Here is a 96,087-nt window from a genome sequence, read left to right on the forward strand (position 1 = left end):
AGCCGGCGGAAGCGCAATTGTAGTGGAGACAGAAAACGCGGTATTAGATGTGGTTGGTGGTCAACTTTCAGCTATAGGAAATTTGGCTGTCGTAGCAGGGATACTGTCAGAGAACGAACAATCAAGTCAACTGTTACAAAAGCAAGGTACACTACTTCAAGTAGTAGGGGTAGGAATTACGATTAATACGGAAGGGGAACTGACACTCCTACAGACTATAGCAAATACAGGAAATATCATTCAGTTAATAGGCAATGTAATAGAAGTTTTTGCTGATACTAATACAAGTGAAGGGGAAGTAATGAATGCAGTTGGTGCTTGGATACAAACGGTCGGAGCAGTTATTACAGCATTGGCCTCCGATTAAGCTATAAAAGACTATCGAGTTAATTTTCTGAAAATTAACTGAATAATTTAACCTCTTAGTGTATATTTAAATTAAATAAAAAGTAAATACATTGAATGGGTATGTAATTCGGAAGGGGTATACAATGAAAAGGATTATTTTATCGACTGAGAGTGGAGCGGATTTACCGAAAGACCTGGTTGAAAAACATCAAATTCAAGTAGTACCGATGCATGTCATTATGGAGGGAAAAGATTATTTAGATGGTCAGTTATCTGTAGAGGAAGTTTTTGATTATCATAGCCGTACGAAAAAAATTCCTTCCACAGCAGCAACAAATGTACATGAATATGAGGATTTATTTACTAAAATTAGAACGGAATTTCCTGACAGCATCATTATTCATATTGGGTATACGTCTAAAGCTTCTGCATCATTTCAAAGTGCGTTAATTGCAGCGGAGAATTTTGAAAATCTTTTTCTTATCGATACGTTAAATGTGACAGGCGGCTTAGCTGCCATCGTGATGTACGCAGCTACTTTGCTTGAGGAGGAACCTTCTATTGAACCTGTACGTTTAATAGAAAAAGTAGAATCCATTGTTCCTAAAGCAAGACTGGCCTTTCTGCCGGGGAGTTTGGATTTTCTGAAAGCTGGTGGACGGGTAAGTAACCTAGCGTATATTGGCGGAGCCTTACTAAAAATAAAGCCATGCATTGAATTAAAGGAAGGAAAGCTTGTTTCAACAAGGAAATATCGAGGGAAAATGAGTATTGTTGCTGAAAAACTTTTACGAGACTACTTAGATGAATATGATATTGATAGAAAACAGCTGTATTTAATTTACTCAGTCGGTCTTGATGAAAGTATTAAAAGGCAGATGGAGGAAATCGCGAAGGAAACAGGCTTTGAAAATGTAACATGGATGCAAGCTGGAGCAATGATCTCTACTCATGCCGGACCAGGAGGCTTTGGAATAGCAGGGCTTGAAAAATAAAAAACGGGTTGTTAACGCTTGCTAGGTAATTTAGGAGTTGATGCGTTATGGAGAGAATAGTTTGGTTATCAGCTTTAACTTATTTTTTATTAGTTGCTTCTTTTACTTTTAGCTATTATGTGAGCAAAGGTCGTTCGAAAATGGTTGTCATTGTAATAGGTGTTGGAGCTTTGGCACTTTTATCGTGGTCGTTAATTGATAATGCAGTAATGGACTATCAGGATGCGAATATTGGATTGGGGCTTGTTCTTTACCTTATATGGATAATTACATTCTTTTCATTTTTGTTCGCTATTTTTACCTTCTTTTTCTCGAAAAAAGGAAAGTAATATTATATCTTACCAATATAATAAATTATAAAGGCAGTGCTAAAAGTACGATTAAACTTTTAGCACTGCCTTTCCTGTAACCGTTTACTTTTTAGGAGAGACTAAAGTTTCAAGAGCGATTTATGTTGGAAAGGGCATTTGCCTTTTATCGGTACAATATCATCACCAATAAATGATTGTTTCCACTCATTATGTGTCGGGTCACCATAGTGACCAATATCGGGATGTTTAGGAAGCTGATCCCATACCTCTACACGTTTCCGAACTTTTTCCCGAGACATGATCCCGCCTTTTTCAGTTCCTTCTAACCCTTCGAAAATTTTCCGAGGTTGAAATCCAAGAACCATTGCATTTCCTAAATGACGTGTTTTCCGCTTTTTATACGCAGGTGCATTTCCAAATACAAAAATTGGCTCTCCGGCAAAATGAAAATCCCATAAGTAATGTTCAGGGTCACGAGGACTGTCTATTGGCCATTCCACTTTATCTTCTTTATGCAAGTATTGTAGTATATCCCAAAATTGCTTTCGGTAATCTTCAAGAGAGCCCTCTTGCTCAAATGGTTCTACAAAGACGAAAAGTCCATGTCTCTTGTAGTTTGGCATCTTAAATAAATTAAGGAAGTGTTCTACTGCAGAAGGTAGATTGCTCCAGTCATCCTGATTAATATAGGCATAGCGAAGCTCACCTTTGAGCTCACCACTCATACCGAAAAAACATGGAAACGTTTTATCTGTTACCGTGTTATGAAAGGTTTCGTATTCTTTATAAAGCCAATTTGGCAAGTCGGTTCTTGTTTGAAAATCTTCCTTTGTTAATAAAGTATGCCCTTTCGTAATCATACAAACCCCTCCATTATCATTATCCAATTATTATTATATAGCCAATCATTACCCCTTCCTAAATTTCTTGAAACAATGGTACCTGAATAGATTAAAAATTCAGAAATGTTTACTGAATGTAAATCAAGGAAATGAAAATAAATAAGAGAGAGTTGAATTAAGAATCTGGAGGATGCCTTAATGGGTGATACAATTACAAAACATGATCAAATAAATTGTAAAAATGAATATGGAACATTAAAAAAAGTAGTTTTATGTGAACCGCAATATATGGAGATTAGAGAAGTGATTAATAATGTCCAAAAGCAATATAAACATGAGAATATTGACCAGGAACTTGCTATTGCACAACATCGGAATTTTGAACAAACATTAAGAAGTGCGGGTGTGGAAGTGATTAAACTAAAACCTAGTAAAGATCACCCTGAGCAAGTCTTTACACGAGATATTGGCTTTACATTAGGAAATCGTTTATTTATTTCAGAAATGGCGAATCCGATTCGTCAAGGTGAAGAGGAAGTATTAGCCCATTGGATGCATAAACATAATATTGCATATAAAAAGCTCTCAACTCATTCCATAGAAGGGGGAGATGTCATTGTCGACGGACAACGTGTCTTCATTGGAATCAGTCACCGTACATGTAAAAGTGCAATTCAATCTTTACAGAAAGAATTACCTGAATTTAAAATACTGCCAATTCAATTCAACCCAAAATATTTACATTTAGATTGTGTATTCAATATTCTTTCCTCAGAAGAAGCATTAATATATCCAGATGCGTTCGATCTGAAAACTGTAGAATTTTTAGCGAGTATGTACAATTTAATCGAAGTAAGTGAAAGCGAACAGTTTACAATGGGCACAAATGTATTATCTATTGGTCAGAAGCGGGTATTGAGTTTACCAATGAATCGTGATGTTAATTATCAGATGAGACAGCATGGGTATGAAGTATTGGAAGTAGATTTTTCAGAAATCATCAAGTCAGGCGGCTCATTCCGATGTTGTTCAATGCCTATTGTCCGGCTTTAAGAGGTAATAAAAATAATGTAATTGGCTCCTCGTTTCGTAATATATGTCATTTGTTCATTACTCATTCTTTATACGAACGAATCCTTGTTAAAGGGTTCGTTTTTTCTTTTTGCAAAAAAAGGTGGACCGCTTTGTAATGAGGATTACGAAGACATAACCAAAATCAAAAGCAGCCGATTTTAAGACCGGCTGCTTTAGCGTTACGTGAAATATTCAAGTTTCGCATTAGGAAAGAAATTTTCCATATAACTGTATAACTGCTCTTTCATTTCATCTTCTTCGTCTTTTTGATAAATATATTTACCGATTCCATACTTACCCCACTTAACTCGTCTTGTAGATTCATCCAGCTGTAATTTAGTTTTTGGATAATTTTTCTCAATGACATTTTTTGCTTTCTTAGTAAATCGGTGCTGAATGAATTCAAACGTTATATCATCACGAGCGTCTTTAGGTAATTCTGCATCAAGACGCTCAAACATATGATAGTATCCCTCTTGCCATCCTTCATGAAGATAAATTGGGGCGACGATAAAACCAAGCGGATAACCAGCCCTTGCTACTTTCCCAGCTGCTTCTATACGCTTTGCTAGGGGGGAAGTACCCGGTTCGAAATTCTTAATGACATAGTCGGCATTAATGCTAAATCGGAATCTTGTATGCCCGTTATGCTTAGCATCAAGCAAATGATCAACATGATGAAATTTAGTCACAAATCGTAATCTGCCTAATTCCGTCCGACCAAAATGTTCAATAGCTTTTTTTAATGAGTGGGTTAAGTGATCGATCCCTACAATATCAGAGGTACAAGCAGCTTCAAAACGCGTAATCTCAGGAGCGCGTTCTTCTATATAATGATCAGCGGCTTCAAATATTTCATCGACATTCACATATATCCGAATATACGGTTTACTCCCCATAGTCGTTTGCAAATAGCAGTAATGACAATGTCCCATACACCCGGTTGCAAGAGGGATGGCATATTCTGCGGATGGTTTCGATGTGTCAAACTTCAATGTCTTACGAATGCCTACAACGAGTGTGGATTTTGCAATACGATACTTCTGTAAATCATTGTCTCCAGGAAGATCGCGTATCTGATTATGGGAAGTGGTATAGCGAATTTCAATACCTAACCCTTCAAATTTTTCTTTCAGCTCTTTTCCAAGTGGATAATCTAAAGCATTCGGTTCAAAATAAACTAGCTGAGGCATAAACGGTTTATCCATGATTATCCTCAATAATGATAATCTGCATAAAGTTATAGAAACACATTGCGTTGTTAAGCTTAAGCACCTTATCACCTTCTTTTCTTTTTGGGATTAGTTTGTCTAAAGGACGAGGAATTATAATGGAAAATATTACAGTCCTTTTATAATTCAAAACCCGAAAAGGTGAAGGTAGTATAGGTATTGAGTTATAAATCTTCTTTTTGCTTTAGAAAATCAATGACTACTTCAACATACTCTTTTTTAGGATAAGTAAAATATAATTCGCTCGCTGCGCGGATTGAATCACCAAAAAAGAATCGTTCATATTGCATTTGCCTCGTACCAAATGAGCTCATTGTTAAATCCCAAGCTAAACGAAATATTTTTACACGATCCTCTGCTGTTTTAGTAGCTCCTTGAAGATATTGGTCTAAATCTGCTCTTATATCGGAATGGAATGCCTTTTTCGTAGGTAAGGTAATCATACCGCTTGCGCCTATAAGCTGAATTATTTCGATGTAGCGAGGGTACAGTTTTGAAAAAATATTACCGGCAACTTTCAATGGGAAAATAGCCGGGCGTAAATAGCCCCACTTATCTAATACTGCATTATTCTCCGATTTTTCCAGAAGTGCTTTCATCGTTTCTAACCCAACGATGATTTCTGACAGCTTTTCATGAATATGCTGATATTCGCGGACATTAATCGTATCTACAAGAAGCTCCGCAATACCTAAAATAAATTCTGTTTTCACAATCTGCCTTATCGTCACCTGATATTTAGCGAAGTGATGAAACGAACTTTCCATAAGGAACTTACCGGCAATTTCAAAGTTATTGTAAAAAAATATGCGCTCCCACGGAACTAATACATTATCAAAAACTATAATGGAATCTATCTCTTCATACCTTGAGCTAAGAGGATGATCAAAGTGGGAGTCCCCTCCTATAAAGGTATCTCTGCATATAAATTTTACGCCTTTCGTATTGGAGGGGATGGCAAAAGCAAAAGCTTCATCTTCTGCGAATACAGCTTTACCACCTCCAAATACTAGCACTTCATCTGTTAAACCACCTTGTGTAGCCAATAGCCGTGCACCCTTTATCACAAGACCATGTTCATTTTCTTCAATTATCTTCGCGGAAATAGGTTCATTTGTACGTTCGAAATAATTTTGAGAGCGATTAACTTGCGGTGTAATAAAAGTATGAGTGAGTGATAAATCATTTTCTCTTACTAATTCAAAAAATGCCTCAACATTTTCAGGGAAACAGTTTTCCTGTCCCTTCAATATTTCCGCTGAAGAGGCAAAGCTCATTAAAACGGAGTTCAAATAGTCGGGGCTTCTTCCTAAAATACCATAAGTATGTCTCGCCCAATGTTCAATCATCTTCCGCCTTTTCACTAAATCCTCTTTCGTTTTTGGTTGCAAAAAAGAAAGTCCAATAGGTTCTCCTGATTTTGGTGAAATATAGGTCATTTCATCTTTTATTTTAGGATTATGCTGTAGGTCATAAAGAGAAGCTTTCGTTTTAATAAGACCTTTGAAAGCGGGGTGTTCAGAAAGTAACCCTTCAACCTTTTCCCCATCAAACCAAACTTCATTATTTAATTGATTCAGTCGATTAATATAAAATTCTCCAGTTATAGCACCCATGTATTCACTCCTTAAATTTCATGGAAATATAGAGCTAGGTCACTCGCTGTAAAGCAACAAATCAAAATTCTTTATATACGCAACATATGTCAATGATGTAAATGGTGTCACTATAGTACGTAAACAGGCTATATATTATAAAAACAGATGGACTTAGAAGTGCTTGCAGCTACCTCTAAGTCCATCTGTTTTAACGGGTATTTTTTTGTTTAGTTATAACTTGAATTTTGAAACAGAGTCCGATAAATTTTCGACTTGTTCATTTAAATGAGTAGCATGAATTGTTACTTCGGTAGTGGCTGATGTTTGTTCTTCAATCGAACTTGCAATTTCTTGTGTTTCAGCTGTTACCTCTGTAGTCATTTCATGGACTACTAACATTGATGAGAGCACAACATTTTTTTGCTGTTGCATTGTCGACACATTATCCATCGTTCTAGTAATAGATTCTTTCATATTTTCCAAAGTATCGGATAGCTGTTTAATTGCATTATTCACAGTATCAACGGCTACCTTTTGATTGTCACTAATATCATTTGTTTGCTGCATTACTTGAACGAGTTGCTCTGTATCTTCCAAAATACTTTTAATAATTTCCTGAATGTTCGTAGTAGCTGCTTTGGAATTCTCAGCTAATTTTCTTACCTCATCTGCTACGACAGCAAAGCCTTTACCGTGTTCGCCTGCTCTAGCTGCTTCGATAGATGCATTTAATGCAAGTAAGTTCGTTTGTTCTGTAATTTGGGCAATCAATTTTGTCACTTGAGAAATAGACTTTGTTTTATCATCCAGGTTGGTTGCTACAATGGTTACTTCCTGAAATGCTCTTTCTAAATTTGTATATGTTTCTTCTAATTGATCAACTTTATCAATAGTTGTATGTGCTTCAATGAGCGCTTCGGTTGCATCATCTGCCATTTGTTGAGATTGTAATTCAATAGTCTCAATACCGTCTGCTAATACTTGGAGAGCATTAGAACCATCCTGCATTTTTTCAGCCTGATTACTACTATTCATAGCGATTTCTTCAATACTAGTAGAAACATTATTTAATGCTTGTTCATTTTCTTTAGCGATAATTGCTAAACTATTAGACGAATTTCGAATTGCATTTGTATTTTCATTAACTTGAAGAACTAAACGATGAACTCCATCTAGCATCTGGTTATAATGGTTTGCTAAATCAGCAATTTCATCATTTGAATTCGTTTCAAAACGAGTAATAAAGTCGCCTTTTGCTGTTCTTTCAAATACTTTTTTTAAATTACTAAAAATCAGGATTAGTTTAATTGACATGAAATAAGCGATTAAACAACCAATTACTAATCCAATAATGAGTGATATCCAACCGTTAATTGTAAATTCCTTTAATTTTTCGGCAAAATTACCTTTATCTATAACAGAAACAATCTTCCAATTGTTTTTTTCTATTGTCTGTATTTCTCCCGAATAATCCATACCATCCCAGTTAAATTGTTCAATTTGATTATTCGTATTTGAATCATTTAAAAGCCAACTGAATTCTGTAGCTAATTCATCAGGTTTTAATAAATCCGAAACACCCTCAACTTTGCCGGAATTATCAGCGTTAATATTTTTTCCGTCACCATCTTCAATAAATGAAGAAACAATTAGACCATTTGGATCAACAATCATTAATTTGGAAGATGTATCTGTTTCAATACTTTCGCGTATTGAACCAATCGTTGAGAAGTCAATATCAAAGCCGACTGCGCCAACTAGCTCACCATTATTAAATACGGGAGCAATAACGGAAGTCATTAATTTATTTACACCAGTATCCAAATAAATATCCATCCATTGTAAATTAGGATTACTATTTAATTTCGCGAATGTTTGAGAATCGCGAACATCCCAATCGTATGTAATCTCTGGTGTCACATGTAATTTGCCAGTATTAAAATCCATGAAATACACGGCTAAATAATCATTATTTTGTTCATGAAGTGTTTTTGTTATTTTGTCTATTTGAGTATAATCTTTTTCCTCATTCGTTAAGATTGCCTCTATTACCTGACTTAATTGTAAAACAGCAGATTCATAATTCAATAAGCCTAATGAAACCTGATTAACTGCATTTTTAGCACTGTCAGCAGAGGTTTGACGATTTTCATCTTCTAGAATGTTACGCACGTTCCACTGACTAAAAATTACAGTTACGCCGACTGCTAACACAATGGCGCATGAGATATAAATCATCCACTTCACTTTTAAAGTCAAATTCTTAAAAAAGTTCACTTGTTTCACATCTTTCTTTTATCTAAATATTTACTTTTGCACCGAAAAGTAGAAAGGTAATCTGGATAAAAGTATATATATGTATAGGACTTATGTCTATAGAAAAATATTATATTGGGGGCAATTTGCATTATAGTTACAATTTTCTAAATAATATTACTATTTAGTGGGTATATTTATAAAAAAAACTAATAACTAATTAGAAATGGTCGAAAAATGGTTTTTGACAGTTGCAAATGTTATTGGAGGATAAATAAAAAAAGTACAATTGTCTATATATATATATAGTAAATATAAGGATTGGTGGAGGTTTTTAAAGCGAAAATTTTTAAAAATAAAAGCCTTGTTTGAAATAAATATTTCATTTTAACCTAACTTAAAATGTATTGTCAACAAAAAAATTGTATTTTTGTTTAAGAAATGTTATAATAGACTTACAATTGTGGTATTTCGAATTCTGCTGTAAATGCAGAAAGAATTTGGAATACGTTTTTTAATAGTCTTTTTCAAAATTAAGGTAAAAATTCAAACAATTGTGTGAGGTTTATTAGGAGTTATTTAATTTAATAATAAATTTACCTGTAAAAATGTGAAGGAGGACTATAATAATGAATCTAATTAATAAGAAAGTTACACATAAGCTCTTTGGTACGGGAAGTGTTGTTAAACATAATGATTCAAGTATCGAAATACATTTTGCATCTGAAAAAAAGAAGTTTGTTTTCCCTGATGTATTTGAAAAACACCTGAAACTTCATGATAAAGGTGATGCAAGTTCACTTGAAAAAATTATTGAAAAAAGAGAGCTTGAACGAAGAGAAGAGGAATGGCAAAAGGAAGAAGATTTAAAACTTTTGCGAAAAAACCAGGACCTTCGCCAACAGCATGAAAAACTTATGAAAAACCATAAACTTCATCCTGAGTCCCAAATGGTATTTTGGTGTGATGAAGAAGAGAAAAGTACAGCATTTTCAGAGTGGAAAGTTTTCTCTGGAGTTGCAAAAAGTGGTGTTAACAAAGGCAAACCAAACAAACCGATTCGATTGTTTGAAAATAGTGCGGTCTTGTTAACTTCTGTAGATTCTGACTCGTCAGAAAAAGACAGACGCATTTTAGGTGTTTATATGGTAAAGGAAGATTTTATCGGAAAGCTTAGCCAAGATGGTAATATTCCTGCCCATTCAAAGTTCAGATTGCAACTTACAGAAGAGGAAGCGAATCAAATGCTCTTCTGGAATTATTATGTAAATGAAAAGTTTACACATAAAATGACATGGAATACCGGCAAACACCGTTACTTTAATAATCTTTGGATGGCTCAAATTTTACGCGATATAGTATCGATTAAAACTGATCCACAGGAACGAGAGCTGGCACAACAGTTTTTTGATTATTTCTGCAAAATCAATAAAATTTCAGCTCAAGAGTTACCAGATCCAAATGGTGCATTAAAACGCATTTAATTTTTAGTTCCAATTCGAAAAGAGAGATTGCATCCGGCAATCTCTCTTTTTGTGCTTTATTTTAATCAGGCCTTCAAAACTAAATGGATGAATCACAAATACTTTTAATCAATCAAAAATATAACGAATTACATCTATTGCTTGGTCAACAGTCTCTACGGTTACATTTGCTTTATTGGAAAGCTCCTTTAAAGGGTGAATCAATGACTCCGGTCGAATAATAATAGTTGGCTTGTTCATAGCAATAGCCGTACTTGCATCCATTGCGGTATTCCACTGTTTATACTTTTCGCCGAATAAGGCAATGACAATATCAGCTTTTTGCATTAATACTTGTGTTCTAAAATTATTAATATCCGATGCTGCATTATCTTTATGGAAGTTAGAAGGCTGCTCCCCTAAAATTTCTTCGCCAATATTATCAGAACGATCATGGTTTGTTTGTGGAGCTACGAAGCGTAGGGGGAGATTATATTCCTTTGCCTTTTTTGCAACTTCTTCCCGCCAATTATCATGAATCTGTCCTGCAAGATATACTGTAAGTTCCATTCCTATCCCTCCTATTATTTTCACTATAAACTAATACTACCCAAAGTAATGGAGATTTTAAAGGAAACCTAAATGTAAGGATTAAGCAGGACGAAGATATGTTATGGTGGAAAGTAAGAATAACAAAAGCAAATAAGGAGATTTAAAATGAATATTGGTATAGTTGGGGCGGGTGCAATCGCTCATTTTTTATTAAAGGAAATTAACCAAAAGGAACATAATGATTTACGAGTTAAAAGTGTATTCGTTAAAGATAAGAGAAAGTACGAAACAGTTGCATCGCAATTCGAGGTTGAATTATTTACGGAACTGGATGATTTTCTAAGTTCGGATATTGACGTTGTAGTGGAAGCGGCGGATATAAATGCTGTGAAAGATTTAGTACCAGACATTATAACTCAAAAAGATGTTGTGGTGATTAGTGTCGGCGCATTTGTAGATACGGAACTGTTAACCAAAATCAGTCATCTTGCACACAAGTATAAAAATAATATTTATTTACCTTCAGGAGCAATTGGGGGCTTGGACGTTTTACAAAATGCACATGCCCTCGGTAAAGTTACTTTTGTTTCACTCACTACTCGTAAGCCAGCAAGTTCGTTAATTGCTGAGGAAATTGAGGAAGCTCAAGTCGTTTTCGAAGGAAAAGCAGCAGATGCGATCGAGCGATTCCCTAAAAATATGAATGTTTCAATTGTCCTTGCACTGGCCGGGATTGGTATGGAAAATACTAAAGTAACTTTAATTGCGGATCCACATATTGAAAAAAACATTCATCATGTTGAAATAACGGGAGAGTTTGGGGAAGCAACTTTTACGATTAAAAATAATCCATTGCCGGAAAATCCAAAAACGAGTTATTTAGCTGCTATGAGTATTTTAGGAACACTAAAGAGGATGAATGGGAAAATTAGAATCGGTGGATAGTGCTTTATTGACAGCGGCTCTTTAGAAATATAAGCAATATTGTAGAAGGAAACGGTTGAAAAGTATAAAATAAAAAAGTGTTTTTGAGGCTTGCTATAGTTTTAAAATAATATTAATGACAATTATGCTCTATTAATGAGCTTAACTTAAGGGATGAGTAACGCAAAATCCCATTTTGAGAGGACTTGAAATAGTATGAAAGAAAATTTTTGGAACGATTTACCGAAACCGTTTTTCGTTCTTGCGCCTATGGAGGACGTGACGGATACTGTTTTTCGTCATGTTGTAGCGAAAGCAGGCAGACCGGATGTATTTTTTACAGAGTTTACAAATTCGGATAGTTACTGTCATCCGGAGGGAGAAAAAAGTGTGAGAGGTCGTTTACATTTTACCGAAGATGAACAGCCCCTTGTTGCACATATTTGGGGAGACAACCCCGAATTTTTCCGTCAAATGAGTATAGGTATGGCTGAAAAAGGATTTAAAGGTATTGATTTGAATATGGGATGCCCTGTACCAAACGTTGCACAAAGAGGGAAAGGAAGCGGGCTGATTCTTCGTCCCGATGTTGCGGCAGAGCTGATTGAAGCAGCAAAAGCTGGTGGATTACCTGTTAGTGTAAAGACTCGCCTTGGCTATAAAGATGTAGAAGAATGGAAGGAATGGCTGACACATATTTTAAAACAGGATATCGCTAACCTATCGATTCATTTACGTACGAGAAAAGAAATGAGCGCGGTTGATGCTCACTGGGAGTTGATTCCGGAAATAAAAAAATTAAGAGATGAAATTGCGCCACAAACATTATTGACAATCAATGGTGATATTCCAGATCGTCAAGTTGGTTTAGAGCTCGCTGAAAAATATGGTATTGATGGGGTAATGATTGGGCGCGGTATTTTCAAAAATCCTTTTGCTTTTGAAAAAGAACCGAAAGAGCATAGTCCTGAGGAGTACCTTGATCTTTTAAAATTACAACTTGATTTACAGGATAAATATGCGGAAATGCTGCCACGTTCCATGTCAGGTCTACACCGCTTTTTCAAAATTTATGTTAAAGGCTTCCGTGGTGCAGGTGAGTTAAGAAATCAATTAATGAACACAAAATCAACGGATGAAGTACGTGAACTGCTGAATAACTTTGAAATAAACAAAGTCGAAGAAAATTAAAAATAAGAACAAAATTAAACTCCTGTGGACCTTAACCAGTCCACAGGAGTTTAATTTTGTTTATTTACCAATTTATAGTAGTTTTATTCACGATAATACTGTATGATACATAGTATATAATAATACTGTATGACATACATTATTATGGAGTGAGGTGTTTTAGTGAGCAATTTATTGAATTCCTTAAAAATAGAGCTTAGAAGAGGGACTTTGACACTAGCGGTTCTAAGTCAATTAAGAACCCCACAGTATGGATATTCATTAGTTCAATCATTGGAAGGAGCAGGGATTTCCATTGATCAAAGTACTTTGTACCCTTTACTACGTAGATTGGAAAAGCAAGAACTCGTTTCAAGCAGTTGGGACACATCAGAGAGTAGACCTCGAAAATATTATGTTTTAAGTGAATTTGGCTTGGAGATCTTTTCAGAATTGAAAAAAGAGTGGATTAATAATTCTAAGGAACTGTATTCCTTATTAGGAGAGGGAGATGACGATGAGAACGAATTTAATTGAAGTTTACATTCAAGAAGTCACTAGAAGGTTGCCTGAAAAAATGCGTTCAGATATTGCACTTGAATTACGCTCAACGATTGAGGATATGCTGCCTAACCATCATACCGTGGAAGATGTTAAAGATGTGCTTAATCAGCTAGGTAATCCAGCGATATTGGCAAACGGGTATAAGGATCAGCCAATGCATTTAATAGGTCCACGCTATTTTGATGTTTATATGTCATTATTAAAAATGATTGTACCAATAGCAGCTGTCGTTTCATTAATAACAATTATCACAAAATATTTCATTGGTTTCAGTGGTGAAGAGGCGCTATTAAATAGCATTTTATCCCTTATCGGAGAAGGTATCTGGACGTTGATCCAAGTAGGAATCCAAGTCTTTTTCTGGCTAACTATCACTTTTGCTTTATTAGAAAGATTTGATAAAGATAAGGAACAGCTGCCATTAACTTCAGGTTTAGAAAAATGGACCGCGGAGGATCTGAAAAATGTTGCATATATTTCTAAGAAAAAAACAATTTCGAAATTAGAAATTTTCGGGAGTTTAATGTGGACGGCTATTTGGGTGACGCTTTACTTTTATGCTAACCAGATTATAGGAGTATATGAAGGGGATGGCGGTCCATTAGAATTTGTTATGCCAGCATTAAATCAGGATGTTTTACAACAATATGGGCTAATCGTTCTTATTATCGCTGGTTTGGAGATTGCATTTGCTCTTTATAAGTTATTGAAGGAACAATGGACAAAAAGAATGGCTATTGGAAATACATTACTTGAAGTAATTTCAACGATTGTTTTCATTATTATTTTAATAAAACCTAATTTTTTGAGCGAAGAATTTGTTGTTTATATAACTAATTTGTTTACGATTACGAAAGAGCAATTCAATGTATGGCTAATAGGGGGTACAATTATTATTTTAATAATTACTGCTGCCGCTAGTATTTATGATGGGTTCAAAAAAGCGAATATTCGATAAATATTTCCGGATAATTAAATTAAAAAAAGAACGTATTCCTTTAGGAATCGTTCTTTTTTCTTTATAAAACAAAAGAAAATATGAATCGAGAACTCTTTCGCTATAATATTTTACAATGTTATATAACAATGGAACATGCAAAAAAAATGCTATTTAAAATATGAAATTATATATTTTAGGGGATTTTATCAACAATCTTTATTATTTTTTATTTTCTTATTATTTTAAATACTATTGCATTTTTTATTTATCTAAGTAAAAATGGTAGAAGAAATAGTAATGTTTAAGACGAAATATTGTTATTTTAAAACAAAATTTAGGAGGAAAAGAGATGTTTTCGACAACTTGGAATCGGTTATGGGAAATGCATGACCAAGTGAAAGATTTGTTTACTTTTTTCATAAAACCAAATTCTTCTAAAATCGCTACTAATGGAAGTTCCGGGAAAACAGGTAGTGAGGGTTCTGGTAGTGGAGGCGGTTATACTCCACGCAGTTATACAACAGCACAAACAGTTGGCCTTATATTAGGACCGGTATTTTTTATTTTAACGTTGATGTTTTTTAATCCTGAGGGTCTTACTCCGGAAGCTAAAGGAATTTTGGCAAGTACGATTTGGATAGCAACATGGTGGATAACGGAAGCAATTCCAATCCCTGCTACATCATTATTGCCGCTTGTATTGTTTCCTTTAACAAATAGTTTGGACATTAAAGTAACTTCATCCTCTTATGGAGATGAAACAATTTTCCTGTTTATGGGTGGATTTATGATTGCTCTTGCAATGGAAAAGTGGAACTTACATAAACGCATTGCTATCTCGATAATTTCAATGGTCGGTACAAATATGGACCGAATTGTACTTGGGTTTATGATTGCAACAGGATTTTTATCTATGTGGATTTCAAATAGTGCCACGGCAATGATGATGATTCCAATTGGACTTGCTATCATTAACCAAGTAGCAGACGGTTTGAAAAATGACCCGAATATCGATATAGATACTTCTCCGCAACGTTTTGCTTTTGGTAAAGCATTGATGCTCGGGATTGCCTATTCAGCGTCTCTTGGGGGAATTGCTACATTAATAGGAACGCCACCGAATACATTACTTGCAGGTGCAATCAATAAAATGTATGGTATTGAATTATCTTTTGCTGGATGGATGCTGTTCGGGGTACCATTTGCATGGGTATTCATCTTCTTCACATGGATTTACCTTGTAAAGGTGGCTTTCCCGTCTAAAATAAAAACTTTACCTGGCGGACGTGCTGTAATTGATAAAGAAAAAAGAGATTTAGGTAAAGCATCTATCGAAGAGAAGATTGTCTTTGTTGTCTTTATACTTGCTGCATTTTCTTGGATTACCCGTTCATTCTTCCTAGGTAAGATTATTGTCGGACTATCTGATGGGATAATCGCAATATTTTTCGCCATCGTATTATTTGCGATTCCTTCTGTGAATCGTAAAGGCGATCGCATAATGGATTGGCAAACGGCAGTGAAGTTACCATGGGGTATTTTGCTATTATTCGGAGGGGGCCTTGCAATTGCTTCCGGTTTTGTGAGTACAGGATTATCTGAATGGATTGGTTCACAGCTTATGGGACTTGATGGTGTAAATGTAATTGTATTAATATTCCTAGTTACAGCACTTGTTCTTGCTTTAACTGAGATTACTTCGAATACAGCGACGGCATCTATGATGTATCCAATTATGGCATCACTTGCTGTTGCTTTAGGTATCCATCCTTATGCATTAATGATTGCAGCTGGTGTCGCAGCGTCATGTGCATTCATGCTTCCGGTTGCTACACCACCAAATGCGGCAGTGTTCGGTTCAGGATATATTAAAATTACAGATATGATGAAGGCTGGTTTTGCACTAAATGTCTTCGCTGTCATATTAATTACATTGTCTATCTATTTCTTACTCCCTGTTTTGTGGGACATCGATTTAAATACAGTACCAGAAGTGTTCAAAGTAATGAAATAAATATAAAAAGGTGAAATCGCATCATTGGATTTCACCTTTTTTACATTAAAAATATATTTACCAAACTGGCGACCATGATTTTAAAAATTGTATTGTCCTCTCTTTACCGATGCTAATTAATTTATTTTTTGTTTTTTCATCCAAATCAAATTGAGTTGTACTATAATCTTCAACAGGAATAAAGATAATATTTTTCACATGTTTTCGGGCAATATAACGGTTATCATGAGCATTTTGCATTGTAGTAAATAACGCTTCAAATAATTGAATTGCGTTGTTAATTTCATGCGGTGCTCTATCCTCGCTTGAACTGCTTAGCTTCATTCCGAGAACTGGGCGCTTTTTGTGACCGTTATCATAAATCCACAGAGGGAAATTACTTAAAACGCCGCCATCTACAATTACAGATTCGCTTTTTCCGTTTTTTAAATAAACCGGTTCAAAGAAAAAGGGAAGACCGCAACTCATCCGTAATGCCCGAGAAATCGGAAATGTGCTGCCATCTATGTTGTAATGATGCAGATCATCAGGCAACACAATCATCTTCCCGTTTGTTAAATCGGAAGCAACGAGTTTTAATGAATCTTTTGGTAAGTCACCAAATGTATAAATCCCTTTTGTCGCTAGTTTTTCGAGAAACCAATTTTCCAAAGCCCTTCCTTTATACAAGCCGAACCGTTTATATAAGTTGAGCCACTTTAAAAACGGGAATTCTCGCGTCATTTTTGGAGGATCTAGCAATACTTTTAAATTTAGTTCATCAAAAATCACTTCAAGTTCTTGTGCATTAAATCCTGCTGCGATAAATGTTGCTAAAATAGCACCCGCGCTCGTACCAGCTACCCTTTCAAACTTTATGCCTTTTTCTTCTAGTGCCTGAATCGCTCCTACATATGCAAATCCTTTAATACCACCACCGGAAAATACCCCGTCAACAATCATTTACTCTCCCTTTCCTGTTTATGTTAGAGGTCGAATTGATAATTTAAAAATTATGGAACAACGCTTCAAGTGAAGGTTTATAACACATTATATGATAATAAAACGAAAGTGGGTTTATCAACATATAGCTAAGTGGAATTGATTATATTGGCTAACAGATAAGGAAAGTATAATTGGGTTTCAAGTTTTTATGAAAATGAAAAGGCTGTTCGAAAATATACTTCGAACAACCTTATTTATAATGATTTATTGCTGTTGAATAAAAATCACTTGATCATATCCGCATTCGTTACAAGTTAATAAGTGTGGACAAATTTCATTTGCTGTAGTATATGGATAGCCATCACCCATTTTAATGGTTTCTTCATCATTGTAATGTCCGTATGGATCTAAATAATCGGATACCTTTCCTTCATCATTTAATAGAATATGGCATGTTCGACAATATTTCTCCACTTCATGTAAACCATTGCATAACGGACAGACTGCCATATGCATCCTCCTTTTTGGATCATTCCTATTTATGTAATATGGCACTTTTTAGTTCACTAATAAACATGTCGTAACTATTTATAATTGCTAACTTTTATCCATATGAAAAGAAGTTAGGCGAATGCTCAATTTACCGAAAAATATTTATTATAATAGGCGCTCACCACTAATCTTTTCACTCCATATGCTATATAAAAAAGAAAAGAGGAAGAGTATGGGAATTGAATTAACAGCTCTCCACTGGATTTATGTAGCATTTATAGCTCTTATTATTATTTTCATGGTAAAGCGACTCGATACTTCACTAATTAGTATTTTAGGAATATTCGTTATCGCATTCGTCGCAACAGGAGAATTCATTTCTTCTATTAGCGGGGTTTTTAACAGCTTTATTTATGCGATTACAGAACTTTTATCTACTATTTTAATTATTTCTATTATCGTAGCGATGAGTCGGGTGCTTACAAAAACAGGTATTAATGAAGTAATGATCGCACCATTTACAAAAATTATAAAAAATCCGACACTTGGGTTTTGGACTATAGGTATATTAATGATGGTCATTTCATGGTTTTTCTGGCCTTCACCCGCTGTTGCCCTCCTCGGAGCCGTTCTGTTACCGGTAGCTATCCGAGCTGGACTTCCAGCACTTGGGGTGGCAATGGCGATGAACTTATTCGGTCATGGTATTGCGCTGTCCAGTGATTTCATTATCCAAGGTGCACCGAAATTGACTGCCGATGCAGCAGGAATTCCGGTAGGAGATGTGGTCACGGCGAGTATCCCACTTGTTATAACAATGGGTGTTGTGACGACTGCAGTGGCGTTCTATCTTTTAAAACGGGATATGAAACGAGGAAATATTCCATTGGTAGGAACGTATGATAACAGCACAGAACAGGAAAAACCTGATAATTTACTGTCGATGAGACAGAAAAAAATCTTTGCCCTTTTAATTCCGGTTGCATTTTTACTCGACGTTGTGGCAATGTCTCTTTTTAATCTACAAGGCGGAGATGCGACTGCTTTAGTGGGAGGAACTTCTGTATTTATATTGCTCCTTCTTTGTGTTGTAGCCTACAGAAAGAAAGGGCTCGATCAAACGACCGAATATTTTATTAAAGGGTTTCAGTTTGGATTTAAAGTATTTGGTCCGGTAATCCCAATTGCGGCATTTTTCTATTTAGGGGATGCAGGATTTCTTACAATTATAGGAGATCACTTACCCGAATCCTCACATGGCATAGTCAATGATTTGGGTATGGGGTTAGCGGCAATTGTCCCATTAACTACAGAAATTGCTGCTATTACTTTGACAGGGGTAGGGGCAATTACGGGGCTCGATGGTTCAGGGTTTTCAGGGATTTCACTTGTAGGGTCAATCGGAAGTTTATTTGGTACGGCGATTGGTGAAGGAACTGCAACTTTGACGGCACTTGGACAAATTGCAGCTATTTGGGTAGGTGGCGGTACACTAGTTCCTTGGGCGCTTATTCCTGCAGCGGCAATTTGTAACGTTAGCCCATTTGAGCTCGCTCGCCGAAATCTTGTACCTGTAGTAGTGGGGTTAATTGTTACGACAATTGTGGCGATGTTTATTATTTAATTTGCCTGAAGCTTATGAAAACGGATATTGAAGGAACGCCTAAATGAAGTGAAGAATAAACTATATGAAATTAGTAAAGAAGGATGGTATATTTTGAATTTTAGTGAACAGCCTGTTAACCCAGCTGATCCAAATACAATACCCAAATTTATAGATAAATTAGTAAAACCGCCTACTGCAAGACCGAGAGCAAATAAAAATTATCCGGCAAATTCCTATTATGAAATACAAATGCTAAAGTCAAAGCATCGATTCCACAAAAACTTTCCTTTTACCGAGGTGTGGGGATATGATGGCATTGTTCCGGGGCCGACGATTGAAGCGAAAAAAGACTACACGACATATGTGAAATATTTGAATAGACTTCCGGAAAAACATTTCTTGCCGATTGACTATAGTTTGCATGGCGTAAACAATTCCGCCGAAGTACGGACCGTTGTTCATTTGCATGGAGCGAATGTTGCTTCTGCAAGCGACGGTCACCCTGAGGCATGGTATACGAAAAATTACGCAGCTACAGGTCCAACCTTTAAACAGGAAGTACACGAATATACAAACCACCAGCCTGGTACAACATTGTGGTATCATGACCATGCAATGGGGCTTACTCGATTGAATGTCGTTGCGGGTCTTGCTGGTTTTTATTTGCTTCGTGATTCCTCGGAAGAACGTCTACAACTGCCAAAGGGGAATTACGAAATTCCTTTACTCATTCAGGATAAATCTTTCAATGAAGATGGTTCTATTTTTTACCCTACAGAACTAGATCCACCATTTCCCCTTCCCGTTCCTGACCAGCTTCCATTGCCAAACCCGACTGTCACGTTAGGCTATGTCGGTAATACGATACTCGTTAATGGAAAGGTATGGCCTTTATTAAATGTTGAGCCAAGAAAGTATCGCTTCCGCATACTGAATGGTTCAAACCGGAGAAGCTATAACTTGCGTCTCTCCAATGATGAGAAAATAAGCCAAATCGGAACAGATGGTGGGTTTTTAGCTGCCACTGTAGATATTGGTTCAGTTGAATTAAACCCAGCAGAACGGGTAGATGTTATTATTGATTTTAGTAATTTTGCCAATGAAGAGATAATTTTAATGAATGATGACGATGAATTTGCTGATGATCATACGAACGTTATTATGAAATTTAATGTAAACTTGCCATTAAAGGGTGAGGATACAAGTCAAATCCCGACATTATTGGAACCTGCAATGGATTTGCATGAGCATCATGCACATACGGTCCGGGATCTTCCTTTAACAAGTACGTTAGACCGTTATGGCAGACTTATGTTGTTATTGGGCGATAAAATGTATCATGATCCCGCAACAGAAAAACCAGCTTTAGATAGTATTGAAGTTTGGAACTTTATCAATACTACAGCAGTCCATCACCCGATTCATGTTCATCTAGTGCAATTTAAAATACTTGAACGTAGACCTTTTAATGTAGATCTTTATGTAGCAGAGGGGAAATTGCAATTTACAGGGCCTCCGGAAGAACCGCATGAATATGAACGAGGCTGGAAAGATACTGTAAAAGCAGATATAGGAAAAGTAACAAAAATTATTATGCACTGGAAGGAGCATACGGGGGATTATATATGGCATTGTCATTTTTTAGAGCATGAAGATCATGATATGATGCGCCCGATTCGTGTCATTAAAGACGCACATCCCGTAACACCTCCTCATATTAACGATCATTAAAAGAGTGAGGATAGGACAGAAATAGTAATTTCATAGGATAAGGAAAAGACCCTTATTAAGAAACGATATTTTATGAAATTGATTGGAATGGAGGGCGACTCCTGCGGGAACAGCACGACGCCTGAGACTACAGGCTCAGGCCGTGCCCGCGGAAAGCATCCCGGAATGGAAAGCAATTTTTACGCCAGCAAAAAAATGCCATTTTTCTCAGGGAGAAGAATGGCATTTTTGGGTTATGTCCCAGTCTCCTAAATATTGTTTATAACTTTATTAGAGTACTAACACTTTTTCCGCCGTCATTCTCCCAGCGATTAATATCCAATTGTTCATCAGAACATCTCATGATATACATCATCCTTTTTAAGTATTTTCATTGCGGGAAGCTTCGTTAAAGAGTGGCGATTTCAATAATGCCAGTTTTGATATACATAAGGCATTTGTTGGCTATGGGGCGCACATTGTGAGCAATGATACTGGGGATATAAATATTGAGGGAATATTTGTTGCGTCTCTTTAGAGCAATCCGTATAGGGTCCTATAAAGGTATTTGGTTTCACAGGACTGATGGCTTGGTTCCATTCATTTTCATTGATGCAATAAGTTTTAGATAAGATATTGGGTGGAGTTAATTTTAATAAATCAGATCCTAATATTACTTCAGGAGTCGGTGCATTAAAAATTGCTAAAAGATGCGTGTCATCAACAGTAGCTACTTCATAATGCCACCAACCTTGTGGAACATTCGCCACTTGTCCGGGTGTAAGCGGATAATGGAGAAGCTGTTTTGTGAAAGGATTTAAGATAGATACGGTAACAGCACCAGAAATACAATAAATGAGCTCTGCTGCATTTTGATGATAATGCGGTTCAATTATATTATTGGCACTTAAATATATATCCAGCAAGGACACATTATCCAATGTATTTAACTGTTGTACACCTAATACGTTTATAAAGTTCTGATGGTCTTTTTTAAATAATGTGCTTTTATTTATGTCAAAAGCGAATTGAGTAGATGGAGATGTGTAATCTATAGATGACGCCATTCTTTCTTCACCTCGTATATAAGTTTAAAACTGGATTTCTAGTTATATTATGCTTATTTACCTCTTTTGGTGTACTTAAAAAGGTGCCTAAAAAGCCATATGCCTCTCACTAGAAATGAGAGGCATACAAGTTATATTAAATATCAATTATTAACAGCCATCCTACTTAGAGGACTTGATTCATCAATAATATCGGTTAAATCAAAAACAGAAATCGGAAACATCGGCAAGCCTACGTAATAGGGGGTAATTTCGTATAGCTGGAAATAGATTACTAGTGTTTTATCCGCTATATAAAAATCCTGGTTTGGTTGAATACCGGTAAAATCATCCAGCAGGGGAATATCCCGCTCGTGAATTTGAATATTTACAAGACTGGAAATCCGTTTGATATAGTCACTGCCAGGGATAAATAAATCCTCTAACTTACAAATCTTCTGTTTTTCTAAATCAAAGTTCAATGATTTGATATAGGTCATTCCGTGAGCAGCCTTTTGATGATACGTATAATTGGAAAGCGATAAGCTTAATATTTGTCGCTGATTGTTTTTTATTTCATAAAGACCTAGCATTTCTTCTACTGTTGTCGGCATATCACCAACTTGTTCAGAAATCAGCTTTTTCACTTGTTCTTTAATTGCCTCGTTCATTTTATTTTCCCAAAAATTATTCTCAGTAAAAAATACATACGGATAATACACTACCTGGTTTTTGCCACAATCCAAACGAAGCGTACTTATAGGCAAAGGACCTATTTGTAGAATGTTTGCACTCCCTTTATGATTTTTTCTCCAACCTGGAAACCACAACCTATATATTGTTATTTATATGTAAAGCTAAATACTTTATGAAAATGTCTGCAACTAAAAAGATATTACATTAAGTCCAATCATAAAATGAGTCAGAAAAGGGTTTTACGCTATTTATCAAAGGAGTAGAGGCTACTGGATAAACAAAATAGTAAGTACAGATGGATTGTATTTGCTTCGGTATTGCTTACGTATTTGCTTATGGCAAGTCAAAGAACCGCACCAGGATTGATTACGGATCAGTTAATGAACGATTTTAGTATTACCGCTACGACTATCGGATTTATAACAGGTGTGCAATTTTTTGTTTATACAAGCTTACAAATTCCGATGGGAATATTAGCTGATCGTTTTGGACCGAATTTCTTTCTTATTTTGGGAGCAGTTATAACAGGTATTGGAACGATTTTTTACAGTGTTGGAACACATGAATATGTACTGTTTCTATCACGCATTTTAACTGGATTAGGCGACGCGACTATTTGGGTAAATATGATGCTTATATTAGGGCAGTGGTTTCATAAAAAGGAATTTGTTCGACTAGTAGGTTTTGCCGGTATGACAGGTAGTTTAGGTTTTTTGTTAGCTACTGTTCCGTTTTCTGCATGGATACAACTACTTGGGTGGAGAGGGGCCTTTTTCTCGTTAGGGGCCATCGTATGTTTATGTGGCTTACTTCTTTATATCGTCCTTATTAAAAACCCAAAACAGACTTTTATAAAACCAGTCGTAGAAAAAGAGCAAGTACTTCGTGAACGAACAGGAATAATAGTAAAAAGAATTTTTTCCAATCGTCAGGTATGGGCTTTATTTTTCTGCCATTTTGGAGTAGTTGGCGGTTATGTCGGTTTTATCAGTTCATGGGCAGTACCTTTTGGTATGGATATGTATGGAATGACTCGTTCTGAGGCAAGTCAGCTAATTATGGTCGGTCTTGTTGGTGCAATTTTAGGTGCACCTTTAATGAGTTGGATTGCGAGCATGTTCGATACTATTAAAAAACCTTATATTACCGTTCATCTAATCGTCTTATCAAGTTGGATTACTTTTTTATTATTTAAAGGATATCCATCGATTTGGTGGGTAATTATACTTTTCTTTCTAATCGGTTTTGGATACGGGGCAAGTGCATTAACGTTTGCAGCAGTTCGTCGCTCTTTCCCGCTCGAAGAATCTGGTATTGTATCGGGCTTTGCGAACACAGGTGGTTTCTTAAGTGCTGTGTTATTACCGATTTTTTTAGGGACAATATTAGATTACGTTCAAGGTAGTTCCGGAGTGTTACAAAATGCTTACTACTATGGATTTATTATTCCTGTTGTTTTTTCAGTAATTGGTTTAGGTGGAATGTTCCTTTTTAGGGAAATGCAAGCTACTGATTAGTGTATTACTATATGATTTCATCTCGTTCACATAAACCCTATTTCCTCGCGCATCCTAAAGTAGGAGGAGGTGGATTTATGGACGAGAAAAAATATACAGAGGCAGGCACCGATATTGAAGAAGTAAAGCGGTTAAATGCAGCATCCGGTCTTTCTTATAATGATGCACTTGCTTTGCTTGCTCAAAAGAAAGAGATTCAAACGGTATATGAAGTCCCACTTAAGCCATTAAGTGAAAATTTGGAAGTAGATAGCAATGCATATAAATTAAATGAAGTTCCTGGGTTAGATCGTAATGGCCCGCATTAACACTTTAAAAAGGAAGCTGTCGTGTTGACAGCTTCCTAAAAAATTAGGAGTGTTTTGATGCATCTTTTTTAGAAATGAATGTTTGACAGCATGTTTCATTTGAATTCTTTGCTTTCTCTCGTTTATCAAAGTCAAAATCAGAAGCAAACTCGGTATTCTCATTCTTACTGGCTTTATCCATATTGATTTCTATTTTTTCGGCTCCACAAAAATTCCCCTTTGCATGGAAAAAACAGTTGGATACAGTACATTTCACCTCTAATGTTGGCATAAATATCCTCCTTATTAATTTTTTTGAAAAAGTATAAAAAGAGTATTTACTATAATATCCTTTTATATTCCTCAATATTTAATTTGTCCAATTGCACTTCTTTTATGTTCAATGAAATAAGCTACTTTTAGCCAAATGTTTTTTGTGAATGAAAAACTGTATTTAAATAGAAAAAAATGTTAAAATCAAGAAAATACATGTTTTTTTGATAAGGAGCGATGGGATGGCGATTACAAAATCATTATTTGAGCAATCTATAAAGACACCGGAAGCTAAAGCTATTATGTTTCATGATGAATCTTGGACTTATAAAGAACTTTATGAAAAATCATTAAAAATTGCGCATTACCTCGTAAAGAAGGGCTATAAAAAAGATGATATTGTTGCACAGTTTACGCTTAATTCCAATCTGTTTATGGCGATTTATTACGGTGTACAACTTGCAGGGCTTACGGTAATGCCAGTTAATACGAAATTGGCTTCACCTGAAGTGGAGTATATTTTTAAACATTCAAAAGCAAAAGTACTCATTTATGATGAAAAATTACAAGGGACAATTGACTTTCCTCTGACTGGTTTTGACGAAGTACTAACACTAGAAAAAATTCAAGCGATTATTGATACGCAAATGGAAACACAGGAATTACCAACAATGGATTTGGAAGAGACATCTGTTGTCATGTACACATCAGGTACTACGGGAAAACCTAAAGGTGTAATGCTGAGTCATCGGAATGTATTCGAAACAGCAGAAATCTGGTCGGAGTCCATGGAGATGAATGAACAGGATCGCATGTTTATTTGCACACCGTTATTCCACTGTGCAGGCAGTCATGTCTTTGCTGTACCGACAATTTTAAAGGGCGGGACAGTTATAATTGACGAGGCATTCTCACCGGATAAAACTTTAAAAAAACTTGTAGAAACAGAGACTACAATTTTCTTCGGTGTGCCGGCTATGTATACGATTTTATTAAATAAGCCAGAGCTTGCTGCATATAATTTTGAGCATTTACGATTGTTTTGTTATGGTGCAGCCCCGATGCCGTATGAACTAGTGAAGCGTTTAAAGGATACGTTTCCAAATGTAAAAGTACAAAACTTATACGGTCAAACCGAAAATACACCTGCAGCGTGTTCATTGTTAGATGAAGCGGCACTGATTAAAATTGGGTCAGTAGGAAAGCCGCTTGCTCGTACAGAAATTCAATTGCTAAATTCCAACGGTGAAATCGTACCTATAGGTGAGGTAGGGGAAATTTGTGTGAAGGGACCGCAAGTCATGAAGGGTTACTTGTTTGCACCGGAGGAAACAGCAAATACGATTCAAAATGGCTGGCTTCATTCAGGTGATTTAGGTCGTTTTGATGACGAAGGCTATTTATATATTGTGGATCGTAAAAAGGATATGATTATTCGTGGCGGTGAAAATATATATCCGATTGAAGTAGAAGAAGTACTTTATCAGATTCCTGAAATTTTAGAAGCAGCAGTCGTTGGGGTTCCACATGATGTATATGGTGAAGTTGCGAAAGCGTATGTCGTGACAAAGCCCGATAAACAGTTAACAGAGCAACAAGTAATTGAATATTGCGCAACTCAACTTGCAAAATATAAAGTACCTTACGAAGTAGATTTTTTAAGGGAATTACCACGCAATGCTTCAGGAAAAGTGTTAAAGCATACGTTGCGCCCGAAGCAAACGACCTAAAGCGATATGCTTTTAACTGATTGGAACGTAAAAAAGTGGGAGCAGATTTAGCGAAGTGTGCACCTGTTATTCAGGAAACGATGATCCGTTATGCAGAAGAAGCAGATGATGAGTATGGTCGTCGCCTTCGTGAAAATCTAAAAAATACGAACGAGTCCGGACCTCTTGGTAACCCCGATAACGATAAAGCGGTACAGCAAGCAATTGATGAAAGTAGAGAAACGGATCATCTATAAAAACTAGCCTTCTATTTAAGCAGTCCAACTAACAACTGTGCCCCTCTGTCTGTTATAATAGGTGTTAGCAAAATATTATGGAGGCAGTTATGGATAATAATGATATTTTAATCCGTGTGCGTTACGCGTTGGATTTTAAAAATAGAGAAATGATTGAGATATTTAAGTTAGGCGGAGTGAAGATTACACCAGAAGAAATGCCGAAAATTTTAACGAAGTCTTTGGAAAAAGAGGCTGAAGTACCAGTTGATTACGATCAAATGAAAGTAAACAATAAAAATTTAGAGGCCTTTTTCAATGGTCTAATTACGTATAAGCGCGGTCCTATGCCTAAAAAAGAAGGACAAGCAGTGCCAGTACAAGAAAAACCAGATCATGTGAACAATATGATCTTAAAAAAACTAAAGGTAGCGTGCCAGCTTACAACCGAAGATATGCTGGATATTCTGGATGAAGGTGGTATCGCTGTTTCGAAAGGCGAACTCGGTGCAATTATGCGTAAACCGGGACACCGAAATTATAAAGAGTGCGGGGATAACTTTGCCCGCAAGTTTTTAAAAGGTTTGTCCATTCGTAATCGAGGATAAAATTATAAACTGTTTAGAAGGTGAATACTTTCTAGGCAGTTTTTCATTTGTAGAGGAAATTTGAAGTATGAGATAAAACATCAACTATCTATTTATGTTTGAAGTTTGATACAATGAAATGTATTGCTTTACTTTACTTCTGAGTGTAGACGTACAAAAACATAAGGAAGAAGATAAAGGCAGATCATAATTGATAAGAGGAATGGTGAACGAGCGTTGAAAACTTTTAAGAAAGTGTATATCGAAATTACAAGCGTTTGTAATTTAGCTTGTAGCTTTTGTCCACCTACAGAGCGAGCAAAAGGTCTAATAAAGGTAGAGCAATTTGCTCATATTCTAGATGAAATTAGTGGCTATACAAAATATATTTATTTGCACGTTAAAGGGGAGCCTTTACTGCACCCGCGAATTGGTCAATTACTCGACATTGCCCATGAAAAAGGCTTTAAAGTCAATATTACGACAAACGGAACTTTGATTAAAAAGAACCGCGATAAACTATTAGGTAAGCCAGCACTTAGACAAATTAATTTTTCTCTTCACAGCTTTGATGGACATGAAGGTTCTGAAAACCGGGAAAAATATTTAGGTGATATTTTGGAGTTTGTGCGTGATGTACGAGAGCATAATGTTATTATTTCGTACCGATTATGGAATTTACAGCGAAACAATGTTTCAGAGCTGGCAAACCGTAGAAACCGTGAAACACTTGAAGTTTTAGAAAATGAATACGGATTAGACTTTGAGATTCAAGAGCGGGTAGAAATGGGCAAAGGTTTAAAAATAGCAAAAAATATTTATTTAAACCAAGATCATGAATTCCGCTGGCCAAGCTTGCTTGAAAAAGCAGATGAAGGGAAAGGGTTCTGCCATGCATTGCGTACACATGCAGCTATTTTAGTGGATGGCTCTGTCGTTCCTTGCTGTTTAGATGGCGAGGGTGTGATTAATTTAGGCAATGTCCATAATCAGCAATTTGGGGATATTATCAACACTGAACGTGCACAAAATTTAGTGGATGGCTTTTCTCGCCGAGAAGCTATTGAAGAGCTATGTAAAAAATGTGGTTTCCGTCAAAAGTTTGGAATGGATTCCGAGTTACCGGACATATAAAATACTAATTTTAAACCTGATGACAGAGATGTAAATATAGTATAATTATAGTGATAAATTTACAGATTTCACTGAAGAATAGATCGTAAGTGAGTTTATGATATTGTAAAAAAACTTACACAAATTCTAATCGAAGTAAAAGCTCCTTATGTAAGATCATAATGTGTATTAACGACGGGTTGTTCAAAGTAAAATTTGAACAACCCGTTTTATATGGATTCTGAGCTTTTTCCTATTGTGCCTGCATAAATGTAACCGTCATTGCTTGACTGTCGTATAAGCACCACTCCTTATTTTCTACAACGGGACCGACATTTATTTGGTAACTCCTATGTCCAACTGACAATGGAATGTCATATGGTACAGGTTGTCTCTTCCCGTTATTGTATATCGCCGCCTCATGACTATGACCAAAAAATAGTAACGGCGTTTCAATATGAGGAAATGTAGGGTTAAATGTTTTATCCCACACTATTTGGTGACCGTGAATTAACGTTGCATGCTCAATTTCAAGGGCATTTTCATATTGCAGAAAACGCTCATCCCCTGTTACAAGAGCAATGCGTTCTTCCTGGTTGCCGATAATTGAAGGAAATGTTAAGAGGCGCATAAACCTATCATCAATTATCGCTGCATCTTTTAACCTTGCATGACGAATCCCTTTCGCTTTTTTCTTGCCGATTTTACACTCAAATAAATCCCCTAAGCCAATAATCTCTGCATTGGGCGCCACTTGCTGTATATGATTTAACACCTTTTTTGTATTTTTATAATGCGAATGTAAGTCACTCAAAATCGCATACTTCATAAAGAATCACCACCGTATAATTGAATTTCTACAATATTATAGCAATAGTCAATAAATCGATAAAATAAAACATTTACCCCTATTTATTTTCAGAAAATTTAAATAAAATCTTGACGACTAGCAATATAGGTTTTATTATGAAGTTAAATTTCATATATTTTACATAAAAGAAGGAGTTTTACAACATTTTGTATGAGAGTAGGTAGTGGATTTGGAAAATAGTATTGAGAGAATACGTTCGGGGATGGAATTGCTGAAACCTGCTGAAAGAAATGTAGCTTTATATATTTTAAGTCATTTAGAGGATATCATACGTATGCCGATTGCTACGCTTGCTGAAAAAGCTAAAACAAGTGAAGCAACAATTGTACGGATGTGTAGAGCATTGAACTTTTCAGGATTTAAAGATTTAAAACTAAGTATTGCAACAGCATCTACTCTTGAAATCCAACAAAACCACAATTTTGAACTAGAAAAAGATTCCACGATTATGCAAATGATACAGACGATTGAAATGCATAATATCGATGCAATCCAACGAACGCTAATGATTAATGACGAAAGAGAATTGGAAAAAATTATTCATCAAATAAATAACGCGAGAAAGATAAGCTTTATTGGCATCGGGGCTTCAGCGATCGTTGCGCAGGATTTCGAACATAAGTTGAAGCGGATAAATAAAAACTGCGAAACAATATTTGATAGTCATGGGCAGCTTATTGCAGCAACACATGCAACGTGCGAGGATGTTGTTTTCGCCATCTCGTACTCAGGGGAAACGAAGGAAATTATTAATGCGCTTACAGTTGCAAAAGAGAATAAAGCAACAGTTATTACAATGACACAAAATAAACGAAATACAATACAAAGCTTTGCAGACTATGCTCTATACGTTGTTTCTAATGAAGCAGATATTCGTAGCTCGGCAACCGCATCACGCATCGCACAACTGACATTAAATGATATTTTATATACAGGAATTGCCACGTTAAACTATGAAAAATCGATTGTTGCGTTAAATCGAACACTCGAGGTAATTAAGGGTTTTTCTCGTTAATATTGGTGCTGACTATATTCATATAGTTAACATAATGAAAATGAAGGGGTGTAATGTATGTTTGTTATCAAAGAGAGAAAGCAGACTTGGTTTTTAGTAGCATTAATGAGTTTAATGTTATTGCTCGTCGCATGTTCGAATGACGAGGAATCAAACAGCGGCACTGAAGGAAACGGCAATACAGAACAATCAACGACTCCATCGGATAATACTACTACAGAAAATACAGGGGATGGTTTGTCAGGCACACTGGAAATTCAATATTTTGTTGGAGGCTATGGTGACGGATGGTGGAAGCAAGTTATAGGTGACTTCCAAAAACAGCATCCGGATTTAAAAATTGTTGAACATGCAGGTCCGAACATTAATACAGAGATGAACACACGCTGGATTTCGGAAACACCACCTGATGTCGTATATATCGATGGTGCTGGAGCTAGTGAAACACAAATGATCGCTGAAGGTCAGTTAATGGATATTAGTGAATTTGCTAAAGGAATTAAACTTGAAAATGGTACAGCTTTATTAGATAGCTTTATCTCACCGGCAGAAGAAGTTGATGGCGGGAAAATCTATAGTTTACCATTAGTATTCGATACATGGGGAACTTGGTTTGACGCGAAGTGGTTTGAAGAAAACGGATGGGAAGTACCAACAGATTTTGACAGCTGGATCAGTTCTATGGAGAAAATTAAAGCCGATACAAAAATTGCACCATTTGTAACGACAGGACAACACACACAATACTTCCACCGTGGCGTATTGAATCCGGCTTTTGCTGCAGCAGGCGGTGAAGAGTTATTAAATGACTTAAATAATGGTGTAGTAGAGGCTTGGAAAAAACCTGAAACGCTTGAAGTATTGAAGAAGGTTGAAAAAATTGCTAAAGCAGGAGTAATCGATAGCGGTTTTGCTGCCTACAATCATACGCAATCACAAATGAACTTTTTAATGCATAAAAATGCTTATATTCCAGTAGGTTTCTGGTTACCAAATGAAATGAAAAATGATACGCCAGACAGTTTTGAATTCGGCTTTACACCAACACCGATGAATGACCCTGGTAAGCCATTAGCGCTTGTACCGGATATTCGTACAATTGCAATTGCTGAAAAATCGCAAAATCCGGAAGCTGCAAAAGCATTTTTAGAATTCATTTTTACGGAAGAATATGCGCAGGCATTTGCTGAATCAACAGGTGCGATTATGAACATGAAGGACATTGATTTGTCTTCGAATACTAATGTTCAGGATTTCTTGAAAAATATAAATGAAATGATCAACAATCCAGGTGCTGTTCATACGTACAAACGTTACACACCAGATGCTGAACTGCAAAAAATAGCGGTTGAAATTACAAATGAAATTAAATTGTTAATTATTGATATCCTACTTGGTGACATTACTGCTGAAGAATTCGTCGATAAGATGGTGAAAAAAGCAGAGGAACTAAGAAAATAAGAAGCGGTCACATTCTAAAGAAGTGACTACGGGAAATGAGGTTGCTAAAAGCTTTTTAGCAACCTTATTTAATAATAGAGAAAGGAGAAATGATTAATGACCTTTTCTTCCAAAAGTAAATATTTGTTTTTAGCATTTTGTTTACTGCCGACTTTTCTGCTATTTATAATTTTTACTGTTTACCCTATGTTAGGTGGTTTGTATTACTCATTTTTTGATTGGTCCGGAACAAGTGCCAACAAAACATTTATTGGCTTAGATAATTATATTCGTCTATGGAATGACTCCATTATTAAAAAGGCGATAATAAATGACTTTTTCTTTGTATTTGTAAAAGTCATTGGGATCATGACGCTCGCCCTATTTTTTGCGGTGGCATTAACGCAGCTTAAGATTAAGGAAGCGCCATTTTACCGGATTGTATTTTTCTTTCCTAATATTATGTCTGTAGTAGTTATCGGGATTTTATGGCAGTTTATTTATGATCCGAATATGGGGATTGTAAATAGCTTATTAAATCAAGTCGGATTAACAGAATGGGCCCGGCCTTGGTTAGGTGATAAAACATGGGTACTACCTAGTATTGCGATTCCCGCCATTTGGGCAGGGATTGGATTATTTATGCTACTTATAATGGGTGGTATATCGAATGTGCCGAAAAGTTTATATGAAGCGGCAGATATTGATGGTGCATCTGAATGGCAACAATTTTGGCATATTACGGTTCCACTCGTTTGGCCACAAATTAAAACATCCATTCTCTATATTATTATTACCTCTCTTAACGGTTCATTTGTACTTGTGCAAGTTATGACGGGGGGCGGACCGGGAAGTGCTTCAGAAGTTATGGGCTCCTATTTATACCAGCGCGCTTTTGAAGATTTCCAATTTGGCTATGGTGCAGCGATTGGGGTACTAATCTTAGTTGTGTCGCTCATTACCGTTCTCGTGTCACAATTTATTTTGAAAAAAGAAAAAGTCGAATATTAACGGGGGGAATTTAGATGAAAGTAGTTTCGCAAATTTTAGTACGTATCCCGTTAATCCTATGGGCATTTATTGTAATTTTCCCGTTAATATGGATGTTTATGGGTGCGTTTAAATCGAATGCAGAAATCTTCACGTCACCTTGGTCATTTCCTACTGATTTTAGTTTTACAAATTTTGAGCGCGCATGGAATGACTATAATATCGGACGTGCATTTTTAAATAGTTTTTTTGTAACAGTTCTTGGATCATTTTTAACACTCATTTTATCCATTCCAACGGCTTATGCGTTAGAGCGTGTGCGGTCAAAATTCGGTGAAGTGCTAATTAATGTTTATTTAGCTTCAATGATGATCCCATCTGTTTTAGGTTGGATTCCTCTATTTTTCCTATTGATGAAGCTTAATTTACTAGACAATTTGTGGGCGTTATCCCTTGTTTATGCCATATCACATGTACCATTTACGATTTTCATTCTTGTTGGATTCATTGGCAATATTCCTAAAGAGCTGGAAGAAGCAGCGGTCGTTGATGGTATGAGTCCATATGGCATACTATTTAAAATTGTGACACCACTCATAAAGACAGGAATTATAACCGTAACGATTTTAAATGCCATTTCTTATTGGAACGAATTTTTCATGGCGCTAATTTTACTTCAAACGGAAAGTAAAAATACGTTAGGTGTTGCTATGAATTTACTGAAAATCGATGCACAATACGATAGTGCATGGGGTGTATTATTTGCGGGGTTATGTATTGCTGTCATACCGGTAATCATTTTCTACTCATTCTTCCAACGCCATATCGTAAAGGGTATGACAGAAGGTGCCATCAAATAGGAGGGGGATCATGTCTTTTTCAGGAGTTGACCAATTTATTGAAACAGCAATCCAAAACAAAGAACTGCCGGGTGCAGTATTGGTTGTGGCAAATGCGAAGGATGTAGTCTATTGTAAGGCATTCGGTATGGCACATATAGAAGAACAAATCCCGATGTCGGAACATACGATTTTTGATTGTGCTTCATTAACGAAAGTAGCAGCAACAGCAAGCTCAGTTTTATTATTGCTGGAGCAGGGCTTTATTGATTTAGATGATTCTATTAGCTACTACTTTCCGGAGCTTATATTGAGGCATGAAGAAGTTAGGATTCGACATTTATTAACACATACAAGCGGATTTCAGGCAGAAATCAAATTTTATAAAGAACAAATAGCAAACAAGGATATTGTGGAACGCATTGCACAGGAAACAGGACGGAAAAATGTAGAGCAGCAGGTCATCTATAGTGATGTAAACTATATTTTATTAGGGAAACTGATAGAAAAGGTTACGGGTATTTCTTTAGAGGACTATGCCCATAAAAATATTTTTCAACCGCTTCGTATGCAAAATACCCAATTTAATCCGTCTGTTCGATTGCGGGGAAAAATAGCGGCAACTGAATACCGACCTTATTTAAACAAACATCAATGGGGTGATGTGCATGATGAAAATGCGCTCCATTTCGGTGGAGTTAGCGGGCATGCGGGATTATTTTCAACTGCTGAGGATTTGGCGAGATTTGCTCAATCTTTTATGAAAAATAACGATTCTATTTTTAAAGAGCATACTAAGCAATTAGCAAAGCGGAGTTTTACAGAGCAGCATTTGGAACAGCGTGGATTAGGGTGGCAATTGTATTCTTCGCCTTCATTTTCCGGCCAATATTTACGAGATGGTTTTGGGCATACAGGGTTTACGGGTACTTCAATTTGGATATCGGATGAGAAGCAATTAGTAATTATATTGTTAACAAATCGCGTTCATTTTGGACGAAGTTGTGAAATTCAAAGGTTTAGAAGAATTGTTCATAACTTAGTTGCACTTGAGAATGAAGAGGTAAGGTGAGCATGTGTCAGGGAAATTATGGATTGGAATCGATGGCGGCGGCACTAAAACGATTGCTGTAATCGGTAATGAAAGCGGACGTTTACTTGCAGCAGCCAAAGGGAGTTCCAGCAATTTAACAGCAATTTCAACAGAGCAGTTGTACACACTAATAAATAATCTGATTGACCAATTGTTAATGAAGACAGGTGTAGCCTTATCGGATGTTGAAACGATATTTGCTGCAATGGCAGGTGCAGATCGACAAGCTGAGCAACAGAAAATATATGATGCGTTTTTGCAATCACCAGTTCTTGCTAAACTTAAAGTTCAGAGTGATATTCATGCTGCATTAGCAGCGGGAACATGGGGCAGAGAAGGTACTTTACTTATTGCTGGAACCGGAGCGATTATATTTGGTTATGAGCAACAAAACACATTTCGTGTTGGTGGCTGGGGCTATTTATTAGGTGACGAAGGAAGCGGCTATCACTTAGGGAAGCTCGCCATTCGTTCTGTATTAAAGGCGCATGATGACAAAATGCCTTTAAAACTTTTTCAAAAAGAGATACTTACTCATTTTAATGTATTATCACCAGATCAGCTCATTACAAAAGTATATAGCAGCACAAATCCTGTAGCCGCTATTTCTTCTGTGAGCAGGATTGTGCTAGACGCTTTTGAAGAAGATACATTAGCAAAAGCCATCGTTTATACAGTTCAAGAAGCTTTATTAGAACTTATTGAAAGTGCCTACTCACGAATCGATCGAACAAAGCCGGTAGTATTACACGGCGGATTATTTTCGAATAATATATTTTATGAAGAGTTTAACATGCGTTTTTCGTCACGATTTCCTGACTTGATTGCTTTGAAGCCAACAATTTCGGGGACAGTTGGAGCTTACTTATTAGCATTACATGAAAATAAAATTGAAGTAAGTGATCCGGTTAAACAAATGATTCAACAAACATGGCGTCTATTGGAAGGTGAGATAACATGAATTACGATCAATTAACAACTGAAAAAAGGAATAATGAAACAATGAATTTGGATGTTATGCCCATCTCGGACGTACTTCAAATAATGAATAAAGAGGATATGCAGGTTGTGAATAGTGTCGAACGAGTTTTACCTACCATTGAGAAAGTAATTAAAAAAGTGGTTGAAAATTTAAGAAATGGAGGGCGCCTGTTTTATATCGGGGCGGGGACTAGTGGTCGTTTAGGTATGCTTGATGCATCTGAATGTCCTCCTACTTTTATGACTGACCCGGAGCTTGTGCAAACGGTAATGGCAGGTGGAAAGGATGCTTTTTTTCAGGCAGTTGAAAATGCTGAAGATCGTTTGGAAGATGGGATGAACAAATTAAAGGGGAAAAACATTACGCCGTTCGATTCCGTTATCGGTATTACGGCAAGTGGTACGACACCATTTGTAATGGGGGCTTTAGAATATGCCCAATCTGTCGGAGCTTTTACGGTAAGTTTGACGAGCAATGTTAAATCTGAAGTAAGTCGCTATGCGGAAGAAGCAATTGAGGTTGTCGTCGGACCCGAAATTTTAACAGGCTCAACACGATTAAAAGCTGCTACATCACATAAAATGATTTTAAATATGATCAGCACGGCATCAATGGTGCAATTAGGTAAAGTGTATGAAAACTTAATGGTCGATGTAAATGCTAGCAATAAAAAATTAAAAGAGCGGGCTAAAAGAATTGTTGTTTCTGCAACGGACTGCAAATATGAGGAAGCAGAAGAGGTGCTTGGAAAAACGAAATTCGCTGTAAAGCCGGCAATTGTCATGCTAAAAACAAATCAAAATTATGAACGAGTAAAACTTGCATTGGAACAAGTAAACGGCCATACAAGAAAGGCTATTTTACTTTTAAACAATAGTTAATAACGAGAGTTGTCATGAATAATTCTGGCAACTCTTTTTGATTTTTCGCTTAGAATTTCTGTATAGTGCAATAATATTTCTTATAAAACCATTGTTTCCATTTTTTGTGCCTGTTAATATTAAAATGTACTAATATTCAGAAAAAACAAAGGGGGCGGGGAGATGGGCATTTCTACAGAAGAGCATGAGATGTTTAGAAAAGCTTTACGCAAAATGCTGGATAAAGAGGCATATCCTTATTTTGAACAATGGGAGAAGGATCGGGATATTCCGCGTGAGTTTTGGTTGAAGCTCGGGGAGAATGGCTTTTTATGTCCGATGGTGAGCGAGAAATACGGAGGACTTGGACTGGATTTTGGCTATTCCGCTATATTAACGGAGGAGCTAGAACGTGTAGGAGCAGGACTTGCGAGTGGGATTTCACTTCATTCTGATATTGTGACACCATATATCGAATCATATGGAACAACTACGCAAAAAGAAAAATGGCTTCCTAAAAGTGTTACAGGTGAGTATATTTCGGCTATTGCAATGACAGAACCGGGAGCAGGCTCCGACCTCGCGGGGATTCAAACGACCGCTAAAAAAGATGGGGATGTCTATATTTTAAATGGAGAAAAGACATTTATTACGAACGGGATCCATGCAGATTATGTAGTCGTTGTTTGTAAAACAAACCAAAAGGCTAGCCCGGCATATAAAGGGGTTAGTCTGCTTATTGTAGAGAATGGTACACCTGGTTTTAAACGTGGAAAAAAACTCGATAAAATCGGAATGCACAGTGCAGATACAGGAGAGCTTATTTTTGAAGATGTGCGTGTACCGGTAGAAAACTTATTAGGGGAAGAAAACCGGGGCTTCTATTATTTAATGGAAAAACTGCAGCAGGAACGATTAATTGTAGCTATTGAAACTCAAATTGAAGCTGAATGTTGTTTACAGCTAACGGTAGATTATGTAAAAGAACGTAAAGCATTCGGGAGTCGTATTGCAGATTTCCAAAACACACAATTTAAATTAGCGGAAATGGCGACGGAAATTGAGCTTGGACGTACATATGTCGACAATTTAATCGAAAAACATATTGCTGGTAAAGAAATTGTGAAGGAAGTCTCAATGGCAAAGTGGTGGATTAGTGAAATGGCAAAGCGTGTCGTAGCGGATTGCCTACAGTTACATGGAGGATATGGATATATGGAAGAATACGAAATCGCGAGACGTTATCGAGATATTCCGGTAGCAGCGATTTATGCGGGAACAACGGAAATTATGAAGGGGATTATCGCAAAACAAATTTTAAAATAGTACTTACAAAGGGGATAGAATTATGAAAAACGTATATATCGTAGACGGGGCTCGTACTGCATTTACAGCTTTTGGGGGTTCCTTTGCAACAACAGATGCAGTACAGCTTGGTACAAAAACTGCAGTGGAAGCGTTAAAGCGGGCAAATGTACAGCCTGAACAAGTCGACCATGTAATTTACGGGGGTGTCATTACAACTGGTTCCAATTCAGCCTATTTAGCTCGACATATTGGACTTTACGCAGGTGTTCCTAAAGAAGTACCAGCTTTAACTGTGAATCGTTTATGTGGATCAGGTATGCAATCGGTTATATCTGCTGCACAAATGATACAGCTAGGTGAAGGAAATGTAGTATTGGCTGGGGGAGCAGAAAATATGTCCCAATCGCCATATTCGAACTTCGAACAACGCTTTAGCGGTTCGAAACTAGGCAACCTGGAGTTTACAGATATGCTTCAAGCAACATTAACAGACCAGTATACAGGTTCAGGAATGGGCTTGACGGCAGAAAAGCTGGCTGAACAGTATACAATTTCTCGCGAGGAGCAAGATGCATTCGCCCTTCTTTCAAATGAACGTGCCGCAAAAGCACGTAAGGACGGCACTTTTGCAAAAGAGATCGTGCCGGTTGCTGTAGCTACGAGAAAAGGCGAGATTTTAATAGATCAGGATGAACATATTAAAGAAGGCGGCACACGGGAGAGCTTGGCAAAGTTACGTCCTGCATTTAAAAAGGACGGAACCGTGACAGCAGCGAATGCTTCCGGCATTAATGACGGGGCAGCATCTGTCGTTGTCGCAAGTGAAGATTTTGTAAATGGACAAGGACTAAAGCCGTTAGCCCGCATTGTATCATGGGGAATAGCGGGTGTTGATCCGTCGATTATGGGAATCGGTCCGGCTCCGGCAATTCGTCAAGCATTGGAGCGTGCGAACTTAACAATTGAGGACATGGATTTAGTTGAAATTAATGAAGCATTTGCAGCCCAATATATCGCAGTAGAAAAGGAACTTGGACTGAACCGTGAGAAAACGAATGTAAATGGTGGTGCAATCGCACTCGGTCACCCAGTAGGTGCAAGTGGTACAAGAATCATCTTATCCGCTGCATATGAACTGCAACGACGAAATGGGAAGTATGCGGTTGCCAGCCTTTGTATCGGTGGCGGACAAGGAATTGCTTTAATTATCGAAAGAGTATAGAAACTTGGCATGCTAGGAGAAAGTTTCCGGCATGCTTTTTTGTTGTATGTTTTTATTAGAACAATAATGCGGGATATTAGAAAAAGTCGGGCCGGTATTAGAAAAGTGAAAGGGGATTTTAGAACAAAGCGAACCTTTATTAGCACAACGAAAGGACATATTAGAAAATCGCAATTTTATTAGAACAAATAAAAATATATTAGACGATTTCAGATTATATTAGAAATCCTTGCAACTTTTTCACCCCAAGTTTCTAAAGATGAGACACAAAGGGTAGCATACCGAAATAGATTCTTTCATTTGAACTTTATTACGAAAAATTCAAAACGATTTTAATTTGACACAAACCTTACTTTTTTTGCTGTAAACAACCAAATCACATTCCGCCAAATTTTACGCATTAATTGCGGAATATGTTACACTAAAGCCAACGAATAAAAGGTGGTAAAACAATATGTCAGCAATCAGTTTATTAAACGAAACACTTCAAAATAAATGGTCGTTTGAAACGACAATGAAAATTCAGGACGAAATGATTCCAGCGATGGTTGAAGGGAAAGATATCGTAGCAGAATCCCCAACAGGCTCAGGAAAAACATTAGCCTACACATTACCTATTTTAAATAAAGTTGACGGAAAAAAGAAACAAACCCAAGCGTTGATCGTAGCACCATCACAAGAGCTTGCAATGCAAATTGTTGAAGTTATCCGTGATTGGACAGTTGGAACAGATATTACTGTCCAACAGTTGATCGGTGGGGCAAACTCAGCTCGTCAAATTGAAAAATTAAAGAAAAAGCCAACGATTGTTGTCGGGACACCAGGTCGCTTAAATGAATTGGCTCGCCAAGGTAAATTAAAGCTTAGAGAAATAGAAACAATTGTTTTAGATGAATGCGATCAGCTATTAAGTCGTGAATACCGCGTTGTCGTAAAATCATTTATAGAAAATGCGGCATTCGGTCGTCAAGTCGTTGTAGTATCTGCAACGATTACAGAAGAAATAAAGCTTGTAGCAGAACGCTTAATGTTCGAGCCAGTCAGCATAGAAATTAAGCCTGAAGATATGGTGAAGTTCGGTAAAGTAGTTCACTCCTTTGTAAAAGTAGAGGAACGAGACAAAACAGAGATGCTTCGCCGTCTTGCTAATATTGAAGGACTGCGCGGGTTGGCATTCGTCAATAATATTGACCAAGTATTAATGAAACAAAACAAGTTGGAATATCGCGATGCACCAATTGTAGCACTTCATTCAGATATGAAAAAAGACGAACGTAAAAAAGCGTTGGATGCTTTCAGAAAAGGGGAAGCGCGCATTTTAATTGCAACAGATATTGCGGCACGAGGTTTAGATATTTCAGGATTAACACATGTTATTCATGTCGACGTTCCACGTATAATTGAGCAGTATACACATCGTTCGGGCCGTACAGGTCGTGCAGGAGCAGATGGAGAAGTATTAACATTATTATCTTATAAAGATGAAAAGACTTTCAAAAAATGGTTGCGTGATCTTTCATTAAAAGGTGTTCAAAAAGTATGGACTCAAGGGCAGCTTGTGGAGGGAAATGCAAAAACAGTTTCATCAAAAGCGGCTCCCGAAGTAAAGAAAGCAACAGAGAAAAAGTCTTATCAGCCAAAGACAAATAAAAATGGTATGACTTTCAGTAAGAAAAAGGAGAAATAATTCATGACATTCCAAGAGAAGTTAGAGCAATATGCAGATTTAGCTGTTCGTATCGGAGTAAATGTTCAAAGAGGACAATACTTATTAATTAATACATCAACAGATACATTGGATTTCACACGAATTGTTGTGAAAAAAGCATATGAGGCAGGCGCAAGTCGTGTCCATGTAAATTTAACAGATGCAAGCTTTGAACGTGCCTATTTTGAAAATGTTACTGTTGAAGAGACAGCTAATTTTCCTAAATGGGTCGTTGCACAACGCGAGGAATTAATCGAACGTAAAGGCGCACTTCTTTGGATTGATGCAGAAAATCCCGATTTACTGGCGGGTATAGAATCGGAGAAAATCGGTGCTCAGCAGAAGGCAGCAGGTACAGCGCTTGTCAACTATCGTAAAGCAGTTATGAATGATGATATCGCATGGTCAATTATTGCAGTCCCTTCTCCAAAATGGGCGGCTAAAGTCTTCCCTGATTTAGCTGAGCAAGAACAAGTACCGGCATTATGGGATGCCATTTTTAAAACTGTGCGTATTGGTGATGGTAATGCGGTTGAAAACTGGAAAAATCATATTGAAACTTTACATGCACGTGCAGCACAGCTAAATGCTAAGAAATATGCTAAATTACACTACTTGGCACCAGGTACAGATTTAACAATTGAATTACCCGAAAAGCATTTATGGAAAAGTGGTAGTAGTGAATCTCCGGACGGTACAACATTTATTGCGAATATGCCGACAGAAGAAGTATTTACACTACCTGCAAAATATGGGGTAAATGGATACGTATCAAATACAAAACCGCTTGTTTATAAAGGAAATATTATTGATGAATTTAAGCTTACTTTTGAAAAAGGAAAAATTGTGAGTGCTGAGGCAAAAGTGGGTCAGAAATTACTGCAGCAGCTTATCGCTTCAGATGAAGGTTCTACTTATTTAGGGGAAGTGGCATTAGTACCACATGAATCACCAATTTCAGCATCAAATATTTTATATTACAACACATTATTTGATGAGAATGCATCTAATCATTTAGCGATTGGTGAAGCATATCCAACTTGTTATGAAGGTGGCAAGGAGCTAGAAAAAGGCCAGCTAGAATCGTTAGGTATTAATACATCGATTACACATGAAGATTTTATGATCGGAAGCGCTGAAATGGATATAGACGGTATTTTAGCGGATGGCTCAGAAGAACCGATTTTCAGAAAAGGAAACTGGGCATTCTAAATATAGAAGTGGGGTGAGTAAATGCGGAAAATAATACTTAGCATTATTTTTTGTGTCGTCTTATTTCCAACTGCAACATTGGCCGATGAACGGGAAGTGTATATAGCGCTTGGAGATTCATTAGCAGCAGGACAAACGCCATACAGTGAAATCGATGCGGGCTATACGGATTTTATTGCTTTACAGCTCATGCGCAACGGAAAACTTGCTCATTTTTCAAAAGAGCTTACTTTTCCGGGTTATCGTGTTGAAAATGTCATTGAAACAGTTCAATCTGATAAAGCAGAACAGTTACTAAATGAGGCGACATTGATTACTATTTCTGCGGGGGCCAATAATTTACTCCCTCTTATAGCGCATAATCCGGAGCAAGGTACTATTGCCTTTTCCCAGCTAAGTGCGGACTTTGCATTAAATGAAGTGCGGATTCAAATGAAAGAACTCCTTTCGTTAACAAAAGAAAAAGCACCTAACGCTGAAATTTATGTGCTTGGTTATTATTTTCCTTATGTGAGCCTTCATGAGGAGCAAAAACAAGGTGCAGAAAAGGCAGTAAAGTTATTAAATGGAATTTTAAAGCAGGAGACAGAGCAAGCCGGATATGTATTTGTTGATGTTTTTGAAGCTTTTAATTCAGGGCAAGCGGATTATTTACCTAGCATTCAGGATATTCATCCGAATCAGCTTGGTTACCGTATAATGGCTAATGAAATGCTAAAGAAATATAGCGGAATTGATTTTCTTTCGTTACCTATAGACGCAATGCCTGCACCAAATCCGAAAACATTTGAAGAAATGTTGCAGATGCAGCAAACTGTATTACCAGGAGAGGAAGGGCAATTTATGCCCCTGCATTATCCTGATAAACCAACACCTATATATGTATAAATAAAAAGCATTCCGACAAGAAATTCTTGAAGGAATGCTTTTTTACTGTTCAATTACTCGCTAATTTTAACGTCACGTAATTGGTAAATGCTGTCAGTTCCTACATTGAAGCCAGAAACTTTATCAGATACACCTGTTAATGTATATGGGTGTAATACGAATGCCATTGGCGACTCGTCTGAAATAAGTTGTAACGCTTCTTTATAGATTGCTTCACGTGCAGCTGGGTCTGCTTCGCGACGACCTTTATCTAATAACTCATCCACTTTTTCGCTTGAGTAGAATGAACGGTTACCTGGGTCACCATGTTGTGAAGAGTGGAATAATGCATATAGACCGTAGTCTGCATCAGCAGTAGCATTAGACCAACCTAAGATGAACATATCGTGCTCACCAGCAGCTGTTTTCTCTAAGTACGCGCCCCACTCTAAAACTTCGATCTTAACATCGATGTTTAATTGTTTTAAGCCTTCTTGTAATACGATCGCAACATTTTGACGAGCTGGGTTATCATTCGTCCAAATTGTTGTTGAGAAGCCATCTGCATAACCAGCTTCAGCTAGTAAAGCTTTCGCTTCGTCTAAGTTGTAAGCCATTGATGTTACATCTTCAGTGTATCCGAAAATACCAGGAGATAATGGAGAAATCGCTGGAATACCGTATCCTTCATAAATACCATCGATTAAAGTAACACGGTCGATTGCTTTTGAAATCGCCTGACGTACTTTTTCGTTATCAAATGGTGCTTTTTGTGTATTGAAACCTACATAAGTTAAAGAAGACGATGGAGTTTCTAAAACTGAAACGCCGTCAGAACCATTTACGTTTGCTACTTGGCTAGGCTCAACGGCACCGATAATGTGAGCGTAACCTGATTGTAATTCAGCAACACGAGTAGCGCCTTCTGGTACTACTTTAAATGTTACCGTATCAACGTGTGCAGGAGTTCCTGCATAGTCAGCGAACTTTTCTAATTTTACTTCAGTACCTGGAGTCCAAGAAACGAATTTGAATGGACCAGTACCTACTGGATTTGTACCGATTACTGAACCAGCAGCTACAGAAGAATCAGCTTCCATTGCAGCATAGTCATCAGCAATTGCTTTTGGTGAAATGATACCACCACCATTGTGCGTTAAGTGTGCAAGTAATGGTGAGAATGGGTATTCAGTTACGAATTGAACTGTTGAATCATCAATTACTTTTACTTCTGTAACCATTTCAAATAAGAAAGCACGTGGTGACGCAACTTTTTCATCTAAAACTCGGTCGAAAGAAGCTTTTACAGCTTCAGCATTGAAAGCTTCGCCGTCATGGAAAGTAACACCTTGCTTAAGCTTGAATTCCCATGTTAAGTCATCAACTTGAGTCCAAGATTCTGCTAAACCAGGAACTAATTCTCCGTTAGCATCACGATTTACTAATGTTTCATAAATGTTAGATTGTACATTTGACGAAGAAACATCGTTTGATCCGTGTGGGTCTAGTGATTGAGCATCAGATAATTCAGCGATAATTAAATCACCGCCACCTTCTGAAGCTGCATCATCGTTCGTACTAGAGTCTGTATTTGTTTCAGTTCCAGTGTCCTCGCCTTTTGATGTATCTTCTGAATCATCTCCACCAGCACATGCAGCTAACACAAGGGCAAGTGTAAATGTAAGAAGTAGCATCCATAGCGACTTTTTAGAAAATGACATGATGGAAGTCCCCCCATTTAATATTATTTTAGAATATTACAAAAATGTAATTTCTTTAAATAGAATAGCACATATGAGTACAAAGCATCAATATCCAAAAAAGATAAAAAATAGTTAAAGGAGAAAATCGGGACATGATAAAGTATTTCATGATAATGTTAAACAATTCAGTAAATTGATGTAGGTCTTATGGCTGTAAGCGTTAGTCATAATTTGGATTAAAAAAGTATACTATGTTGATATAATCAAATTGTTAAAAAATATAAAAATAATAAAATATTCAGAATTTTACTAAAACATTATTATCTTGAAATGTATACTTTTTACTCTATATACTATTATTTATACTAATAATTTAGAATTTATAGAAGGAACTAAAAATTTGAAAGGGTGATTTATATTGAGTACGGTACAAACAGAGAAAAATCCTTCTACAATGAAAAAAAGTAATCCACGTTCGGAAGCTTTTAAAACGTTTATGAAGCGTTTACTTAAAAATAAGGCAGCTGTTGTTGGTGGAATAGTAATTCTTTTTATCATTTTAGTAGGGATATTTGGACCATTTTTAGTTAAGACCGATCCAAATGCACAAAATATTTTAAACAAACTTCAGCCACCTTCAAAAGAACATTGGTTTGGTACAGATAACTTCGGCCGTGATATATTCTCGCGTATTGTTAATGGAACAAAGTTAACGTTAACAGTTGGGTTTTTATCGGTATTTATTGGAGGAATAATTGGGGTAGTATTAGGGATTGTATCAGGATATTATGGCGGTGCCATTGATACGATAACTATGCGTCTTATGGATATTCTGTTGGCGTTCCCTGGTATTTTACTAGCTTTAGCAATCGTATCTGTATTAGGTGGTAGCTTAGTAAATGTTATTATTGCGGTAGGTATATTCTCCGTACCAGCGTTTGCACGTATTGTACGTGGTTCGACGCTACAAGTGAAAAAGCTCGAATATATTGATGCAGTAAGGGCACTTGGGGCATCGGATATAAGAATTATTTTTAAACATATTTTACCGAATATTATGTCACCAATTATCGTTCAAGCAACTATGCGTATTGCAACGGCAATTTTAACAGCTTCGGGCTTGGCATTCCTAGGTTTAGGTGCGCAGCCGCCGGACCCGGAATGGGGAGCAATGTTAAGTGATGGCCGTACGTATATGCATAATGCAGGTCATATGGTATTAATTCCTGGAATGATGATTGTTGTCGTAGTATTGGCATTTAATATTTTCGGTGATGGATTACGTGATGCACTTGATCCAAAGATGAAACAATAGGAGGTGGAACAGTAAATGACTAAATATATTATCCGTCGTTTATTACAAACGATTCCCGTATTGTTAGGGGTTTCTATTTTAGTGTTTTCATTGATGTTCCTAATTCCTGGTGATCCTGCGCAAGTAATGGCAGGGGAAGGTGCATCTGAACAAACGGTAGAAAATTTACGTGAAAAATTAGGGTTAAATGACCCTGCATATGTACAGTATGGTCGATTTTTAGGCAATGCGCTGCAAGGCGATTTAGGTAATTCAGTTCGTAGTGGTCGTCCTGTAATGGATGAAATACAGGCACGATTTTGGATTACGGTAGAAGTAGCTGTTTATGCAACAATTTTAGCGGTATTTATCGGTTTAATTGCAGGTATTATTTCTGCAGTACGTCATTATACATTAACTGACGTTTCAATTATGATTATTGCGTTATTTGGATTATCAATGCCGAATTTCTGGTTAGGGTTACTATTAATTCAATGGTTTGCATTAGGTAATCTACCATTTGGCTGGGATTTACCGGAAATTCTAAAAATGCGGCCATCTGGATGGGGTGACTCGTGGCGACAAATTATTCTACCGGTTATCACACTCGGTACAGGTGGTGCCGCAATCATTGCGCGTATGACTCGCTCATCGATGCTTGAAGTTATCGGACAAGACTATATCCGTACCGCTCGTGCAAAAGGGGTATCGGAACGTATCGTTATTTATCGTCATGCTCTTAAAAATGCACTTATTCCAGTAGTAACAGTTATTGGATTAGAGTTTGGTGGTTTCCTAGGGGGAGCAGTATTAACAGAAACAATTTTCGCTATTAATGGTATGGGCCGTTTAACAATAGATGCAATTAGGCAAAGGGACTTCCCAGTCGTTCAAGGGACTGTACTTGTAATTTCACTATTATTCGTAATTGTAAACCTACTTGTTGATATTTCTTACAAATTCTTGAATAAACGAATTGACTTAAACTAATAAACGAAAAGAGGTGTGGCAAATGAATGAAATGGAAAGTATTTTAGTCGTAAATAATCTACAAACATCATTCGGTACGGAAGCTGGAGAAGTTCGTGCAGTTGACGGTGTAAGCTTTACTGTTCCAAAAGGAAAGACTATTGGAATTGTAGGTGAATCTGGTTCGGGGAAAAGTATTACATCTCTTTCGATTTTACGTTTACTAGCATCAAACGGTAAAACTAAGGGCGGTGAAGTACTTTTCAAAGGAAAAGACTTGTTGAAGCTGTCTGAAAAAGCAATGCGTGAAATTCGCGGTAATCAGATCTCAATGATTTTCCAGGAGCCTATGACATCGTTAAATCCGGTTTATACAGTGGGACAGCAAATTAGTGAAACAATCAAAATCCATAAAAAGCTAGGTAATAAAGAAGCGATGGCTCAGTCAGTGGAAATGTTAAAACTGGTTGGTATACCATCACCTGAAAAGCGCGTAAAACAATATCCACACGAACTATCGGGCGGGATGCGCCAGCGTGTAATGATTGCGATGGCATTAGCATGCGATCCTGAAATTCTAATTGCGGATGAGCCAACAACAGCGCTCGATGTGACAATTCAAGCGCAAATTTTAGAGCTAATTAAAGATTTACAAAATCGCTTAGGAATGTCTGTAATAATGATTACCCATGATTTAGGGGTAGTGGCTGAGACATGCGATTATGTAGCGGTAATGTACGCTGGGCAAGTAGTGGAATATTCAGATGTTCGCACACTATTTAAAAATCCTAAGCATCCATATACATTAGGCTTACTAAATTCATTACCACGTCATGATGTGGACCAGGAAAAACTAATTCCGATAAAAGGAATGGTGCCGAGCCCACATGAAATGCCGGTCGGTTGTCGTTTTGCTCCTCGATGTCCAGTGGCGACAGAGCTTTGCCATAAAAAACAGCCGGATTTATTAAGTACCGGGGGAGACAATTCAGAGCAAATCCGTTGCTGGATGTACTCAGAAGAGTGGGATGGAGAATCGGAGGTGACGCTATATGGCGAAAAAAGAACTGTTAAAGGTTGAGGGATTAAAGCAATACTTCCCAATTAAAGGTGGTTTTTTAGGCCGTACCGTCAACCACGTAAAGGCAGTAGATGATATTTCATTTACGATTTATGAAGGGGAAACTGTAAGTATTGTAGGGGAATCTGGGTGTGGTAAATCTACAACAGGTCGAGCAATTTTACGTTTGGAAGAGCCAACAGATGGATCTGTTGTCTTCCAAGGGACAGATATTACAAAAATCCCTAAAGGTGAAATGCGTAAATTCCGTAAAGATTTACAAATCATTTTCCAAGATCCATACGCTTCAATTAATCCACGTCAAACTGTTGCAAGTGTACTAAGTGAAGCGATGCATATTCAGAATGTTTTACCACCGGACCAACGCCGTGCACGGATTGAACAACTTCTTGAAACGGTTGGATTGCGTCCATATCAAGCAGACCGCTATCCCCACGAATTCTCAGGTGGGCAACGTCAGCGTATCGGTATTGCCCGTGCATTATCCGTTGACCCAAAGCTTATTATTTGTGATGAAGCGGTATCTGCACTTGACGTTTCAATTCAAGCGCAAGTACTAAACTTATTAGAAGAGTTACAAGATGAATATGGATTAACATACTTATTCATCTCTCATGACTTAGGGGTAGTACGTCATATTTCTGACCGTATTATCGTAATGTATTTAGGGAAAATTGTTGAGATTGCAGATAAAAATAGTTTGTTTGAAAATCCTCAACATCCATATACGAAAGCACTTTTATCGGCAATCCCTGTACCAGATCCGGATGCAGTGAAGAGTCGAATCGTATTGAAAGGTGATGTACCGTCACCAATTGATCCGCCACAAGGTTGCCGCTTCCATACGCGCTGTCCATTTGCGACAGATAAATGCCGTACGGAAGAGCCAGTTTTACGTACTTCAGACATCATGAAGGATACACATGAAGCTGCGTGTCACTATATGGAAGAAATTTCAGCTGGAAAAATGACTCCAAACTATTAATAATAAAAACCACACTGTACGAATATTCGTTCGTATAGTGTGGTTTTTTCGATTTTAGTCATGTACACTTATAGTAATAAAATGGGGGGCGGTATTCATGAAAATATTTCATACAGCAGATTGGCATTTAGGGAAGCTCGTACAAGGTGTGTCGATGACTGAAGATCAGCAATATGTACTCGAACAGTTCATCGAGGAAATAAGATTAGAAAAGCCGGATGTAGTCATTATAGCGGGGGATTTATATGACCGTTCAGTACCACCTACTGATGCTATTCAGCTTTTGAATAAAACTTTTAAACAAATATTAATCGAAGAAAAAACACCGATTGTCGCAATTGCTGGAAATCATGATAGCGCTACACGTTTAAACTTTGGCAGTGATTTAATGAAGGCAAGTGGCTTGCACATCGTTGGTCATCTAGAAAGTTACTTTAAACCGGTTATTATGAATGATGAATACGGGGAAGTACATTTTTATTTAGTTCCGTTTGCAGAGCCTTCCATTGTAAGAAATGTTTTTGGAGATGAATCGATTACGACCCATGAAGGGGCAATGGCACGCATTATTGAAGAAATTGAGCTAACACTTGATCCGGAAAAGCGCAATATTATTGTAGGACATGCCTTTATTACAAAAGACGGGATGCCAGAACAAAATACAAGTGATTCTGAACGGAAATTGACAATAGGCGGTACAGAGTGCATCAACTCGGCATTGTTTGAACCATTTTGCTATACGGCACTGGGGCATCTTCACCAGGCGCATTTTGTGGCAAATGAAAAAATACAGTATGCAGGCTCACCACTTAAATATTCCGAATCAGAAGTTAATCATAAAAAGGGCTTTTTAATAGTTGATTTAAAAGAAGATGGATCAGTAGCTGTTGAAAAAAAGTTACTGACGCCGATCCGAGATATGCGAATTGTTTCAGGACTGCTTGATGATATTTTACAGCATGAAAAAAACGATGACTACGTATTCGTAAAGTTGCAGGATGAAAATTATGTTAAAGGTGCCGCTGAGCTCGTACGTACTGTATATCAGAATGCTTTACACATCGAAAGAACCGTTGTATATGAAAGGCTAGAGCAGCAAGCGAATACAATGAATCGCGTACAAATGGATGATACGGAATTGTTTGAGCTGTTTTATACAGAAATGACAGGTAAGCCTTTAAGTGAGGAAACGAAAGCAATTTATACTGACATTCTTCAGCAGCTTATCGACAATGAACGTGAATTTCAGGAGGTGCTGTAACGATGAAGCCTATAAAATTATCGATGACAGCTTTTGGACCATATCAAACAAAAGAAGTAATCGATTTCACTAAACTTCATGAGCATGGAATATTTGTTGTTTCAGGGGCTACTGGTGCGGGCAAAACAACCATTTTTGATGCGATATCATTTGCTCTTTATGATTCAGGCAGTGGGGAAGACCGTGAGAAGTCACTGTTTTTACGCAGTGATTTTGCTGACGAAACAATTGATACAGAAGTGGAGCTTGAATTTGAAGTGCGCGGTCGTCTATATCGTATTTGGCGGAAATTCGGACAGGACGGATCGAGTGCAAAACGTGAATTTTATGAGATTACAGGTGGTATTGAAGTACCAGCTGTAGAAAAATTTCAGGTAAAGCTTATTCAGGCAAAAGTCGAAGAGTTGATTGGCCTAACCTATTCTCAATTCAATCAGATTGTTATGCTTCCACAAGGAGAATTCCAAAAACTTTTGACATCCGAATCAAAGCATAAAGAAGAAATCTTCCGTAAAATCTTTAAAACTGAACGATTTACAAAAATGGTCGAGCTTTTGCGGGAAAAAAAGAAGTCTGCAGAAAAGCTATATGATCAATCTATAATGCAGCAAGACCATACGATCCATGAAATTATCTCGCGCCTACCAAATAGAGATTCAGAGCTATTTTCGGAGATAAACCAAGATGTAATTAATCTATATCAAGTAAAGCAAGCTTTATTAAACGAACAGCAATATTATGAAGAACATTGCAAAACATTAAAGGGGCAATATGAGAAATCCAAATTACAATTACAGCAATTAAATGAAACATTCAGTGAGCAAAAGCTGCTAAATGAACGAATTGAAAAATATTTATTAAGAAAAACTCGGCTTGCAGAACTCCTTCAACAAGAACAAACAATGCAATCCGAGAAACAGCGTCTCGAACTTGCCAAAAAAGCGAATCAAATTGAACCTTTGGAGCGCGAGCATGAGAAAGTGAAGCTTCAATTTGAAAGAGCGGAAATCGCATTACAACATGCAAAAAAGGATTTTGAAAAAGCAAAGTCGCAACTTCAAAATGCAATGAAATTTTATGACGAACAAAAACAGCATGAACCATTACTCGATGAGTATTCAAAATCTATTTCACAGTTAGAGCAGCTTTTACCGATTTATCAATCGATAGATGAACAGCGAAAGTCCGTTTTGAAAATAGAGGAAAATCAAAATAATGCAAAACAACTATTTGAAAAACTTCAAAAAGAGGATATTACATTAAAGGAACAGCAACAGAAGCAGCGGATAATTATAAATGAACTGGAAGAAAAAGTAGCTACGTACCAGGAGACATTTGAAGCTCATGCAATGTTGACCAAGAAAATTGAGCTAGCAAGGGAGATTTTAAAGCTCCAATCTAGCGAGGTAGCATTAACAAAAACACTGGCAGAAAAGCAGCAAATTGCAAATCTTGCTCAGGAAAGATTACAGAAGCTGGAACAACAGATTCGCAGTAATCATGCAGCATTTCTCGCTACTTCCCTTCATCACGGGGAGGCGTGTCCTGTATGCGGAAGCACAGAACATCCAGCCATCCATAGCAGTGAAGCATTGGAAGTTGACGATAATGAATTGACCGCACTACGCCGTGAAAGTGACAGTGCTATGCAGAACTTTTACCAAGTAAGCTCGAAATTAGAAGTAGAGCAAGCGGCATTGAACGAGAAGCAGCAGGTACTTCAGCAACTTGGCATTGAACCTTCATCGCTTCACGAATACGAACAGCAACTATCTGTATTGACGAACCAATTATCGATGCAAAAACAGCAACAAGCACAACTATTAATGGAAAAGAAAAATTTGGAACAGATTTTGCAAAGTAAAGAAATGCTCCAAGGGCGAATTGAAAAAGGGCAGCAGTATGTATCGGAAATTGATAAACAATATGCACAAGAAAAGGGTAAGCTTGAGCAAAGTGAAAAGTCTTTACTACCGCAGTTTTCAACCGTCCAACAAGTTACGGAAGCGTTGACAAGCCTGCAGCAGAAATATCGTCATTTAAAAGAAGCGATACAAAAGGCATTGGAAGCATTGCAAAATATTCAATTGGAAGAAAAGACATGTGAAGTGAATTATGAGCATGCTACAAAGAATTTAACTGAGAAACAACAGGAAAGTAAAATAGCGCAATCTGCATTTGAGTCTGCACTCTTACAAGAAGGCTTCCATATAGAAGCATATAAACAAGCGCTACTATCTCAGCAGGTTCAACAACAAATACAGGAAACATTAGAGAGCTATAAGCAAAATGTCCATACTTTAACAGTGCAAATTGCAGAAGAACAACAAATGTTAGAGGGAAAAGAATTGGTGGATTTGAAGGCTATTGAGCAACAGATTTCGCTGCTTAATGAGCAAATAGAAGCCCAATATTCAGAAGTGAAATTAGTCCATTCTTACGCATTACAGTGTGGGGAAACTTTAGAAAAGCTTGAAAAATCAGCTCGACAAATAGAAGATTATAAAGAAAAATTAATGCAAGTCGAACATGTATATGATTTAATTCGTGGACAGAATGAAGCGAAAATTTCTTTTGAACGATTTGCGCAAATAGGCTATTTAGAAAAAGTAACACAAGCTGCAAATGAAAGACTACGTGTTTTATCAAATGGTCAGTATTTTTTAAAGTCAACGGGTCGTAAAGAAGGAAATGCACAAAGCGGGTTAAGTATTGATGTATATGATAGCAACACTGGGCAAACACGCGATGTTAAAACATTATCCGGAGGTGAAAAATTCAATGCTTCGCTTTCACTAGCTTTAGGAATGGCGGATGTTATTCAAAGTGTTCAGGGCAGTGTGCATATTGATACTATGTTCATCGATGAAGGCTTCGGTACGTTGGATGAAGAAGCATTACGACGCGCTATCGATATTTTAATTGACCTACAGCAAACGGGTCGCTTAATCGGTGTCATTTCACATGTCGCGGAACTTAAAGCAGCGATGCCGGCCATTTTACAAGTACAAAAGCTAAAAGAAGGCTATAGTAAAACAGAAATTATTATTAAATAAATGATTGTACAAAAAAACACATTTCACACGAAAGACTGAGTGAAATGTGTTTTTGTGTTAACGCTTTGTAGCTCGTCGTGTAGTTGTTGCACGTTGCGGAGTAGATTTTTTATCCATCATTTTTTTTATGATGGGATAAAGTATTGGACCGAATTTAATTGCTGTTTTAACAAGTTTGTTTAGTTTCATACGTATACACTCCTTAACGAATATCATTTCGTATAAGAAATATACCCAATTAAGGAGCTTTCATAAACATTAACGTAAAACTTTAATAGCTTTCACTAAATTCCAAATTCCCGTAATTGAAAAGATAATCAGTAAAGCAACAAGGGCAATAAAATGCGAACTTACAAAGAAATCCTGTATCGCCAAAGTTTCATGAGTCAAAAATAGCGAAATAAAAAAGTAAATAATATACAAAACACCAAAAGCAATCGGAATAAGTTGGGTAATAAAAGCCTTTTTCGAGTGCTCCCTTACAAAATCATCTTTTGAAACAACATATATAATGAACGGCAAGATAGAGGGTGCAAAGTAAAAGCTTAAATAGCTTAATGCACTTAATCCTTTTGATTGATCCATTTCATTCACTCCTTTGTATGTATACGAACGGTCTAGAATTTAGTTACAAAAAAATCGTCTGTTGAAAGTTGGAAAAATATTCGATACAATTAATTTGTTCAAACAATATTTATTTAGATGTACCACAAGGGGAGCCGAGTAAGTCGGCTGAGATTGTGCACGTAATTGCACTGACTCTTTGAACCTGTAAGTTAGCACTTGCGTAGGGATGTGGATAGAAACCGACTGTTCAAACGATAGTCAGGCTTTTGTCCTGATTATCGTTTTTTTTATTTTTGCAGATGGATTTCTATTCCTTCTTCACTTCTGTTACATCGGAAAAAGGAAAGGAGCATTGTTATGGACAAAAAGAGATTACTTATGATGGTGGAAATAGCGATTTTCGCTGCCGTCGGACTGGTGCTGGATCAAATATCATTTAAAATGTGGGCGCAAGGTGGATCGATTAGCTTTGTAATGGTTCCTATTATTTTAATGGCAATTCGTTGGGGGTTAACAGCAGGTCTTGCAACTGGCCTACTAATCGGAATAATGCAGATGATGTTTGGAGCTTATATTGTCCACTGGCTTCAGGCAATTCTTGATTATGGTCTTGCTTTTACTGTAGTAGGTTTAGCGGCAATTATAAGAAAGCCTTTATTACAAGCAACGCAATCACTAAATAAAACAAAAATGGCGCTTTACATTGTAATAGGTACGTTATTAGGTGGATCTTTACGATTCGTTTGCCACTTACTTGCCGGAGTTGTCTTCTTTAAGGAATTTGCAGGCGACGATAACGTATGGATGTATTCCATTATTTACAACGGTTCCTACATGCTGCCAGCAACAATTATTACAGCTATTATTGCCATCTTATTATTCACGTCTGCACCACGTTTATTGCAAAAAGTACAATAAGTTTAATTATTAATATAGAACTAGGTTTGAAGTGCGGATTGCCATCTTCAAATCTAGTTTGTTTTTTTATTATAAATGTACTCTAATCTATACTTCATTTTTGCACATAATTCCTGGATTTAAACACATCATTTAAAAAAACAATGAACACTTACAACCGATTTTAAGTATGTTATAGTTAAGGGTAGACATTGTTTAGAGGAAGGAAGTTACACATGATTGTTACAACACAAGAAGAAATCAAAGCTTTTAAAAAAATAGGACGTATTTGTGCTGAAATTCGTGAAGCGATGAAAGCGGCGACAGTACCGGGCGTGACAACAAAAGAATTGGATGAAATTGCAGGGCGAATGTTTGCCGAGGCTGGCGCAATTTCAGGTCCAAAAGGTGAATATGACTTCCCTGGCTATACTTGTATTTCAGTGAATCATGAAGTGGCACACGGTATTCCAGGTAGTAAAGTGATTCAAGAAGGCGATATTGTCAACATTGACGTATCAGGTTCATTGGATGGGTATTTTGCAGATACTGGTATTTCCTTCGTTGTCGGGGAAGGCTACGAGGATAAAGAAAAGCTTTGTGCTGTAGCAAAATCAGCATTTGAACGTGCAATGACAAAAGTTAAAGCAGGTTCAAAATTAAATCAAATTGGTAAAGCAGTTGAACGTGAAGCGCGTGATCATGGCCTAACGGTTATTATGAACTTAACGGGGCATGGTTTAGGAAAATCATTGCATGAAGAGCCAAACCACGTATTAAACTATTATGATGCCTGGGATACAACAATTATGAAGGAAGGGATGGTTTTAGCAGTAGAACCATTCATTTCAGCAAAGGCAGAGCATATTGTCGAATCTGGGGATGGTTGGACATTTGTCACTCCGGATAAATCATTAGTCGCTCAAATTGAACATTCAATTATTGTAACAAAAGACAAACCAATTATTTTAACAACATTAGAAGACTAATTAGAAAACGTGGAAGCATATAATGCGGCCACGTTTTTTACTTTTGTTCTAGCGGGTGTTTAAATCAACATAAAATAATCAAACGATTCAAATAAATCACAACAACAATTACCATTTTCATACACTTTCAAGTAAAATATATGTAAGGATTCGTAATAGAGGAGGCCGTTGAATGAAGAAACTAAATGATTTGGATCTAACATTAAAATTGGATAAGAAGCTATACAAAAAGCAATTGAAAGAGCTGCAGTATGAAGTGCTTAATATTCAGCAATTTTTATACAACAATAAAATCGGTCTCATCTTCGTATTTGAAGGAATGGATGCAGCAGGAAAAGGGGGGGCCATTAAGCGATTAACAGAACACATTGATCCCCGTGGATTAATCGTTTCGCCAATTTCCGCACCACAGCCACACGAAATGCGTTATCATTATATGCATCGATTTTGGAGGAAGTTACCCCAGCATGGACAGATTGCCATCTTTGACCGTTCCTGGTATGGTCGTGTATTAGTGGAACGCATCGAAGGCTTTGCAAAAGAACATGAATGGCAGCGGGCGTATAACGAAATTAATGGTTTTGAAAAGCAATTAACAGATGAAGATTATATTATAGTTAAATTCTGGATTCATATAGATGCAGATGAGCAATTGAAGCGTTTCATGGAAAGAGCGGAAGATCCGTATAAATCATGGAAACTAACAGATGAAGATTGGCGAAATCGTGAAAAGTTTAATTTATATATAGAAGCGGCAGATGAGATGTTTGCTAAAACAAATACAGAAAATGCCCCTTGGTGTTTAATTCCTGGCAACGATAAATTTTATGCACGAGTACAAGTGCTAAAAGAAGCTGTTGCTCAAATTGAGAATCAAATAACAAAACGGGGTCTTCAACTTACTAATGTTTTTGAAAATCATAATGAACAAGCAGCAGAAAGTACACTGCCTGAATTTATAGAAATACAGCCAAAGCAAAAAAAGAAAAAGTCATAAACGGATAAATAAGTTTGGCTGTGAAATGTAGGTGAGTTAAATGAAAAGCTTATTCAAGCTATTTCAAAAGAAGGAGGGTCCAATGGTTCAACTTATTGGGCAACAATGTTCATTGCGTACTTTTACCCTGTCTGATGCAAGAGCATTGACAAAGCTATTAGTAGATAATAAGTTTTACTGGTCAACATATGAACCGTTACATCGGGATGAATTTTATACAGAAGAGACACAGTACAAGAAAATATTGGAGAGCATGCATCTTTTGCAAACAAATAGAGAGTTTTCCTTTGGTATCTTCCATAATGAAACAGGTCAGCTGATTGGTCATATTTCGCTCTATTCTATAAAACGATTACCATACTCTAGCGGCTTTATAGGGTATTCCATGGATGAAAGATTTATCGGAAAAGGCATTGTAACCGAAGCAGTTCGTTTAGTAATGGAGTTCGCATTTTCAACTTTAAATATTCATCGCATTGAAGCATATGTGGCTCCTCAAAATTTGGGCTCCATACGTGTTTTAGAGAAGTCAGGATTTGCGAGAGAAGGTTTACTCCGAGAATTATTATTTATAAATGGTAAATGGGTTGACCATTATATGTACGCAATATTACAGCGAGAATATAAAAATAGATAAGTTCCATATTTTTAAGGCTATAAAAAAAGCTATAGTGCTCACCTAAAAATACTTTGGGTGAGCGCTATAGCTTATTATTTTACTTTGTCAGATCCATCAGATACTAAATCTAATTTACCAGTTTCAGGATCAATGATTAGACCGTGTACAGGAACACCAGTCGGCATTAATGGATGGTTTCTTACTAAGTCAACGCTTTTTAAAACACTCGTTTTAATATCGCCGAAACCTCGTAACCATTCTTTTAAATCAATACGTGCATAGTTAATAACATCTATCGTTTCCTGTTTTACACCACGCTCAAGCATATGACCAATCATAACATTTGAGTCAACTGCACTCATACCGCAATCATAATGACCAATAACATAAACTTCATCAGCCTTTAATTCATACACAGCTACCAAGATGCTGCGCATGATGCCCCCGAATGGGTGATTTACGATTGCGCCAGCGCTTTTAACAACTTTTACATCCCCATTACGTAAGTTCATTGCTTTTGGTAATAATTCCACTAATCGCGTATCCATGCAAGATAAAACAACAATTTTTTTATCAGGGAATTTCGTTGTCGCGTATTCTTCATATTGCTTTTCAGCTACAAATTTTTCATTAAATTCTAAAATATTTTGTAATGCAGACATTTATTCTTCATACCCCTTTCATATCTATATCCATTTTAAAATATTATTTAGATAATTCAAACAAATGTGTGCGATTAAAGATAAAAATTTAATAAATAAAGAGAACTAAAGCAGTAATTCGGTAATAAAAAACAACCGCTCAAATAGAGCGGTTGTGAAAAATATTAATGATGGTGGTGACCATCTAGTGATTTTTCGTTTGGCGCAAATGCATTGGCCTTTGAATCTACTATAACAGAGTCATGAGATTGTAATCCGATTCGTAAGTACATGATAAACATTACTAAGAGAATAAGAATAACTGCCGAGAAACCTAAAACTAGCGTATAGTAGTCAGACAAAAACGGATGACGGTGATCAAACATCATAAAAACTCCTCTCTATTTTATAATAAGAATCATTAACCAATTATAACCTAATAAATTGGAACATTGTAGGGTAATTTATGCATTTATTACAGAATGATTTGTAAATATGGCGACATCTTGAAGATTTAGAATGCCCAGTTTCCATCACGGAAAATAGCTTCTGCCTGGCCATCTTTCGTAATCCCATCAATATTCATCTGTGCAGAACCAATCATGAAGTCAACATGAGTAATACTGTCATTTAACCCGTGCTTTCTTAACTCCTCTTGTGACATCGTTTTCCCACCTTCCAAGCAAAACGCATATGCACTGCCAATGGCTAAGTGGTTTGATGCATTTTCATCGAATAATGTATTGTAAAATAAAATATTCGATTCAGAGATAGGTGAATGGAAAGGTACAAGAGCCACTTCCCCTAGATAATGAGAACCCTCATCTGTCGATACAAGGTTTTTCAATACTTCTTCACCTTGTTCAGCCTCAACATCAATAATGCGCCCATTTTCAAAAGTAATTTTAAAATTATCTATAATATTGCCTCCATAGCTAAGTGGCTTTGTACTAGATACATACCCGTTAACTCCATTTTTATGCGGGACTGTAAATACTTCTTCTGTCGGCATATTGGCCATGAATTCGTCGCCTTTTTCATTGACGCTGCCTGCCCCGCACCATAAATGACCTTTCGGAAGCTCTATTGTTAAATCTGTTCCTGGCGCTGTATAGTGCAATTTTGCGTAGTTTTTACTGTTTAGATAATCTACTTTTTCATGTAAGTTATCATTGTGCTGTGCCCAAGCTTGAACAGGATTTTCTAAATCAGCACGTGTCGCTTTAAAGATTGCTTCCCATAATGCTTCCACTTGTTCCTGTTCAGGTAAATCCGAAAATACTTTTTGAGCCCACTGCTTAGAAGGAGCTGCAATAACAGTCCAGCTGATTTTATCGGACTGTACATATTGGCGGTATTTATTTAAAGCAGTTCCAGCTGATTTTTGGAAAGTTGCAATGCGTTTTGAATCGATACCAGTTAATAGATCAGGACTTTGCGATACGATGCTCATAAACGCCGCACCTTGTTCTGCAAGCCACTCACGTTCTTGTACTTTCCACGGAGGAAAGAAGTCAAATGAATCATCCGGTGCTAACTCGTAACGAGTACGCGTAATTTGGTCATCTGTATAATCTACAAATACTTGCTTTGCTCCTGCCTCATAGGCGATCTTAGTCACAATTTGTACAAATGGCGCTGATTCAATGGAAGCCGCGATATACAAATATTGATTTGGTTGAATATTTACACCGATTTTTACTGCCAATTCCGCATACTTTGTTAACTTACTCTCGAACATTGAATTCATTTGAAACACTCCTCCAGTAATTGTCGTAAAATGTGGTATTTTTCGATACATCATTATTAAATTGTGATAAAAATAATAAATATATCAAAAAATATAAAAATTGTTCTATTACTAGTGTAAAGGAAGTTAATAAAAAGATAAATATACCGAAATAAGAAAAGACATAGTAATTTGGAGGTACTACATATGGATATATCATCGGTTGTTGGGATTATACTTGCCTTTTTCGCTCTTTTACTAGGGATGTTTATGAAAGGCGTAACACCTGACGCATTATTGAATCCTGCCGCTATTTTAATTATTATCTTTGGTACGGTTGCAGCGGTAACAATCGCGTTCCCAATGAAGGAATTAAAAAGAATTCCAAAACTCTTTAAAATTTTATTTACAGAAACAAAATTAGCAAGTGATATTGATTTAATCAAAATGTTTTCACAGTGGGCAGATTTAGCCCGTCGTGAAGGGTTATTGGCGCTCGAAAGTAAAGCGTCTGAAATTGAAGATCCTTTCCTGAAAAATGGCTTAACATTGGCAATAGATGGTCAAAATGCTGACTATATTCGCGATGTGCTATCAGAGGAAGTTGAAGCAATGGAAGACCGCCATGCCAGTGGTGCAGGAATTTTTACGCAAGCAGGTACATATGCACCTACTCTTGGAGTATTAGGGGCAGTAGTTGGGCTTATTGCGGCACTAAAAGATATGTCGGATATCGATAAATTAGGGATAGCAATTTCTGCGGCCTTTGTTGCTACATTATTAGGTATCTTCACGGGATATGTGTTATGGCATCCATTTGCCAATAAGTTAAAACGTAAATCTTCTGTAGAAGTTAAGCAAAAGCAGATGATGATTGAAGGGATTTTATCTGTACTTGAAGGTGAAGCCCCAAGAGTAATCGAGCAAAAGCTTGCTTCATATTTAACAATGGAAGAACGTAAGCAAATTACGGAAAGCGGGGCGGGTGGCCTTGGCAAGGAAGCGTAAGAAACATAAAAAGCATGAGGAACATGTAGACGAATCATGGCTAGTTCCTTATGCGGATATTTTAACGTTATTATTAGCGTTGTTTATCGTTCTATTTGCATCAAGCTCAGTAGACGAAACAAAACTGCAGCAAATGTCTGCTGTATTCAATGAAATTTTTACTAGTGGTACAGGTGTCATGGACAACCCATCAGTAGTTCAAACACCAAATGGGTCGACGTCCAATATTCAATCTGGTGTTTCCAAATATATGGAGGACCAAGAGCGCCTACTAGAAACACAAAACCGTGTGGACGAGTTCATTGCAATTAATGAATTGGAAAATCAGTTCGAAACGAAATTGACAGAAGAAGGATTGTTAATTACGATTCGTGATAGTATTTTATTCGATATGGGGCGTGCCGAAGTAAAGGTCGAGTATGCGACCATTGCTGATGAAATTTCACAACTGTTAATGTTTGACCCACCTCGTAATATCGTTATTACTGGTCATACAGATAATGTTCCAATCAATAATTCGGAATTTGATTCGAACTGGGATTTATCTGTTATGCGTGCCGTGAACTTTATGAAGGAAGTTGTTACAGGTAATGCAGAGCTTGATCCAAAATACTTCAGTGTAAAAGGGTTCGGTGAATTCCAGCCAATAGCCTCCAATGATACTGAAGAAGGAAAAGCAAAAAATCGACGTGTAGAGGTTCTTGTACAACCACGTATAACCGAAAATGGAGATTTAATTGTGGAGTAATAAAATGCTGTTTAGAGAGAAATCTTTCTAAACGGCATTTTTTATTTTTGACATCTTTTAAACAAAAGTTTATAATAATAAACAAATGTTCGTTCGGAGGTGATGTAGTTGAATGAAAAAGAAAAGCTAATCTTCCAATTGATTAAGAAAAATCCCTATCTGTCTCAACAGGAAATGGCAGAGCAATTAGGGATGTCGAGGCCAGCACTTGCAAATATCATCTCGTCATTGATTAAACGCGGAGAAATTCTAGGGCGAGCATATGTCTTACCAGAAAAGAATCATATTATCGCAATTGGCGGTGCTAATGTTGACCGTAAGTTTATAATTGAGCAACATGTCCAATTAGGTACATCGAATCCTGCTTCGGTCACTGAAACAGTTGGTGGAGTGGCTCGTAACATAGCAGAAAATATAGGTCGCTTAGGCAATCGTGTTTCATTGATTACCGTAATGGGTGATGATCATGATGCCATATATATTGAACAAAATTGCAATGCTACGATGAGTCTTGATTTAGTAGAAAAGTTAAAAGATTATAAAACGGGATCATACACAGCAGTATTGGCGCATACTGGGGAACTGGTAATTTCAATGGCGAATATGGAGATATATGAACAATTATCACCAAGCATCCTGAAGAAGTACGAAGCCATTATGCAAAATGCGAGTTGTTTAATAATTGATTTAAACTGCCCGTTAGCAACAGTGGAATATGTAAGGGAGTTTGCCCATGAGCGCAAAATTCCATTCGCTATTATTCCTGTTTCATCACCTAAAATGAAGAACATGCCACAGGATTTACACGGAGTGCATTACTTTATATGCAATCGTGATGAAGCAGAAATGTATTTGAACACGAAGCTGGATACGTACGGTAAGTATGAAATGGCAGTAAAGACAATGATGCAAAAAGGCGCAGAATATGTTGTCCTTACATTAGGGGAACATGGAGTAATGGCTGGTCACGCTGATAAAGTGACACATTATAAAGCCGCTCCAACAAAAAAAATTGTGGATGTTACAGGTGCAGGTGATGCTTTTGTGAGTGCATTTTTACATGGGGTACTAAACAATGAGGACTTTAAAGAAGCAATCCAACTTGGTTTAACAAATGCATCAAAAACATTACAATCGGACAAAACAGTCCGTGAAGATTTAACAAAGGAAAAATTACTTGAATGGAGGAATTTATAATGGAACAATATTTATCATATTCACAAGAGGTGTTAGAAGCAAAAGAGAAAGGTCTACCAATAGTCGCCCTTGAATCGACAATCATTTCACATGGGATGCCTTATCCACAAAACGTACAAACAGCTCGTGAAGTAGAACAAATTATTCGTGATGGTGGTGCAGTACCAGCAACAATTGCATTAATCGACGGGAAAATCAAAATCGGTTTATCCGATGAAGAGCTAGAAATGTTTGGAAATGCACAAGGGGTAGCTAAAACGAGTCGCCGTGATATCGGCTATTTACTAGCTACTAAAAAAATCGGGGCAACTACAGTAGCTGCAACAATGATTTGCGCAGAGTTAGCAGGTATTGAATTATTCGTAACAGGTGGTATTGGCGGGGTTCACCGTGGTGCGGAAACAACAATGGATATTTCTGCAGACTTGGAAGAATTAGCGATGACAAATGTTGCTGTTGTATGTGCAGGCGCAAAGTCGATTTTAGATATCGGCTTAACATTAGAATATTTAGAAACAAAAGGTGTACCGGTAATCGGATACGGTACTGACAAATTACCGGCATTTTATGCACGCGAAAGTGAATTTGATGTAAACATTCGTGTTGATTCTGCAGAAGAAACTGCGGCTATTTTACGCGCGAAATGGGATTTAGGGTTACGTGGTGGGGCATTAATCGCCAACCCAATTCCAGCTGAGGATGCTATGGAATCAAGTGTAATTGATGCTATTATCGACAATGCATTAAGAGAAGCAAAAGAACAAGGTATTGCAGGTAAAAATGTAACACCATTCCTACTAGGTAAAGTAAAGGAACTGACAGAAGGCAAGTCGCTTGATGCCAATATTGCCTTAGTTAAACACAATGCACGTGTAGGCGCAAAAATTGCTGTCGAACTTAATAAATAATCGGTATTTCCTGGGGAATAATGTATGAAATAAAAGGAAGCTCGTCGAAAAATATCGATGAGCTTCCTTTTTATACTCTACTTTCACTTACGAAGTGATCCTAACTCTGCAACAATTGCATTCATTTCACTAGGGCTGAATGAGTCACGTTTCATTACCATTTCATATAAATATTGTAGATCTTCGTATTTATTTTCATCGAATGCCTCTGATTGCATAGCGTCAACGTTTACCATACGTAGTTTTTCTTTGATTTGTTCTATCATATAATTGACATTTTGTTGTGATGGGTTGGATAAGTCCATATTTTTTGCCCTACCTTTCAATGTTTACAAAAATATCATTTCATGCAAGGCACTTCTTGTCAACCCGTAAAAGTTTTGGGATTACTTTTAAAAATAACAAACATTCGCTAAAATGAATATAGAAAAGTTTTATAGGAAATTTTTATGGGAATATGAAAGCATAAACAGGAGGAGAGTATAAAATGAAAAGTAAACTATTACCGTTTATAGCAATTGGAGCAGTAACTGGTGCAGCAATAAGTATGTTAGATAAGCAAACAAGAGAGCATACTGTAAAGACAGCGAAAAATGCAAAAGATACGGTCGTTTATTACGCTGAAAACCGTGACGAACTATTAGCGTTAGTTGAGTCGAAAGTCGAGCAGGCTCAAACAGTTTACGGAACAGTAAATGATAGTATTCAGTCTATTTTGCAGAACGGCAATGATATTAAAGAATTGCCAACTACGATTCAAAGTATGGTTTCAGAAACGATTGATGCATTTTCAAAAAAGGATGAACAAGTTAGCTAATTAAATTCGCCTCATTGTAACAGACTTTTCCTTGGGGTAATTTAAAAGCACGGGACATCCGTTAGGGCATTATCCTGATTAAAAGGTATTCAGTACTCTTTCTATCTGGATAATTCAAAAGGTGGTGGCTATATGGGAGAGAAAGAAGAATTTAAAGAAAAGATTTCACTTATTAAATCATATGTTTCACCAGATCCTAGTCATATTAATATTTTAACGACAAAAGGTTTTTTTCAGGATTTAATATACCGCATTCAAAAAGTTGATATGTCGGGGATGGGTGCGCTACTTGCTTATTTCTTTTTACTGTCATTTTTCCCGATGCTTATTTTTATGGTAACACTCTTACCTTATTTAAATTTAGAGCAAGGGCAAGTATTCGACTTCTTAAGTGACATTATGCCTGAGGAAGTTTATGGTCTTATAGAAGGTACACTTTCGGAAGTACTATCCAATCAAAATGGCGGATTACTTTCAATTGGTATTATCGGTACTATTTGGTCAGCGTCGCGTGCTGTTGACGCACTAATGAAAACTTTAAACCGTGCCTATGATGTAGAAGCTAGAGCAGGTTTTATAAATCGTATTTGGTCTCTTGTATTTACTATTTCACTCGTTATTATTATTTTAGTAGCGCTTGTCTTACCGGTTTTTGGACAGCAAATCGGGAATGTAGTGTTCGGCTATTTTGGTATCGAAGAATCATTAGCGGGTCTTTGGAATACAATGCGCTGGATTATGCCGCCTACTCTTATTTTCCTTTTATTAACAGTTATGTACTGGATTGTTCCTAATACTGATCCTCGATTAACAATTGTTAGTGTTGTACCAGGTTCAATATTGGCAACACTAGGTTGGCTTGCATTAACTTATGGCTTTTCATTTTATATTAATAATTTCGGCAATTTTAGTGCTACTTACGGCAGTATTGGCGGAGTCATTATACTAATGCTTTGGCTGTACTTTACTGGAATGATTTTAATTTTGGGTGGAATATTAAATGCCACATTCCAAAAAAGACAGATTGCCAAGAACAATAAAAAGAATGCAAAGACACCTGTTTTCTAAGTGATTGTGTCACATAAAAAGCACGACGCCATAAATATTTAGGCGTCGTGCTTTATTTATGGTTATTGTCAGTTGGTTATTTTTGGTAGCATGCCACTAAACATTTTTGCTCAACATACGCAGGCCATTTAAAATAACTAGAATCGTACTTCCTTCATGACCAATAACCCCAAGAGGGAGGCTAATGGCCTGGAAAAAGTTTGAGATGATGAGAATTGCGATGACTGTTAACGAAAAAATAATATTTTGTTTGACGATTCTTTGCATTTTTCGAGAAAGCTTAACCGCATAGGCGATTTTTGAAAGGTCATTTTTCATTAATACAACATCGGCTGTTTCGAGTGCCACGTCCGTACCGCCACCCATTGCAATCCCGACAGAAGCAGTTGCTAGCGCTGGGGCATCGTTAATCCCATCACCCACCATACCAACATTGCCGTACGATTGCTTATACTGCTTAATATGTTCGACCTTTGTTTCAGGTAAACATTCTGCAACATAGTTAGTCACACCAGCTTCATTTGCAATAGTTTTTGCTGTCGCTTCATTGTCACCAGTAAGCATCATGACATCAATGCCAAGTTCCTTTAGTGCCGCAACTGCTTTTTTCGCTTCATCTCGTACTATATCTTTTAGGGCGACCAATGCTGCAATTCCGTTTTGGTCTTTTAAAAATACAACTGTCTTTCCTTCATTCCCTAATTGCTGCAATGCTCCATCTGAAAAAGAAACGGCCAAATCTTTACCGACAAAATCAGGCTTTCCAATTGTATAATGGTGTTCTTTATACTGTGCCTTTATCCCATACCCGGGTATATCTTCAATCGTTATATTTTGTGGGATAATGACATTTTGTTGTTTAGCAAATGAAGTAATCGCTTGTGCTAGAGGGTGGTTTGATTGTCCTTCAATGCCCGCGATTAATGCCAATGTATCATCTTTATTTAAATCCTCACGAACGATAAAATCTGTTACTGCAGGTGTCCCTTGTGTAAGTGTTCCAGTTTTATCGACAGCTAAGACACGTAATGTATTCAAATGTTCTAAATGTAGGCCACCTTTTACTAGAATACCGTTTCTGGCACCATTTGAAATGGAAGATAGGGTAGCGGGCATAATGGATGCTACAAGGGCACAAGGAGATGCCACTACCAACAGCACCATTGCGCGGTAAAATGTTGTTGTCCAATCCCAGCCTAATAAATAGTGAGGTAAAAACATCATGATTGCGACTGCAATTAAAACCCCTTTTACATATAGACCTTCAAAACGTTCGATAAATTGCTGTGATGGAGACTTTTCACTTTGCGCAGATTGTACAAGAGTAATAATTTTTTGAAATAAAGTTTCTCCGCTTTGCTTCGTTACACTAATAGTTAAAACGCCATTTAAGTTCACTGTCCCTGCATACACTTCATCGTCTATATTTTTCGTAATCGGCATTGATTCACCTGTAATAGCTGCTTCATCGACAGTTGAAATCCCCTTGAAAACTTTTCCGTCGGCAGGAATACGCTCTCCGGGCTTCACTAAAATATGGTCATTTACTTTTAAATCTTTTACAGATACTTTAATAGGTTCAAATCCGCCTCGTACAAGCCAGGCTTCTTCAGGCTGTAATTCCATTAAAGAAGAAATTTCACGATGGCTTTTGTTCATAGCGTATGTTTCAAGTGCGCCACTTAAGGCAAATATAAAGATTAATATTGCACCTTCCATCCAGTACCCAATAATGGCTGAACCGATGGCTGCCAAAATCATTAACATTTCGACATTTAAAGATTTGTTTTCAATTGTATCTTCAATGCCTTCTTTTGCTTTTGCATAACCGCCAATTACAAAAGCTGTTAAATATGCAATGACAGCTGCGGTTGTTTGATCGGTGGATTCCATCCTCCATGCCAGCAAAATAATAAAGCCTGAAACTAAGGCAGCTATCAATTCTTTATGTTCTATAATTTTCTCATTTAATGATAACTTTTCTCGATTAGAGTTTTTCATATTTACCTCCTTGATAATGAATATCATTGTTAAATCAACTGATAATGAATTTCAATTATATTATAATTATTTCTTATTTAGAATAATTATAATATAAGCATCTTATTTTGTAAATAACATACAATAAATAAGAATAATAAATACCAACTTGACTTATAAGGATTATAGAGTAATATAATTAAGTACATTTTATTAAATAGGAGGAGTTTAAGTTGAATTTATTAGTTTTACTTAATATTGCCTTGTTGATCATTGTTATTACATTTTTATATTTCCTTAAAACAAAGCATGTTAAATTTTCTAATCGCGTATTTATCGCACTAGGATTAGGAATTTTACTCGGAATAGGGCTACAATTCGCATACGGGGTGGAATCCGATGCAATTACAGAAACTATGCCGTGGTATAACATCGTAGGGAATGGTTATGTACGATTATTACAAATGATTGCAATGCCTTTAGTTTTTATTTCAATATTAGCAGCATTTACTAAAGTAACATTTGGGAAGAATTTAGGGAAAACAGCAGCGGTTATTCTATCTGTACTAATAGGTACTACAGCAATAGCAGCTGGTTTAGGTATTGCATCTACAGTTGCATTTGATTTAGATGCCACACAAATTATGCAAGGGGAAGCAGAAATTGCACGTGGGGAGTCGTTAGTAGAACGTTCGGCTGAGGTTACTACTTTACCTGAACAAATATTAACAATGTTCCCGGCAAATCCATTTGCAGATTTAACAGGATCCCGCGCAACATCAACAATTGGAGTTGTTATTTTTGCAGCATTTTTAGGCTTTAGTTATTTAACGCTTCGTCGTAAAGAAGAAGAAACAGCAGCGAACGTGAAAAAAGGTGTCGAAGCTATATATGGTTTAATAATGGGAGTAGTACGCATTATCTTACGTTTAACTCCATACGGTGTAGCTGCAATTATGGCACGAACAGTTGCAACGAGTGATTTAGGTGCGATTATGGATTTAGGTAAATTCATTTTAGCTTCATATGTCGCATTAATTGCTATGTTCTTATTGCATTTAGTTATTGTCGCATTAACAGGATTAAGTCCGTTAACATATGTGAAAAAATCAGCAGAAGTATTACTGTTTGCCTTCACTTCACGTTCAAGTGCAGGTGCATTACCATTAAATATACAAACACAAACGAAACGACTGGGTGTTCCGGATGGAGTTGCGAACTTTGCAGGTTCATTTGGTTTATCGATTGGGCAAAATGGCTGTGCAGGTGTATATCCAGCGATGTTAGCGGTTATGATTGCCCCAACAGTAGGTATAAATCCATTATCCCCAGGCTTTATTGCAACATTAATATTAATTGTAGCAATTAGCTCATTCGGTGTAGCCGGTGTTGGCGGTGGCGCAACATTTGCAGCCATCATTGTACTATCGGCAATGGATTTACCGATAGCTTTGGCAGGTATTTTAATATCAGTAGAGCCATTAATCGATATGGGGCGTACAGCGCTTAATGTTAGTGGCTCCATGGTTTCGGGAGTTGTATCCAGCCGGGTAACAAATGAGTTAGATACAGATGTTTATAACGAGCCGGCAGATAAAGCACAATTAGTTCAGTAAAATAAAAAGAAAAAGTCGTACAGAATCATTTAGATTCTGTACGACTTTTATATGAATCAAATAAGTGATTGCGCTGAAAATATGAGGCGGAAAAAAGTAACCATAACATTATAAGAAGAAATACATATATAAAACCGTATGTGACATGAGGAAAAATAATGTAGGCATATGTTGTATAAAGAACAGCGACCAGTAAACTGTGCTTGTATTGATAAGTTGTACTAAAATGTATTTGAGCTACTATAAATAATAAATTAACAAATATTTTAATAAAAAACATTCAAGCACTCCTTATACCATTTATTAGAAAATAATATAACACAAATTACGCTGCCAATAAACAGAATATTTTAAAAGTTAGGAAACGCAAAAAGCAACTCACCCCCAAATGGAAGTGAGTTGCTAAAATTATATAAGATTAAAATACACGTTCTGCATGAAGCGCTAACTTATCTAATGAAGATTTTTCTACATCTGCATGCAATGAGTTCCCGTGAGAGTCCATTGTTACTACAGCTGTGAATCCTTCTACAGATAAGTGCCACATTGCTTCTGGAATACCGAATTCCATTAAGTCTACACCATCAACTGACTTAATGCAGTCTGCATAGTACTGTGCAGCACCGCCGATAGCATTTAAGTAAACACCACCATGCTCGTTAAGTGCTTTTAGTGTTTTTGGTCCCATACCGCCTTTACCCATAACAGCACGGATACCGAATTTTTTCATGATATCGCCTTGGTATGGCTCCTCACGAATTGAAGTTGTTGGACCAGCAGCTTTTACGACCCAGTTGCCTGCTTCGTCTTTCGCCATTACTGGACCACAGTGGTAAATGATTTGACCGTCTAAGTCTACTGGTGCTTCGACACCTTCACCAATTAAGTGATGGTGAATTGCGTCACGACCTGTGTACATACGACCAGAGATCTTCACTACGTCCCCAACTTTAAGTGAACGAATTTTTTCTTCTGTAATTGGTGCAACAAGTTCAACTACTTTATTGTCCGAGTTGTCTTGTTTTACTTCGTCACGGAAAGTAATTTTTTCGCCATCTTGGTAGTGCCAGTTTGTAATTTCGCCAGTAGCTGGATCGATATCGATTGCCATACGACGGTAAGCCCAACAGTTGTAAGCTACAGATACGAAGAATGATGCTGGTAAACGGTCCATTACACCGATTTTACAACCCAGTAATGTAGCTTCACCGCCGAAGCCCATTGTACCAACGCCAAATGTATTTGATTTTTCTACGATGTACTTTTCTAATTTTGCTAAGTCTTCAATTGGATTCACATCATCTACATGACGGAATAACTGCTCTTTCGCTAAATCATATCCAGAAGAGCGGTCGCCACCGATACCGACACCGATGAAACCAGCTGAACAGCCTTGCCCTTGTGCTTGCCATACAGAGTGTAAAATACATTTACGGATACCGTCTAAGTCACGACCAGCGCGCCCTAAACCTTCTAATTCTGCTGGTAATGAATATTGGATGTTTTTGTTTTCACAGCCGCCACCTTTTAAGATCAGCTTCACTGTAATATAGTCATTTTCCCATTGTTCAAATTTAACAACTGGGAGACCTGCTCCAATGTTTGTACCAGAGTTTTTTCCAGTTAATGAATCAACTGAGTTTGGACGTAATTTTGCATCACCAGTAGCAGCGGCGATTGCAGTTTGGATCGCTTTTTTAATTTCGATTTGGTTTACACCAACGGGAGTATATACTTTAAATGTTGGTAGACCAGTATCTTGACAAATTGGAGACACATTGTCTTCAGCCATTACAATATTTGTAGTAATCGTGTCTAATGACATTGCTGCACGAGTACCGGCATTTTCTGCTTCTTTGGCAGCTTTAATAGCGCGGCGAACGTCTTTTGGTAAGTTAGTAGATGTTTCAGTTACTAAAGAATAAAGACTTTTTTCTAAAGTTTCTAAGTATGCCATCTTATTTTTCCCCCCAGAAAAATATGTTTATTTTTGTCGTTAAATGAATCGTCGACATAGGTCAGAACATAATATTTCACGATATAGTGAATATCATACTCTTATTAATAATCCATCTTACATTATAACTCTTTTAAAATAGAAAAAAAAGAGCGCTTACATGAATGAATGTCAAAACACATGAAATTTTGGCGGATAATAGCGGATGTAGTCAAAAGAATGAAAAAAAGGGAGTATCGAAACTATTGCGAAGAAAGGCTGTGTTAAAAGTCAATTTCACTTTTAACACAGCCTTATAGGATTTTATTGTTCTTCGCGTGTTTGGAATTGTTCCATTTTATCTTCTAAATCATCCATCATTTGAATTAAGCGATCGATGTCTTCTAGTTCAGTCGTTTCAGGGTCAATAGCATCCAACACTTCAAGGAAGATTTCTAAACGTTCCTTTAAATACGTTACTTGCTGCTCTTTATTCGTAATTGGCTTCATAGTTCGTGATGCTCCTTTTGTGTTTGCATACGAACATTATACTACGTTCTACCGTAAAAGTTAATTGACAACTTACGCTCTATATTATTTATATATCTTAACTATTAAATTAGCTTTAAAAAATAGGAAATTATATAGTACTTGTTAATTATTTTAATGTTCTATGTATTTTGAATATTTACAATATTAAAGTGTTATGATAAAGTAAACTCATACCTAAAAGAAGAGGAGATGATCGGAAAAGAATTGTATAGACAAACTCAAAAAAAGGAGGACGTTTAAACATTTTCGGCATTTAGTCGAGACGACTGTTTACGCAAGAATAAAATGGAATTAAGTGATATTTAAAACCCTAGTTAACTTTTAGAGATAAAGTTGGCTAGGGTTTTATGTTTTTTTCTAAAATTGATTTTCGCTATGTTGATTTTTCCTCATTTTTCAAGCTATGATACGATAGGATGTATGAATTAAGGGAGAACAATAAAATGAGTTATAATCAGCGAAGATTTATTATTTTAGTAATTATCGTATCAATTTCAGGCTTTTCGCAAGGTATGCTGTTGCCGCTTATTTCGGTCATATTTGAAGGGGATGGCGTGTCGTCTACACTTAACGGCTTGAATGCAACAGGATTATACATAGGAACATTATTGATTTCCCCATTTATTGAGCAGCCGTTACGCAAATATGGTTACAAACCGATTATTGTATTTGGAGGGGCACTCGTTTTTATATCGTTATTGTTATTTCCATTTTGGAAAAGTGTTATCTTTTGGTTTGTTCTGCGATTATTAATCGGTATCGGTGACCATGCATTACATTTTGCAACCCAAACATGGATTACAACATCGACCGCTACCCATAAACTTGGCAAAGCAATGTCTATTTATGGACTATCTTTTGGGATAGGGTTTGCAGTTGGTCCTTTATTTGTACCGCTTATTAGAATATCCGAAAGTGTGCCGTTTATTGTGTCATCGGCATTATGCCTTGTTGCATGGTCTTTAGTTTTTCTGATTAAAAACGAGAAGCCGGAAACGTTAGTAGGCGATGCAAATCAAAATAGTTTTTCGCGTTATAAGAAGGCAGTAAAATATGGATGGATAGCATTTTTGCCACCATTTGTGTATGGGTTTTTGGAGTCATCACTTAATGCTTTATTCCCGGTTTATGCGTTACGAAAAGACTTTGATTTAGCTTATGTTTCTATTATTTTAGCGAGTTTTTCAATTGGAGCCATTTTGATGCAATTTCCACTAGGTGCATTGGGCGATAAAATTGGACGCCGTAAAGTCATCGTTTCAGGATTAATGGTAGGTAGCACCTTTTTCTTTATCGGCAACTTATTGGAGAATTCCGAAGTATTCGTTGCAGCTACCTTTTTATTAGCCGGAATGAGTGTTGGTTCAATGTTCTCGTTAGGCATAACTTATATGACAGATTTGACTCCTAAAGAATTATTGCCAACTGGAAATTTACTGTGTGGTATCTTCTTTAGTCTGGGAAGTTTATCGGGGCCTTTATTAGGGGGATTATATTTGGAGATTTTCCCGGACAGTGGATTTTTATTTGTCATTGCTGTAATGCTGTTGATTGTAGCAATTGTAGTGTTTTTTGGTAAACCGAAAAAACTTTCTTTATAGAAAAAAGCAGACGTCCTTAATTGGAACGTCTGCTTTTTACTGAAAAGAATATAATCGTTGTTAAAATCATTGCTAAAATTATGTAGATAAATACATTTAAATAATTTACACCACCGAATGTAACAGCAGCCTGCAGTGAGCTCGCTGAAGTTGCGGAATTTTCATCATTACTAGGGAAGATAAAACCTCCAAGAGACGAAATACCCCAATAGGAAAGAATGAATGTAATTAGTACAAATATAATATTTTTCATTAAAATACCTCCTAGCAAATTCTATTTTACATGAAAAGTGTGAGAATTTGGGGGTAGATATGAAAAACACCTTCACCAAAATTATTTTGATGAAGGTGATAGCTTATTTCTTTAATGTTAATTTTACAACACACTCAACCTGTGCTGTTTGAGGGAACATATCAACTGGCTGAATGTACTCCACTTTATATGCTTTTGATAAATCTTTTAAATCACGTGCCAGCGTAGACGGATTACACGATGTATATACGAAACGCTTAGGTTTGATTTTTAGTACTGTTCTAATAAAGCCTGGCTCCAATCCTGTACGTGGAGGGTCTACACAAATTACATCTGGACGATAATCTTCTTTTGACCAACGGAATAGCCATTTATCGGCAGAGCCTGGGAAGAAACGTACATGTTGTAAATTATCGTTTGTACGGGCATTGTATTTTGCATCGGCAATTGCTTCATCGACATTGTCCATTCCGCGTACTTCACGAGCGCCTTCCGCAAGCCACATTCCAATTGTCCCAACACCACAGTAAGCATCAACTACATTTTCTTTTCCAGTAAGTGCAGCAGCTTTTTTTATTTCATTATATAAATGAACTGTTTGCTCTGGGTTTAGCTGGAAAAATGCGCGAGTTGATAAATCAAATGCGAATTCACCTAATTTTTCATGGATGGCATCTTTACCATCTAATACATATGTGTCACTACCGAAAATAAGAGATGTTTTCTCGCGGTTTACGTTTTGTGTAATTGATACAATTGACGGATCAATTTTTTTGATGCGTTCAATTAATTCCTCTTTATGCGGCAGCTCATGACGAGTTGTCACAAGACAGACTTGTGTTTCACCAGAGCGCATCCCTGTACGCACTACAATAGTACGTACTAAACCATTTAATGATTTTCCATCATAAATAGGAATGTTTAGCTTTTGTAAAATTTTTCGTGTAGCTACTGTAATTTTTGATGTTACAGGATGTTGCACTAGGCAATCATTAATATTCAGAAGTTGATTCGTTCCTTCTGAAAAGAGTCCAGCATAGACACGCTTACCTTCTTTACGCACTTGGAATTGAGATTTATTACGGTAATGCCAAGGGTTATCCATACCAATAGTTGGTCGGATTTCGGCTGATTCTACAATTTCCTTTGCATATTTTTCAAATGCCTGTACAACGATATCGCGCTTGTTTACTAGCTGAGCATCATACGTCATATGCTGTAATTGACAGCCGCCACATTCCGAATAGACAGGGCAGGGTGCTTCTTGACGGAATTCACTCGCTTTACGAATATTCAATATTTCAGCTTCTGAAAATTTAGGAGATACTTTTGTTAGCCTAACTGTTACTTCTTCTCCAGGAATTGCTCCTTTTACAAATACAACATTTCGTTTATAAAACCCTACACCTTCACCATTAATACCAAGGCGCTTTATTGTTAACGGGAACTTTTGCCCGACTTCCATTTTTAATTCACTCAAGTTTTACACGTCCTTTAAATAGAGTGACTCGCACCAAAAAATAGTGCGAGTCACTTCTTTCTTTTCATCATTCCAGTATAACGGATATTGTAATGGAAAGAAAGGTACGCAACTTTCCTAATATGGAGATATTTTTTCGTGTTCAAGTACTAAGTCATCAAGAGAGCCGAAAGTGTAACCTTGAGCTTTTGCATCTTTTATAAACTGCGGTATCGCTTCGGCATTATCTTGTGCAACAGTATGCATCAATATAATTGCACCAGGATGAAGCTGTCCCATTAGTGCATCATAAGCATATTGGGCACCGCGTCGCTCATCTTTTAACCAGTCTTTAAAAGCGATGGACCAAAACATATGGCGATAACCCGCTTCATTGCCGACTTTTAATACTTCTTCATTAAAAATACCTTCAGGTGGACGGGCGTAATACGTACGTTGTACACCAGTTAGTTCATTTAACTTATCGTCGAATTTTTTCCATTCGCTCTTCATTTCATCAGCAGACAGCCGGGCCATGTTCGGATGACCGTAAGAGTGGTTACCGATTATATGTCCATCTTTAACCATTGTTTTTACTAAATCGGTCGCACTTGTCAAATAGTGACCAGTCAAAAAGAATGTAGCGGGCGCATTTTCTTCCCTTAACGTATTTAAAATGGTTTCGGTATAACCATTTTCGTAGCCATTATCGAATGTTAAATAAACAATTTTCTTCTCTGGGCTACCTTTATAAATTGCACCGTACTTGTGCATTAATGTTTCTAAAGGCTCTCCAATTTCCACTGGCTCTCCATTTTTGCTCGGTTTAAAGCCCCAGTGGAATTCCTCGGCCTCGGCTACTGAAATAAATGATAATGAGACTAATGCAACGAGTAAAACGAAGCTAATGCCTAAAATATGTCGTTTCATTAAAAAAGCAACCTCCTTTTTACAAGTTAGGTTGCGTGAAACGGCACAATTTATTCATTTATATAAATTACGAATGGCATCTTCTACAGAAGCGAACTGAAATTCAAAATTTGCTGTTAATAACTTTTCAGGAATTACGTGCTGGCCTTCGAGAACGAGAATACTTTTTTCACCGAGAGCAAGCTTTAAAGCTGTACTTGGAACAGGGAGCCAATGCGGACGATTTAGCGCTTTGCCAATCGATTTTCCGAATTCCCTCATTCTTTTAACATTAGGCGTTGTAAAATTAATCGGTCCGGATAAACTTTCGTCTGAGATTAGCAAAAGCATAGCTCGCACCACATCATCTATATGAATCCAGCTTAGCCATTGGTTACCTGATCCGATTGTTCCACCGAAACCTAATTTATAAGGAAGTACCATCATTGGCAATGCGCCTTCACCGTTTTGTAAAATTACACCAAAGCGAGTTAAGCAAGTGCGAATACCGAGTTGCTCGGCTGGAAGTGCCTTTTCTTCCCAATGTGTAACGACTTGTCCTAAAAAATCGTTCGCTCTTTCATCAGACTGCTCTGTGTAGACAGCAGTTTCCGAAACAGGATAAATACCGACTGCACTCGCATTGATTAAAACTTGTGGTTTATACTGTAAGTTTCGCAATAAACGGATTACTTCATCTGTTGCTTCCATACGGCTATTATAAATTTTTTCTTTTTGCTCTTCTGTCCATCGACCATCGTTTAAAGATACCCCGGCTAAATTGATAAAAACATCAATATTTTTAACATAAAGCTCAGGGGTTGCGTCGTCATTTAACCATTGTACATATTGAATGCCATTTTTCATCTGTTGCATGCCACGTGTCAATATTATTATTTCATGTCCGTTTTCAATTAGCTGTTCACTCAATTTACGACCAACCATTCCTGTACCGCCTGCAATAGCAACTCTCACTAATAACACCTTCCTTTAATTAGTCTAGTTAGTTCAGTATACCGTTTCATGAAAGAGAAAGTAAAAACATGTATACTAGAATGAACAAGGTTATTGTGAGGTGTGCACAGTGCAAGTAATAACAAAAATCGGACGGCAAAAAAACAATCAGCAACGTTATAATATATATTTAAACGAAAAATATTCATTTGCAGTCGACGAAGGTACACTTATAAAGTTTGGTCTGCAAAAAGGCAAAGTACTTGAGCAGATTGAAATAGATGAAATACAATATGAAGATGAGATTGCAAAGGCTTTTAATAAAGCACTGAATTTTTTAAGCTTTCAAATGCGAAGTGAACATGAAGTGAAAACAAAGCTGTTACAATTAGGCTATGGGGAAGCTGTCATTCAGGAAGCTATTCATAAGCTAACGGGATTAGGATTTTTAAATGATGAAAGCTACTCGAAGGCTTTACTTGAAACGAGAAAACGGACTGCTAAAAAAGGTCCCGCAGCTATACGCCAAGATTTCATAAAAAAAGGCATCGACAAAGAATTGCAGCAGCAAGTATTGGGAACATTTAGTCATGATGAACAGTTGAAGATTGCAATGGAACTAGCTGAAAAAGCAATTCGTTCAAATGAAAATAAAACGCCGACTCAAGTGAAGCAAAAAATCCAGGATGTACTCCTTCGTAAAGGTTATTCCTATTCCATTGTGACTGAAATAGTTGAGCAAGTTAAAATTGAACGACATGATGATGACTGGGGACTTTTAATAGAAAGTCAGGGCGACAAACTATGGCGCAAATATGGAACCAAGCTAACGGGATTTGAACTGCATCAAAAAGTTAAGCAGGCCCTGTATCAAAAGGGCTTTCCAATAGATAAAATAAAAGAATATATTGAACAAAAGGAGCAACACCAAAATGAATGAATTAACTTATAGTAGTATGTCAGAACAGGAATTACGCCAAGAGGTTGCCAATTTACGTGAAAGAGCACGAAAAGCAGAGCAATTAGGGATAATTAATGAATACGCGGTTTATGAACGTAAAGCATTAATGGCTGAAGCATATTTAGTCGATCTTTCAACAATTATTCCTGGTGAGCTGTATCGTTTAAATGGTTCACCAGGTGAATTTTTCCAAGTGGATTATTTAAAAGGACGTTTCGCATGGGGGCACAGATTAGGTTCGGAGCGTTTTGAAGAGGCATTACCCGTATCAATGTTACGTCCAGTAAAGGAAGGGAAGTAAGATGGAAGAGTTATATCAAAAACTTACTGAGCAACTTTTGGAAAAAAACCCAAATTTACCGACAGGACGTGCACGCACATGGGTTGAGCTACTATGTAGCGATTTTGAATCAACTTCGGCAAAGGCCGGTGCAAGTTATCGTGGAATGGAATATACGGGGAAATTGGTCAGTCAGTTAATTGAAAGTTATGGTGATAAGCTTCACCTCTTCGCAGCAAAAAATCCGAAATATGCACATTTATTGAATGATAGTGAAGATACAGTAAACTAAAAAACCACCAGTTTATGCTGGTGGTTTTCCCTGTTTAGCAACTGCCGTAGTGCATCTATAATCTATTCATTTCCAGCGCCTATTTGTAAACGCTTTTGTAACTTTTCTTCAGTAAATATCCAGCCGGTATAAGAATTTACGATGTTGAGCTCTTCATCCAAATGTGCAACAGCAACGAAAGGATATCGGTCATTACTGCGATAGCGCAAATCGATTAATCGAAGCTCTGTTATTCCATTTTCTAGTTCGGAAATTTCCCATCTATAAAGTGGAGAAAAAGATAAAAACGCATCAAGATTCGGATCTTTTATCGCTTTTGCAACGAACTCCGTTTTTGGAATAGGCTCAATTTTGAACTTGTCATAGATGTTGACAGTTCTTCGATAAGCACGCCCTACGTAAAAATGTGTTTTCGATTTTGCAGCTATTTTCCAATGGAAGAAACGCATAGTCGGTGCGACAATGACAAATTCCTCATCTTGTAATTCATGATGAACCGCAGATTTAATTGCCTTTTGAATGGCAAAGCGCAAAATATAGTAAACGAAAATAATTAGGTACATGATAGTAAATGTTAAAACAGGATCTGTACCGAATAACCATAGTAAAATACCTATACAATGAAAACCAAAAATAAATGGATCGAATGTATTAATAACACCGAGTGCTACCCATTTTTTTGAAAATGGCCGTAAAGCTTGAGTACCGTACGCATTAAAAATGTCGACAAAAACATGTAAAAATACTGCAATCTGTGTCCATAACCATACATTAAACAAATGGGCATCAGGTAGAATAATGGCGAGTGCACCTGTTATTAATAAAGGCCATAACAAAACAGCAGGAATCGAGTGTGTAATTCCCCGATGATGCCGTATATAGATTGCGTTATTGCGAAATTTTAAAACCGTATCAATATCCGGTGCCTGCTGACCAATAATCGTTCCGGCCATAACAGCGGTAAATGTTAATGAATGGCTTGCGACGGTGGGATCAACAAGTGCTAGGCCACCTATAGCAATACCCATAACGAAATGTGTGCCAGAATCCAAAGTTATCATCCCCTCGATCATAAAACCGTTCGAGAACGGAAATATATAGCTTCTTTCAATGCGTAAACATATATGATTAAAAGAAAGTAAGCTTCGCATAAGCGTTTGCTACAATTTATTTAATAATATACCCTTTTTTAAGGAAATAAAATCGAATTTTTGGAGGACATTTTGAACTATCCATATATAAAACAATTTCGCCAAGCATTAGTTACATGGTATTTAGAGGAACAAAGAGATTTACCTTGGCGTCAGACGAAAGAACCCTATCAAATTTGGGTTTCTGAAGTGATGCTTCAACAAACAAGGGTGGACACTGTTATCCCGTATTACAACCGATTTATAGAAAAATATCCAACAGCGGAAAGTTTAGCATATACACCGGAAGAAGAGCTTCTTAAAATGTGGGAAGGTCTTGGCTATTATTCACGTGTGCGCAATTTACAGGCAGGCGTTAGAGAAGTTGTAGAAGTATACGGCGGTAAAGTACCAGACAATCGAGTAGACATTTCAAAGTTAAAAGGTGTTGGACCTTATACAGCAGGCGCCATTTTAAGTATCGCTTATGGTAAGCCGGAGCATGCTGTTGATGGGAATGTTATGCGAGTATTGAGTCGCGTGTTAAATGTTGATGCAGATATTGCATTGCCAAAAACAAAGAAGATTTTTGAAGAGGCCGTAACAAAGTTAATTGATGTACAAAATCCATCCGCATTTAACCAAGGATTAATGGAATTAGGGGCGTTAATCTGTACGCCGACTTCACCAAAATGCCTATTATGTCCTGTACGCGATTATTGCACTGCCTTTCATGAAGGTAACCCCGCGAGCTTACCGGTAAAATCCAAAAAGCTAAAGACGAAAGACATTCACTATGACGTCTACGTAATTCGCGATAAAGATGGACGTTATCTGATGGAAAAAAGGTTGGAAGCAGGGCTGCTTGCAAATATGTGGCAATTTATAATGGTTGAACGTGATGAAGTTGAAAATAGTTTAACCAAAGTTGAAAAACAATATAACGTGATCCTTAATAGGGAATTAGTCGAGCCAATAATTAGTTTTAAACATGTGTTTTCTCATTTGAAATGGCATATTAGCAGTTATTTAATCGATGCAATTGAAACTAGTGAATCGAAACAGTTAAATATAGCCTTTTTAACGAAAGAACAAATCGAAAGTATACCAATGCCTGTGCCGATGTTAAAAATTTGGGGAAAGTTAAAATGAAAAAAATTGTGCATAATTCATTCTCCTTCCGACCACAATAATGGTCATGGAGGTGACAAATAATGAAGCGAAATGAACAAAACCGTAATAACCAGCAAAACCGTAATAACCAACAAAACCAACAAAACCAATTCCAAAACAACCAAAACAATCGTGAGGAATTTGGTGAAGATCTAAACTTTAATAATTTTAACCAAAACCAAAATCAAAACCAGAACCAAAAGCAAAACAACCAAAACAACCAAAACCAACAAAACAATAACGAAGAATTTGGTCAAGAGTTGAATTTTAATGAAGTTCAACGCCAAAACCAAAAGCAAAACCGTGAGCAAGAACAACGCAACCAACAATTTAATAAGCGTAATAACAACAACTTCTAATTTGAAGTAGAAGAGGGTGTTCTGAAAGTACAAACTTTCAGAGCATCCTCTTTGTTTTTATGGTTAACCCCTAGTATTTCCTACTACTTTTCACACAAAATTGAAAATAATTGCATTCTAACTACAAGTTTTGCTAAAGCATTGTTATAATACAATAAAGACAGCTAAGACGAAAAGGTGGGCTTTATAATGGCATTACCGGTTGAAGGAGAAACAATCCAAATACATAGTTATAAGCACAATGGTAATATCCACCGTGTCTGGCAAGAAACGATGGTATTAAAGGCAACAAAAAATATCATTATCGGTGCGAATGAAAAAACACTTGTTACCGAATCGGATGGTCGTACTTGGTTAACACGTGAGCCGTCGATTTGTTACTTCCACGCTGAACATTGGTTTAATATTATTTGCATGCTGCGTGAAGATGGAGTGTATTATTATTGCAACATTAGTTCACCATTTGTGTTTGATAATAACTGCTTAAAGTATATTGACTATGATTTGGATGTAAAAGTGTTTCCGGATATGAGTCATGCATTATTAGATGAAGATGAATATGAACAACACAAATTGGAAATGAATTATCCTGAAGTCATTGATAAAATTTTAAAGCGCAATGTCAAAACATTAGTGAGCTGGATTGAACAGCGTCGTGGTCCATTTGCTCCTGACTTTATCGAGTCTTGGACAAACCGCTATATGCTATTAAGTGAAATTCAGGCAAATAAAGAGTAAATGAAGCACAAGTGACTTTTTTGGTTGCTTGTGTTTTCCTTTTGGGTAAAGTTAACCTATAAATACTTAATGAAAAATTATGATATGATAGTTGCTGTTGCAAAATTTCTGAGGGGAAGTGTTTTTTGCATTGGATAGTATTAAACGTTATATGCGGTTCGTAAAGCCGTATAAAGTGCTCTTATTTTTAACGATCGTCATCGGTATACTTAAATTTGCAATACCATTGTTTTTACCATGGCTGCTGCAAATAATTATAGATGATATATTACTAAAAGATGGTCTGTCTACAGAAGAGAAAACAAAGCAATTATTTACATGGATCGGTATTGCACTTGTAGTATTTTTTATAATTCGACCACCAATTGAATATTACCGTCAATACTTTGCGCAAAATTTAAGTAATAATATATTATTTGATATACGTAAAGAATTGTATGGGCACTTACAAAAATTAAGTTTAAAGTATTACGCAAATACCCGCGCTGGAGAAGTGATTTCGCGGGTAATTAATGATGTTGAACAAACTAAAAACTTTGTCATGACAGGATTAATGAATTTATGGCTGGATTTAGCAACAATTTTAATCGTCATTGCCATCATGTTTACGATGGATGTAAAACTGACAATTGTTTCGTTAATAGCGCTTCCGTTTTATGCTTTTAGTGTTAAATTTTTCTTTGGGAAATTGAGAAGGTTGACTAAGGATAGGTCACAGGCATTAGCAGGTGTTCAAAGTTATTTGCATGAGCGCGTCGCAGGGATGAGCATTATAAAAAGTTTTACATTAGAAAAGCATGAGCAAAAAATATTTGATGAAACAAATGGTGAGTTTTTAGATAAAGCATTAGCCCACTCACGTTGGAATGCGAAGTCTTTTGCTGTCGTCAATACGATTACAGATATGGCGCCGTTAATTGTTATCGGATATGCGGGTTATCAATATTTACAAGGTGCACTTTCCATTGGTATACTCGTTGCATTTTATGCATATATTGAGCGCCTTTATGGCCCGCTCCGTCGTTTAGTAAGCTCATCAACAACATTGACACAATCTATTGCCTCAATGGATCGAATGTTTGAGTTAATGGACGAGAAGTATGATGTCCAGAATAAACCGAATGCAATGGTGCTGCCACCAGCAAAGGGCAAACTTAAATTTGAAAATGTTACATTCCAATATGAAAAAGAAGGAAAAACAATTTTAAATAATGTCGATTTCACGATTGAGCCGGGACAAACAGTTGCCTTTGTCGGAATGAGTGGCGGGGGTAAATCAACGATAGTCAGTTTAATCCCACGATTCTATGATGTAACAGAGGGTGCAGTAAAGATTGATGATCAAAATGTTAAAGATGTAAGTATAGAATCTTTACGTTCACAAATCGGGATAGTATTGCAAGATAATATTTTGTTTAGTGACTCGGTGAAACAAAATATTTTAATGGGGAATCCAAATGCAACAGATGAAGAAATAGTTGCAGCTGCTAAAGCGGCAAATGCTCATGATTTCATTATGAATTTACCTGAGGGCTATGACACTAAAGTCGGGGAGCGGGGAGTCAAACTTTCTGGAGGTCAAAAACAACGCGTAGCAATTGCACGAGTATTTTTGAAAAACCCGCCAATTTTAGTATTGGATGAAGCAACTTCGGCGCTTGATTTGGAAAGTGAAGCACTTATACAGGATTCACTCGACCGATTAGCGCATGATCGTACGACAATTATTATTGCGCATCGACTGTCTACCATTACCCATGCACATAACATATTTGTTATTGAACATGGGGAAGTAGTAGAAGCAGGTACCCACCAACTACTAATGGAGCAAGAGGGAGCATATTATAACTTATTCCAAGTACAAAAATTAGATTAATTATAAGTAGCTATGCTGAAAAAATAATTCAGCATAGCTTTTTTAATAGTTAAATATTCATAATATTCCATAAATTATATTACGATAATGTTGTAAATTGCCAATTGATATAATATCATATTTTAAAATACTTATAATCTTCAGAAAATAGAGGTGGTTGGGTGAGTCGAAAAGCTGTGTTGGAAGTGAGAGAGTTAGAAACTACATTTTTTTCAGACAGTGGTAAGGTTGCTGCTGTTGATCGAATAAGCTTTTCAATTCATGAGGGAGAAATTCTTGCCATCGTAGGAGAGTCTGGCTGTGGGAAAAGTGTAACATCTCTTTCTATAATGGGCCTTGTACCGAGTCCTCCAGGGAAAATAACTAATGGCAGTATTTTATTGAATGGAAAGGATATCTCGAAATTCTCTGATAAGCAAATGAGGAAAATCCGTGGCAATGAAATCGCAATGATTTTCCAGGAGCCGATGACTTCGCTTAATCCATTATTTACAATTGGAAATCAGTTAATTGAAGCAGTACGCATCCATCATCCGAAATGGTCGAAAAAGGAATCTACTGCGCGTGCAATAGAAATTATGAAACTAGTAGGATTACCAAGAGCTGAACAATTGATTAATGATTACCCGCATCAGTTATCCGGCGGGATGAGGCAGCGCGTTATGATTGCAATGGCTCTTGTATGTAATCCCAAAGTGCTCATTGCGGACGAACCCACAACTGCACTGGATGTAACGATACAAGCCCAAATTTTAAAATTAATGCGTGATTTAAATGAACGACTGAATACTGCGGTTTTATTAATTACACATGATTTAGGAGTCGTTGCTGAAACGTGTGAGCGCGTCATTGTAATGTATGCTGGGCAGATTGTGGAGGAAGCACCGGTTAATGAAATATTTAAAAACCCCCAGCATCCATACACGAAAGGTCTCATTCAATCTGTACCCGATATGCGCTATAAAAAGGACACGCTTTATTCTATTCCCGGTAATGTACCAAAGCCCGGATCTATTTTAGAAGGGTGCCGTTTTGCAGCACGTTGTGAATATGCATTTGAAAGGTGCTTAACTAGTAATCCCCCATTATACGATGCATCAGGGGCACATAGAGCACGATGTTTCTTATTGGATATGGAAGAAGGGGGGATTTCACATGTCGAAAGTGCTGCTGAAAGTTGATCATTTAAAGAAGTATTTTCCGATTCGTCAAGGGATGTTTGCCCGACATGTTGGAGATGTAAAGGCAGTCGACGATGTGTCATTCGAGCTTTATGAAGGGGAAACACTTGGTATTGTGGGGGAATCAGGATGTGGTAAATCTACTACTGGCCGCGCAATTATGCGATTACATGAACCGACCGAAGGAAAAGTGTTATTTGACGGCATTGAGCTTACGGATTTAAACAACGAGCAAATGCGAAAAGTTCGAAGAGATATACAAATGGTATTTCAAGACCCGTACGCATCGTTAAATCCGAGGCATACGGTAGAAAAAATTTTGGAAGAACCTTTAATTGTCCATGGCATCGGCAATGCAAAGGAAAGAAAAAACAAGGTTCGAGAATACTTGGAAATAGTAGGACTGAGCTCATACCATGCGAAGCGTTATCCTCATCAGTTTAGTGGAGGGCAACGGCAGCGTATTGGAATCGCAAGAGCGCTTATGACTAATCCGAAGCTAATTATTGCTGATGAGCCAGTATCGGCATTAGATGTATCTATTCAAGCGCAAGTATTGAATTTAATGCAAAGACTACAGGATGATTTAAAGCTCACTTATATATTTATTGCACATGATTTAGGTGTTGTTCGACATATTAGCGACAGAGTAGGTGTGATGTATTTAGGAAGGCTCGTCGAAATTGCGGAAAGCGAACTTTTATATCATGAGCCATTGCATCCGTATACACAAGCGCTATTATCGGCTGTACCAGTACCGGATCCAGTGTTTGAAAGAGAGCAACTATTGCTAAAGGGTGATATTCCGAGCCCATCTAATCCACCAACAGGGTGCACTTTTCATACGCGATGTCCACATGCTATGGAAAAATGTAAGCAAGTTATTCCTATGCTCCAGCAAGTCAAATCGGGTCATTCTGTTGCGTGTCATTTATATGAAGCGCCGCAATGATAATAGATTAAAAGAAAAGAATTTAGGGGGTTTTTGTATTGAAGAAAGGTAAAGTGTATTCACTAAGTCTAGTTATGCTTCTAATGATGGCGCTATTTTTGGCTGCTTGTGGTGCTGATGATGGAGATACATCGACAGCGGATCCAAGTACAGACTCAAGTGCAACAAATACAGAAAGTGATACGACAGACAATTCAAGTTCTTCAACACCTCAAGTTTTAGTATTTGGTCGTGGGGCAGACTCAGTTTCACTTGATCCAGGGACAGTAACGGATGGTGAATCGTTTAAAGTTACCCAAAACCTTTTTGAAACATTATTGAATTTCGGAGAGCAGGATACAACAATCAATCCCGGTTTAGCAAAAGAATGGGAAGTTAGTGAAGATGGCCTAACATACACGTTCCAGCTTCAGGAAGGCGTTACATTCCATGACGGAACAGATTTTAATGCTGAAGCAGTCATTAAGAATGTTAATCGTTGGAAGGGTGGAAAAGAAGAGGATTTCTACTACTTCAACTCAATGTTTAAAGCAGAAGGCGAAGATATTATTAAAGATGTGACAGCAGAAGGAGATCATACTGTTGTATTCACTCTTTCCCGTCCACAGGCACCATTCCTTAAAAACTTGGCAATGAGCCCGTTCGGTATTGCTTCACCAACTGCATTTGAAGCAGCGGGTGATAGCTTTGGTGACCAACCAGTAGGAACAGGTCCATTTAAATTTGTGGATTGGAAACGTAATGATTCAATTACAATTGAGAAGTTTGCAGAGTACTGGCAAGAAGGTTTACCGAAATTAGACAAAGTAATTTTCCGTTCTATTCCTGACAACTCTGCTCGTTTAAATGAATTAATGGCAGGTAGTATTGATTTAGCGGATGGTATTAATCCTTCTGATGGGAAGACAGTGGAAGGTAACTCTGAATTACAGCTTATTGAACGTCCTTCAATGAATATTGGCTATTTAGGCTTAACGAATACTCGTGCACCATTTGATAATAAATTAGTACGACAAGCGGTTAACTATGCAATTGATAAACAAGCAATTGTAGATGCATTCTTTGAAGGTCGTGCGGAAGTGGCGGCAAACCCAATGCCATCATCAATTAGTGGCTATAACGATGCAATTTCTCCGTATCCGTATGATCCAGAAAAAGCGAAGGCATTATTAGCAGAAGCTGGCTATGATGGAAAAGAAATTGAACTATGGGCTATGCCTGTACCACGTCCGTATATGCCAGACGGTGCTAAAGTAGCGGAAGTTATTCAGAAGAATTTAGAAGATGTTGGAATTCCATCAAAAATTGTAACATTTGAATGGGCGACATATTTAGAAAAAGCAAAAAATGGAGAAGCAGATGCGTTCATGCTTGGATGGACTGGCGATAACGGAGATGCAGATAACTTCATTTACACATTATTAGACAAAGACAATATCGGTTCAAATAACTATGCGTACTATTCTAATGATGAAGTACATGAGTTATTAATTAAAGCACAATCAGAAACTGATGAAAATGTACGTAATGATCTATACAAAAAAGCGCAAGAAATTATCCATGAAGATGCGCCATGGGTTCCACTTGCTCACTCTACACCATTACTTGCAGCTAAAGCAGGGGTACAAGATTTCAAACCGCATCCAACAGGTTCTGATAAATTAACGAACGTTTCAATGAAATAAAAGAAAAATTAAGTAAAAGGGGGAGGTAATACGCCTCTCCTTTTTTCTACTAGCAAAAACATACATTCATAAAAGGGGTGAAGAGCATGCTTCACTACATTGGCAAACGTCTACTGCATTTAATACCAGTATTGCTGGGAATGACCTTTTTAGTATTTTTAATTATTCGTGCCATTCCAGGGGATCCAGCCCAAGTAATTTTAGGCCAACAAGCTACCGCGGATGCTATAGCAGCACTTCGCCTGAAGCTAGGGCTCGATAATCCATGGTATGTTCAATATTTTGATTATTTAAAAGGAATATTTACAGGTAATTTAGGTGACTCATTAAGAACAAGACAACCGATTGCCTCTGAAATTTGGCCGTATTTGGCTGCTACATTTGAACTTGCACTTTTCGCAATGATTATTGCTGTTATTATCGGAGTAAATGCTGGAATTATTTCCGCATGGTTTCAAAATTCCTGGTTCGATTACATGGCGATGATTATTGCTTTAATAGGAGTATCCATGCCAATATTCTGGTTAGGATTAATGGAACAATGGGCTTTTAGTATTCAACTTGGATGGTTGCCAACTTCGGGTCGTGAGGAGGTACGAGATCCAGTCACTGCAATTACGCATTTTTATTTAATTGATACATTATTGCATGGTAGATTTGATCAGTTTGTTGATGTAATCAAGCATTTAATCTTGCCGGGCATTGCACTAGCTACAATACCTACAGCAATTATAGCCCGTATGACAAGAGCGTCAATGCTGGAAGTAATGCGTTCGGATTTCGTTCGTACAGCTCGAGCAAAGGGGCAAAAAATGTTTGTTGTTGTTTATAAACACGCATTAAAAAATGCCTTAATTCCTGTGTTAACAGTAGTAGGTTTGCAAACGGGGATGCTTTTGGGTGGTGCCATATTAACTGAAACTATTTTTAGTTGGCCTGGTATTGGACGCTATATATATGAAGCGATAGGGTTCCGAGATTATCCTGTCATTCAGTCTGGCATTTTAATTGTTGCCTTTTTATTCGTTATGATTAATTTGATCGTTGATATTTTATATACAGTAATCGATTCACGCATTAAATACAACTAGGGGGGAGGCGCATAGCATGTCTGAAATCATACGAAATCAAGTTCGACAAATTGAAGTTGAAGAAAAAGTAAAAGGGCCATGGCAAGAAGCATGGACGAGTTTCAAAAAAAGTAAATCAGCCTTAGTGGGCAGTGCAATTGTAATATTTTTTGTCCTTATTGCGGTCTTTGGTCCCTTTATCGCACCCCAAGGAATTAATGAGCAAAATTTAAGTATGCGCTTGCAGCCTCCATCCGCTGAATTTTGGTTTGGGACAGATGATTTAGGTCGTGACATTTTTTCGCGAATTTTACATGGTGCTCGAATCTCTTTAACAGTTGGTTTGACTGCAGTATTAATTTCCGCAGTAGCTGGTAGCTTTTTAGGTATTATTGCGGGTTATTATGGTCGCTGGATTGATACCATTATTTCGCGGATATTTGATATCCTGCTCGCATTCCCAAGTATTTTATTGGCGATTGCGATTGTATCAATTTTAGGACCTTCATTGCAAAATGCTTTAATTGCAATTGCGGTTATAAATATACCGAACTTTGGTCGACTCATTCGTTCACGGGTGCTTAGTATTAAGGAAGAGGAATATATTCATGCTGCAAAAGCAATTGGGATGAGGAATACGAGGATATTATGGAAACATATCTTACCTAATTCTATGACACCTGTAATTGTCCAAGGAACATTGGCGATTGCAACGGCGATTATTGAAGCTGCAGCACTTGGCTTTTTAGGGCTTGGAGCGGAGGCGCCTCAGCCGGAGTGGGGGAAAATGTTGGCGGATGCGCGGATGTTTTTATTAAATGCACCGTGGGCATTGATATTCCCGGGGCTGGCAATTATGTTGACGGTAATAGGATTTAACTTAATGGGAGATGGGCTAAGGGATGCACTCGACCCAAAAATGAAAAATTAAAAAGAGAAGGTGTGCAAAAAGCACATCTTCTCTTTTTAGGTTGTTCAGAGAGTAGAAATTTAAAAGAGCTTACTAAAGGAAGGTCATAAAATCATATTTCTAGTAAAAGTCTGATTCTAAATTAAGATTCTTTTCTTCGCTATGGTAGCTGCGATAGGAAACAATTAATGTATCCAGATGCTCTAAGTTTTCCTCGTAATCTAAAATTCGGGATAAAATATAAAGTAAATGGTAGCTTGAAAACTGTTCGTCTTCAGAAGCCTCTTCCTGGGCAAGTGCGATTTGTTTGATGAATTGTTCCATAAGCTCACTACCTTGTAAATATTCCTCATGCCGTGTCCACTTTGAATGTTCGGGTCTTAGTTTACCTGTATATTTCAATAATAGTTGTTCGTGATAGGTTAATAAAAAGTCCAACCGCTCCTGAATAATATTTTGAAATTTAGTCGGCAACTTACCCAGTTCGTTTTCATGCTTATGCAATCGGACAAGTAATTCATAGCTTTTTTTCGAAGTTAATAGCATTTGACGATAAATGACAAGCTTGCGTGCTTTTACATACTTTTGGTTTTTGGAGTAACCGCGTTCTTCTTTAAAAAAGTCATACATTGTGTCCAATTCATTTAGACGGGATTCCAATTTATTGACGGCCATTTTAGTAGATGTATGTTCACTTGCTTGGCGTACAGCTAAACGAGTCCAGCGAATGATATCGTCTTGTATGGAGTTGATTTTTTTAAAGAGCTTTACTTCATACTTAGGGGGCAAAAACACTAAATTTACAACAAATGCAGCAAAAACACCGAGCATAATTGTCCCAAAGCGAATTAAGCCAAACATTATAAAGTCATCGCCAGGTACTTCCATAATAGCGATAACCGTTACAAGTGCAAGGGAAATGGATTTTTCGAGCTTAAGTTTCATCATAAGACCGAGTACGATAATGGCAGCAATACCGACTGCAACAATATGATGCCCGAATAGTAAACCGAATAGTACAGCAACAGTAGCCCCAATAAAATTTCCTTGTATTTGTTCTAAAATAGTAAGATAAGACCGGTAAATAGAAGGCTGAATAGCAAAAACAGCAGCGATTGCAGCAAATACAGGTGAGGGAACATTTAATATTTGAGCTAAAAATAGGGCAAAGACGATTGCAACGCCAGTTTTTAATACACGTGCACCTAGTTTCATTTGCATTTCCTCCTTTCTCACGGAGTTATGATATAGAAGCCACTATAAACAATGAAGTTATAGTGGCTTTCATGTTTGTCTTGTATTATAGAATATCGCATTAAGGGAAACTTTCAAGTAATGTTTTGTGCGTCGGATCCTCTAATAACTTGGAGGGAGCCTTTTCGCTTTTGTTCCTATAATTGAGAGAATGCGTAATCTACAGCTCTCAATGTTTCTTCTATATCTGCTACGGTATGCTCTGTTGTTAAGAACCATGCTTCATATTTTGAAGGGGCTAGGTTAATGCCTTGAGACAACATTAATTTAAAGAAGCGACCGAACATTTCTCCATCTGTATTTTCTGCTTGCTCATAGTTTTCCACTTTTACATCTGTGAAGTAAATGGCGAATGCACCTTTAAGGCGATTTAAAGTAATCGTTACATTATGCTTTTTCGCTGCAGCTAAAATACCTTCTTCCAGCAATGCACCTAAGCGATCCATCTCTTCATAAATCCCAGGTTGCTGTAGCACTTCAAGACAAGCAATTCCTGCTTGCATACTTGCAGGGTTACCGGCCATTGTTCCTGCCTGATATGCGGGACCAAGTGGTGCAACTGTTTCCATTACATCTTTACGACCACCATATGCACCGATTGGCAGACCGCCCCCAATTACTTTCCCCATTGCAACTAAATCTGGTGTTAAGCCAAGCATTGTATGTGCGGCACCGTAGTGGAAACGGAATGCAGTGATGACTTCATCGTGGATTGTTAGTGCACCATACTCTTTTGCTAAGGCATGTACATGTTCTAAAAACCCTTTATGAGGTTCTACGATTCCAAAGTTCCCAACGATTGGCTCGATTAAAATCCCTGCCACATCATTACCCCATTTTTCCATAGCTAATGTAAATTCCTCTTTGTTGTTAAAAGGTACTGTGATAACTTCCGTTGCAACAGCATGAGGAACACCGGCAGAGTCAGGTGAACCTAATGTTGCCGGACCTGAACCTGCAGCAACAAGTACTTGGTCGAAGTGGCCGTGATAGCATCCAGCGAATTTAATAATTTTCGTACGACCGGTGAAGGCACGAGCGACACGTACACATGTCATAACTGCTTCTGTACCAGAGTTATTAAACCGTACTTTATCTAATGTAGGAATTGCTTCTTTTAACATTTTTGCAAACTTAATTTCATGCTCTGTCGGTGTACCGAATAAAACACCAGTTTCAGCGGCATGTGCAATTGCCTTTGCAATATGAGGGTGTCCATGACCTGTAACAATTGGACCGTAAGCTGCTAAATAGTCGATGTAACGATTACCGTCCACATCCCAAAAGTATGCTCCTTTACCGCGGACCATGACAACAGGTGCGCCGCCGCCTACTGCTTTATATGATCGGGATGGACTATTTACCCCGCCAACGATATGTTCGAGTGCTTCTGCATGAAGTTGTTCTGACTTTGTATGATTCATAATTAATTCCTCCAAAATAGGTTACATGAAATGATTTCCTATCTATTGTAGTATGTTATGAAAGGGAACGCCAAAGAAATTGAAGCAACGGGCATTGTTTTGTATCATAAAAGAAAAATTTGGAGGGAAAGTTATGACATTAGAAAATTTACAAGCACCAGCATTTACTCTACAAAACGAGGAGGGGGAAATGGTCGCACTAGATAATTATAAAGGGAAGAACGTAATTCTTTATTTTTACCCTAAAGATTTAACACCTGGATGTACAACGCAAGCTTGTGACTTCCGCGATAAGTATGAAGATTTTTCGGATTTAAATGCAGTTATTTTAGGTGTGAGCTTAGATGATTCAGCGAAACATACAAAATTTATTGAAAAGCATGGGTTACCATTTTCGTTATTAGTGGATGAGGACCATAAAGTGGCGGAGAAATATGGTGTCTGGACATTGAAGAAAAATTTCGGGAAAGAATATATGGGCATCGAGCGTACGACATTTTTAATTAATGAAAATGGAATAGTTGAAAAAGAATGGCGAAAAGTACGTGTGAAAAATCATATTGAAGATGTGTTAAACTATTTAAAAAATCGCACAAATTAATGAGTGCACAAAGGGGAATTATAATGGGAACGATTTATTTTACATTTGAACCACGTGAAGATTTAAAGCAGCCGCTTTTGTCGGAGTTTCCACAAGTAGATTTTTTATTTGATACAAAACTGGATGTTGAGAAACTTGCACAGGCAGAAATATTAGTGACATACGGGGAAGATTTAAAAGAACAACATTTGCAGTATGCAGACAAATTACAGTGGATCTTCGTTGCTTCAGCGGGAATAGAAAAAATGCCTGCAGAAGCAATCGCAAAACGTAATATTATCGTATCAAATGTACGCGGGATACATAAAAAGCCGATGACTGAATCGATTCTGGCGCATATTTTAGCTTTAAAACGTGTATTGCCATTTATTTATGAGCAGCAACAAAAGAAGGAATGGAATAAAAAGGCCCGACCTACTGAGTTAAACGGAAGCACAGCACTTATTATCGGACCAGGTGCAATTGGGGGAGAAATCGGACGTATATTACAGGCGTTTGATGTTCATACAATTGGCTGCAACCGTTCAGGTAATGAAGCGCCGTATATGGATGAAACATATAAGCTAGATGACTTGAAGCAACATCTACCAAAGGCTGACATTGTGATTTCAATACTCCCATCCACGAAGGAAACGAAGCATCTGCTAACTCGTGAGCATTTTGAGAAAATGAAAAACTCTGCAATCTTTATGAATTTTGGGCGCGGAGATGTAGTGGACACAGATACTCTCATTAAAGTACTGCAAGATAAGTTAATTGAGCATGCGGTATTGGATGTATATGAATTGGAGCCTTTACCATCAGATAGTCTTTTATGGGATTTAGATAATGTAACTCTTTCTCCCCATTTTTCAAGTCATTCATCTCGTTATGTAGAACGCAGTTTAGATATTTTTAAACCGAGTTTGAAGAAATGGCTAAATGGTGAGCGGGACCTAGAAAATAAGATGGATATTCTTAGAGGCTACTAACTGAGAAAATTTATTAGTAAAGTTAAGGTTTGATTGGATGAATTTTCAATTAGCAACTATATTTAATGACTTTTACTTCTATTAGAACAAGCAATTGTTGACAACGTGAGGATAAATTCGATACACTATTTATAACGATTATAAATTAATAATATGTATGAAAAGGGGTGTATGACGATGTCTGAAATGCATTTAAAGGATGCGCTGGACACGTTAAAGACTACTGGTGTACGAATTACTCCTCAGCGTCATGCGATTTTGGAATATTTAATTCAAAGTATGATTCACCCAACAGCGGATGATATATACAAAGCACTTTGCGGCAAGTTCCCTAATATGAGTGTCGCAACAGTATATAATAATTTACGAGTATTTCGTGAAGTGGGCTTAGTTAAAGAGCTTACTTATGGAGACGCAGCAAGTCGTTTTGATTTTGTAACGGGCGATCACTATCATATGATTTGTGAATGTTGCGGCAAAATTGTAGATTTTCATTATCCTGGATTAAATGAAGTGGAGCAGTTCGCTTCTCAAGTTACAGGCTTTGAAGTTAATTCGCACCGTTTGGAAGTATACGGTACTTGCCCAGAGTGTGTTGCAGTCGGTGGAAAAAAAGTTCAATAAAAGTTTAACCTAGTAACGATTGTTGCTAGGTTTTTTGTATGAAAAAAACTGCATGAACCCGAAATGAGTTCTAATGCAGCTTATCTATACTTTATTTTTTGTTGTATTCCTGATTAAATTCTTTTCCTTCTAATGAAGGATCTAATGTAAGTGGTTCATTGCAATACATGCAAATATCTACACGACCTAATACTTTGGTCCATTTTCCGCATTCCGGACAAACGACTTGTACTGCTTTAGTTGATAAAAGCCCAATCCACCCATAAACAGCGGTACTACCGATAATGCACAGAAGTCCAATAGTCATGAAGATTAATACAAGAATTTGATTGTCTTTAAAAAAGATCGCACCATACATAATAACAAAGCCGATGAAAATAAGGGATAACGCAAATGATCGGATTTTGTTAATTTTACTATTATACTTTTTCATTACGATTGCCTCCTAATCTAAAATATACTATAACATAAATTGGATTTAGATTAGTAGATTTGAAAGAATTTGGTGATTACCGATTATATAATTTTAAAGGTATTTCCAAACTTATTGTCGAAACATTTCTATTATTATAGTTATAATAAATAACGTATTTCTTTTTGGTTAAATGTTTAATGAGATAATACTAGTTAATTTGACTTATAGCGATTACAATAGCTTAGAAACAAATATAATAGTAGCAAAATTTTATAGGGGGATAACAATGGAACATATTTTAAGACCAATTTATCAGGAACGCGCAAGTCAGCCAGAGACGTTAGGAGTTATTTTAATTAATAAGCGTGAAGGCGCTGCGAATATGACCGATACATTTGACTCGGTTCTTTTAATTATTGTAAAAGATAGTGACACACCTATTTATTCAAAACACTATATGTATGGTGATGCGAAAATGGTGATGCATATTTTAACGGAAGAGCGTTTGCGTAAATGGATCTTTATTGGTTCAAATAAGCGTTTAGTTGATTGGCTATTCCACGGTAAAATTATGTTCGATCGAAATGAATTTCTATTTAAGTTGCGTTCTGAACTACAAGAGTTCCCATTTGTCGGACGTAAGTTAAAAACAGGAATACAGTTCGCTAAGTTAATCCGCCGTTATCAAGAAGGAAAAGAGTTGTTTGAGGATGGTCACTATTTAGATGCTTATAATCATGTAGTTGCTTCATTACATCATTTAGGTAGATTATCAATTATTGATAGTGGCCATTATCCAGAAGTCACTGTATGGGCTCATGTAAAACGAAATGATCCGGCAATTTATAAATTATATGAAGAATTGATTATGAGTAATGAAAGTTTAGAAAAGCGTCTAGAGCTATTATTTTTGGCGGGGGAGTTTTTAATTAATTCAAGAACTACTGATGGGGCGCAGCACATTTTAGAAACAATGCTTGCTCAACCATATTGGACAATACAGGAATTACATAATCACCCTGAATTGAGTTACTACTCAATAGATTTAGAAGTTTTTGTTGAATATTTAATCGAGAAAGAGTTAGTTCAAGTAGAACCCGTAGTTGCTAAAAACGAAGCGATATTCCATCGCAACTATTATGTAGACCGCCACTTTATTGAAAGTGAGTACGGTTTATAGTATATTAATCAGAGCGTTAAATAACGCTCTGAAACTTTTTTTAAAAAAGTGTTGACGTAAGTATAAATAGTATTGTAATATATTAAATGTCGCTAAGACGTACTCGAAAAACAAAATAACTCTTGAAATGCTCAAACAACTCTTTTTAAAAAGTTGTTGACAGAGAAAAGAAAAAATGTTAAATTAGAGAAGTCGCTAAAACGACATAGAAACAAAATGAACCTTGAAAACTGAACAAGCAACGTTAATGAAACAAGCTTCTTAAATGAAGCAAACAATAGATTTTAACTTTTAATTAAGTTAAATCGCTAGCAAAGCAAATGAGCTTTCA

At 37.0% G+C, this 96,087-nt stretch carries 93 protein-coding genes and 1 riboswitch (1 of these 94 running past the window's edge); of the genes, 64 read left to right on the top strand and 29 right to left on the bottom strand.

The genetic code is table 11. From position 1 onward, the window contains the following. The 3 genes from SNE38_RS06850 to SNE38_RS06860 form a co-directional block, all read left to right on the top strand. Positions 1-367 carry the 3' portion of a DUF6944 family repetitive protein gene (locus SNE38_RS06850; protein ID WP_191704772.1) on the top strand. The gene continues 278 nt to the left of window position 1, outside the view, so the window shows 367 of its 645 coding nt (coding positions 279-645); its start codon lies beyond the left edge, outside the window; it ends in the stop codon at positions 365-367. A gap of 124 nt (positions 368-491) precedes the next feature. Beyond that, the gene (locus SNE38_RS06855) at positions 492-1,343 is read left to right on the top strand and encodes a DegV family protein (RefSeq protein WP_191704771.1); all 852 of its coding nucleotides are present in this window, start codon (positions 492-494) and stop codon (positions 1,341-1,343) included. Between the two features lie 47 nt (positions 1,344-1,390). After that, positions 1,391-1,672 carry a potassium transporter Kef gene (locus tag SNE38_RS06860; RefSeq protein WP_191704770.1) on the top strand — a complete coding sequence of 94 codons (282 nt, stop codon included), beginning with the start codon at positions 1,391-1,393 and terminating at the stop codon, positions 1,670-1,672. 101 nt (positions 1,673-1,773) lie between these two features. On the opposite strand, the gene SNE38_RS06865 is transcribed toward SNE38_RS06860, so the two are convergent. Next, positions 1,774-2,514 carry a YqcI/YcgG family protein gene (locus SNE38_RS06865; protein WP_191704769.1) on the bottom strand — a complete coding sequence of 247 codons (741 nt, stop codon included), beginning with the start codon at positions 2,512-2,514 and terminating at the stop codon, positions 1,774-1,776. A 180-nt stretch (positions 2,515-2,694) separates the two neighbouring features. On the opposite strand from SNE38_RS06865, the gene SNE38_RS06870 reads away from it, so the two are divergent. Next, the gene (locus SNE38_RS06870; protein WP_191704768.1) at positions 2,695-3,549 is read left to right on the top strand and encodes a dimethylarginine dimethylaminohydrolase family protein; all 855 of its coding nucleotides are present in this window, start codon (positions 2,695-2,697) and stop codon (positions 3,547-3,549) included. Between the two features lie 200 nt (positions 3,550-3,749). On the opposite strand, the gene splB is transcribed toward SNE38_RS06870, so the two are convergent. The 3 genes from splB to SNE38_RS06885 form a co-directional block, all read right to left on the bottom strand. Next, a complete protein-coding gene (splB, locus tag SNE38_RS06875; RefSeq protein WP_191704767.1) occupies positions 3,750-4,778 on the bottom strand; it encodes a spore photoproduct lyase in 1,029 nt (342 codons plus the stop codon). A 188-nt stretch (positions 4,779-4,966) separates the two neighbouring features. Further along, positions 4,967-6,418 carry a 4-hydroxyphenylacetate 3-monooxygenase, oxygenase component gene (hpaB, locus tag SNE38_RS06880; protein ID WP_336046165.1) on the bottom strand — a complete coding sequence of 484 codons (1,452 nt, stop codon included), beginning with the start codon at positions 6,416-6,418 and terminating at the stop codon, positions 4,967-4,969. 213 nt (positions 6,419-6,631) lie between these two features. Next, on the bottom strand, positions 6,632-8,638 hold the full coding sequence (locus SNE38_RS06885) for a methyl-accepting chemotaxis protein (RefSeq protein WP_225223863.1): 2,007 nt from the start codon (positions 8,636-8,638) through the stop codon (positions 6,632-6,634). A gap of 647 nt (positions 8,639-9,285) precedes the next feature. On the opposite strand from SNE38_RS06885, the gene SNE38_RS06890 reads away from it, so the two are divergent. Then, on the top strand, positions 9,286-10,140 hold the full coding sequence (locus SNE38_RS06890; protein ID WP_191704764.1) for a malate synthase: 855 nt from the start codon (positions 9,286-9,288) through the stop codon (positions 10,138-10,140). 108 nt (positions 10,141-10,248) lie between these two features. Here the strand turns inward: SNE38_RS06890 and SNE38_RS06895 are convergent, their stop codons facing one another. After that, entirely contained in the window at positions 10,249-10,689 is a 441-nt protein-coding gene (locus tag SNE38_RS06895) for a YtoQ family protein (RefSeq protein WP_191704763.1), read from the bottom strand. Between the two features lie 147 nt (positions 10,690-10,836). Between SNE38_RS06895 and nadX the strand changes: the two genes are divergently transcribed. The 5 genes from nadX (at position 10,837) to SNE38_RS06920 (ending at position 16,283) form a co-directional block, all read left to right on the top strand. After that, positions 10,837-11,616 (top strand): aspartate dehydrogenase, encoded by a 780-nt coding sequence (gene nadX / locus SNE38_RS06900; RefSeq protein WP_191704762.1) that lies wholly within the window; start codon positions 10,837-10,839, stop codon positions 11,614-11,616. Between the two features lie 195 nt (positions 11,617-11,811). Then, complete coding sequence (locus SNE38_RS06905) at positions 11,812-12,786, top strand: tRNA dihydrouridine synthase (RefSeq protein ID WP_191704761.1); 975 nt, start codon at positions 11,812-11,814, stop codon at positions 12,784-12,786. Positions 12,787-12,948: 162 nt separating this feature from the next. Next, complete coding sequence (locus SNE38_RS06910) at positions 12,949-13,302, top strand: PadR family transcriptional regulator (protein ID WP_191704760.1); 354 nt, start codon at positions 12,949-12,951, stop codon at positions 13,300-13,302. Next, positions 13,283-14,287 carry an HAAS signaling domain-containing protein gene (locus SNE38_RS06915; RefSeq protein WP_191704759.1) on the top strand — a complete coding sequence of 335 codons (1,005 nt, stop codon included), beginning with the start codon at positions 13,283-13,285 and terminating at the stop codon, positions 14,285-14,287. The genes SNE38_RS06910 and SNE38_RS06915 overlap by 20 nt, the downstream gene beginning before the upstream one ends. Positions 14,288-14,618: 331 nt before the next feature. Then, entirely contained in the window at positions 14,619-16,283 is a 1,665-nt protein-coding gene (locus SNE38_RS06920) for an SLC13 family permease (protein WP_191704758.1), read from the top strand. Positions 16,284-16,340: 57 nt separating this feature from the next. Here the strand turns inward: SNE38_RS06920 and SNE38_RS06925 are convergent, their stop codons facing one another. Together SNE38_RS06925 and SNE38_RS06930 are read right to left on the bottom strand one after the other, a co-directional pair. Continuing rightward, complete coding sequence (locus tag SNE38_RS06925) at positions 16,341-17,225, bottom strand: patatin-like phospholipase family protein (protein WP_191704757.1); 885 nt, start codon at positions 17,223-17,225, stop codon at positions 16,341-16,343. A 246-nt stretch (positions 17,226-17,471) separates the two neighbouring features. After that, complete coding sequence (locus SNE38_RS06930) at positions 17,472-17,717, bottom strand: hypothetical protein (RefSeq protein ID WP_191704756.1); 246 nt, start codon at positions 17,715-17,717, stop codon at positions 17,472-17,474. Between the two features lie 214 nt (positions 17,718-17,931). Between SNE38_RS06930 and SNE38_RS06935 the strand changes: the two genes are divergently transcribed. After that, positions 17,932-19,323 (top strand): hypothetical protein, encoded by a 1,392-nt coding sequence (locus SNE38_RS06935; protein WP_191704755.1) that lies wholly within the window; start codon positions 17,932-17,934, stop codon positions 19,321-19,323. Between the two features lie 93 nt (positions 19,324-19,416). After that, positions 19,417-21,036, top strand: a complete 1,620-nt coding sequence (locus SNE38_RS06940) for a multicopper oxidase family protein (protein ID WP_191704754.1) — start codon at positions 19,417-19,419, stop codon at positions 21,034-21,036. A 404-nt stretch (positions 21,037-21,440) separates the two neighbouring features. Here SNE38_RS06940 and SNE38_RS06945 read toward each other — a convergent pair whose 3' ends face one another. Both SNE38_RS06945 and SNE38_RS06950 read right to left on the bottom strand, forming a co-directional pair. Next, complete coding sequence (locus tag SNE38_RS06945) at positions 21,441-22,082, bottom strand: cupin domain-containing protein (RefSeq protein ID WP_191704753.1); 642 nt, start codon at positions 22,080-22,082, stop codon at positions 21,441-21,443. Positions 22,083-22,225: 143 nt separating this feature from the next. Beyond that, entirely contained in the window at positions 22,226-22,732 is a 507-nt protein-coding gene (locus SNE38_RS06950; protein ID WP_191704752.1) for a DUF3298 and DUF4163 domain-containing protein, read from the bottom strand. 294 nt (positions 22,733-23,026) lie between these two features. Between SNE38_RS06950 and SNE38_RS06955 the strand changes: the two genes are divergently transcribed. Both SNE38_RS06955 and SNE38_RS06960 read left to right on the top strand, forming a co-directional pair. Continuing rightward, a complete protein-coding gene (locus SNE38_RS06955) occupies positions 23,027-24,274 on the top strand; it encodes an MFS transporter (RefSeq protein WP_336046199.1) in 1,248 nt (415 codons plus the stop codon). A gap of 77 nt (positions 24,275-24,351) precedes the next feature. Next, positions 24,352-24,582 carry a hypothetical protein gene (locus SNE38_RS06960; protein WP_191704751.1) on the top strand — a complete coding sequence of 77 codons (231 nt, stop codon included), beginning with the start codon at positions 24,352-24,354 and terminating at the stop codon, positions 24,580-24,582. 43 nt (positions 24,583-24,625) lie between these two features. On the opposite strand, the gene SNE38_RS06965 is transcribed toward SNE38_RS06960, so the two are convergent. After that, positions 24,626-24,853, bottom strand: coding sequence for a DUF1540 domain-containing protein (locus SNE38_RS06965; protein WP_191704750.1), 228 nt, complete (start codon positions 24,851-24,853; stop codon positions 24,626-24,628). 223 nt (positions 24,854-25,076) lie between these two features. On the opposite strand from SNE38_RS06965, the gene SNE38_RS06970 reads away from it, so the two are divergent. The 4 genes from SNE38_RS06970 (at position 25,077) to SNE38_RS06985 (ending at position 28,500) form a co-directional block, all read left to right on the top strand. Continuing rightward, positions 25,077-26,564 (top strand): class I adenylate-forming enzyme family protein, encoded by a 1,488-nt coding sequence (locus tag SNE38_RS06970; protein ID WP_336046166.1) that lies wholly within the window; start codon positions 25,077-25,079, stop codon positions 26,562-26,564. Between the two features lie 20 nt (positions 26,565-26,584). Then, positions 26,585-26,800, top strand: a complete 216-nt coding sequence (locus SNE38_RS06975) for a hypothetical protein (RefSeq protein ID WP_336046167.1) — start codon at positions 26,585-26,587, stop codon at positions 26,798-26,800. An 89-nt stretch (positions 26,801-26,889) separates the two neighbouring features. Beyond that, positions 26,890-27,387 (top strand): YehS family protein, encoded by a 498-nt coding sequence (locus tag SNE38_RS06980; RefSeq protein WP_191704747.1) that lies wholly within the window; start codon positions 26,890-26,892, stop codon positions 27,385-27,387. A 216-nt stretch (positions 27,388-27,603) separates the two neighbouring features. Then, a complete protein-coding gene (locus SNE38_RS06985) occupies positions 27,604-28,500 on the top strand; it encodes a radical SAM/SPASM domain-containing protein (RefSeq protein ID WP_191704746.1) in 897 nt (298 codons plus the stop codon). A gap of 232 nt (positions 28,501-28,732) precedes the next feature. On the opposite strand, the gene SNE38_RS06990 is transcribed toward SNE38_RS06985, so the two are convergent. Then, on the bottom strand, positions 28,733-29,308 hold the full coding sequence (locus tag SNE38_RS06990) for a metallophosphoesterase family protein (protein WP_336046168.1): 576 nt from the start codon (positions 29,306-29,308) through the stop codon (positions 28,733-28,735). Positions 29,309-29,513: 205 nt separating this feature from the next. Here SNE38_RS06990 and SNE38_RS06995 point away from each other — a divergent pair, with 205 nt between their 5' ends. The 12 genes from SNE38_RS06995 (at position 29,514) to SNE38_RS07050 (ending at position 42,907) form a co-directional block, all read left to right on the top strand. Continuing rightward, positions 29,514-30,365, top strand: coding sequence for a MurR/RpiR family transcriptional regulator (locus tag SNE38_RS06995; RefSeq protein ID WP_336046169.1), 852 nt, complete (start codon positions 29,514-29,516; stop codon positions 30,363-30,365). A 57-nt stretch (positions 30,366-30,422) separates the two neighbouring features. Then, the gene (locus SNE38_RS07000; protein WP_191704743.1) at positions 30,423-31,826 is read left to right on the top strand and encodes an ABC transporter substrate-binding protein; all 1,404 of its coding nucleotides are present in this window, start codon (positions 30,423-30,425) and stop codon (positions 31,824-31,826) included. 96 nt (positions 31,827-31,922) lie between these two features. Beyond that, positions 31,923-32,816 (top strand): carbohydrate ABC transporter permease, encoded by an 894-nt coding sequence (locus SNE38_RS07005; RefSeq protein ID WP_191704742.1) that lies wholly within the window; start codon positions 31,923-31,925, stop codon positions 32,814-32,816. Positions 32,817-32,830: 14 nt separating this feature from the next. Beyond that, positions 32,831-33,655 (top strand): carbohydrate ABC transporter permease, encoded by an 825-nt coding sequence (locus tag SNE38_RS07010; RefSeq protein ID WP_336046170.1) that lies wholly within the window; start codon positions 32,831-32,833, stop codon positions 33,653-33,655. 10 nt (positions 33,656-33,665) lie between these two features. Beyond that, the gene (locus tag SNE38_RS07015) at positions 33,666-34,706 is read left to right on the top strand and encodes a serine hydrolase domain-containing protein (RefSeq protein ID WP_336046171.1); all 1,041 of its coding nucleotides are present in this window, start codon (positions 33,666-33,668) and stop codon (positions 34,704-34,706) included. Positions 34,707-34,710: 4 nt separating this feature from the next. Continuing rightward, entirely contained in the window at positions 34,711-35,688 is a 978-nt protein-coding gene (locus SNE38_RS07020; RefSeq protein WP_191704739.1) for an N-acetylglucosamine kinase, read from the top strand. Continuing rightward, on the top strand, positions 35,685-36,590 hold the full coding sequence (gene murQ / locus SNE38_RS07025; protein ID WP_336046172.1) for an N-acetylmuramic acid 6-phosphate etherase: 906 nt from the start codon (positions 35,685-35,687) through the stop codon (positions 36,588-36,590). The genes SNE38_RS07020 and murQ overlap by 4 nt, the downstream gene beginning before the upstream one ends. A gap of 162 nt (positions 36,591-36,752) precedes the next feature. Then, complete coding sequence (locus tag SNE38_RS07030) at positions 36,753-37,895, top strand: acyl-CoA dehydrogenase family protein (RefSeq protein WP_336046173.1); 1,143 nt, start codon at positions 36,753-36,755, stop codon at positions 37,893-37,895. A 22-nt stretch (positions 37,896-37,917) separates the two neighbouring features. Beyond that, the gene (locus SNE38_RS07035) at positions 37,918-39,099 is read left to right on the top strand and encodes an acetyl-CoA C-acetyltransferase (RefSeq protein ID WP_336046174.1); all 1,182 of its coding nucleotides are present in this window, start codon (positions 37,918-37,920) and stop codon (positions 39,097-39,099) included. 454 nt (positions 39,100-39,553) lie between these two features. Then, complete coding sequence (locus SNE38_RS07040; protein WP_336046175.1) at positions 39,554-40,786, top strand: DEAD/DEAH box helicase; 1,233 nt, start codon at positions 39,554-39,556, stop codon at positions 40,784-40,786. A gap of 3 nt (positions 40,787-40,789) precedes the next feature. Then, positions 40,790-42,019, top strand: a complete 1,230-nt coding sequence (locus tag SNE38_RS07045; protein ID WP_336046176.1) for an aminopeptidase — start codon at positions 40,790-40,792, stop codon at positions 42,017-42,019. Positions 42,020-42,040: 21 nt separating this feature from the next. Beyond that, positions 42,041-42,907, top strand: coding sequence for an SGNH/GDSL hydrolase family protein (locus SNE38_RS07050; protein ID WP_336046177.1), 867 nt, complete (start codon positions 42,041-42,043; stop codon positions 42,905-42,907). A 53-nt stretch (positions 42,908-42,960) separates the two neighbouring features. On the opposite strand, the gene SNE38_RS07055 is transcribed toward SNE38_RS07050, so the two are convergent. Beyond that, positions 42,961-44,607 carry a glutathione ABC transporter substrate-binding protein gene (locus SNE38_RS07055; RefSeq protein WP_336046178.1) on the bottom strand — a complete coding sequence of 549 codons (1,647 nt, stop codon included), beginning with the start codon at positions 44,605-44,607 and terminating at the stop codon, positions 42,961-42,963. A 436-nt stretch (positions 44,608-45,043) separates the two neighbouring features. Here SNE38_RS07055 and nikC point away from each other — a divergent pair, with 436 nt between their 5' ends. The 6 genes from nikC to SNE38_RS07085 all read left to right on the top strand — a co-directional run bounded on the left by nikC (position 45,044) and on the right by SNE38_RS07085 (position 53,235). Further along, entirely contained in the window at positions 45,044-45,904 is an 861-nt protein-coding gene (nikC, locus tag SNE38_RS07060) for a nickel transporter permease (RefSeq protein WP_191704790.1), read from the top strand. A 15-nt stretch (positions 45,905-45,919) separates the two neighbouring features. Continuing rightward, on the top strand, positions 45,920-46,873 hold the full coding sequence (locus SNE38_RS07065; RefSeq protein WP_191704731.1) for an ABC transporter permease: 954 nt from the start codon (positions 45,920-45,922) through the stop codon (positions 46,871-46,873). Positions 46,874-46,895: 22 nt separating this feature from the next. Continuing rightward, on the top strand, positions 46,896-47,933 hold the full coding sequence (locus SNE38_RS07070; protein ID WP_336046179.1) for an ABC transporter ATP-binding protein: 1,038 nt from the start codon (positions 46,896-46,898) through the stop codon (positions 47,931-47,933). After that, positions 47,905-48,918 (top strand): ABC transporter ATP-binding protein, encoded by a 1,014-nt coding sequence (locus SNE38_RS07075; RefSeq protein ID WP_191704730.1) that lies wholly within the window; start codon positions 47,905-47,907, stop codon positions 48,916-48,918. Before SNE38_RS07070 ends, SNE38_RS07075 begins: the two co-directional genes overlap by 29 nt. 97 nt (positions 48,919-49,015) lie before the next feature. Next, positions 49,016-50,179 (top strand): exonuclease SbcCD subunit D, encoded by a 1,164-nt coding sequence (locus SNE38_RS07080; RefSeq protein ID WP_336046180.1) that lies wholly within the window; start codon positions 49,016-49,018, stop codon positions 50,177-50,179. Between the two features lie 2 nt (positions 50,180-50,181). Further along, on the top strand, positions 50,182-53,235 hold the full coding sequence (locus SNE38_RS07085; RefSeq protein WP_336046181.1) for an SMC family ATPase: 3,054 nt from the start codon (positions 50,182-50,184) through the stop codon (positions 53,233-53,235). 57 nt (positions 53,236-53,292) lie between these two features. Here SNE38_RS07085 and SNE38_RS07090 read toward each other — a convergent pair whose 3' ends face one another. Beyond that, positions 53,293-53,424, bottom strand: coding sequence for a hypothetical protein (locus tag SNE38_RS07090; protein ID WP_263618332.1), 132 nt, complete (start codon positions 53,422-53,424; stop codon positions 53,293-53,295). Positions 53,425-53,493: 69 nt separating this feature from the next. After that, positions 53,494-53,820 carry a DUF4870 domain-containing protein gene (locus SNE38_RS07095; RefSeq protein WP_191704727.1) on the bottom strand — a complete coding sequence of 109 codons (327 nt, stop codon included), beginning with the start codon at positions 53,818-53,820 and terminating at the stop codon, positions 53,494-53,496. A 117-nt stretch (positions 53,821-53,937) separates the two neighbouring features. Beyond that, positions 53,938-54,046, top strand: a riboswitch (TPP riboswitch). A gap of 113 nt (positions 54,047-54,159) precedes the next feature. Here SNE38_RS07095 and thiT point away from each other — a divergent pair. The 4 genes from thiT (at position 54,160) to SNE38_RS07115 (ending at position 57,322) form a co-directional block, all read left to right on the top strand. Beyond that, the gene (gene thiT, locus SNE38_RS07100) at positions 54,160-54,720 is read left to right on the top strand and encodes an energy-coupled thiamine transporter ThiT (protein WP_336046182.1); all 561 of its coding nucleotides are present in this window, start codon (positions 54,160-54,162) and stop codon (positions 54,718-54,720) included. 215 nt (positions 54,721-54,935) lie between these two features. Continuing rightward, positions 54,936-55,688, top strand: coding sequence for a type I methionyl aminopeptidase (gene map / locus SNE38_RS07105; protein ID WP_336046183.1), 753 nt, complete (start codon positions 54,936-54,938; stop codon positions 55,686-55,688). 172 nt (positions 55,689-55,860) lie between these two features. Continuing rightward, entirely contained in the window at positions 55,861-56,685 is an 825-nt protein-coding gene (locus tag SNE38_RS07110; protein ID WP_191704724.1) for a polyphosphate kinase 2 family protein, read from the top strand. A gap of 82 nt (positions 56,686-56,767) precedes the next feature. After that, a complete protein-coding gene (locus SNE38_RS07115; protein WP_336046184.1) occupies positions 56,768-57,322 on the top strand; it encodes a GNAT family N-acetyltransferase in 555 nt (184 codons plus the stop codon). A 74-nt stretch (positions 57,323-57,396) separates the two neighbouring features. On the opposite strand, the gene SNE38_RS07120 is transcribed toward SNE38_RS07115, so the two are convergent. The 3 genes from SNE38_RS07120 to SNE38_RS07130 form a co-directional block, all read right to left on the bottom strand. Next, positions 57,397-57,966, bottom strand: coding sequence for a beta-class carbonic anhydrase (locus SNE38_RS07120; RefSeq protein WP_336046185.1), 570 nt, complete (start codon positions 57,964-57,966; stop codon positions 57,397-57,399). A 164-nt stretch (positions 57,967-58,130) separates the two neighbouring features. Further along, positions 58,131-58,334 carry a hypothetical protein gene (locus SNE38_RS07125; protein ID WP_225223858.1) on the bottom strand — a complete coding sequence of 68 codons (204 nt, stop codon included), beginning with the start codon at positions 58,332-58,334 and terminating at the stop codon, positions 58,131-58,133. 125 nt (positions 58,335-58,459) lie between these two features. Continuing rightward, positions 58,460-59,695: an aminopeptidase gene (locus tag SNE38_RS07130; RefSeq protein ID WP_336046186.1), complete on the bottom strand. Its 1,236-nt coding sequence runs from the start codon at positions 59,693-59,695 to the stop codon at positions 58,460-58,462. A gap of 186 nt (positions 59,696-59,881) precedes the next feature. On the opposite strand from SNE38_RS07130, the gene motA reads away from it, so the two are divergent. The 4 genes from motA to SNE38_RS07150 all read left to right on the top strand — a co-directional run bounded on the left by motA (position 59,882) and on the right by SNE38_RS07150 (position 63,535). Continuing rightward, on the top strand, positions 59,882-60,682 hold the full coding sequence (gene motA, locus SNE38_RS07135) for a flagellar motor stator protein MotA (RefSeq protein WP_336046187.1): 801 nt from the start codon (positions 59,882-59,884) through the stop codon (positions 60,680-60,682). Beyond that, the gene (motB, locus tag SNE38_RS07140; protein WP_336046188.1) at positions 60,666-61,430 is read left to right on the top strand and encodes a flagellar motor protein MotB; all 765 of its coding nucleotides are present in this window, start codon (positions 60,666-60,668) and stop codon (positions 61,428-61,430) included. Before motA ends, motB begins: the two co-directional genes overlap by 17 nt. Positions 61,431-61,538: 108 nt before the next feature. After that, the gene (locus SNE38_RS07145) at positions 61,539-62,627 is read left to right on the top strand and encodes a carbohydrate kinase (protein WP_191704718.1); all 1,089 of its coding nucleotides are present in this window, start codon (positions 61,539-61,541) and stop codon (positions 62,625-62,627) included. Continuing rightward, complete coding sequence (locus SNE38_RS07150) at positions 62,627-63,535, top strand: pseudouridine-5'-phosphate glycosidase (RefSeq protein ID WP_336046189.1); 909 nt, start codon at positions 62,627-62,629, stop codon at positions 63,533-63,535. Before SNE38_RS07145 ends, SNE38_RS07150 begins: the two co-directional genes overlap by 1 nt. Positions 63,536-63,618: 83 nt before the next feature. Here the strand turns inward: SNE38_RS07150 and SNE38_RS07155 are convergent, their stop codons facing one another. After that, positions 63,619-63,840 carry a DUF1128 domain-containing protein gene (locus SNE38_RS07155; protein ID WP_191701000.1) on the bottom strand — a complete coding sequence of 74 codons (222 nt, stop codon included), beginning with the start codon at positions 63,838-63,840 and terminating at the stop codon, positions 63,619-63,621. Positions 63,841-64,022: 182 nt separating this feature from the next. Between SNE38_RS07155 and SNE38_RS07160 the strand changes: the two genes are divergently transcribed. Both SNE38_RS07160 and SNE38_RS07165 read left to right on the top strand, forming a co-directional pair. After that, on the top strand, positions 64,023-64,352 hold the full coding sequence (locus SNE38_RS07160; protein WP_191704716.1) for a YtxH domain-containing protein: 330 nt from the start codon (positions 64,023-64,025) through the stop codon (positions 64,350-64,352). Between the two features lie 132 nt (positions 64,353-64,484). Continuing rightward, positions 64,485-65,420 (top strand): YihY/virulence factor BrkB family protein, encoded by a 936-nt coding sequence (locus tag SNE38_RS07165; protein WP_191704715.1) that lies wholly within the window; start codon positions 64,485-64,487, stop codon positions 65,418-65,420. Positions 65,421-65,516: 96 nt separating this feature from the next. On the opposite strand, the gene SNE38_RS07170 is transcribed toward SNE38_RS07165, so the two are convergent. Beyond that, positions 65,517-67,421 carry a heavy metal translocating P-type ATPase gene (locus tag SNE38_RS07170; protein WP_336046190.1) on the bottom strand — a complete coding sequence of 635 codons (1,905 nt, stop codon included), beginning with the start codon at positions 67,419-67,421 and terminating at the stop codon, positions 65,517-65,519. 212 nt (positions 67,422-67,633) lie between these two features. Here SNE38_RS07170 and SNE38_RS07175 point away from each other — a divergent pair, with 212 nt between their 5' ends. After that, a complete protein-coding gene (locus SNE38_RS07175) occupies positions 67,634-69,016 on the top strand; it encodes an L-cystine transporter (RefSeq protein ID WP_336046191.1) in 1,383 nt (460 codons plus the stop codon). A 418-nt stretch (positions 69,017-69,434) separates the two neighbouring features. Here SNE38_RS07175 and SNE38_RS07180 read toward each other — a convergent pair whose 3' ends face one another. Together SNE38_RS07180 and SNE38_RS07185 are read right to left on the bottom strand one after the other, a co-directional pair. After that, positions 69,435-70,973: a fumarate hydratase gene (locus SNE38_RS07180; protein WP_336046192.1), complete on the bottom strand. Its 1,539-nt coding sequence runs from the start codon at positions 70,971-70,973 to the stop codon at positions 69,435-69,437. A gap of 303 nt (positions 70,974-71,276) precedes the next feature. After that, positions 71,277-71,462, bottom strand: a complete 186-nt coding sequence (locus SNE38_RS07185; RefSeq protein WP_191704711.1) for an SE1561 family protein — start codon at positions 71,460-71,462, stop codon at positions 71,277-71,279. A gap of 485 nt (positions 71,463-71,947) precedes the next feature. On the opposite strand from SNE38_RS07185, the gene SNE38_RS07190 reads away from it, so the two are divergent. After that, positions 71,948-73,105: an MFS transporter gene (locus SNE38_RS07190; protein ID WP_336046193.1), complete on the top strand. Its 1,158-nt coding sequence runs from the start codon at positions 71,948-71,950 to the stop codon at positions 73,103-73,105. A 16-nt stretch (positions 73,106-73,121) separates the two neighbouring features. Here the strand turns inward: SNE38_RS07190 and SNE38_RS07195 are convergent, their stop codons facing one another. The 4 genes from SNE38_RS07195 to SNE38_RS07210 form a co-directional block, all read right to left on the bottom strand. Then, complete coding sequence (locus tag SNE38_RS07195; protein WP_336046194.1) at positions 73,122-73,358, bottom strand: carboxypeptidase; 237 nt, start codon at positions 73,356-73,358, stop codon at positions 73,122-73,124. A gap of 103 nt (positions 73,359-73,461) precedes the next feature. Further along, positions 73,462-74,823, bottom strand: coding sequence for a 23S rRNA (uracil(1939)-C(5))-methyltransferase RlmD (rlmD, locus tag SNE38_RS07200; RefSeq protein ID WP_336046200.1), 1,362 nt, complete (start codon positions 74,821-74,823; stop codon positions 73,462-73,464). Positions 74,824-74,955: 132 nt separating this feature from the next. Continuing rightward, positions 74,956-75,747 carry a polysaccharide deacetylase family protein gene (locus tag SNE38_RS07205; RefSeq protein WP_336046195.1) on the bottom strand — a complete coding sequence of 264 codons (792 nt, stop codon included), beginning with the start codon at positions 75,745-75,747 and terminating at the stop codon, positions 74,956-74,958. 54 nt (positions 75,748-75,801) lie between these two features. Beyond that, positions 75,802-76,701 (bottom strand): TIGR01777 family oxidoreductase, encoded by a 900-nt coding sequence (locus SNE38_RS07210; RefSeq protein ID WP_191704707.1) that lies wholly within the window; start codon positions 76,699-76,701, stop codon positions 75,802-75,804. 109 nt (positions 76,702-76,810) lie between these two features. On the opposite strand from SNE38_RS07210, the gene recX reads away from it, so the two are divergent. From recX to SNE38_RS07225, 3 genes are read left to right on the top strand one after another with little or no spacing between them, the layout of a single operon-like run. Then, the gene (gene recX, locus SNE38_RS07215; RefSeq protein WP_191704706.1) at positions 76,811-77,620 is read left to right on the top strand and encodes a recombination regulator RecX; all 810 of its coding nucleotides are present in this window, start codon (positions 76,811-76,813) and stop codon (positions 77,618-77,620) included. Next, on the top strand, positions 77,613-77,942 hold the full coding sequence (locus tag SNE38_RS07220) for a YfhH family protein (RefSeq protein ID WP_191704705.1): 330 nt from the start codon (positions 77,613-77,615) through the stop codon (positions 77,940-77,942). The genes recX and SNE38_RS07220 overlap by 8 nt, the downstream gene beginning before the upstream one ends. A 1-nt stretch (position 77,943) precedes the next feature. Next, complete coding sequence (locus tag SNE38_RS07225) at positions 77,944-78,213, top strand: YfhJ family protein (RefSeq protein WP_191704704.1); 270 nt, start codon at positions 77,944-77,946, stop codon at positions 78,211-78,213. Between the two features lie 62 nt (positions 78,214-78,275). On the opposite strand, the gene SNE38_RS07230 is transcribed toward SNE38_RS07225, so the two are convergent. Beyond that, on the bottom strand, positions 78,276-79,265 hold the full coding sequence (locus SNE38_RS07230; RefSeq protein ID WP_191704703.1) for a metal-dependent hydrolase: 990 nt from the start codon (positions 79,263-79,265) through the stop codon (positions 78,276-78,278). A 171-nt stretch (positions 79,266-79,436) separates the two neighbouring features. Here SNE38_RS07230 and mutY point away from each other — a divergent pair, with 171 nt between their 5' ends. From mutY to SNE38_RS07275, 9 genes are all read left to right on the top strand, one after another. After that, positions 79,437-80,495, top strand: coding sequence for an A/G-specific adenine glycosylase (gene mutY / locus SNE38_RS07235; protein ID WP_191704702.1), 1,059 nt, complete (start codon positions 79,437-79,439; stop codon positions 80,493-80,495). 62 nt (positions 80,496-80,557) lie between these two features. After that, positions 80,558-80,875 carry a hypothetical protein gene (locus tag SNE38_RS07240; RefSeq protein WP_191704701.1) on the top strand — a complete coding sequence of 106 codons (318 nt, stop codon included), beginning with the start codon at positions 80,558-80,560 and terminating at the stop codon, positions 80,873-80,875. Between the two features lie 189 nt (positions 80,876-81,064). After that, a complete protein-coding gene (gene ntdP / locus SNE38_RS07245) occupies positions 81,065-81,613 on the top strand; it encodes a nucleoside tri-diphosphate phosphatase (RefSeq protein WP_191704700.1) in 549 nt (182 codons plus the stop codon). A 151-nt stretch (positions 81,614-81,764) separates the two neighbouring features. After that, complete coding sequence (locus SNE38_RS07250) at positions 81,765-83,489, top strand: ABC transporter ATP-binding protein (RefSeq protein ID WP_191704786.1); 1,725 nt, start codon at positions 81,765-81,767, stop codon at positions 83,487-83,489. A 161-nt stretch (positions 83,490-83,650) separates the two neighbouring features. Continuing rightward, complete coding sequence (locus SNE38_RS07255; protein WP_191704699.1) at positions 83,651-84,670, top strand: ABC transporter ATP-binding protein; 1,020 nt, start codon at positions 83,651-83,653, stop codon at positions 84,668-84,670. Beyond that, entirely contained in the window at positions 84,645-85,622 is a 978-nt protein-coding gene (locus tag SNE38_RS07260) for an ABC transporter ATP-binding protein (protein ID WP_191704698.1), read from the top strand. The genes SNE38_RS07255 and SNE38_RS07260 overlap by 26 nt, the downstream gene beginning before the upstream one ends. 38 nt (positions 85,623-85,660) lie before the next feature. Continuing rightward, positions 85,661-87,307, top strand: coding sequence for an ABC transporter substrate-binding protein (locus SNE38_RS07265; RefSeq protein ID WP_191704697.1), 1,647 nt, complete (start codon positions 85,661-85,663; stop codon positions 87,305-87,307). Positions 87,308-87,393: 86 nt separating this feature from the next. Then, entirely contained in the window at positions 87,394-88,398 is a 1,005-nt protein-coding gene (locus SNE38_RS07270; RefSeq protein WP_191704696.1) for an ABC transporter permease, read from the top strand. A 16-nt stretch (positions 88,399-88,414) separates the two neighbouring features. Next, entirely contained in the window at positions 88,415-89,308 is an 894-nt protein-coding gene (locus tag SNE38_RS07275; protein ID WP_191704695.1) for an ABC transporter permease, read from the top strand. A 99-nt stretch (positions 89,309-89,407) separates the two neighbouring features. Here SNE38_RS07275 and SNE38_RS07280 read toward each other — a convergent pair whose 3' ends face one another. Both SNE38_RS07280 and SNE38_RS07285 read right to left on the bottom strand, forming a co-directional pair. Beyond that, a complete protein-coding gene (locus tag SNE38_RS07280; RefSeq protein WP_191704694.1) occupies positions 89,408-90,502 on the bottom strand; it encodes an aromatic acid exporter family protein in 1,095 nt (364 codons plus the stop codon). 176 nt (positions 90,503-90,678) lie between these two features. Next, entirely contained in the window at positions 90,679-91,965 is a 1,287-nt protein-coding gene (locus SNE38_RS07285) for a glutamate-1-semialdehyde 2,1-aminomutase (protein ID WP_191704693.1), read from the bottom strand. Between the two features lie 133 nt (positions 91,966-92,098). Between SNE38_RS07285 and bcp the strand changes: the two genes are divergently transcribed. From bcp to perR, 3 genes are all read left to right on the top strand, one after another. After that, the gene (bcp, locus tag SNE38_RS07290; RefSeq protein ID WP_336046196.1) at positions 92,099-92,566 is read left to right on the top strand and encodes a thioredoxin-dependent thiol peroxidase; all 468 of its coding nucleotides are present in this window, start codon (positions 92,099-92,101) and stop codon (positions 92,564-92,566) included. A 23-nt stretch (positions 92,567-92,589) separates the two neighbouring features. Beyond that, complete coding sequence (locus SNE38_RS07295) at positions 92,590-93,537, top strand: D-2-hydroxyacid dehydrogenase (RefSeq protein ID WP_336046197.1); 948 nt, start codon at positions 92,590-92,592, stop codon at positions 93,535-93,537. 177 nt (positions 93,538-93,714) lie between these two features. Further along, positions 93,715-94,161 (top strand): peroxide-responsive transcriptional repressor PerR, encoded by a 447-nt coding sequence (perR, locus tag SNE38_RS07300; protein WP_191701028.1) that lies wholly within the window; start codon positions 93,715-93,717, stop codon positions 94,159-94,161. Between the two features lie 91 nt (positions 94,162-94,252). On the opposite strand, the gene SNE38_RS07305 is transcribed toward perR, so the two are convergent. Next, entirely contained in the window at positions 94,253-94,594 is a 342-nt protein-coding gene (locus SNE38_RS07305) for a YgzB family protein (protein WP_191704690.1), read from the bottom strand. Between the two features lie 268 nt (positions 94,595-94,862). On the opposite strand from SNE38_RS07305, the gene SNE38_RS07310 reads away from it, so the two are divergent. After that, positions 94,863-95,756 carry a nucleotidyltransferase-like protein gene (locus SNE38_RS07310; RefSeq protein ID WP_191704689.1) on the top strand — a complete coding sequence of 298 codons (894 nt, stop codon included), beginning with the start codon at positions 94,863-94,865 and terminating at the stop codon, positions 95,754-95,756. Positions 95,757-96,087: the final 331 nt, after the last annotated feature.

This window comes from Solibacillus ferritrahens (assembly GCF_037027585.1).
GTDB classification, from domain to species: Bacteria; Bacillota; Bacilli; order Bacillales_A; family Planococcaceae; genus Solibacillus; species Solibacillus ferritrahens.

Excerpts from the sequence above, each read along its gene's own strand:
- SNE38_RS07240 (WP_191704701.1), top strand. The coding sequence starts at position 80,558 with ATGAAGCGAAATGAACAAAACCGTAATAACCAGCAAAACCGTAATAAC.
- SNE38_RS07090 (WP_263618332.1), bottom strand. The coding sequence starts at position 53,424 with ATGAAACTAAACAAACTTGTTAAAACAGCAATTAAATTCGGTCCAATA.
- SNE38_RS07040 (WP_336046175.1), top strand. The coding sequence starts at position 39,554 with ATGTCAGCAATCAGTTTATTAAACGAAACACTTCAAAATAAATGGTCG.
- SNE38_RS06870 (WP_191704768.1), top strand. The coding sequence starts at position 2,695 with ATGGGTGATACAATTACAAAACATGATCAAATAAATTGTAAAAATGAA.
- SNE38_RS07205 (WP_336046195.1), bottom strand. The coding sequence starts at position 75,747 with ATGAAACGACATATTTTAGGCATTAGCTTCGTTTTACTCGTTGCATTA.
- SNE38_RS07250 (WP_191704786.1), top strand. The coding sequence starts at position 81,765 with ATGCGGTTCGTAAAGCCGTATAAAGTGCTCTTATTTTTAACGATCGTC.
- ntdP (WP_191704700.1), top strand. The coding sequence starts at position 81,065 with ATGGCATTACCGGTTGAAGGAGAAACAATCCAAATACATAGTTATAAG.
- SNE38_RS06970 (WP_336046166.1), top strand. The coding sequence starts at position 25,077 with ATGGCGATTACAAAATCATTATTTGAGCAATCTATAAAGACACCGGAA.
- perR (WP_191701028.1), top strand. The coding sequence starts at position 93,715 with ATGTCTGAAATGCATTTAAAGGATGCGCTGGACACGTTAAAGACTACT.
- map (WP_336046183.1), top strand. The coding sequence starts at position 54,936 with ATGATTGTTACAACACAAGAAGAAATCAAAGCTTTTAAAAAAATAGGA.
- SNE38_RS06895 (WP_191704763.1), bottom strand. The coding sequence starts at position 10,689 with ATGGAACTTACAGTATATCTTGCAGGACAGATTCATGATAATTGGCGG.
- SNE38_RS07190 (WP_336046193.1), top strand. The coding sequence starts at position 71,948 with ATGAGTTATAATCAGCGAAGATTTATTATTTTAGTAATTATCGTATCA.
- SNE38_RS07115 (WP_336046184.1), top strand. The coding sequence starts at position 56,768 with ATGGTTCAACTTATTGGGCAACAATGTTCATTGCGTACTTTTACCCTG.
- SNE38_RS06990 (WP_336046168.1), bottom strand. The coding sequence starts at position 29,308 with ATGAAGTATGCGATTTTGAGTGACTTACATTCGCATTATAAAAATACA.
- SNE38_RS07150 (WP_336046189.1), top strand. The coding sequence starts at position 62,627 with ATGGAACAATATTTATCATATTCACAAGAGGTGTTAGAAGCAAAAGAG.
- SNE38_RS07160 (WP_191704716.1), top strand. The coding sequence starts at position 64,023 with ATGAAAAGTAAACTATTACCGTTTATAGCAATTGGAGCAGTAACTGGT.
- nadX (WP_191704762.1), top strand. The coding sequence starts at position 10,837 with ATGAATATTGGTATAGTTGGGGCGGGTGCAATCGCTCATTTTTTATTA.
- SNE38_RS07110 (WP_191704724.1), top strand. The coding sequence starts at position 55,861 with ATGAAGAAACTAAATGATTTGGATCTAACATTAAAATTGGATAAGAAG.
- SNE38_RS07285 (WP_191704693.1), bottom strand. The coding sequence starts at position 91,965 with ATGAATCATACAAAGTCAGAACAACTTCATGCAGAAGCACTCGAACAT.
- SNE38_RS06925 (WP_191704757.1), bottom strand. The coding sequence starts at position 17,225 with ATGATTGTTGACGGGGTATTTTCCGGTGGTGGTATTAAAGGATTTGCA.
- SNE38_RS07005 (WP_191704742.1), top strand. The coding sequence starts at position 31,923 with ATGACCTTTTCTTCCAAAAGTAAATATTTGTTTTTAGCATTTTGTTTA.
- SNE38_RS07195 (WP_336046194.1), bottom strand. The coding sequence starts at position 73,358 with ATGAAAAATATTATATTTGTACTAATTACATTCATTCTTTCCTATTGG.
- SNE38_RS07155 (WP_191701000.1), bottom strand. The coding sequence starts at position 63,840 with ATGGACTTATCCAACCCATCACAACAAAATGTCAATTATATGATAGAA.
- SNE38_RS06945 (WP_191704753.1), bottom strand. The coding sequence starts at position 22,082 with ATGGCGTCATCTATAGATTACACATCTCCATCTACTCAATTCGCTTTT.
- SNE38_RS06890 (WP_191704764.1), top strand. The coding sequence starts at position 9,286 with ATGAATCTAATTAATAAGAAAGTTACACATAAGCTCTTTGGTACGGGA.
- SNE38_RS06915 (WP_191704759.1), top strand. The coding sequence starts at position 13,283 with ATGAGAACGAATTTAATTGAAGTTTACATTCAAGAAGTCACTAGAAGG.
- SNE38_RS07275 (WP_191704695.1), top strand. The coding sequence starts at position 88,415 with ATGTCTGAAATCATACGAAATCAAGTTCGACAAATTGAAGTTGAAGAA.
- splB (WP_191704767.1), bottom strand. The coding sequence starts at position 4,778 with ATGGATAAACCGTTTATGCCTCAGCTAGTTTATTTTGAACCGAATGCT.
- SNE38_RS07050 (WP_336046177.1), top strand. The coding sequence starts at position 42,041 with ATGCGGAAAATAATACTTAGCATTATTTTTTGTGTCGTCTTATTTCCA.
- murQ (WP_336046172.1), top strand. The coding sequence starts at position 35,685 with ATGAATTACGATCAATTAACAACTGAAAAAAGGAATAATGAAACAATG.
- SNE38_RS07280 (WP_191704694.1), bottom strand. The coding sequence starts at position 90,502 with ATGAAACTAGGTGCACGTGTATTAAAAACTGGCGTTGCAATCGTCTTT.
- SNE38_RS06965 (WP_191704750.1), bottom strand. The coding sequence starts at position 24,853 with ATGCCAACATTAGAGGTGAAATGTACTGTATCCAACTGTTTTTTCCAT.
- SNE38_RS06905 (WP_191704761.1), top strand. The coding sequence starts at position 11,812 with ATGAAAGAAAATTTTTGGAACGATTTACCGAAACCGTTTTTCGTTCTT.
- SNE38_RS07120 (WP_336046185.1), bottom strand. The coding sequence starts at position 57,966 with ATGTCTGCATTACAAAATATTTTAGAATTTAATGAAAAATTTGTAGCT.
- SNE38_RS07305 (WP_191704690.1), bottom strand. The coding sequence starts at position 94,594 with ATGAAAAAGTATAATAGTAAAATTAACAAAATCCGATCATTTGCGTTA.
- SNE38_RS07030 (WP_336046173.1), top strand. The coding sequence starts at position 36,753 with ATGGGCATTTCTACAGAAGAGCATGAGATGTTTAGAAAAGCTTTACGC.
- SNE38_RS07225 (WP_191704704.1), top strand. The coding sequence starts at position 77,944 with ATGGAAGAGTTATATCAAAAACTTACTGAGCAACTTTTGGAAAAAAAC.
- SNE38_RS07070 (WP_336046179.1), top strand. The coding sequence starts at position 46,896 with ATGAATGAAATGGAAAGTATTTTAGTCGTAAATAATCTACAAACATCA.
- SNE38_RS07310 (WP_191704689.1), top strand. The coding sequence starts at position 94,863 with ATGGAACATATTTTAAGACCAATTTATCAGGAACGCGCAAGTCAGCCA.
- SNE38_RS07165 (WP_191704715.1), top strand. The coding sequence starts at position 64,485 with ATGGGAGAGAAAGAAGAATTTAAAGAAAAGATTTCACTTATTAAATCA.
- SNE38_RS07015 (WP_336046171.1), top strand. The coding sequence starts at position 33,666 with ATGTCTTTTTCAGGAGTTGACCAATTTATTGAAACAGCAATCCAAAAC.
- bcp (WP_336046196.1), top strand. The coding sequence starts at position 92,099 with ATGACATTAGAAAATTTACAAGCACCAGCATTTACTCTACAAAACGAG.
- SNE38_RS07260 (WP_191704698.1), top strand. The coding sequence starts at position 84,645 with ATGTCGAAAGTGCTGCTGAAAGTTGATCATTTAAAGAAGTATTTTCCG.
- SNE38_RS06980 (WP_191704747.1), top strand. The coding sequence starts at position 26,890 with ATGGATAATAATGATATTTTAATCCGTGTGCGTTACGCGTTGGATTTT.
- SNE38_RS06920 (WP_191704758.1), top strand. The coding sequence starts at position 14,619 with ATGTTTTCGACAACTTGGAATCGGTTATGGGAAATGCATGACCAAGTG.
- SNE38_RS06860 (WP_191704770.1), top strand. The coding sequence starts at position 1,391 with ATGGAGAGAATAGTTTGGTTATCAGCTTTAACTTATTTTTTATTAGTT.
- SNE38_RS07055 (WP_336046178.1), bottom strand. The coding sequence starts at position 44,607 with ATGTCATTTTCTAAAAAGTCGCTATGGATGCTACTTCTTACATTTACA.
- SNE38_RS06935 (WP_191704755.1), top strand. The coding sequence starts at position 17,932 with ATGGGAATTGAATTAACAGCTCTCCACTGGATTTATGTAGCATTTATA.
- SNE38_RS06960 (WP_191704751.1), top strand. The coding sequence starts at position 24,352 with ATGGACGAGAAAAAATATACAGAGGCAGGCACCGATATTGAAGAAGTA.
- SNE38_RS07010 (WP_336046170.1), top strand. The coding sequence starts at position 32,831 with ATGAAAGTAGTTTCGCAAATTTTAGTACGTATCCCGTTAATCCTATGG.
- SNE38_RS07035 (WP_336046174.1), top strand. The coding sequence starts at position 37,918 with ATGAAAAACGTATATATCGTAGACGGGGCTCGTACTGCATTTACAGCT.
- SNE38_RS06855 (WP_191704771.1), top strand. The coding sequence starts at position 492 with ATGAAAAGGATTATTTTATCGACTGAGAGTGGAGCGGATTTACCGAAA.
- thiT (WP_336046182.1), top strand. The coding sequence starts at position 54,160 with ATGGACAAAAAGAGATTACTTATGATGGTGGAAATAGCGATTTTCGCT.
- SNE38_RS07085 (WP_336046181.1), top strand. The coding sequence starts at position 50,182 with ATGAAGCCTATAAAATTATCGATGACAGCTTTTGGACCATATCAAACA.
- SNE38_RS07045 (WP_336046176.1), top strand. The coding sequence starts at position 40,790 with ATGACATTCCAAGAGAAGTTAGAGCAATATGCAGATTTAGCTGTTCGT.
- SNE38_RS07170 (WP_336046190.1), bottom strand. The coding sequence starts at position 67,421 with ATGAAAAACTCTAATCGAGAAAAGTTATCATTAAATGAGAAAATTATA.
- SNE38_RS07075 (WP_191704730.1), top strand. The coding sequence starts at position 47,905 with ATGGCGAAAAAAGAACTGTTAAAGGTTGAGGGATTAAAGCAATACTTC.
- SNE38_RS07270 (WP_191704696.1), top strand. The coding sequence starts at position 87,394 with ATGCTTCACTACATTGGCAAACGTCTACTGCATTTAATACCAGTATTG.
- hpaB (WP_336046165.1), bottom strand. The coding sequence starts at position 6,418 with ATGGGTGCTATAACTGGAGAATTTTATATTAATCGACTGAATCAATTA.
- SNE38_RS07130 (WP_336046186.1), bottom strand. The coding sequence starts at position 59,695 with ATGAATTCAATGTTCGAGAGTAAGTTAACAAAGTATGCGGAATTGGCA.
- SNE38_RS07185 (WP_191704711.1), bottom strand. The coding sequence starts at position 71,462 with ATGAAGCCAATTACGAATAAAGAGCAGCAAGTAACGTATTTAAAGGAA.
- SNE38_RS06930 (WP_191704756.1), bottom strand. The coding sequence starts at position 17,717 with ATGGCAGTCTGTCCGTTATGCAATGGTTTACATGAAGTGGAGAAATAT.
- motA (WP_336046187.1), top strand. The coding sequence starts at position 59,882 with ATGGATATATCATCGGTTGTTGGGATTATACTTGCCTTTTTCGCTCTT.
- nikC (WP_191704790.1), top strand. The coding sequence starts at position 45,044 with ATGAAAAAAAGTAATCCACGTTCGGAAGCTTTTAAAACGTTTATGAAG.
- SNE38_RS07000 (WP_191704743.1), top strand. The coding sequence starts at position 30,423 with ATGTTTGTTATCAAAGAGAGAAAGCAGACTTGGTTTTTAGTAGCATTA.
- SNE38_RS07065 (WP_191704731.1), top strand. The coding sequence starts at position 45,920 with ATGACTAAATATATTATCCGTCGTTTATTACAAACGATTCCCGTATTG.
- SNE38_RS07095 (WP_191704727.1), bottom strand. The coding sequence starts at position 53,820 with ATGGATCAATCAAAAGGATTAAGTGCATTAAGCTATTTAAGCTTTTAC.
- SNE38_RS07125 (WP_225223858.1), bottom strand. The coding sequence starts at position 58,334 with ATGATGTTTGATCACCGTCATCCGTTTTTGTCTGACTACTATACGCTA.
- SNE38_RS07080 (WP_336046180.1), top strand. The coding sequence starts at position 49,016 with ATGAAAATATTTCATACAGCAGATTGGCATTTAGGGAAGCTCGTACAA.
- SNE38_RS07220 (WP_191704705.1), top strand. The coding sequence starts at position 77,613 with ATGAATGAATTAACTTATAGTAGTATGTCAGAACAGGAATTACGCCAA.
- SNE38_RS06865 (WP_191704769.1), bottom strand. The coding sequence starts at position 2,514 with ATGATTACGAAAGGGCATACTTTATTAACAAAGGAAGATTTTCAAACA.
- SNE38_RS07180 (WP_336046192.1), bottom strand. The coding sequence starts at position 70,973 with ATGGCATACTTAGAAACTTTAGAAAAAAGTCTTTATTCTTTAGTAACT.
- SNE38_RS06885 (WP_225223863.1), bottom strand. The coding sequence starts at position 8,638 with ATGATTTATATCTCATGCGCCATTGTGTTAGCAGTCGGCGTAACTGTA.
- SNE38_RS06950 (WP_191704752.1), bottom strand. The coding sequence starts at position 22,732 with ATGAACGAGGCAATTAAAGAACAAGTGAAAAAGCTGATTTCTGAACAA.
- SNE38_RS07295 (WP_336046197.1), top strand. The coding sequence starts at position 92,590 with ATGGGAACGATTTATTTTACATTTGAACCACGTGAAGATTTAAAGCAG.
- rlmD (WP_336046200.1), bottom strand. The coding sequence starts at position 74,823 with ATGGAAGTCGGGCAAAAGTTCCCGTTAACAATAAAGCGCCTTGGTATT.